The sequence below is a fragment of the Pauljensenia sp. 20925_1_27 genome (assembly GCF_041432835.1).
Classification (GTDB): Bacteria; Actinomycetota; Actinomycetes; order Actinomycetales; family Actinomycetaceae; genus Pauljensenia.
The window spans coordinates 1-99145 of the sequence record NZ_JAPWAH010000007.1 but is presented as its reverse complement, the minus strand read 5'-3'; the positions used below and the strand labels follow the sequence as shown (position 1 = coordinate 99145).

Annotated in this window: 81 protein-coding genes, 5 tRNA genes and 1 rRNA gene; 73 read left to right on the top strand and 14 right to left on the bottom strand. The window is 65.8% G+C overall.

The window, feature by feature from the left end:
- Positions 1–361 precede the first annotated feature (361 nt).
- Positions 362–2095 (top strand): alpha-glucosidase, encoded by a 1734-nt coding sequence (locus tag O3684_RS05880; RefSeq protein ID WP_500065603.1) that lies wholly within the window; start codon positions 362–364, stop codon positions 2093–2095.
- 50 nt (positions 2096–2145) lie between these two features.
- Here the strand turns inward: O3684_RS05880 and O3684_RS05875 are convergent, their stop codons facing one another.
- Entirely contained in the window at positions 2146–3159 is a 1014-nt protein-coding gene (locus O3684_RS05875) for a hypothetical protein (RefSeq protein WP_500065600.1), read from the bottom strand.
- A 232-nt stretch (positions 3160–3391) separates the two neighbouring features.
- On the opposite strand from O3684_RS05875, the gene O3684_RS05870 reads away from it, so the two are divergent.
- The gene (locus O3684_RS05870; protein WP_500065598.1) at positions 3392–4555 is read left to right on the top strand and encodes a hypothetical protein; all 1164 of its coding nucleotides are present in this window, start codon (positions 3392–3394) and stop codon (positions 4553–4555) included.
- 35 nt (positions 4556–4590) lie between these two features.
- Here the strand turns inward: O3684_RS05870 and O3684_RS05865 are convergent, their stop codons facing one another.
- Complete coding sequence (locus O3684_RS05865) at positions 4591–5571, bottom strand: 1,4-dihydroxy-2-naphthoyl-CoA synthase (RefSeq protein WP_500065596.1); 981 nt, start codon at positions 5569–5571, stop codon at positions 4591–4593.
- Between the two features lie 346 nt (positions 5572–5917).
- Between O3684_RS05865 and O3684_RS05860 the strand changes: the two genes are divergently transcribed.
- From O3684_RS05860 to O3684_RS05850, 3 genes are all read left to right on the top strand, one after another.
- Positions 5918–6976 carry an o-succinylbenzoate synthase gene (locus O3684_RS05860; protein ID WP_500065594.1) on the top strand — a complete coding sequence of 353 codons (1059 nt, stop codon included), beginning with the start codon at positions 5918–5920 and terminating at the stop codon, positions 6974–6976.
- Positions 6977–6985: 9 nt separating this feature from the next.
- Positions 6986–8644 (top strand): 2-succinyl-5-enolpyruvyl-6-hydroxy-3-cyclohexene-1-carboxylic-acid synthase, encoded by a 1659-nt coding sequence (gene menD / locus O3684_RS05855; RefSeq protein ID WP_500065592.1) that lies wholly within the window; start codon positions 6986–6988, stop codon positions 8642–8644.
- A 126-nt stretch (positions 8645–8770) separates the two neighbouring features.
- Complete coding sequence (locus O3684_RS05850) at positions 8771–10198, top strand: S1C family serine protease (protein ID WP_500065590.1); 1428 nt, start codon at positions 8771–8773, stop codon at positions 10196–10198.
- Between the two features lie 889 nt (positions 10199–11087).
- Here O3684_RS05850 and O3684_RS05845 read toward each other — a convergent pair.
- On the bottom strand, positions 11088–12428 hold the full coding sequence (locus O3684_RS05845; RefSeq protein ID WP_500065588.1) for an isochorismate synthase: 1341 nt from the start codon (positions 12426–12428) through the stop codon (positions 11088–11090).
- On the opposite strand from O3684_RS05845, the gene O3684_RS05840 reads away from it, so the two are divergent.
- Together O3684_RS05840 and O3684_RS05835 are read left to right on the top strand one after the other, a co-directional pair.
- Positions 12427–13134 carry a class I SAM-dependent methyltransferase gene (locus tag O3684_RS05840; protein ID WP_500065585.1) on the top strand — a complete coding sequence of 236 codons (708 nt, stop codon included), beginning with the start codon at positions 12427–12429 and terminating at the stop codon, positions 13132–13134. The genes O3684_RS05845 and O3684_RS05840 overlap by 2 nt on opposite strands.
- Before the next feature lie 147 nt (positions 13135–13281).
- Positions 13282–14472: a S8 family peptidase gene (locus O3684_RS05835; protein ID WP_500065583.1), complete on the top strand. Its 1191-nt coding sequence runs from the start codon at positions 13282–13284 to the stop codon at positions 14470–14472.
- Positions 14473–14628: 156 nt separating this feature from the next.
- Here the strand turns inward: O3684_RS05835 and O3684_RS05830 are convergent, their stop codons facing one another.
- Both O3684_RS05830 and O3684_RS05825 read right to left on the bottom strand, forming a co-directional pair.
- Positions 14629–16089, bottom strand: coding sequence for a DUF4832 domain-containing protein (locus O3684_RS05830; RefSeq protein WP_500065580.1), 1461 nt, complete (start codon positions 16087–16089; stop codon positions 14629–14631).
- A 363-nt stretch (positions 16090–16452) separates the two neighbouring features.
- Entirely contained in the window at positions 16453–17187 is a 735-nt protein-coding gene (locus tag O3684_RS05825; RefSeq protein ID WP_500065577.1) for a hypothetical protein, read from the bottom strand.
- A gap of 402 nt (positions 17188–17589) precedes the next feature.
- Here O3684_RS05825 and O3684_RS05820 point away from each other — a divergent pair, with 402 nt between their 5' ends.
- The 18 genes from O3684_RS05820 to htpX all read left to right on the top strand — a co-directional run bounded on the left by O3684_RS05820 (position 17590) and on the right by htpX (position 39355).
- Complete coding sequence (locus O3684_RS05820) at positions 17590–18858, top strand: geranylgeranyl reductase family protein (RefSeq protein ID WP_500065604.1); 1269 nt, start codon at positions 17590–17592, stop codon at positions 18856–18858.
- Between the two features lie 28 nt (positions 18859–18886).
- A complete protein-coding gene (ndhC, locus tag O3684_RS05815) occupies positions 18887–19246 on the top strand; it encodes an NADH-quinone oxidoreductase subunit A (RefSeq protein ID WP_016461018.1) in 360 nt (119 codons plus the stop codon).
- A 22-nt stretch (positions 19247–19268) separates the two neighbouring features.
- Positions 19269–19823, top strand: a complete 555-nt coding sequence (locus O3684_RS05810) for an NADH-quinone oxidoreductase subunit B (protein WP_500065576.1) — start codon at positions 19269–19271, stop codon at positions 19821–19823.
- Positions 19820–20557, top strand: coding sequence for an NADH-quinone oxidoreductase subunit C (locus O3684_RS05805; protein ID WP_500062798.1), 738 nt, complete (start codon positions 19820–19822; stop codon positions 20555–20557). Before O3684_RS05810 ends, O3684_RS05805 begins: the two co-directional genes overlap by 4 nt.
- The gene (locus tag O3684_RS05800; RefSeq protein ID WP_285099329.1) at positions 20557–21903 is read left to right on the top strand and encodes an NADH-quinone oxidoreductase subunit D; all 1347 of its coding nucleotides are present in this window, start codon (positions 20557–20559) and stop codon (positions 21901–21903) included. The genes O3684_RS05805 and O3684_RS05800 overlap by 1 nt, the downstream gene beginning before the upstream one ends.
- A complete protein-coding gene (gene nuoE, locus O3684_RS05795) occupies positions 21900–22610 on the top strand; it encodes an NADH-quinone oxidoreductase subunit NuoE (protein ID WP_500065573.1) in 711 nt (236 codons plus the stop codon). Before O3684_RS05800 ends, nuoE begins: the two co-directional genes overlap by 4 nt.
- Positions 22607–23911 carry an NADH-quinone oxidoreductase subunit NuoF gene (gene nuoF / locus O3684_RS05790; protein ID WP_500065571.1) on the top strand — a complete coding sequence of 435 codons (1305 nt, stop codon included), beginning with the start codon at positions 22607–22609 and terminating at the stop codon, positions 23909–23911. The genes nuoE and nuoF overlap by 4 nt, the downstream gene beginning before the upstream one ends.
- Entirely contained in the window at positions 23908–26469 is a 2562-nt protein-coding gene (locus O3684_RS05785) for an NADH-quinone oxidoreductase subunit G (RefSeq protein WP_500065569.1), read from the top strand. Before nuoF ends, O3684_RS05785 begins: the two co-directional genes overlap by 4 nt.
- Positions 26466–27794: an NADH-quinone oxidoreductase subunit NuoH gene (nuoH, locus tag O3684_RS05780; protein WP_500062794.1), complete on the top strand. Its 1329-nt coding sequence runs from the start codon at positions 26466–26468 to the stop codon at positions 27792–27794. Before O3684_RS05785 ends, nuoH begins: the two co-directional genes overlap by 4 nt.
- A complete protein-coding gene (nuoI, locus tag O3684_RS05775; RefSeq protein WP_016461588.1) occupies positions 27787–28437 on the top strand; it encodes an NADH-quinone oxidoreductase subunit NuoI in 651 nt (216 codons plus the stop codon). The genes nuoH and nuoI overlap by 8 nt, the downstream gene beginning before the upstream one ends.
- Positions 28437–29414 (top strand): NADH-quinone oxidoreductase subunit J, encoded by a 978-nt coding sequence (locus O3684_RS05770; protein WP_500065567.1) that lies wholly within the window; start codon positions 28437–28439, stop codon positions 29412–29414. Before nuoI ends, O3684_RS05770 begins: the two co-directional genes overlap by 1 nt.
- Positions 29411–29710, top strand: coding sequence for an NADH-quinone oxidoreductase subunit NuoK (gene nuoK, locus O3684_RS05765; protein ID WP_003792247.1), 300 nt, complete (start codon positions 29411–29413; stop codon positions 29708–29710). The genes O3684_RS05770 and nuoK overlap by 4 nt, the downstream gene beginning before the upstream one ends.
- Before the next feature lie 15 nt (positions 29711–29725).
- Entirely contained in the window at positions 29726–31702 is a 1977-nt protein-coding gene (gene nuoL / locus O3684_RS05760) for an NADH-quinone oxidoreductase subunit L (protein WP_500065565.1), read from the top strand.
- Positions 31703–31727: 25 nt separating this feature from the next.
- Positions 31728–33275, top strand: a complete 1548-nt coding sequence (locus tag O3684_RS05755; protein ID WP_500065563.1) for a complex I subunit 4 family protein — start codon at positions 31728–31730, stop codon at positions 33273–33275.
- An 11-nt stretch (positions 33276–33286) separates the two neighbouring features.
- A complete protein-coding gene (nuoN, locus tag O3684_RS05750) occupies positions 33287–34840 on the top strand; it encodes an NADH-quinone oxidoreductase subunit NuoN (RefSeq protein WP_500062805.1) in 1554 nt (517 codons plus the stop codon).
- Complete coding sequence (locus tag O3684_RS05745) at positions 34837–35850, top strand: polyprenyl synthetase family protein (RefSeq protein WP_500065561.1); 1014 nt, start codon at positions 34837–34839, stop codon at positions 35848–35850. The genes nuoN and O3684_RS05745 overlap by 4 nt, the downstream gene beginning before the upstream one ends.
- Before the next feature lie 935 nt (positions 35851–36785).
- Positions 36786–38297 (top strand): FAD-dependent oxidoreductase, encoded by a 1512-nt coding sequence (locus O3684_RS05740; protein ID WP_500065560.1) that lies wholly within the window; start codon positions 36786–36788, stop codon positions 38295–38297.
- A gap of 182 nt (positions 38298–38479) precedes the next feature.
- Positions 38480–39355: a zinc metalloprotease HtpX gene (htpX, locus tag O3684_RS05735; RefSeq protein WP_500065558.1), complete on the top strand. Its 876-nt coding sequence runs from the start codon at positions 38480–38482 to the stop codon at positions 39353–39355.
- A gap of 63 nt (positions 39356–39418) precedes the next feature.
- Here the strand turns inward: htpX and O3684_RS05730 are convergent, their stop codons facing one another.
- Positions 39419–39922 carry a YajQ family cyclic di-GMP-binding protein gene (locus O3684_RS05730; protein WP_003792254.1) on the bottom strand — a complete coding sequence of 168 codons (504 nt, stop codon included), beginning with the start codon at positions 39920–39922 and terminating at the stop codon, positions 39419–39421.
- Positions 39923–40020: 98 nt separating this feature from the next.
- Here O3684_RS05730 and O3684_RS05725 point away from each other — a divergent pair.
- From O3684_RS05725 to O3684_RS05705, 5 genes are all read left to right on the top strand, one after another.
- Positions 40021–40105: transfer RNA gene (locus O3684_RS05725), tRNA-Tyr, on the top strand.
- A gap of 91 nt (positions 40106–40196) precedes the next feature.
- Positions 40197–40269 (top strand) — tRNA-Thr (locus O3684_RS05720).
- A gap of 27 nt (positions 40270–40296) precedes the next feature.
- Positions 40297–40373: transfer RNA gene (locus tag O3684_RS05715), tRNA-Met, on the top strand.
- Positions 40374–40427: 54 nt separating this feature from the next.
- The gene (gene rpmG, locus O3684_RS05710; RefSeq protein WP_003792256.1) at positions 40428–40598 is read left to right on the top strand and encodes a 50S ribosomal protein L33; all 171 of its coding nucleotides are present in this window, start codon (positions 40428–40430) and stop codon (positions 40596–40598) included.
- 84 nt (positions 40599–40682) lie between these two features.
- Complete coding sequence (locus O3684_RS05705) at positions 40683–41699, top strand: sialidase family protein (protein ID WP_500065556.1); 1017 nt, start codon at positions 40683–40685, stop codon at positions 41697–41699.
- Between the two features lie 61 nt (positions 41700–41760).
- On the opposite strand, the gene O3684_RS05700 is transcribed toward O3684_RS05705, so the two are convergent.
- Positions 41761–42420, bottom strand: a complete 660-nt coding sequence (locus tag O3684_RS05700; RefSeq protein ID WP_500065554.1) for a FadR/GntR family transcriptional regulator — start codon at positions 42418–42420, stop codon at positions 41761–41763.
- A 172-nt stretch (positions 42421–42592) separates the two neighbouring features.
- Between O3684_RS05700 and O3684_RS05695 the strand changes: the two genes are divergently transcribed.
- The 10 genes from O3684_RS05695 to O3684_RS05650 all read left to right on the top strand — a co-directional run bounded on the left by O3684_RS05695 (position 42593) and on the right by O3684_RS05650 (position 54470).
- Positions 42593–44164 carry an ABC transporter substrate-binding protein gene (locus tag O3684_RS05695; protein ID WP_500062783.1) on the top strand — a complete coding sequence of 524 codons (1572 nt, stop codon included), beginning with the start codon at positions 42593–42595 and terminating at the stop codon, positions 44162–44164.
- Positions 44165–44281: 117 nt separating this feature from the next.
- Positions 44282–45235: an ABC transporter permease gene (locus O3684_RS05690; protein ID WP_500065552.1), complete on the top strand. Its 954-nt coding sequence runs from the start codon at positions 44282–44284 to the stop codon at positions 45233–45235.
- A gap of 3 nt (positions 45236–45238) precedes the next feature.
- On the top strand, positions 45239–47287 hold the full coding sequence (locus tag O3684_RS05685; RefSeq protein ID WP_500065550.1) for a dipeptide/oligopeptide/nickel ABC transporter permease/ATP-binding protein: 2049 nt from the start codon (positions 45239–45241) through the stop codon (positions 47285–47287).
- Positions 47284–48108: an ABC transporter ATP-binding protein gene (locus O3684_RS05680; RefSeq protein ID WP_500065548.1), complete on the top strand. Its 825-nt coding sequence runs from the start codon at positions 47284–47286 to the stop codon at positions 48106–48108. Before O3684_RS05685 ends, O3684_RS05680 begins: the two co-directional genes overlap by 4 nt.
- A gap of 2 nt (positions 48109–48110) precedes the next feature.
- Positions 48111–49028 (top strand): dihydrodipicolinate synthase family protein, encoded by a 918-nt coding sequence (locus tag O3684_RS05675; protein WP_500065547.1) that lies wholly within the window; start codon positions 48111–48113, stop codon positions 49026–49028.
- Between the two features lie 107 nt (positions 49029–49135).
- Positions 49136–50056, top strand: coding sequence for an ROK family protein (locus tag O3684_RS05670; RefSeq protein ID WP_500065545.1), 921 nt, complete (start codon positions 49136–49138; stop codon positions 50054–50056).
- 9 nt (positions 50057–50065) lie between these two features.
- Complete coding sequence (locus O3684_RS05665; protein WP_007587569.1) at positions 50066–50740, top strand: N-acetylmannosamine-6-phosphate 2-epimerase; 675 nt, start codon at positions 50066–50068, stop codon at positions 50738–50740.
- 92 nt (positions 50741–50832) lie between these two features.
- Positions 50833–52074, top strand: coding sequence for an MFS transporter (locus tag O3684_RS05660; protein WP_500065542.1), 1242 nt, complete (start codon positions 50833–50835; stop codon positions 52072–52074).
- A 119-nt stretch (positions 52075–52193) separates the two neighbouring features.
- Positions 52194–53183: an NADP-dependent oxidoreductase gene (locus tag O3684_RS05655; protein ID WP_500065541.1), complete on the top strand. Its 990-nt coding sequence runs from the start codon at positions 52194–52196 to the stop codon at positions 53181–53183.
- Positions 53184–53249: 66 nt separating this feature from the next.
- On the top strand, positions 53250–54470 hold the full coding sequence (locus O3684_RS05650) for a UDP-N-acetylmuramate dehydrogenase (protein ID WP_500065540.1): 1221 nt from the start codon (positions 53250–53252) through the stop codon (positions 54468–54470).
- 415 nt (positions 54471–54885) lie between these two features.
- On the opposite strand, the gene O3684_RS05645 is transcribed toward O3684_RS05650, so the two are convergent.
- From O3684_RS05645 to O3684_RS05625, 5 genes are all read right to left on the bottom strand, one after another.
- The gene (locus O3684_RS05645; RefSeq protein ID WP_500065539.1) at positions 54886–55281 is read right to left on the bottom strand and encodes a ribonuclease HepT family protein; all 396 of its coding nucleotides are present in this window, start codon (positions 55279–55281) and stop codon (positions 54886–54888) included.
- The gene (locus tag O3684_RS05640) at positions 55278–55748 is read right to left on the bottom strand and encodes a helix-turn-helix domain-containing protein (protein ID WP_500062774.1); all 471 of its coding nucleotides are present in this window, start codon (positions 55746–55748) and stop codon (positions 55278–55280) included. The genes O3684_RS05645 and O3684_RS05640 overlap by 4 nt, the downstream gene beginning before the upstream one ends.
- A gap of 818 nt (positions 55749–56566) precedes the next feature.
- Positions 56567–57649, bottom strand: coding sequence for an adenosine deaminase (locus O3684_RS05635; RefSeq protein ID WP_500065538.1), 1083 nt, complete (start codon positions 57647–57649; stop codon positions 56567–56569).
- Positions 57650–57652: 3 nt separating this feature from the next.
- Entirely contained in the window at positions 57653–58462 is an 810-nt protein-coding gene (locus O3684_RS05630) for an alpha/beta hydrolase (protein ID WP_500065537.1), read from the bottom strand.
- Positions 58462–59667, bottom strand: a complete 1206-nt coding sequence (locus tag O3684_RS05625) for a pyridoxal phosphate-dependent aminotransferase (protein ID WP_500065536.1) — start codon at positions 59665–59667, stop codon at positions 58462–58464. Before O3684_RS05625 ends, O3684_RS05630 begins: the two co-directional genes overlap by 1 nt.
- Before the next feature lie 181 nt (positions 59668–59848).
- On the opposite strand from O3684_RS05625, the gene O3684_RS05620 reads away from it, so the two are divergent.
- The 32 genes from O3684_RS05620 (at position 59849) to O3684_RS05465 (ending at position 95096) form a co-directional block, all read left to right on the top strand.
- Positions 59849–59921, top strand: a tRNA-Trp gene (locus O3684_RS05620).
- A 34-nt stretch (positions 59922–59955) separates the two neighbouring features.
- Positions 59956–60252: a preprotein translocase subunit SecE gene (secE, locus tag O3684_RS05615; protein WP_500062770.1), complete on the top strand. Its 297-nt coding sequence runs from the start codon at positions 59956–59958 to the stop codon at positions 60250–60252.
- A gap of 77 nt (positions 60253–60329) precedes the next feature.
- On the top strand, positions 60330–61112 hold the full coding sequence (gene nusG / locus O3684_RS05610; RefSeq protein WP_500062769.1) for a transcription termination/antitermination protein NusG: 783 nt from the start codon (positions 60330–60332) through the stop codon (positions 61110–61112).
- 159 nt (positions 61113–61271) lie between these two features.
- Positions 61272–61703 (top strand): 50S ribosomal protein L11, encoded by a 432-nt coding sequence (rplK, locus tag O3684_RS05605; RefSeq protein ID WP_500065535.1) that lies wholly within the window; start codon positions 61272–61274, stop codon positions 61701–61703.
- Between the two features lie 70 nt (positions 61704–61773).
- The gene (rplA, locus tag O3684_RS05600) at positions 61774–62481 is read left to right on the top strand and encodes a 50S ribosomal protein L1 (protein ID WP_016461559.1); all 708 of its coding nucleotides are present in this window, start codon (positions 61774–61776) and stop codon (positions 62479–62481) included.
- A 197-nt stretch (positions 62482–62678) separates the two neighbouring features.
- Complete coding sequence (locus O3684_RS05595; protein WP_500062767.1) at positions 62679–63278, top strand: MptD family putative ECF transporter S component; 600 nt, start codon at positions 62679–62681, stop codon at positions 63276–63278.
- The gene (locus O3684_RS05590; RefSeq protein WP_418912645.1) at positions 63271–64047 is read left to right on the top strand and encodes an energy-coupling factor transporter transmembrane component T family protein; all 777 of its coding nucleotides are present in this window, start codon (positions 63271–63273) and stop codon (positions 64045–64047) included. The genes O3684_RS05595 and O3684_RS05590 overlap by 8 nt, the downstream gene beginning before the upstream one ends.
- Positions 64044–65501: an ABC transporter ATP-binding protein gene (locus tag O3684_RS05585; RefSeq protein ID WP_500065534.1), complete on the top strand. Its 1458-nt coding sequence runs from the start codon at positions 64044–64046 to the stop codon at positions 65499–65501. The genes O3684_RS05590 and O3684_RS05585 overlap by 4 nt, the downstream gene beginning before the upstream one ends.
- Positions 65498–67318 carry an ABC transporter ATP-binding protein gene (locus O3684_RS05580; RefSeq protein WP_276741255.1) on the top strand — a complete coding sequence of 607 codons (1821 nt, stop codon included), beginning with the start codon at positions 65498–65500 and terminating at the stop codon, positions 67316–67318. Before O3684_RS05585 ends, O3684_RS05580 begins: the two co-directional genes overlap by 4 nt.
- Before the next feature lies 1 nt (position 67319).
- Complete coding sequence (locus O3684_RS05575; protein WP_500065533.1) at positions 67320–69083, top strand: ABC transporter ATP-binding protein; 1764 nt, start codon at positions 67320–67322, stop codon at positions 69081–69083.
- A 327-nt stretch (positions 69084–69410) separates the two neighbouring features.
- Positions 69411–69932 carry a 50S ribosomal protein L10 gene (gene rplJ / locus O3684_RS05570; protein ID WP_500062763.1) on the top strand — a complete coding sequence of 174 codons (522 nt, stop codon included), beginning with the start codon at positions 69411–69413 and terminating at the stop codon, positions 69930–69932.
- Between the two features lie 92 nt (positions 69933–70024).
- On the top strand, positions 70025–70405 hold the full coding sequence (gene rplL / locus O3684_RS05565; RefSeq protein ID WP_003792291.1) for a 50S ribosomal protein L7/L12: 381 nt from the start codon (positions 70025–70027) through the stop codon (positions 70403–70405).
- A 1435-nt stretch (positions 70406–71840) separates the two neighbouring features.
- Positions 71841–72095 carry a hypothetical protein gene (locus O3684_RS05560; protein WP_500065532.1) on the top strand — a complete coding sequence of 85 codons (255 nt, stop codon included), beginning with the start codon at positions 71841–71843 and terminating at the stop codon, positions 72093–72095.
- Between the two features lie 137 nt (positions 72096–72232).
- Positions 72233–73027 (top strand): MerR family transcriptional regulator, encoded by a 795-nt coding sequence (locus tag O3684_RS05555; protein ID WP_500062761.1) that lies wholly within the window; start codon positions 72233–72235, stop codon positions 73025–73027.
- 107 nt (positions 73028–73134) lie between these two features.
- Positions 73135–73206: transfer RNA gene (locus O3684_RS05550), tRNA-Asn, on the top strand.
- Positions 73207–73265: 59 nt separating this feature from the next.
- Entirely contained in the window at positions 73266–74447 is a 1182-nt protein-coding gene (locus tag O3684_RS05545) for a hypothetical protein (RefSeq protein ID WP_500065531.1), read from the top strand.
- Positions 74444–74800, top strand: coding sequence for an MGMT family protein (locus tag O3684_RS05540; RefSeq protein WP_500062759.1), 357 nt, complete (start codon positions 74444–74446; stop codon positions 74798–74800). The genes O3684_RS05545 and O3684_RS05540 overlap by 4 nt, the downstream gene beginning before the upstream one ends.
- 189 nt (positions 74801–74989) lie before the next feature.
- Entirely contained in the window at positions 74990–76507 is a 1518-nt protein-coding gene (locus tag O3684_RS05535) for a sugar ABC transporter ATP-binding protein (protein ID WP_500065530.1), read from the top strand.
- The gene (locus O3684_RS05530; RefSeq protein ID WP_500065529.1) at positions 76504–77517 is read left to right on the top strand and encodes an ABC transporter permease; all 1014 of its coding nucleotides are present in this window, start codon (positions 76504–76506) and stop codon (positions 77515–77517) included. Before O3684_RS05535 ends, O3684_RS05530 begins: the two co-directional genes overlap by 4 nt.
- Positions 77518–77610: 93 nt before the next feature.
- Positions 77611–78672: an ABC transporter substrate-binding protein gene (locus O3684_RS05525; RefSeq protein ID WP_500065528.1), complete on the top strand. Its 1062-nt coding sequence runs from the start codon at positions 77611–77613 to the stop codon at positions 78670–78672.
- A 189-nt stretch (positions 78673–78861) separates the two neighbouring features.
- On the top strand, positions 78862–80625 hold the full coding sequence (locus O3684_RS05520; protein ID WP_500065527.1) for an L-fucose isomerase: 1764 nt from the start codon (positions 78862–78864) through the stop codon (positions 80623–80625).
- A gap of 167 nt (positions 80626–80792) precedes the next feature.
- A complete protein-coding gene (locus O3684_RS05515) occupies positions 80793–82202 on the top strand; it encodes a rhamnulokinase (RefSeq protein ID WP_500065526.1) in 1410 nt (469 codons plus the stop codon).
- Positions 82177–83172: a LacI family DNA-binding transcriptional regulator gene (locus O3684_RS05510; RefSeq protein WP_500065525.1), complete on the top strand. Its 996-nt coding sequence runs from the start codon at positions 82177–82179 to the stop codon at positions 83170–83172. The genes O3684_RS05515 and O3684_RS05510 overlap by 26 nt, the downstream gene beginning before the upstream one ends.
- Positions 83173–83185: 13 nt before the next feature.
- The gene (locus O3684_RS05505; RefSeq protein WP_034467793.1) at positions 83186–83617 is read left to right on the top strand and encodes an RbsD/FucU family protein; all 432 of its coding nucleotides are present in this window, start codon (positions 83186–83188) and stop codon (positions 83615–83617) included.
- Positions 83618–83948: 331 nt separating this feature from the next.
- The gene (locus O3684_RS05500; protein ID WP_500062752.1) at positions 83949–84698 is read left to right on the top strand and encodes a DeoR/GlpR family DNA-binding transcription regulator; all 750 of its coding nucleotides are present in this window, start codon (positions 83949–83951) and stop codon (positions 84696–84698) included.
- Positions 84699–84708: 10 nt separating this feature from the next.
- Positions 84709–86052: a dihydrolipoamide acetyltransferase family protein gene (locus O3684_RS05495; protein ID WP_500065523.1), complete on the top strand. Its 1344-nt coding sequence runs from the start codon at positions 84709–84711 to the stop codon at positions 86050–86052.
- A gap of 16 nt (positions 86053–86068) precedes the next feature.
- The gene (lpdA, locus tag O3684_RS05490) at positions 86069–87436 is read left to right on the top strand and encodes a dihydrolipoyl dehydrogenase (protein WP_500062750.1); all 1368 of its coding nucleotides are present in this window, start codon (positions 86069–86071) and stop codon (positions 87434–87436) included.
- Between the two features lie 33 nt (positions 87437–87469).
- A complete protein-coding gene (locus O3684_RS05485) occupies positions 87470–89923 on the top strand; it encodes an alpha-ketoacid dehydrogenase subunit alpha/beta (RefSeq protein ID WP_500065522.1) in 2454 nt (817 codons plus the stop codon).
- A gap of 159 nt (positions 89924–90082) precedes the next feature.
- Positions 90083–91402, top strand: a complete 1320-nt coding sequence (locus O3684_RS05480) for a PHP domain-containing protein (protein WP_500065520.1) — start codon at positions 90083–90085, stop codon at positions 91400–91402.
- Positions 91403–91429: 27 nt separating this feature from the next.
- Complete coding sequence (locus tag O3684_RS05475) at positions 91430–92452, top strand: SDR family NAD(P)-dependent oxidoreductase (RefSeq protein WP_500065519.1); 1023 nt, start codon at positions 91430–91432, stop codon at positions 92450–92452.
- A 99-nt stretch (positions 92453–92551) separates the two neighbouring features.
- The gene (locus tag O3684_RS05470; RefSeq protein WP_500065518.1) at positions 92552–94153 is read left to right on the top strand and encodes an alcohol dehydrogenase catalytic domain-containing protein; all 1602 of its coding nucleotides are present in this window, start codon (positions 92552–92554) and stop codon (positions 94151–94153) included.
- A gap of 115 nt (positions 94154–94268) precedes the next feature.
- Positions 94269–95096, top strand: a complete 828-nt coding sequence (locus O3684_RS05465) for a hypothetical protein (protein ID WP_500065517.1) — start codon at positions 94269–94271, stop codon at positions 95094–95096.
- A 147-nt stretch (positions 95097–95243) separates the two neighbouring features.
- Here O3684_RS05465 and O3684_RS05460 read toward each other — a convergent pair whose 3' ends face one another.
- Complete coding sequence (locus O3684_RS05460; protein WP_500065516.1) at positions 95244–96713, bottom strand: alanine/glycine:cation symporter family protein; 1470 nt, start codon at positions 96711–96713, stop codon at positions 95244–95246.
- Positions 96714–97313: 600 nt separating this feature from the next.
- Between O3684_RS05460 and O3684_RS05455 the strand changes: the two genes are divergently transcribed.
- Positions 97314–98854, top strand: a 16S ribosomal RNA gene (locus O3684_RS05455).
- A 14-nt stretch (positions 98855–98868) separates the two neighbouring features.
- Here O3684_RS05455 and O3684_RS05450 read toward each other — a convergent pair.
- Positions 98869–99145, bottom strand: a 277-nt coding sequence (locus tag O3684_RS05450; protein ID WP_500065515.1) for a hypothetical protein, incomplete at its 5' end; no start/stop codon positions are given.

Genomic DNA, 99145 nt, shown 5'->3' with positions numbered 1-99145 from the left:
TGCGGGGAGAGTTTTGTACCGGTTGGGCCGGTTCGGCTACTCGTGATGAGTGTCTGTCTGCGTGTGCGCAGTGCTTGTGGTTACCTCTTATCAGGCTGGGAGAAATTTCGCATGCAATTCCCCTTAAGATATTTCAAGTTATGAAATCGAACCGTTGAAATTCTGCCACTTTCGTGCCGTCGTGTATGTGGGCTCTGCGGGAATTGCATGCGACTTTGGATGTCGGCTTCGTGCAGCAACCTGAGGGCCACTGCCCGCACCGCCCCGCCGCCTGCGTCGTGTCGAGCCGCGCCGGACGCGGTACTCTGCGCCTAATGGCAGTGGGGCGATGTCCCCGACCTCAACGTATGGCAGGTGCTCCATGTTCTTCTGTAACGATGCGCTACACCCCCACGGCAACGGCCTGGGGGCCGACGAGTGGTGGAAGGGCGCGGTCGTCTACCAGATCTACCCGCGCTCCTTCAAGGATTCCAACGGCGACGGCTTCGGGGACCTCGCGGGGATCCGCTCCAAGCTCGACTACCTGAAATCCCTGGGAGTGGACGTCCTGTGGCTCTCGCCGATCTACGCCTCCCCGCAGGCCGACAACGGCTACGACATCGCCGACTACTACGACATCGATCCCATGTTCGGGACGCTCGCGGACTTCGATGCCCTGCTGGAGGGCGTCCACGAGAGGGGCATGCGCCTCGTCATGGACCTGGTCGTCAACCACTCTTCCGACGAGAACCCGTGGTTCGTCGAGTCGCGTTCCTCCCGGGATAACCCGAAGCGCGACTGGTACATCTGGCGTGACCCTCGCCCCGGGTGCGTGGGAGGCGAGGCCGGGGCACAGCCCAACAACTGGGGGTCCTTCTTCTCCGGCTCGGCCTGGGCGTGGGACGAGGCCACGGGGCAGTACTACCTGCACCTGTTCCACAAGAAGCAGCCTGACTTGAACTGGGACAACCCCGACGTGCGTGCCGCCGTCTATCGCATGATGAACTGGTGGCTCGACCGCGGCGTTGACGGATTCCGCATGGATGTCATCAACCTGATCTCGAAGGATCCGAGCCTGCCCGACGGCGTCGTCTATCCGGGGCGCGCGTGGGGCGAGGGTTTCCCGTACTTTTCCGAAGGCCCTCACCTGCACGAATATCTCGCGCAGATGCGACGCGAGGTGTTCGACGGGCGCAGCGGCACTATGACGGTCGGTGAAACTCCCGGCGTGCGCCGCGATAACGTCCTGTTGTTCACGGATCCGGCCAGGCGTGAGCTCGACATGGTGTTCCAATTCGACCACGTCGACCTCGGCCTCGAGGCGGGGAAGTTCCACCCGCGCCCGCTGCGCCCCGGCGAGCTCGCGGACTGCCTAAGCGCCTGGCAGGAGGCCCAGGGCGAGGTCGGGTGGAACAGCCTCTACCTGGATAATCATGACCAGCCGCGCGCCGTCAGCCGTTTCGGCGACGAGAAGTATCGCTACGAGTCGGCGACCGCCTTGGCCACCGCCCTGCACATGCTGCGTGGCACCCCCTACGTGTACCAGGGCGAGGAGCTCGGCATGACCAACGGGGCGTTCCACGGCCTCGACGATTTCCGTGATGTTGAGGCGCTGCGCTACTACCACGAGGCCGTGGCGGCGGGGGAGAGCCCCGAGGCCGTCCTGGCAGGTATGCGCGCGACTGGACGCGACAACGCGCGCACGCCCGTCCAGTGGGACGCGAGCGAGCACGCCGGTTTCACGGAGGGGGACCCGTGGATTGGCGTCACCCCGAACTATCGGGAGATCAACGCCGCCTCCCAGGTCGGTGATCCCTCTTCCGTGTACGCCTACTATCGCGCGCTCGTGGACGTCCGCCACGGCCTGCCGGTGATCGCCTCCGGAAGGTTCGAGAGAATTGCGACCCCCTCGCCTGCGATCTTCGCCTATCGCCGCACCCTCGGCGAGGCCGTGGCAACGGTCCTCGTCAACCTCTCCTCGCAGCCCGCCTCCCTCGGTGACGCGGCACGTGAAATCAGCGGAGAGCTCCTCCTATCCAACCGCGACCTGCCCGAGACCGAGCGGGGAGTCCCTGCAGTCCTGGTGCCGTGGGAGGCGCGCGTTTACCTCGCGTGAGGGGCGCGTGGCCCCTGGGTGCTGGCGTATGTTCGTGTACACATCATGAATCATTTATCCAGAGCGCACTCCAGCGTCGGCGTCGCACCGTCGTAAGCGAAGTCGATGGTGCACTTAAACCGGGCGTTATTCGGTGTGTGCTTATCATCCGTGGGGGCTGTTTCGCCAGTCGATACAGCTAGGACAAAAGACGTTGTTCCTACGAGGTCGACGGAAAGATAATCTTGGGTAGGGTCGAACGGTGTAGTGCTCAATGCTAGGGCACCGCAGGCGTCTTCTCTGGAGGCATCGGGTGTTCCGGTGCGGCAAGATGACGCGAATGCTTCGCTTTGCACGCGAACCCATTCCTTGAGCGTATCGTTGGCTTCGATAGTGAAGGGGTTTATCGCGATGTTGGTGCGGATTTCTCCTGCGCCGTCGGTTAATGGGCGCTCGTATTTGATTGTCCAGTAGTCCGGGTTCTGGGGGACTGCTTCGATGCGGTAGCTGCCGGGAAATAGGTAGTACCAGCCTTGGGGGTTATCGATCGATACGTCGCCGACCCGCACGCTGCGAAGGTTGTCTAACTCCATGAGGGTGACTGTTGGTCCGAAGGATGGGGCGTCAATGTGCCACCAACCAAGCTTGCCATTGGCCTTGTCCTTCTGCGACAGCACGGTGACGGTCGTACCCAAGGCTTCTGTGCCGTCGTCGAAGGAAACACGCCCCTCGATGGCGTAGGAGTTGATATCGACTGGCTCGATGGATACCATGCTGGGTGCGTGCGCGTGCGCAGCGTCGGACAGGAATTCGATATGATTGCCATTCCTGCTGGTGTCCTGGAGGTAGGGCGAATACGACAGTGCCTCGTCGTACTTCCCGGATTCAATGAGTTCCATGTAGCGGCTCCACGCCTCGATCCGCGTCAGGTCTGGCACGCGCGTCGAGTGCCACCAGTATCCCCCTCCTGCGATGGCGGCCACGAGGCCCACGCACGAGGCCGTGGCGATCCAGCGCTTGCGCCGCGACGGGCGCGATGGCAACGCCGTCGACGAGGCAGTCGTTGCTGTCTCAATGCGTGACATGGAACCTCCCAGGGTGTGCAACATCGAACGATAGCAAGGGGTCACTCGGCGCTGCAAACACTTGAACATTCCGGGGCCTCAGTTGTCGGGAGAATCCTCCAAGTGCGGTGCGGTGGTTGGGGCAGGCGTCGTGCTCTTCCTGGGGTGGGTGCTCCGGCGTGCTACCGATAACGCTACGGTCCGATAATATGTGGAGCGGTCAGGTTTTTCGCTCCTACGTGAGAGAGGCGTCATGACGGCGAAGAAGCTTTATCACCGCCTGTACGCGCGTGTGGTGCGCGAGCGGCTGCGCTGGTCTGTCCAGCCTCCCGTGTTTTTCGCGCGCCGCCGCTACTGGTTGACGAGCGTGGTGGCCGTCGTGGTCCTCATCGGCGGCACCGTGTCTGTGCTCGCGTGGCACTCCCACGTGGAGCGCGTCAACCGGGAGAGGGATAACGAGGCGCTCGCCGGTGCCACCAGCGTGGTGTACGCCTACTGTGACGCTGTCTTGGGTGGGCGCATCGACGAAGCGGCTGCGATGGATGGCCTCGCAGATTCTACGGACCCCAATTGGATGCTGAGCGATGCGGGGGAGGACTTCAGGGTTGAGGCTCGCACTTTCTTTTCCTTGACGGTGTCCGAGGGGGAGATGTCCCCGGACAGGCTCACTGCGACCTTTGATGTCACGAGCACCCCTCGCGTCGGGATGGCAGCGCGTGAGGAGAGTATCGAGATGGTGGCGCGCCGAGACAGCGTCGACGCTCCCTGGATGATCGCCACCAGCCTCGCGCGTCGCGTGGTCGTCACATTCCCCGCCGGCACTTCCGCCGCGTTCTTCAATAATGACGCCATTGAAACGTTCGATCCGAGTGAAGGATGGCCCGAGGCGGTGCACACGGTCTCTCTGACGCTCTATCCGGGCCTCTATCAGATTGGTGCGCGCTCCTTCTCTATCGACATGAGTATCGTTGCGGTTCCAAAAAGCAGCCAGTTTCCCTATGACGAAGATTATGCGACTGTGGGGTCATTGGTCCGTGTGCCTTTCGTTCCCGTGAATGAGGATGTTTCTGTTTCTCCCTTCTCATCGGATAAAACGTTATTGGAACGAGAAACTGCTCTGGAGGTGGGGACCGTCATGATTTCTTGTATTAATGGCGAGATTCAGGATGCCAATCTGTGTCCAGACTTCACGAGGGGCGTCTACGACCCGGTGCCGCGCAATCGGATGAATTCAACGCGTGATGCCTTTAATATCGCGGTGACGCTCGATTCGCCCACCTCGTTCACAGTCACGTCGCTGGAAGCGCGCGATCCAGCAACTGGTAACACTCAGGATTACACGGGTACTGTCACTGTCACCTATGACGATAAGAGGCATCAGACGATTACCGCGATCACGCTCACTCCCCGCGAATAGGGGACGCATCTCGAGGCTGAGCGGCGGGTCAGGCCTCAGTAGTAGTAGGGGTAATCCTCCCAGCGGGGGGCGCGATGCTCGAGGAAGGCGTCGCGCCCCTCCTGTGCCTCGGCCGTCATGTACGCCATGCGCGTGGCCTCACCGGCGAAGACCTGCTGACCGGCCAGCCCGTCGTCCGCCAGGTTGAAGGCGAACTTGAGCATGCGGATGGCCTGCGGGGACTTCGTCGCGACGGTCGCAGCCCACTCCAGCGCGGTCTCTTCCAGCTGCGCGTGGGGGACGGCGCGGTTGATGACGCCCCAGCGCTCGGCGGTTTCGGCGTCGTAGCGCTGCGCGAGGAAGAAAATCTCGCGCGCCCGCTTGTCGCCCGCCTGGCGGGCCAGGAGCGCCGAGCCGTAACCCGCGTCGAAGGAGCCGACGTTCGCGTCCGTCTGCATGAAGGCCGCGTGTTCGATGGAGGCGACCGACAGGTCTGCGACCACGTTCAGCGAATGCCCGCCCCCGGCGGCCCAGCCGGGAACGGCCGCGATGACGACCTTCGGCATCGTGCGGATGAGGCGCTGAACCTCGAGGATGTGCAGGCGTCCGGCGCGCGCGGGGTCGATCTGCTCGCGGCGCTGGGCGGTGGCCGCCTCCGGGTCCGCGCCCTCGACCTCGTAGCGGTACCCGTCGCGGCCTCGGACCCTCTGGTCGCCGCCGGAGCAGAAGGAATAGCCGCCGTCGCGCGCCGACGGGCCGTTGCCCGTCAGGATCACGGCCGCGACCGAGGAGGTCTGGCGTGCGTGGTCGAGCGCGCGGTACAGCTCGTCGACCGTGCCGGGACGGAAGGCGTTGCGGATGTCGGGGCGGTCAAAGGCGATGCGCACGACCGGCATGTCGGTGCCTTCGGGACGGCCGTCCACCTCGGGGCCGCGCGAGATGCCCCGGTGGTAGGTGATGTCGGCGAAGTCGAAGCCCTCGACCTCGCGCCAGCGCGTCGGATCGAAGGTGTCGGAGACGAAGGGGAGTGCACTCATGCCTCGGATTCTAATCGACGAGGCGTGGGCGGGCTGCCGTGCGCGTGCGTGCGGGTGGGCGCTCGACGGGCCCTGCTGAAGGGGTAGCCAGGCCCTCCGAGGCGGTGGGCGTGTGCAACCTAACCAATCGGAACAAAGGATGCTCTCGTGTTCGCAGATGGTGAGATAACTAGTCACTGATGCGTGTGTCGTGACATACTCTTGTATTTGCCAGGCGTTCTGCTCTGTCAGGGAGTCTGTCACTTTGGGGCGCTTACTGCACAATCGCATACAAGTTTCAGCGTGATCGAGTTGTTGCGAAGCCAAGGTTGCGCGATAATATTACCGGTAAGTAAGGAGGCTCCTCATGAATGCAGCGCCGCAACCGACGCTCATGCGCATTCCGATGCGTACGCTGAGTCGCCAAGCGCGTTACGCCCTCGAAGGCGTCGACGACATATTGGTGTACAAGGTAGCGATGACGACGCGTTTCCGCGGGGTGACGCGCCGCGAGGGTCTCCTTCTGCACGGTCACGCCGGCTGGGGAGAGGCCGCGCCCTTCTGGAACTACGACGACGCTGAGTCGTCCCGTTGGCTGGCGGCCGCGCTCGAGTCTGCCCGCCGATTCCCGCCGGTGCCTCGGCGCAAGTTCGTGCCCGTCAACGTGACGATCCCCGTCATTTCCCCCGAAGAGGCCTACGAGCGAGTGAAGGCCTCGGGCGGATGCGCGACCGCGAAGATCAAGGTCGCAGAACCCGGCGTGAGCCTGAGTCGCGACTGCGCGCGCATCGCGGCCGTCGCCGATGCCCTGCGTGAGACGGTTGGTGGGCAGGCGATGATCCGCCTCGACGCCAACGGCGCGTGGGAGGTCGACGAGGCTCGCGCCGCGATCCCCGCGATGGCTGCCGCCGCGGGCGTGGTTCCCATCGAGTATGTGGAGCAGCCCTGCCTCACTGTCGATGAGCTGGCGCAGGTGCGCCGCTCGGTGGACGTTCCCATCGCCGCGGACGAGTCGATTCGCCGCGCGGAAGACCCGCTCGAGGTCGCCCGCAAGGAGGCGGCCGACGTGGTCATCATCAAGGTGGCCCCTCTCGGAGGCGTGCGCGCGGCCCTGCGCGTGGCGCGCAAGAGCGGGCTCGGGGTCGTCGTCTCCTCGGCCCTCGAGACCTCCGTCGGCCTGTCGGTCGGCGTCGCCGCGGCCGCCGCAGTGCCCGGCGTGCCCCGGGCGGCCGGCCTGGCCACGGCCTCGCTGCTGGTGGGGGATGTGACCGAGCCCCTGATTCCCGAGCGCGGACGCCTGCCCGTGGGGCGGCGCGAACCCGACCAGGAACTCATTGACCGCACTCCCGTCGATGGCGATCTCGTCTCCCGCTGGGGCATGCGCCTGGAGGGCATGGCTGAGCACCTGGGGGCAGGAGGCCGGTAGGCTGGGCCTATGCCTTCCGTCGACACCGCCAGCGCCATCCTCGCGTCCCTGGACGCCCTGGGCCTCACGCACGTCCTGTACTGCCCGGGATCGCGTAGCGCCCCCTTCGCCTACGCCCTCGAGGCCGGTGCTTTCGGCGGCGACGCGCGCGCCGTCCTGGATGAGCGCGGCGCCGGGTTCATGGCCGTCGGGCTGGCTCGCACCGGAGCCCTGCCCGCCATCGTCGTCACCTCGGGGACGGCCGTCGCCGAGCTCGCGCCCGCCGTTCTCGAGGCCTCCCACGCGCGCCTGCCGCTCCTCCTCCTGACGGCCGACCGCCCCGGCGAGCTGCGAGGCGTCGGCGCGTCCCAGGCGACCGACCAGTCTCGGCTCTTCGGCACCCACGTGCGCGCGCAGGTGGACCTGGAGCCCCAGGAGGCCTCGGCTACGCTCGTCGGACACCTGACGCGCTGCGTCGCCGCCGCGTGCGGCGCGCCCACGGGCACCCCCGGGCCCGTCCAGATCAACGTCGCCTTCCGCGACCCGCTCACGCCCGCGTCTGCTTCGGCTTCCGGGGACGAGGCCGGGGCTTCCTTCGTCCCGCGCCCGACCCGGGTGCTCGCCGCCTCCCCCGTGAGCGCGCGCTGGGAGGACGTGGTCGGTCCTGCCACCGCCGGGCTGATCGTCGCGGGTGAGGGGGCGTCGCCTCGCGCCCTCGAGTGGTCGCGTGCGTCGGGATTCCCGCTCCTCGCCGAACCGGCCTCGGGCGCGTGGGCTGGCGGGGGAGTGACCCCCTTCGAGCAGTCCCTCGTGTGCTCACCCCTCGGGCGCGAGGTTGACACCGTCGTCGTCACGGGCCGTCCGACGCTGTCTCGCCCCATCCACGCGCTCCTCGCGCGACCCGACGTGCGCGTCATCCTCGTCGACCCGCACGCCCCGTGGGTCGACGTCTCGGGCAACGCCTCGGTCGTGGTGGCCGACCTGGAGCCCGCGCGAGGGCCCGTCGACGCCCCGCAGGCCGAGTGGGCGTCGCGCGTGCGCGACGCCGCGCGTGACGCAGGTGAGCGCATCGAATCTCTGCTCGCCGCCGGTTCGGGCCGGACCATGCTTGACCTGGCGCGAGCCGTCGCCGCCTCCACGAGCGGGCCCCTCGTCCTCGGCGCCTCCAACCCCGTGCGCGCCTTCGACCTGGCCGTGCCAACGTTGGAGGGACGCGCCGTTCACTCCAACCGTGGACAGGCCGGCATCGACGGCACCATCGCGACCGCCGTCGGTATCGCCGTGGGCGCCGGGAGCGTCGGCGGGGCCACGGTCCCTGCGAGCGAGCGCGTCACCGCCGTCATGGGCGACCTGACGGCCTGCCACGACGCATCCTCCCTGGCCCTGGCAGCGGCCGCACGGGCACACCTCGACATCATCGTCGCCGACGACCGCGGCGGCGGAATCTTCGCCACCCTTGAACACGGGCGCGCCACCACCCCCGAGGCCTACGACCGGTGGTTCGGCGTCGCCCAGACGGTGGACTACGAGGCGCTCGCGGCCGCATACCGCCTGGCCTTCGCCCGCGTCGACAATCCCGCGCAGCTCGCCCGCGTGCTGGAGACCCCGCAGGCCGGCCCCCGCCTCGTCCATGTCCCCGTCGAGCGCGGTGCACACCTGTACGCGGCCATCCGGGACATCCTCAACTAAACGTCGTGGGAGCCTGTTCGCTGTGAGAGCAGCGGTTTTCAGGAAACTTACAGGACGCTTTCAGTGGGCCTTTGAGGAATCGACTCATACTGGTGGACAGATAACGAACTGACATCAGAGGAAACCATGAACGAGTCTCAGATTCCGGCCCCCGACGCCGACTCGTCGCGCGATGCGATCACGGCCTCGGCTCCCACCTATCCGCAGCGTGCGACGGCTCAGGACCCCTCGGCCACCCAGGAACTGCCGGCCACCCAGGAACTGCCGGCCGCGCAGGACGCCACGCGCGAGATGCCCACCCCCTCCGCCGAGGAAACCCGCGCGGGTGGCGGTACCTACTACGCTCCCACGGGCGAACCCTACGGCGGATACGCGGCCCCGGCCTCGCCCGAGGCGGTTCCCGCTCCCACGGCTGCTGCTCCCACCGTCGTCGTCACCAAGAAGGGGCCGGGCTGGGTCGCCCTCTTCTGCGCGATGCTCGTGACGATCGGCTTGACGCTCGGCGCCGTGTTCTACGCGCGCCCAGCCATGCTGCGCGCCTCCACGCCGACCAACCTGAATGGGGGAACGGTCGCGGCCGTACCCGCGTCGAACAGCTCTGGGACGGACTGGACGGACGTCGCCTCCGCCGTGTCGCCCGCCGTCGTCACGATCCAGACCCAGGGCGCATCGTCGGGTGGCACCGGTTCGGGCGTCATCTACGACGCGCAGGGAGACATCGTCACGAACTACCACGTCATCTCCTCTGTCCTGGGCGGCGGCCAGATCCAGGTGACCCTCGCGGACGGGCGCCTCTACTCCGCGTCGATCGTCGGCCACGATAAGACCACCGACCTGGCCGTCATCCGCCTAGAGAACCCGCCCACAGACCTGACTGTTGCGCGTTTCGCCAGCTCCGCGAACCTCGAGGTCGGCGCCCCCGTCATGGCGATCGGCGCGCCCCTGGGCCTGTCGAACACCGTGACGACCGGCATCGTCTCGGCCCTCAACCGTCCTGTCGAGGTCTCCGTGGACGAGGACAGCTCGTCGCAGAACAGCACCCAGGCGTCCTCGGACCTCGTCGTGACCAACGCGATCCAGATCGATGCGTCGATCAACCCCGGCAACTCGGGTGGCCCGCTCTTCGACGCGACCGGCGCGGTTATCGGCATTAACTCCTCGATCAAGTCGCTCGCCACGTCCTCCGACGGCCAAGCGGGTTCGATCGGCCTGGGCTTCGCGATCCCTTCCGACCTGGTCGTGTCTGTCGCTGACCAGCTGATCGCCACCGGTTCGGCGTCCCACGGCATGCTCGGCGTGACCGTCAAGGCCGCGACGACGACCGTCGGCTCCGACACCTACGTGGGTGCCGAGGTTCAGGACGTGTCCGCCGGTTCCGGCGCTTCCGCTGCGGGCATTCGCTCCGGCGACGTCATCGTCAAGGTCGAGGGCCAGGAAGTGACCAGCCCCAAGCAGCTCATCGGCTACGTGCGCCGCTACAAGGCCGGCGACACCGTCGCCATGACGATCGTGCGCGACGGCGCCACGCAGGACGTGTCCGTGCGGATTCAGTGAGGTGCGTGTCGCGTGCGTGCGTGCGCTGTGGGCGCTGTGCGTGCCCGGTATTGCGTGACCTGAGTGCCATGCACCGACGAGGCCCGCTGTCCCTGTGAAGGGGCGGCGGGCCTGTGCGTGGCGGGGTGCGTGGCGTGTTGGCTTCTGTGCGCGGTTGGTGGCACGTACACCGACCTCTTGTGTGCCGGATGCGTGCCGGGCGTGCGCGGTCGCACACGCGCAGTTTTCGGCCGCTGATGTGCCGCGCCTTGATGGGAGGCCCCCGCATCTGGGCTTGTGTCGAAGGGGATTCAACCTGATCGGGAAGATTCAACCCGTTCTGATCGGGTGGAATGTTCCCGATGGGGTGGAATGTTCCCGATGGGGTGGAGCGTTGGCGCAATCAAGCCGTTGAGGTGCCCGAAGTGGGTTTCGGCGTGCGTGGGGACGGGCTCTTGAAGGTCGGACACAGGGCGCGATGCAGGATGTGGATCGATAGCCTTCCTCGTGACCACGCTTTGGCTTGTTCCTAAGTGGTGTTACACCACTTAGCTGGGTATTACACCGGCTGGGAACTGGTGCAATGCTCCCTAACCGGTGCAATGCTCCCTAACCGGTGTAATGCTCGCTAACTGGTGCAATGCTCCGTCACGGGTGGCCTACGCGTGGTGGGCTTGCGAGGGCGTATATGTGCAGTTTTCGGCAGCTGAAGTGCTGCGCGTTGATGTGATGCCCCGCATCTGGACTTGTATCCAAGGGGATTCAACCTGATCGGGAAGATTCAACCCGTTCTGATCGGGTGGAATGTTCCCGATGAGGTGGAATGTTCCCGATGGGGTGGAATGCTGGCGCAATCAAGCCATTGAGGTACCCGAAGTGGGTACCGGCGTGCCGCAATACCCTGCGCGATTCAGACCCCGAGGGCGTCCAGGAGCGGGCGCATCTTCGCTTCGGTCTCGGCCAGCTCGGCGTCCGGGTCGGAATCCGGCATGATGCCAGCGCCCGCGAAGAGACGCAGGCGCGTGCCCGACGTGAGCCCGCAGCGCAGCGCGATCGCAAACTCGCCGTTCCCCGCCGTGTCCACCCAGCCCACGGGCCCCGAGTAGCGGCCGCGCTCGGTGTCCTCCAGCTCTTCGATGAGGCGCATCGCCGCGTCGCGCGGGGTGCCGCACACGGCCGCCGTCGGATGCAGCGCAGCCACCAGATCCAACAGGTGCGCCGACCCTAGGCGCGCGTGCACGTCCGTCGCCAGGTGGACGACGTTGGGCAGGGACAGGAGGAACGGACCCTGCGCGGTCACCGAGGTGCACAGCCGCGTCAGAACCGAGGACACGGACTTCGAGGCCAGGTCATGCTCGCGCAGGTCCTTCGCGCTCGACGCGAGCATCTCGCCCTCGCCGGGCTTGCACGTGCCCGCCAGGACGCGCGAGGTCGCCGTGCCGCCCGAGGCCGCGATCAGCATCTCCGGGGACGCGCCGAGGAGCGAATCCACGCAGAAACGCCACGTCGACGGATACAGGTCGCTCAGGCGCTCGAGCAGGAAACGCTCATCGAAGCCGTGGGTGCAGCGCACCGTCATATCGCGCGCCATGACGGCCTTGTCGGCGGCCCCCTCGCGCAGGCGCTGCGCCATCGCACGCACCGAGTCGCGCCACTGTCCGCGCGACATCGACCCGTGCCCAAACGTCAGGGACTCCGGCACGCGCGGGGTGGGCCTCGCCTCGGCAACGGCCGCGTCAACAGCCGCCAACGGATCCGGGGCGTCCCCAATGCCCGCCGTGATCGCCCAGCGGGCCCCAGCCTCGTCGATGAGAGTCAGCGCGGGCACAAACGCGACCGAACGGGCGGGGGAGCGGAACGCGAAGGACGCGAACAGGACGGGGGAGGGGGTGCCGCCGACGGGGGACGAGGCGGGGGCGCTCTCGCCGGGGCGTGCTGCGTCAGTGAACGGGTCAGTTGCCGAGGTCGGGGTCGCCTCCCACGCGCGGCGCACCTCGGCGATTGCATCGGGGGTCGCGGACTCGAGCGTGAGCGCCCGTCCCAGGCCGATCATCTGGCGGCGCTCACCCAGCCAGGCGGCGCCCCCAGAAGCGGGAAGCAGGGACGTTAGTGAGCAAGTAGACCCCGGGTGCTGCGGGGGTAGGGCAAGCGCTCGAAAGGCCAGGCGCGAGCATCCGAAGTCGTTGTGCATGGGTCCCATGGTAGGAGCAGGGGCGGCGGCGCGCTGGAAGACGTGCGAGTATTGACGCATGACTGAATCCCCGCGCGCGGACCTGAGCAAGGTTCCCGAAGAGATCGCCTCAATGTTTGACTCCGTCGCTTCTCGCTACGACGCGATGGATACGCTGATGACGGGCGGTTTGAACAACGTGTGGATGACCGCCCTGCGCAAGGCGGTCGCCCCGCACCCCGGCGAACGCATCCTCGACCTGGCCGCCGGAACCGGCACGTCGTCGGCCTCCCTGGCCAAGGGCGGCGCCGAAGTCGTCGCCTGCGACCTGTCCGAAGGCATGATCGAGGTGGGCCGTGAGCGCCACCCCGAGATCGAGTTCGTGCACGGCAACGCCATGGACCTGGACTTCGAGGACGGCACCTTTGACGCGGTCACCATCTCGTGGGGCCTGCGCAACATTCCGGATCCGCAGCTGGCGTTGCGCGAGATGGCGCGCGTCGTGCGCCCGCGCGGCCGCCTCGTGGTCCTGGAGTTTTCCACGCCGCCCTCGCGCATTTTCCGCGGCCTGTACAACGTCTACCAGTCGACCGTCATGCCGACGATCGCCCGCGTCGCCTCCACGAACGACGGCGCCTACGACTACCTGGTCGAGTCGATCCGCCAGTGGCCCGCCCAGGAGGAGATCGGCCGCATGATCGCCGCCAACGGCTGGAGCGAGGTCGAGTACCGCAACCTCACCGGCGGCATCGCCTGCCTGCACCGCGCGGTCAAGCCGCTGCCGTAATTTTTTCGATAGCGACGAGGCCGGGGCAATAAAGATGACAATCGAGAGTAGGGCAATGAGTAGGCTGCCGGAAGGCTACGTGAATCCCATGTCTCAGACCTACGGCTCGGACAAGGACCTGACCCCAGCGAAGCGTGAGGACGACGGATGGGATCGCCGCCAATGGTGACCACTAAGCACAAGGCCATGCGCATCTCGCTCGCTGTTTCCTCTGCGTCCGCTTTCGCCCTGGGAGTTGTCGCAGTTCCCATTGCTCCGGCACAGGCCGCGGATACCATCACCGCAGCCGATCAGCCTTACTTTGCGTACTATCACCTCGACCAGGCGAGGGCTAAAGGCTACACGGGTCAAGGTGTCACGATCGCGATGATTGATGGGCCGGTCGACACCTCGCGACCAGAGCTTGCAGGTGCGACAATCCTTGATAAAAGTCCATGTCAGATCAAACCTGATGATGATAGTCGGCGTCACGGTACTGAGGTTGCTTCGATTCTCGTTGCACGTGACTACGGGGTTGCTCCGAAAGCGACTCTGTACAGCTATCAGACTGTCAGTGGAAGCTCGGCACCAGACCCGTCGTGTCAGGATACAAGCGTTTACACGCATGCTTCATTGATCAATCACGCGATTAATGACGGTGCAGGCATCGTCAGCATTTCCATCTCGTCCCAAGACCGAGACGCATCTCTGAAATGGGCGCTAGCTCGTGCTGCCGCTTCGGGGACGATCATCGTTGCTGGTATCGGTAATACGGGTAGCGCAAATGATGCGGGAAGCCTGTCATTTTGGTCTGGAGTAGTTGGTGTTTCCGCGGTTGATGTCAATGGTGCGCGAGCAGACTACTCGTCGTGGGGGTCGTCCGTCACTACAGCAGCCGTTGGTGGCCCTATCAAGGCATATGACTACGGGACTGCGCAGATGACGCAGACTGTGGGAACATCCATTTCCACGCCCATCGTCGCAGGATTCCTCGCAATGGCTCGCCAGAAATGGCCCGACGCGACGTCGAACCAGCTGCTGCAACTACTGATACACACGACCGTCAACCCGGACGGCGGCTGGAATCAGTACACCGGCTACGGTGTTGCGAGCCCAGCGACGATGATGAGCACTGATCCCAGTCAGTACCCCGACGTCAACCCCCTCGCTGACAAGGGAGGCGGGTCCAGCCCGACCCCCGAGGAGATCGCGCAGTATGTCGACGGCGTCGTCCCACCGGCGGAGATTGTCTTCGACAACTCCTACACCTACCGCGGCCTGGACGAATCCGTTCTCGGAGCAACCACGAACCCGTACCCGACACACCTCGGCACGAGCCCGCGCTACCACGCGAAGTAGAAGAAACCTCGACAAACGCAGTGAGAGGCCGGGGCCCCTTGTGTGGGGTCCCGGCCTCTCGCGTTGGGCACGGATAGGCGCAGCCGCGCCCGTAGACGGGGCAGGGGCGGCGCGCACCCACGTGCGGGTGACGCGCGCCCCGCCCCGGCCTCGTTGTTAGTTCTTCGGCGCGCGGCCCGGGCTCAGGGTTGTCAGGCCGAGGTATCCGGGGAGCGGCTCGTTCATGGCCTCGTTCGCGAAGGCCACGGGCACGCCGTTCGGCAGCGGGTTGACGACGCGGATCGCGGCGGTCAGCTGCTGCGCGGAGTCGTTCGCCCGATACTGCGAGCGCAGCGTGAAACGCGCGGTGACCGTCCCGGTCTGGCCCGGCAGAACCGAGGGCAGGGTGGACTCGATGGTCTGGGTGGCCACGATCGCGCCCTTCGAATCGACGAGGACGACCTCGAGCGGCCACGTCGCGTAGAACGGGGCAGATCCCGTGTTCTTGATGTCGACGGCCACGGTGGCCTTCGCGCCGTGATACGTCGCCGACGTGCGGGTGGCCTGCAGCGTGTAGCCCATGGCCGCGCTGGCCTGCTGGGCGCGCGTCAGATCGTCGCCCGTGTAGCCGACCGTGAAAGCCTTCTGGTTGATCAGCCACGTGGCGTGCGCGCCCTGAATCGACTCGAGGGCCTTGTAGTCGCCTTCAGGGTCCATGTTCGGGCAGTTGATCGGCTGGGAGAAAATGCATGTCTGAATGGGCGGGTAGAGCTCGCCGCCGATCGGAGCGTGCTGCCAGGCGTCCGCTTCGCCCTGCTTCTTCAGCTTGGGAATGAAGTGCCAGCTGACTCCCTCGAGGGTCGCGTAGCCGAAGGAATCATCGTGGTAGCCCATGCCGTGCGCCTTCGTGGCCTCGGTGGGGTAGCGGTTCTGGATGAAGGTCTCATCGAAAGCGTCATCCCAGGCCTCGACCAGCTGGGCGCGGAACGCGTCGGAGGGCATCCAGTTGATGCCCTTCGGGTTTTGGGAGCTGATCGCTCCGTTGTAGGGGTAGGTGTGCTCCTCGCCCCAGAAGCCGTACAGGCCCGCGGTGATGTAGCCGATGCGCGGGTCCCCGTCGTACCTGTTGCCCAGGGCTGCGACGAAGTGCAGGAACATCTGCTGGACGTTCGGGTCGTCGTAGTTGGGGGAGAAAGACTTCTTCTCGTTGTCGTGGAAGTCGTACGTGCGGCTCGTGTCCGTGCCGCCGTCAATGAGGTACTGGGGCAGCGCTGAGGATTCGCCCGGGTTGTCGACGTAGAAGCGGATGACCGCCTGGTGTCCGCGCGCCGCGATGGAATCGAGCATGGCGTCGACGGCGGTGAAGTCGTAGGTGTCGGGGCCGGTGACGACATTCTTGAGGGGGAAGACCGCCCATTCGAGCGTGTAGGGCAGCGCGTCCTGTGCGAGCACGGGATTGCCGCCGGGGGCGGGCGCCCACGGCATGAAGCCCTTCATCGGGTTCGACACGGGGGCCGGCGCCGCCTCAAGGGTGGTCCATTGGGATGATGTGGCCGACGAGGCCGTGGCTGGCAGGGTGGCACCCGCCAGTCCTGCGGCCGCCGCGAGAGCGATGGCGATGCGAGCAAATTTCCTCATCGCGAGGTCCTTTCAGTCTGTACTGCGGCTGGGGACATTGAGCGGCGTGGGCGCGTCGCGTGGAAGTACGCGCAGGGCAATCGCATCCGCGTGCGATCCGAGGCTTCCACGGCTGACAAGTGAACCACTGTGTTGTCACTTCGCGCAAGATTGTGAAAAATTGTATCAGTAAGTGATTGTGTGACAAGCGTGTGTGGTGGGCCGCGCATTCGTCTGCCTGTGGGGAAGCCGCGCCGTTGCGACGTGCGGGCGGGGCTTCTGGTGCGTGTGGGGTGGGCGGTCGGCGCTCGTGTCCAACGAGAACGAGGCCGGGTCCCTCGGTGGGGTCCCGGCCTCGTCAATGGAGTGCGTGCGCTGGCTCGTTTAGTACGGTCCGCTGTCGACGACCGCCCACGTTCCATCGTCCTGCAGTCGCAGGAAGACGACCTCGCGCCCCTTCACGGGCTCCAACGAGTCGTCGGAGTAGTTACGCAGGTAGTAGACGTTTCCGTACCAGCGCGTCGGGTCAGTGTTCGGCTGCTGTCCGTGGTCGTTGCTGCCCGTGATGGTGACGGTCGTGTGGGCGCGGTTGGCCAGGAGCGGCAGGAATTCACCCTGACCGTGCTCCAGGTCGGGCGTCTTCGTGTGGCTGCTCGCTCGTTCCGGTACTTCGTACACGCTCGCGCGGATGAATGCATAGGCGTTGGATTTATCGCGTGATGCATCCCACGTATTACGCGTGATGGTGTAGGCGATGGCGACTTGCTCGGGATCGGTGCGGTCCACCTCGCGCGGGTCGGGGAGGAGGTCGGGGAGCCACTGGACCGATGCGGGATAGAGGCACGTACCGAGCGGCGTGGGGGAACCGTCCTCGCACGCAGGCGTGGTCGGTGTTGCTTCGGTCGGTGTCGGGGTGGCTGCGGAGGCTCCAGAATCTTGGGTGGGGGCCTGGTCCGAGGAGGATTGCGCGGGCGATTGTGCGGACTGTGCCTGGCTATCTGCGCTGGGCTGGCGTGACCCGCAGGCGGTACCCGTGATTGTGAGAGTAAGGACGGCTGCCGACGCAACGGCGATCAAGGTGCGTCGTTTGTGGGTATGAGTCTGTTCTTCTGAGCCCATGCATGCTCCCCTTCAATGGTCGTGTGCCGAGGTGTGTCGCGCGTGTCTTGCGCCGGATGAGTGGGTACTCGGCGTCAACGCAGGTCGTCTCGACGCGGGTCATCGTATCGAATTGTGTGAGGGTGTCGCGCGGGCTCGTCTTGGTGTGCGTGACGCCCAGCGCGACGAGGCCGGGGCCACCATTTACGACAGAGATCCCTTGCGCAAATGCAGCGTATGAGCGTGGCCTGCCCATGCCTCGTTCCTTGACATTCCGGGGAAAAGTGCGCTCGGTCGCCGAGGTGAGGGTGACCTAGCTAGGCTTTCTTGCGGAATGAAGTGATGTGCACGCTTCATCCACTTTGCACACTCGCGCGGACGCACCCGCGCACCACATGACGGAGGAATGCCGTGGCATCCACCATGCCTAGCGACATGAGCGCTGACGTTGTCGTCGTCGGCGCAGGCCCGGGCGGGTCCTCCACCGCCTACCACCTGGCCAGAGCCGGCCTCGACGTCATCCTCCTGGAGAAAAGCCCCTTCCCGCGCGACAAAATCTGCGGCGACGGGCTCACCCCGGCCGCCGTCCACGAACTCATCGCAATGGGCGTGGATACCACCGGCTGGATGCGAAACCGCGGCCTGACCGTCATCGGCGGCGGCCACACCGTCCACATGGACTGGCCCGACCAGAAGTCCCTGCCCGGCTACGGCATGACCCGAGCCCGCGTCGACCTCGACCACGCGCTCGCCCAGCGCGCCGTCGAAGCGGGCGCACGCCTCTACGAGGGCGTCACCGTCACGGGAGCCATCCAGGACGGCTCCGGACGCGTCGTCGGCGTGCAGGCCAAGAGCGGGCGCGGCAAAGACGCCACCACCACCACGGTGCGCGCCTCCATCACCGTCGACGCCGGGGGAGTGGCGGCCCGACTGGCCACCAGCCTCGGCCTCGAAAAGAAGATGAACCGCCCCATGGGCGTGGCCGCACGCGCCTACTTCCATAGCCCCCGCGGCAACGAGGAATGGATGGAATCCCACCTCGAACTGTGGAGCGGCACCCCGGGCGCCTCCGACCTGCTGCCCGGCTACGGCTGGATCTTCCCCATGGGCGACGGCATCGTCAACGTCGGCCTCGGCTCCGTCGCCTCGCGCGCCGGCGCCACCAACCTGCCCTACCGGGAGGTCTTCAAGACCTGGACCGCGAACCTGCCCGAGGAATGGGGCTTCACCCCCGACAAGCAGATCGGTGCGCTTCGCTCCGCCGCCCTGCCCATGAGCTTCAACCGCAAGCCGCACTACACCCAGGGCCTCGTCCTCGTCGGCGACGCCGGCGGCATGGTCTCCCCCTACAACGGCGAAGGTATCGCCCCCGCCATGAAGGCCGGACGCTACGCGGCCTCGTGCATCGCGCAGGCCCGCTCCCGCTCCCACCGCGCCGGCATCGACCGCGCCATGAGCGAATACCCCCACATGCTTCGCGACGAATACGGCGGCTACTACCAGCTGGGCCGCATCTTCGTCGCGCTCATCGAAAACCCGACGATCATGCGCACCTGCACGAACGTCGGACTGCCCATCCCGCGCCTCATGACACTCGTTCACAAACTCCTGTCGGACGGGTACGAGAGGACCGGGGGCGACTTCGACGACCAACTCATCACAATGCTGACCAAGGTGGTGCGCCCCGCATGACCACCACCACCGATAACCGGGAGGAACGATGACGAATCCCTACGTGCCGCTGCTCATCATGTCGGCAGCTGCCCTCGTACTAGCCTTCGGAGGCCTGGGCGCCTCTGCGATCCTGGGCCCCACCAAGAAGTCCACCACCAAGGCCGACAACTACGAGTGCGGTATCCAGCCGACCAGCGCTCACCTCACCGAGGGTCGATTCCCGGTGCGCTACTACCTGGTCGCCATGACGTTCATCATCTTCGACATCGAAGTTGTGTTCATGTACCCGTGGGCCGTCAGCTTCAACCAGCTGGGCCTGTTCGGACTGGTCGTCATGATGAGCTTCCTGGTCACCCTCTGCGTCCCCTACGCCTACGAATGGCGACGCGGCGGCCTGGATTACTGAGATATAAGTAAGGAACAGACAAGTGGGACTTGAAGAATCCTTGCCCGCGGGCATCGCGCTCACCAGCGTCGAAAAGGTCCTCGGGCTCGCACGCAAGTACAGCCAGTGGCCCGTCACCATGGGTCTGGCGTGCTGCGCCATCGAAATGATGGCCGCCGGTACCCCCCGTTTCGACATGGCGCGCTTCGGCCTCGAGGTCTTCCGCGCCTCGCCGCGTCACTCCGACATGATGATCGTGTCGGGCCGCGTGTCGCACAAGATGGCCCCCATCATCCGCCGCGTCTACGACTCGATGCCCGAACCCAAGTGGGTCATCTCCATGGGTGCGTGCGCGTCCTCCGGTGGCGTCTTCAACAACTACGCGATCGTCCAGGGCTGCGACCACATCGTCCCCGTCGACGTCTACCTGCCCGGATGCCCGCCCCGCCCCGAGGCGCTCATCCACGCGGTCCTCGTCCTGCGCGAGCAGATCGGCAAGGAACCCCTCGGCGCTCACCGCCGCGAGATCGCGCGTCGCGCCGAGCAGGCCGCCCTCGAGGCGACCCCCACCCACCAGATGAAGGGACTCCTCGCATGAGCGACCTTTCCACCCCCGAGGAAAACGCGCCCGCCGAGGTCGCCCCGGCCTCGTCCCAGCGCGGATTCGCCCTCCCCGAGCCCATCGCCCACCGCGAGGGCCTCTTCGGCGCGGGCACCGACTCCTCCACCTCCGGCTTCGCCGGCCTCGTGACCGATTCCTTCCTGCCCGGCGAGGCCTCCCGCCCCTACGGCGGCTGGTTCGACCAGGTCGTGGACGTCCTCGAAGAGCTCATCGCCGCCGACGGCCTGAAGGTTTCCGACGTCATCGAAAAGGTCACCATCGACCGCGGACAGCTCGGCATCTTCATCGCCCGCGAGCACATCGCGCGCGTCGCCAAGTACCTACGCGACGACGCCGACCTGCGCTTCGAGCTGTGCCTGGGGACCAACGGCGCGCACTACCCCCTCGATAAGGGCCGCGAGCTGCACGCCATCTACCCCCTGTACTCGATCACGTACAACCGCATGATCCGCCTCGAGGTCACGTGCCCCGACGAGGACCCCCGCATCCCCTCCATCGTCTCCGTCTACCCCGGAAACGACTGGCAGGAGCGCGAAACCTGGGACCTCATCGGCATTGTCTTCACCGGGCACCCCTCGCTGACGCGCACCGCGATGCCCGACGACTGGGTCGGACACCCCCAGCGCAAGGACTACCCGCTGGGCGGCATCCCCGTCGAGTTCAAGGGCGCCGTCAACGCTTCCGCCGACGTTCGTAGGAGTGTGAACTGATGACCACCGCTTTCCACGCGCCCGCCGGCGCGACCGACCTGCCCATCGAGGACATCCCCGAGGTCCTCACCCAGGGCGGCGACTGGGACGACGTCCTGCACGAGATCGAGGCCATCACCTCCGAGCGCATCGTCGTCAACCTCGGCCCGGTCCACCCCGCGACCCACGGCGTTCTGCGCCTCATCCTCGAGCTTGACGGCGAGAAGGTCCGCGAGACCCGCATCGACACCGGCTACCTGCACACCGGCATCGAGAAGAACATGGAGTACCGCACGTGGGCCCAGGGCGTCGCATACTGCACGCGCATGGACTACGTGGCTCCCTTCTTCCAGGAGGCCGCCTACTGCCTCGGCGTCGAGAAGCTCCTCGGCATCGAAGAGGACATCCCCGAGCGCGCGTCCCTCATCCGCATCCTCGTGATGGAGCTGTGCCGCATCGCCTCCCACCTGGTCGCCATCGGCTCGACCGGTAACGAGATGGGCGCCACCACGATCATGACGATCGGCTTCCGCGGCCGCGAGGAGATCCTGCGTATCTTCGAGCGCATCACCGGCCTGCGCATGAACCACGAGTACATCCGCCCCGGCGGCGTCGTGCAGGACATCGGCGAGGGCACCACGGACTACATCCGTGACCGCCTGCGTCGGTGCCGTAAGGACATCGGCGAACTCCAGGACATCCTCGTGGAGAACCCGATCTTCAAGAAGCGTCTGTGCGACGTGGCCGTCATGCCGCTGAGCGGCCTCATGGCCCTCGGCTCGACCGGCCCCGGCGTGCGCGCCGCCGGCCTGCCCCTGGACCTGCGCAAGAGCCAGCCCTACTGCGGCTACGAGAACTTCGAGTTCGATATTCCCACCCGCGACAAGTCCGACGTCTACAACCGCACGATGGTTCGCTTCGACGAGTGCTACGAGTCCATGCGCATCATCTGGCAGGTGCTCGACAAGCTGGACCAGTGCGAGGGCGCGCCCACCATGGTCGCCGACCCGGAGATCGCCTGGCCCGCTCGCCTGGCGGTCGCCACGGACGGCCAGGGCAACTCGGCCGAGCACGTCCGCGAGATCATGGGGGAGTCCATGGAGTCCCTCATCCACCACTTCAAGCTCGTCACGGAGGGCTTCCACGTGCCCGCCGGCCAGGTCTACCAGACCGTCGAGCACGCGAAGGGGATCCTGGGCGTTCACCTCGTCTCCGACGGTGGCACGCGTCCGTTCCGCGCGCACTTCCGCGACCCCTCCTTCGCCAACCTGCAAGCGCTGGCCATGATGACCGAAGGCGGCCAGCTGGCCGACGTGGTCGTCGCACTGGCCGCTATCGACCCCGTTCTCGGAGGCGTTGACCGATGAGCTACACACCCGACACCCTGGCACGCCTGCAGGCGGACGCCGCGCAGATCATCGCCCGCTACCCGGACGGTCACTCGCGTTCCGCGCTGCTGCCGATGCTGCACCTGATCCAGTCCGTTGACGGCTACGTCAGCCCGGACGGCATCGACTTCATCGCCGCCACGCTGGACCTGCCCCGCGCAGAGATCAGCGCGGTTGCGACCTTCTACACGCAGTACAAGCGCCACCCCACCGGCGACTACCTGGTGGGCGTGTGCACGAACGCGCTGTGCGCCGTCATGGGCGGCGACGAGATCTGGGAAAAGGTCTCCAAGAAGGTCGGCGTCGGCACCGATGAGACCAGCGAAGACGGAAAGATCACGCTCGAGCGCATTGAGTGCAACGCGGCGTGCGACTACGCGCCCGTCGTCATGGTCAACTGGGAATTCTTCGACAACCAGACCCCTTCCTCGGCGCTGGCGATGATCGATGACATCCAGGCCGGTCGCGATATTCACCCGACGCGCGGTCCCGTCGTGGCCCCCACGTTCAAGGAGAACGAGCGCGTCCTGGCCGGCTTCCTGGACGGCCACGAGGACGAGGGCCCCTCCGCGGGTCGCTCCACGCTGCTGGGCCGCGAGATCGCGGCGGCGAAGGGCTGGACCGAGCCGGTCGCCATGGAGGTCGCCGACGAGGCCACTGACACGAAGGGAGAAGAGGCGAAGTGAGCACCGCATACGTTGCGCCCGGACCGCTGACCCCGATCCTCACCAATGGGTGGGGAGAGGACCGTTCCTGGACGCTGGACTCCTACCGGGGCCGCGGCGGCTACCAGGGCCTCGAAAAGGCCCGGACCATGGAGCCCGCTGAGATCGTGCAGACCGTGAAGGATTCCGGCCTGCGAGGCCGTGGTGGCGCAGGCTTCCCGACCGGCCTCAAGTGGTCCTTCCTGCCCCCGGCCGACGGCGGCCCCCGCTACCTCGTGGTGAACGCAGACGAGTCCGAGCCGGGCACCTGCAAGGACATCCCGCTCATCATGGGCAACCCGCACGTCCTCATCGAAGGCATCGCGATTACGTCGCGCGCGATCGGCTGCGACCACGCGTTCGTCTACCTGCGTGGCGAGGTCACCCACGTGTACCGCCGCCTGCTGCAGGCCGTGCGCGAGGCGACCGAATCCGGCGTGCTCGGCGACCTGCGCATCACCGCCCACGCGGGCGCTGGCGCCTACATCTGCGGTGAGGAGACGGCCCTGCTGGACTCCCTCGAGGGTCGCCGAGGCCACCCGCGCCTCAAGCCCCCGTTCCCCGCTGTCGCCGGCCTGTACGCCCGTCCCACGGTCGTCAACAACGTGGAGACCATCTCTCAGGTGGCGGGCATCTTCCGCAACTCCCCCGAGTGGTTCGCGTCCATGGGCACCGAAAAGTCCAAGGGCCACGGCATCTTCTCGGTGTCCGGTCACGTGAACAACCCCGGCCAGTTCGAGGCCCCCTTCGGCATCACGATGCGTCAGCTCATCGAGATGGCGGGCGGCATCCGCGACGGTCACACGCTCAAGTTCTGGACCCCCGGCGGCTCCTCCACCCCGATCTTCACCGAAGACGAGCTGGACACGCCCCTCGACTACGAGTCCGTGGGCGCGGCCGGTTCGATGCTGGGTACGCGCGCCCTCCAGGTGTTCGACGAGACGGTTTCAGTCGTCCGCGTCATTACCCGCTGGTCCGAGTTCTACCAGCACGAGTCCTGCGGTAAGTGCACGCCCTGCCGCGAAGGCACCTACTGGATGAAGCAAATCATGCTGCGCCTCGAGCGAGGCGAGGGCCGCCCCGGCGACGTCGACCTGCTCGACGAGATCGCACACAACATTGCGGGCCGCAGCTTCTGCCCGCTGGGCGACGCCGCAGCAACCCCGATCATGTCGGGCATCAAGCGCTTCCGCGACGAGTTCGAGGCCGGGTTGACCACGCCCGCCCGCGAGCTTTTCCCCTACGAGGCGTCCGCTAACTACGCGCGAGGAGGTGGCCGATGAGCGACGCACCCAACATGATCGACGTCACCATCGACGACGTTCAGGTTTCTGTCCCCCAGGGCACGCTCGTGATCCGCGCGGCCGAGCAGGCCGGCATCCGGATCCCGCGTTTCTGTGACCACCCGCTGCTGGCTCCCGTGGCCGCATGCCGCCAGTGCCTCGTGGAGGTCGGCATGCCCGACCGCAACACGGGCGAGCTGCGCTTCATGCCCAAGCCCCAGCCCTCGTGTGCGCAGACCGTCACCCCGGGCATGGTCGTCAAGACCCAGCACACCTCCGAGGTGGTGGACCGCGCCCAGCGCGGCGTGATGGAGTTCCTGCTCATCAACCACCCGCTGGACTGCCCGGTCTGCGACAAGGGCGGCGAGTGCCCCCTGCAGAACCAGGCACTGACCGAGGGGCGCGGCAAGTCCCGCTTCACGGACGCCAAGCGCACCTTCAAGAAGCCTCTGCGCCTGACCTCGCAGATCCTGCTGGATCGCGAGCGTTGCATCCTGTGCCAGCGTTGCGTGCGCTTCGGCAAGGAGATTTCGGGCGACGTGTTCATGGACCTGCAGGGTCGAGGCGGCGGCACCGCCCCCACGGAGCACCACTACTTCATGGGCGAGCAGGTCGGCGGCTTCGATACGACCACGCTCGACTTCTTCGATCCCAAGGCCAAGGAGGCCTCGACCTCGTCCCTGTCGTCCCCGTTCGGCACGGACGCGATCGTCGGTTCGCTCAATGAGGGCGAGCTGTCCGTCGCCGAGCGCGACGTGTCGGGCCGCGCCTTCGCGTCCTACTTCTCGGGCAACATCATTCAGATCTGCCCCGTCGGTGCCCTGACCGCCGCGTCCTACCGCTTCCGCGCGCGTCCCTTTGACCTCGTGTCGACGGCCGCCGTGACTGAGCACGACGCGTCGGGCTCCGCGATCCGCCAGGACGTGCGCCGCGGCGAGGTCGTGCGTCGCATGAGCGGCAACGACCCCGAGGTCAACGAAGAGTGGATCACCGATAAGGACCGTTTCGCCTTCGAATGGGACAAGGTCGATCGCCTAACCTACCCGCTCGTGCGTGAGGATGGCAAGCTCGTTCCCACCTCCTGGTCCGACGCGCTGGACCGCGTCCGTGAGGGCCTGGAGCAGGCGGGTTCGTCCGTGGGTTTCCTGCCCGGCGGCCACCTCACCTTCGAGGACGCCTGGGCCTGGTCGAAGTTCGCGCGCACCGTCGTCGGCTCCGACTCGATCGACTTCCGTTCGCGTCGCGCCAGCGAGGAAGAGCGTTCGTTCCTGGCTTCCTACGTGGCGGGCTCCGGCCTCGATGTCACGTACTCCGATCTGGAGAGCGCGGGCCAGGTGCTGCTGGTCGGCCTCGAGCCCGAGGACGAGTGCGGCGCGATGTTCCTGCGCCTGCGCAAGGGAGTGCGTAAGTCGGGCCTGAAGGTCGCCACGGTCGCGCCCTTCACCTCCAACGGTTCGCGCAAGATGAACGCCCAGGTCCTGCACGCCGCCCCCGGCTCCGAGCCCGGCGTTCTCGACGCGATCGCCGCTGGCGGTGCCTACGCGGATCTCGCGCAGGCCCTCTCCGGTGGCATCGTCCTCGTGGGCGAGCGCGCCGCGCAGACCCCCGGCCTGCTCTCCGCCGTCGTCGCTCTGGCCGAGCGCACGGGCGCCCGCCTCGCGTGGGTCCCGCGTCGCGCCGGCGACCGCGCCGCCGTGGAGGCCGGACTCCTTCCGGGTCTGCTTCCCTTCGGCCGCGGTCTCGACGAGGCCGGGGCGCAGTCCCTCGGTTGGGGCGAGCTTCCCGAGCGCGGCCTCGACGCCGAGCAGATGATCGAGGCCGCCGCCTCCGGCGAGCTTGCGGCTCTCGTCGTCGGCGGTGTCGACGTGCGTGACTTCGACGAGCCGGCCGGCGTGCGCGAAGCACTCGACGAGGTTCCCTTCCTCGTGTCGCTCGAGGTTCGCGCCTCGGAGATCACCGAGCGCGCGGACGTCGTCCTGCCGGTGGCCCCCGCGGTCGAGAAGAACGGCACCTACATCAACTGGGAAGGCCGCCTGCGTCCCTTCGGCCAGGCCCGCTCGGCAACGTCCCTCACGGACCGCGACGTGCTCGTGCGCCTCACCGAGGAGTTCGACCTCGACCTGGGCATCACGGCCCTGGCCGACCTGTACGAGGAAGTCAACCCCCTCATGGAGTGGGATGGCGCCCCGCAGGCCTTCGCTCCGGTCTCGTCCGAGGCCCCCGTCGCCGCCGGCAAGGGCGAGGTCGTTCTGGCCTCCCACAAGCCGATGATCGACGCCGGTCGCCTCCAGGATGGCGCCCCGTGGCTGGCCGGTTCGGCCCGCCGCCCCGTCCTCCTGGCCTCGGCCGCCACGCTCGCCGCCGCGGGTATCGCCCCCGGAGCGGACGCGACGCTTGAGACCGAGCGCGGCACGATCACCCTCCCGGCCGCCATCGCGGACCTGCCCGACTCCGTCGCGTGGGTGCCCGAGTGCTCGACCGGCTCCGTTATTCACGAAAACCTCGGCGGTGCCGGCACCGTCGCGACCCTGCGCGCCACGCAGGAGGTGGCACGATGACACTCGCACCCTTCGCAGTCCCGGAATACACCGCCGCGGACTTTAGCCAGGAAACCTGGTGGCTCAGTCTCATCAAGGCCGTGTTCATCATCGTCTTCCTGATCGCCAACGTGCTCCTCGCCCTGTGGGTCGAGCGCCGAGGCCTGGGCCGCATGCAGACGCGTCCCGGCCCGAACGTCGCGGGCCCCCTCGGCCTGTTCCAGGCGTTCGCCGACGCGGGCAAGCTCCTCTTCAAGGAGGACATGTGGACCCGCCGGGCCGAGCGGTTCCTGTACTTCCTGGCCCCCGCCATCGCGGCTTTCGCGGCGTTCAGCGTCTACGCGGTCATCCCGATGGGCCCGAACGTGAAGATCGGCAACATCTCCACGCCGCTGCAGCTCGCCGACATGCCCGTCGCCTCCCTGTACATCCTGGCGATCGCCTCGCTGGGCCTGTACGGCATCGTCCTCGGTGGCTGGTCGACCCGCTCGACCCTGCCCCTGTACGGTGCCGTGCGTTCCTCCGCACAGGTCATCTCCTACGAACTGGCCATGGGCCTGTCCCTCGTGAGCGTGTTCCTCATGTCGGGCTCCATGTCCACCTCGCAGATCGTGGCCGCTCAGGGACAGTTCTGGTGGGCATTCACCCTGTTCCCCGCGTTCGTCATCTACTGCATCAGCGCCACCGGTGAAGTCAACCGTCTTCCCTTCGACCTCCCCGAGGCCGAGGGCGAGATCGTCGCCGGCCACATGACCGAGTACTCGTCGATGAAGTTCGGCTGGTACTACCTGTCCGAGTACGTCAACATGCTCAACGTCTCGGCCGTGGCCACCACGATGTTCTTCGGCGGCTGGCACGCCCCGTGGCCGCTGTCCCACGTCGAGTTCCTCAACTCCGGCTGGTGGGGCCTGCTGTGGTTCTTCCTGAAGATCTGGTTCTTCATGTTCCTGCTGATCTGGACGCGCGCCACGCTGCTGCGCTTCCGCTACGACCAGTTCATGAACCTCGGCTGGAAGCGCCTCATGCCCATCGCCCTTGGCTGGCTCGTGCTCGTCGCCCTCGTGCGCGGCATCACCCAGTTCGTGGCGCTGCCCAACCACATCCTCTTCGGAGGCGTGGGCGTCATCTTCGTGATCGCCCTGGGCATCATCTGGCTGACCGACAAGCCCGAGCCCGAGGAAATCCCCGCATCCGAGCGCGAATACACGGGCTTCGAGGACGGCTTCCCCGTCCCGCCGCTGCCCGGACAGACCCCCGTTGCCTCGCCGCGCGGCCTCGCCACCATTGAGGGCGAACTGGCCCCGGCCTCGGCAATCGACAGCCCGAAGGAGTCCACCGATGAGTGAGAAGACCACCGACGAGGAAATGCTCTTCGAGCATGACCCCAAGGGTGCGTTCGCCCAGTTCGTCGCGCCTATGGCCGGCTACGGAGTCACCATGGCTTCCTTCTTCCGGCCCACCGTCACCGAGCAGTACCCGCGCGAACCCGCGCGCGTCATGCCCCGCTTCCACGGACGCCACCAGCTCAACCGCTACGCCGACGGCCTGGAAAAGTGCGTCGGCTGTGAGCTGTGCGCCTGGGCGTGCCCCGCTGACGCGATCTTCGTCGAGGCCGCATCCAACACGCCCGAAGAGCAGTACTCGGCGGGTGAGCGCTACGGCCGCGTCTACCAGATCAACTACCTGCGCTGCATCTTCTGCGGCATGTGCATCGAGGCGTGCCCTACGCGCGCCCTGACGATGACGAACGACTTCGAAATCGCCAAGTACACCCGCGAGGACGACATCTACGAGAAGGAAGACCTCCTGGTCCCGCTCTCCGATGGCATGCTCGCAGCGCCCCACCCCATGGTCGAGGGTAAGAACGACATCGACTATTACCGCGGGGAAGTCACCGGCCCCACTGCCGCCCAGGTCGACTGGGTCGCGAGCCGCCGCCCCGACGACCCCTCCCTCAAGACGGTACGAGTCGCCGAGGAGGCACACTGATGAACCTGTCCAACGGTTGGCCCATGATGGGGTCAACGGGGGAGATCATCCTCTTCGCATGCACGGCCATCGTCATGGTCGCCTGCGCTCTGGGTGTCCTCTTCTTCAAGAAGGCCGCACACTCGGTCATCTGCATGGTCGGCGTCATGCTCGGCCTGGCCGTCCTGTACATCGCGAATAGCGCGCCCTTCCTGGGCGTCGCACAGATCGTCGTGTACACCGGCGCGATCATGATGCTCTTCCTCTTCGTCATCATGCTGATCGGCATCGGCACCTCCGACGACTACGCCCGCCAGAGCCGTGGCGCAATCGTCTCGGCCGTGCTCGGTGGCCTCGGACTGATCGTTATCGTTGCGACCGCGATCCTGAAGTCCGTTCCCACGCCGCACAAAGCCGACGAGGTTGACCCCTACTCCAACCAGCCGATCACCGACCTGGCGATCACGCTGTTCCAGGAGCACTGGCTGAGCATGGAGCTCGCTGGCGGCCTGCTGATCACGGCCGCCGTCGGCGCGATGCTGCTGACCCACTCGGATCGCCTGGCCCCCAAGGCCGATCAGTTCGAGACGGCGCGCAACAAGATGCGTGCGTTTGCCGAGAAGGGCTCTCGCATCGGCCAGCTGCCCGCGCCCGGTGTCTACGCCCAGTCGAATGCGGCCGATGTGCCCGCCATCTCGGGTGAGACCCTGAGTCCCCTCGAAGAGTCGGTGCCCCGCGTCCTGCGCGTGCGCGGCCTGACGCGCACGATCGGCGAGGTCGCCCCCGAGGTCTCCGAGCAGCTCGCGCTCGCTCGCACCGAGACGGGTACGACTGACGCGCTCGACGAGTCGCCCTACACCATCGGGCGCACGCCCGACGTCCCGCGCTCCGGCTCCTTCGGGATGCCCGGCGCCGCCGCGCCCACCGGTCTGGCCCAGCCTCGGGCCCGTAAGGCGCGCACCACCACCCCCATTGAGAAGAAGGAGGAGAGCAAGTGAGCCTCGCCTGGTACCTCATCCTTGCGGGTGTGCTGTTCGCCATCGGTGCGACCACGGTCCTCGTGCGCCGCAGCGCGGTCATCGCGCTCATGGGCGTCGAAATGATGCTCAACGCCGCGAACCTCGTCCTCGTGACGTTTGCGCGCATTAACTCCAACGTCGACGGCGAGATCATGGCGTTCTTCGTCATGGTCGTCGCGGCCGCCGAAGTCGTCGTCGGCCTGTCGATCATCGTGTCCATCTATCGTTCCCGCTCGACCACGAGCATGGACGATCTCAACCTGCTGAAGAACTGAGGGAGGACGTAACTCATGACCACCTTCATTTCCACACAGGCTACCGGCGTCCCCGATACGGTCGCCGCCACCGGAGTCGCCGCCTACGCGTGGCTGCTCATCCTCATTCCGCTGGCCAGCGCGGGCCTGCTCCTGGCGCTGGGCCGCGTCTCGGACAAGTGGGGCCACCTGCTGGCGACCCTCGCATCCTGGTCGACCTTCGCGGTCGGTGCGGCGATCGCCGCCCAGATGTGGAACGCTCCCGTGGGCGCGCGCCGCTTCGGCGAGACGCTGTTCACCTGGATCCCCGCCGGTGACTTCACCGTCGACTTCGGCCTCCTCGTGGACCCGCTGTCGATCACGTTCGTCATCCTGGTGACCTTCGTCGGCTCGCTCATCCACGTGTACGCGATCGCCTACATGGAGCACGACGAGGCTCGCCGCCGTTTCTTCGCCTACCTGAACTTCTTCATCGCGGCGATGCTGACCCTGGTCCTCGCGGACTCCTACGCCGGCCTGTTCGCCGGATGGGAAGGCGTGGGCCTGGCGTCCTACCTGCTGATCGGCTTCTGGAACCACGTCCCCGCCAACGCGGTGGCCGCCAAGAAGGCGTTCATCATGAACCGTGTCGGCGACATGGGCATGCTGATCGCCATGATGGCGATGGTCGCCTCGTTCCACTCGGTGTCCTTCTCCGTGGTCTCCTCCCAGGTTGCTTCCATCCCCGCGGCGTCCGCGACCGTCATTGGTATCTTCCTGCTGGTGGCCGCCTGCGGTAAGTCCGCGCAGTTCCCGCTGCAGGCGTGGCTGGGTGACGCTATGGCTGGTCCGACCCCCGTCTCCGCGCTCATTCACGCGGCAACGATGGTCACCGCCGGCGTCTACCTGATCATCCGTTCCGGCGACGTCTTCATGGCTGCCCCCATCGCGGCGACCGCCGTCGCCATCATCGGCGCGATCACGCTCCTCTTCGGTGCGATCGTCGGTTGCGCGAAGGACGACATGAAGAAGGTCCTCGCGGCCTCCACCATGAGCCAGATCGGCTACATGATGCTGGGCGCGGGCCTGGGCCCCATCGGCTGGGCGTTCGCGATCTTCCACCTCTTCACCCACGGCTTCTTCAAGGCCCTCATGTTCCTCGGTGCCGGTTCCGTCATGCACGGCATGGGCGATCAGGTGAACATGCGTCGCTTCGGCGCCCTGCGCGGCGCCATGAAGGTCACGTGGCTGACGTTCATGATGGGCTGGCTCGCCATCCTCGGCGTTCCGCCGTTCTCCGGCTACTGGTCGAAGGACAAGATCATCGAGGCCGCCTTCAGTGCCGACAGCTTCGGAGGCAACACCGCTCTGTGGGCCGGCTGGGTCTACGGCCCCGTCGCGCTGATCGGCGCGGGCATCACCGCGTTCTACATGTCTCGCCTCTTCTTCATGACGTTCCACGGCAAGGCCCGCTGGACCACCGAGGCCGAGGGCGCGCCCGTGCACCCGCACGAGTCCGGCCCGCTCATGACGATCCCCATGATCATCCTCGCGATAGGTGCGGTTGTCCTCGGCGGTGCCCTGTCCGTGGGTGACACCTTCACCAACTGGCTGGTCCCCTCGATCGGTCACGTCATGCACGGCGAGCCCGTCCTCAACGAGTACGTCATTCAGGGAGCCACCCTCGCCCTCGTCATCCTCGGCGCTGTTATCGCATGGATGAAGTACGGTCGCGACGAGGTTCCCACCTCCGTCCCCGCAGGCAACGCCCTGACCGAGGCCGCGCGCCGCGACCTCTACCAGGACGCCGTCAACGAGACCCTGTTCATGATGCCCGCCAAGGGCCTCGTCACCGTCGCGACCGTCGGCGATGCGAGCGCCATCGACGGTGCGCTGAATGGCCTCGGCGCCGGTTCGCAGCTGCTCGGACGCATCGTCGGCATCACCCAGAACGGCCTCGTGCGCACGTACGCCGCCTACATCCTGGGTGGCGTCATCCTCGCCCTGGCCATCGTCCTCGGATTCAGGCTGTAAGGGGTACACGACAATGGAAAGTGCAATGATTGCTGCTAACTTCCCGTGGCTGTCCGTCCTCGTGGCCGTTCCGGCTGCGGGCGCGGCCCTCCTCGGCTTCGTCCCGCCCCTGAGGCGCGCCGCCGGGCGCGTCATCGCCCTGGTGATCGCACTCGTCGAGCTCGCGCTCGGCGTGTACGTCGCCGCATCCGTGTTCGACTGGTCCGCCCCGGCCTCGTACCAGGTGTACGAGTCCCACCTGTGGATCCCCCAGATCGGCATCACCTGGTCGCTCGGCGTCACCTCGCTGGGCCTCGTGATGGTCCTGCTGGCGCTCGGTCTCGTCCCGCTCGTGCTCATCGCGGGCTGGAATGAGGACGAGGCTGCGGACCGCGGCGCCTACCCGGCGCTGGTCCTGGCCCTCGAGTCGTTCATGGTCGTCATCTTCGCGGCCTACGACCTGACGGTCTTCTACTTCGCCTTCGAGGCGATGCTCGTGCCGCTCTACCTCATGATCGGACGCTACGGCGTCGGTGACGAAGCGGCCCGCCACAAGGCCGCCATGAAGTTCCTGCTGTACTCGCTGTTCGGCGGACTGGTGATGCTCGGTGGCATCCTCTACCTGTGGGCAAAGGGTTCGCAGGTGACGCAGGACGTGTCGACGTTCTTCCGCATCGATACGCTCGCCCAGATCCTGCCGAGCGCCCCGCTCGTCATCCAGATGATCATCTTCGTGACCTTCATGGTTGCGTTCGCGATCAAGGCCCCCATGGTCCCGGTGCACACGTGGCTGCCCGACACGGCTGCCGTCGCCCGCCCGGGCACCTCGGTGCTGCTGGTCGGCGTCCTGGACAAGATCGGCACCTTCGGCATGATCACCCTGTGCCTGCAGCTCACGCCCGGCGCGGCCGTGTCCGCGAAGTGGGTCATGTGCATCCTCGCCGTCATCTCCATCCTGTGGGGTGGCCTTGCGGCGAACGGCCAGAACGACATCATGCGCCTCGTGTCCTACACTTCGGTGTCGCACTTCGGCTTCATGGTCCTGGGTATTTTCATCGGCTCGCAGATCGCACTCGTTGGCGCTATGTTCTACATGGTCGCTCACGGTGTGTCGATCGCCGCGATGTTCCTGCTGTCCGGCTGGCTGTCGCGCCGCGGTGGCACGCAGGACATGCGCGAGTACGTGGGCATGCAGCGCGTGACCCCGGTGCTCGCGGGCCTGTGGCTCCTGAGCGGCCTCGCGTCCATCGCGCTGCCCGGCCTGTCGGGCTTCGTCCCCGAGTACCTCGTGCTCATGGGCACCTGGTCGGTGAACAGCGCGCTGGCGCTCTTCGCAGTTCTCGGCGTCGTCATCGCCGCCATGTACGTGCTCATGCCCTACCAGCGCGTCTTCACCGGCGCCCCGGGCAAGGGCAAGGAGGACCTGGCGGACCTGGGGATGCGCGAGCGCGGCGTCATGGTGCCGCTCGTGGCCGCGATGCTGATCCTTGGTATTTGGTCGGCGCCCCTCGTGAGCGCCCTGACCCCGGTTGCTTCAGACCTCGACCTGGCCAACTCGCAGGTCGGCGCCGCCGTTGAAGGGAGCGCACAGTGAACGTTCTACCCATGGCTAACTTCCAGGCCCCCGAGGTTCCGTGGCTGAGCCTCGCGCCGATCCTCATCGTGCTGGGCGGCGCGGTCCTCAGCATCCTCGTCGAGGCCTTCGCCCCGGCCAAGGCCCGCCGCCCCATCGTGATTGGCCTGTCGATCCTGGCCACCGCCGGCGCCTGCGTCATGCTCGCGCTGCGCTGGGCTCCCGTCGTGGCCGCCCCGGCCTCGTTGGGGGAGTACATTGAGGACCCGCTGACGATCGGCGCCCAGTCGGTGCTCGGGATCATCGGCTTCCTCGCCGTCCTGGTGATGGCCGACCGCACGACCGTTGGTGACGGCGCGTTCGCCGGTCAGCCTTCGGATCGCCCGGACTCGGCTGCCGAGGAGCTGTCGGAGCGTAAGGGCTACCAGCGCTCCGAGATGTTCCCGCTGACTCTGTTCTCGCTGGGCGGCATGATGATCTTCCCTGCGGCGGATAACTTCGTGACGCTCTTCGTGGCCCTTGAGGTCATGTCGCTGCCCCTGTACATCATGGCCGCGACCGCGCGTCGCCGCCGTCAGCTGTCCTACGAGGCGGCCCTCAAGTACTTCGTGCTGGGTGCTTTCTCCTCGGGCTTCATGCTGATGGGCTCGGCGTTCCTCTTCGGCTTCTCCAACTCGCTGCGCATCTCGGCGCTGGGCCAGGCCATCTCGATGAACACGAACATGGACTGGATGGTCCTCGTCGGCGTGTTCTGCGTGATGGTCGGTCTGCTGTTCAAGGTGGGTGCCGCGCCCTTCCACGCGTGGACCCCCGACGTGTACACGGGTGCCCCGACCCCGGTGACGGGCTTCATGGCCGCCGCCGTGAAGATCGCTGCCTTCGCCGCGATGGCCCGCTTCTACCAGGCTGTCGCCGCCTACCTGCAGTGGGACTACCTGTACGTCTTCGCGGCCGTCGCGGTCCTGACGATTGTCGTCGGTACCTTCGCCGGCCTCGTGCAGGACGACGTCAAGCGCATGCTGGCGTACTCGTCGATCGCTCACGCGGGCTTCATCCTGATGGGTATCCTCGCGATCCAGAAGGGCGGCACGGGCCATGTGTTGTTCTACACGCTCGGCTACGGCCTGGCGACGGTTGGTGCCTTCGCGGTGGTCTCGCTCGTGCGCGGCCGTGACGCGGACGGCAACGTCCTGGGCGAGGCGACGAGCCTGCGCAAGTGGGCGGGTATCGGCCGCACGAACCCGTGGATTGCGGGTGCGATGCTGGTCTTCCTGCTCTCGTTCGCGGGCATCCCGCTGACCGGCGGTTTCGTTGGTAAGTTCGTGATTTTCTCCGACGCGATCAAGGGCGGCATCGGCTGGCTCGCGATCGTGGGCCTCGTGGCCTCGGCGATCACCGCGTTCTACTACTTCCGCCTCGTGCGCCTGATGTTCTTCACCGAACCCGGTGAGGACTCCGTCGTGGTCAAGTCGGAGGGCCTGTCCGCTCTGGCGATCATCGTGTGCGCGCTCGGAACGATCGCGCTGGGCGTCTTCCCCGGTCCCGTGTTGAGTCTGCTGGAAAAGATCGTCATACTGATCCCGTGAGTGCTCAAACACCCGATCTTCATGTTCCCGACCTCGAGTCCCGTATTACCCCGGGGCTCGAGGTCGTCGAGCGTCGTCTCCTCGACGCCGTGTCGTCCTCCCGTGATCTGACGGATGAGCTGACGCGCCACCTCGCGGTCGCGGGCGGCAAGCGGATGCGTCCGCTGCTGACCCTCGTGTGCGCGCAGCTGGGCGATCCCGAGCGCGCGTTGGACGACCAGGTCATCACCGCTGCTGCGGCCGTCGAGCTGACGCATCTGGCGTCCCTCTATCACGACGACGTCATGGACTCGGCTCCCACCCGTCGCGGCGTGCCCTCGGCGCAGCACCTGTGGGGGAACAACCGCGCGATCCTGGCGGGCGACATCCTGTTCGCCCGCGCGTCGCTGCTTGTGGCGTCGCTGGGTCCGGAGATGGTGGCTCACCACGCGCGCACCTTCGAGCGCCTGTGTGAGGGCCAGCTGAACGAGACTTTCGGTCCGGCGGACGGCGCGGATCGCGTCGATTTCTACATTCAGGTCCTGGCGGATAAGACGGGTTCGCTCGTGTCGACCGCCGCGTCCTTCGGCGCGCTGCTGTCGGGTGCCGGCCAGCTGGTGGCTGACGTTGTGAGCGACTTCGGTGAGAAGGTGGGTGTCGCCTTCCAGATCGCCGACGACGTGCTGGATCTGGCGTCCTCGGGCGAGCAGTCGGGTAAGACGCCCGGCACGGATCTGCGCGAGGGCGTGGACACGCTGCCCGTTCTCCTGCTGCGTCGCCGTGAGGCGGCCGGAACGATCGACGAGGCCGGCGCGCGCATCCTGCGCGAGCTGACGGGGGATCTGTCGTCGGATGAGGCCCTGGCGTCGGTGGTCGGGCAGCTGCGCGGTCACGACGTGCTCGAGGAGACGCGTCAGCTGGCGCGCACCTGGGCCGATGAGGCGGTCGCCGCGCTGGCACCGCTGCCCAAGGGCGAGGCGAAGACCGCGCTGGAGGCGTTCGCGAACCTGATGGTGGATCGCCTAGTCTGATAAACGTTCACGAGGCCGGGGTCGGCTGCGCACGAGAGCGCGACTGGCCCCGGCCTCGTCGCGCGCACCGGGCCCGGGCCTTATGCCGTGCGAGCGTCGCGAGCCGCCCGCTCGGCTCGTTGTCTCGAAGGCCGGTCAGGCCCTGCCGCCCCGGGGTCCAGCCAGCTGATTGGACTGCGCCGCCGGGCCCAGCCAAGCCTGTCGGGTACGTGGACGTCCTTTCGGGCAGGTCCGCATGTGAGCTTGTGACGGGGGTCGTGCACCCGATCCGTAGGCATTGCACCCCTTCTGTTCGGGTGCAGCGCCACGTAACGGGTGCAGCGCCACGTAACGGGTGCAATGCCCCTTAGCGGGTGTGTCAAGTCCCGGGTTTTGTGGAGGCTTGTTGAGGCCGCTTCCTTTCGTGTTGTTGTGTGTTGATTTTCTGCTTGTTGTGGTGTGATGCCGCCCAGGGAGAGGGGGCGGCGGGTGTTGTACCAGTGGACCCAGGCGGCGGTTTCGCGTTCGCATGTTTCTCGACCTGTCCCGGTCTTGGCCGGATCTTGTAGGGGCCTCGTCATGGTTCCTCAACAATGTTGCATGCAATTTCCCTGTCAACCTTTTATGTTTTGAAATAGTGTCGTTGCAATTCCAACGTTTCTGGGTGGTGAGAAAAGTTCGGTCAGTCGAATTGCATGCGACTTTTGGGAAGGCGGCGCAGAGGTCGCCTCTGAACCGAACATGCTGAGGCCTCGTACGTGGGGGAGGCACCCCGGCCTGATACGTGGGGGAGCCGCCCCGGCCTCGTACGTGGGGGAGAGGCCCCGGCCTCGTCGTATGTGCGACGTGCCTTGAGGTGTGTGAGGGGTCTCAGCTAAGGTTGCCCTTGGCATCGGGGCGCTAGACTGAGACCCCAGGTGCGCGCACTCGCGCGCGGTCATAGAAGGAGAATTCGGTTGGCACCGCTCAACGTCGCCGTTATTGGCGCTGGTCCCGCTGGTATTTACGCGTCGGACATCCTGTCCAAGTCGGGGCTCGAGGTGAATATCGACCTGTTTGAGCGTCTTCCCGCGCCTTACGGTCTCGTGCGTTACGGCGTCGCGCCGGATCACCCGCGTATCAAGCAGATCATCGTTGCGCTGTACAAGATCCTCCAGCGTGGCGACATTCGTCTGCTCGGCAACGTCGAGGTGGGCCGCGACGTGACTATCGACGACCTGCGCGACCACTACGACGCGATCATCATCGCGACGGGCGCGGACCGCGATCACCCGCTGGACATCCCGGGCGTGGACCTGCCCGAGTCCTACGGTGCCGCCGACTTCGTGTCCTGGTACGACGGCAACCCGGATTACCCGCGCACGTGGCCGTTGAAGGCCCGCGAGGTCGCGGTCCTGGGCGTCGGCAACGTGGCCCTGGACGTCTCCCGCGTGCTGGCGAAGCACGCGGAGGACATGCTCAAGACCGAGGTGCCGGCCAACGTGGCCGAGGCCCTGGCTGAGAACCCGATCACCGACGTGCACGTGTTCGGCCGCCGCGGCCCCGCGCAGGTGAAGTTCACCCCGCTGGAGCTGCGCGAACTGGGCAAGGTGCCCGACGTTGACGTCATCGTCTCGGAAGAGGACTTCGACTTCGACGAGGGCTCGGAGGAGGCGCTGCGCGCGTCGAACCAGCAGCGTCAGGTCGTCAAGACCCTGACGAGCTACGCGATGGCGGATCCGGAGGAGCACACGGCCTCGCGTCGCATCCACATTCACCTGTTCCAGGCCCCGGTCGAGATCGTCGCTGACGAGAGCGGCCACGTGAAGGCCCTGCGCACCGAGCGCACGGCGCTCAACGGCGACGGAAGCGTGTCGGGTACGGGCGTCATCACGACGTGGCCCGTGCAGGCGGTGTACCGCGCGGTGGGTTACTACTCCTCGCCGATCCCGGGTCTGCCTTTCGACAAGCGTGCCGGCGTCGTGCCGAACGTGGAGGGGCGCGTCATTGAGGGCGAGACCACGAAGGATGAGTCCGCCCCCGTCATCCCGGGCGTGTACGCGACCGGTTGGATTAAGCGCGGCCCCGTCGGCCTCATCGGTTCGACGAAGTCGGACGCCCAGCAGACGATCTCCCACCTCGTGGAAGACGCTGGCGCGGGCCGCCTGCACGCGAAGACCTCCGAGGTGGGCCACGAGGCCATGGTGGCGCTCCTGGAGTCCCGTGGCGTCGAGTTCACGACCTGGGAGGGCTGGGAGCTCCTGGATGCGTACGAGCAGGCTCTGGGCGAGGCGTACGGCGAGCTTCCGGGTGGCCGTGGCACGCGCGAGCGCGTCAAGGTCGTCTCCCGTCGCACCATGACGGATATTTCGCGCGGCGCGCAGGTGGACCCCAAGACGGTGGACCACATCGGCGAGATGGGCGAGATGTGCGTGCCCACCGCCCCCGAGCGCTTCGACGACTACACGGGTCCGGGGCGGCGCAACTGACGCGTCCCTGACGTGAACGAGGCCGTGGCTGGGTTTCCCGGTCGCGGCCTCGTCGCATGGGGGAGCGGGGCTGTGGCGAGCCGCGTTGTGTTTGGTGCCTGCTGACCGTCGGGGGTTGTTTCTCAACGGGGATTCGGCTGGTTCCCAGGTGCTTCTCAGGTAACCCCCATAGGATCGCGCGTATGGTGCATCGCAACTATCACAACGGTCTGAAGACGACCCTCCTGCTGGGGAGTATGTGGGCTTTGCTGCTTGCCATCGGCGCGCTCATCGCGTCGGGTACGGGCCGGATTGTCTGGATTTTTGTGTTTGCGGCCATTGGGCTCGTTCAGACCGCGTACTCGTATTGGAACTCCGCCACGACCGCGCTGCGGTCGATGGGTGCGTATCAGGTGAGCGAGTCGGAGCAGCCTGAGCTCTATGCGATTGTCCGGGAGTTGGCGGCGCGTGCCCAGCAGCCGATGCCGACGATCTGGGTGGCGCCCACGTTGACGCCGAACGCGTTTGCGACGGGCCGTAATCCGAACAATGCAGCCGTGTGCTGCACGGAGGGCATCCTGGCGATCCTGAATGAGCGTGAGCTGCGCGGGGTGCTCGGGCATGAGCTCATGCACGTGTATAACCGCGACATTCTGACGACGTCTGTCGCGGCGGCCATGGGTGGTGTGATTACGACGGTCGCGCAGGCGCTGCTGTTCTTTGGTGGCGGGAATCGTCGAGAGAGCGGGGGAGTGGGGATTATCGGTCTTCTCGCGATGAGTCTGCTGGCCCCGATTGCGTCGATGCTGATCCAGTTGTCGCTGTCGCGCACGCGCGAGTTCGATGCTGACGAGGATGGCGCGATGCTGACGCAGGATCCGCTGGCGCTGGCCTCGGCGTTGCGCAAGCTGGAGATGGCGACGGATCGGCGCCCGATGGAGGATACTCCCAGGACGCGTAACGTTGCGGCGATGATGATCGCGAATCCGTTCCGTGGGGAGTCTCTCATGCGCGTGTTGTCCACGCACCCGCCGATGGACGAGCGCATCGCGCGCCTGGAGAAGATCGCGGGCTACTAGGGCATACAGATGGGGGTGGGCGGCCGGTTTCGACCGGTCGCCCACCCTCTGTTATCTCAGCGATCAGCGGTAGTTCACGAACTGGAGCGCGACGTCCAGCTCCTCGCCCTTGGGGCCCTTCAGCAGGGCGATGACGGCCTGCAGGTCGTCGCGGGACTTTGAGGAAACGCGAAGTTCATCACCCTGGATCTGGGCTTTGACGCCCTTGGGGCCCTCCTCGCGGATGAGCTTGGAGATCTTCTTCGCGGTGTCCTGCGGGATGCCCTCCTTCAGGGGGCAGGCGAGCTTGAAGAGCTTGCCCGAGGCCTTGGGCTCGCGGTCCTTGTAGTCCAGAACCTTCAGGGACAGGCCGCGGCGGATCAGCTTGGACTGTAGGACGTCGAGGATTGCCATGACGCGGGACGCGGAGTTCGCTTCCATCGCGATCGTGTCGCCGCTGAGTGTGATGGCGGCGTCCACGCCGCGGAAGTCGTAGCGGTTGGCGATCTCCTTGGCGGTCTGGTTGACGGCGTTGTCGACCTCCTGGCGGTCGAGCTTGGAGACAACGTCGAAGGAGGAGTCTGCCATGGGTGCACCTTTCGTTGGAATTCCGCCAATCCTCGTTCCGATTGGCGCTCGGAGCTATTTTAATGCTATTCTTTCACGGCACCGCGAGAGCGGCGCACGGCAGGTTACCAAAGCGGCCAAATGGATCTGACTGTAAATCAGACGCTTCGTGCTTCGGGGGTTCGAATCCCTCACCTGCCACCACTCGCTGGTTCCAGTGAGTAACGCCTGTGATGTCATTCTCAGGCTCCGGGATTGCTTCGGCGCTCGGAGATGCGATAGGCTTTCCGGCGTTGCCCCGATAGCTCAGTAGGCAGAGCGTCTCCATGGTAAGGAGAAGGTCAAGGGTTCGATTCCCTTTCGGGGCTCCGGTTGCGGAGTTATCCGCTACCGGCGGCGGGGTAGCTCAGCTGGTCAGAGCGCACGACTCATAATCGTGAGGTCGCGGGTTCGAGCCCCGCCCCCGCTACCAACTCTTTCATCCGACAGGTCGCACGAGCGACGAAACTAAGCGAGGGAAACAACCGTGGCAAGCAAGTCCCAGGACGTTCGCCCCAAGATCACTCTGGCCTGCTCGGAGTGCAAGGAGCGCAACTACATCACCAAGAAGAACCGTCGTAACACGCCGGATCGTCTCGAGCTGGCAAAGTACTGCCCGCGCTGCCACAAGTCGACGGCGCACCGCGAGACCCGCTGACGGCTTCCGTCTCAGAGCCCCGAGGAACCTGGTTCCCCGGGGTTCTTTGTATGTGCGCTGGAACACATATGTTATCCTGGGCGCATGGTTGAAACTCCGGCTCCGCGCTGCATCGTCGCCCCGAAGGGCGCGGGCGAGGCGCGCATCCCCGGCCTCGTGACGCTCGCGGACGAGCGCACGGTTTTGTTTTTCGACGAGCGTCCCGCCCCGGCCTCGGGCACGGGATCTGACTTCAACGGGCTGACGATGGCCTCGGATCTGCCGAATCCGAACCGCATCCTGTGGACGGAGCATGAGGGGGCGGGACGATGGAGTAGGCCGCGCCCGCTTCCGGCCGGCGGTCCGCCGGTCTCTTCGGATGCGTGTGTCGGCGTGGACGGTGACGGGCTCATGCATCTGGCATTCGCGTCGACGGATGGGCGCGTGGGCTACATGGATTCGCGCGCGGACGGTGAGCGCCTGCGCGCCTGGTGGGCGTGGGGGAGTGGCCCCGAGGACCTGTCCTATGTGGACATGACGGATGAGCTCTACGCGCTCACGGGGGCTGATGCGTTGTTTGCGACCTCGGGCGGTACCGTGGCGGTGGATGGAGCGGTCGCGCTGCCCTACGTCGTGCGCATCGGGGACGAGACGCACGTGCGCGTCGTGTACGCGCGCGGAGGGCGGCTGGTCGGCGCGGCGCAACCTCTCGTCGGCGACGGGGGAGTGCTCCTCGACGAGACGACGCTCGGCGTATGGGACGGCCGCCTCGTCGCGAACTGCCGCATCCAGGGTTTTGAAGGCAGGGGCTCAGGTGCCCGCTTCCTCGCGTGGGGCGATGGGCGCACCTGGGAGGGCGCGTGCCTCTGGGAGCTGGATGATCCCGGCTGCAACGCGCGCATGATCGGGGATCTGTTCGTGCACCCCGGGCGGCGCGACGCGCGCGCGGGTGGCGAAATCCTGCGCCTGGCCCCGCCGTGGGAGGGTGAAGTGCGCGCCGAGGCGGTTTCCTCCTTGGGAGATGGCACCTTCGGATACAGCGACGTGGCCGTCGTCGGGGACGAGGCCGTGGTGGTCTTCGAGCGCGACCGAGGCCTCTGGGAGGCTGCGGTCAGCCTCTGAACGGATACAGAAAACCTCGGTGCGCGTGCCCCCACAACGCTCCGAGGTTTTTCTGTGCGCTCTAGCGACCTTCGATGATCGACAGGAGCGGGGCGTAGTGGGCCTCGACGGCGGCGGTGTACGCCACCAGGTCGCCGGCTTCGCACGCCCGCAGGATGGCCGCGTGGGCCTCGGCGGTGGCTTCCATCTCCTGGCGCGACGCTGCGGCCAGCGAAGGGGTGACGCTCTGGTGGACCAGCCACATGGCGGCCACCAGCTGGTGCATGAGTTCGTTCTCGACGTAGGCGAGGAGGCCGGAGTGGAAGGCGATGTCCTGCTCCAGGTAGGTCGAACCCGTGTGCGCGTATTCGGTCATCGCCTCGACGAGCTCCCACAGGTGCGGGTTCGTCGTGCCCTTCATGGCCCGGGTGAGCGGGACCGCGATCCCGAGGTCGAGTGCCCGTCGCGTGTCGATGATCGCATGCAGGGACTGTGCACCGTTGATCTCATCCAGTGCGGCCCGCAGGACGAGGGTCTCGACGAGCGGTTGCATCGACATCTCGCCGACGTAGGAGCCGGAACCCTGGCGAACCGTCACGATATCCAGTGCCTGGAGGCGACGGAGTGCTTCTCGCACGGACGACCGTGAAACGCCGAGGTCGGCGCACAGTGTTGATTCGGTGGGGAGGCGGTCACCAGGATGTAATCCATGTCGCAAAATATAGGACTTGATCGCATCCATCGTTACCGAGGATCTTGAGTCAATCGGTGCTGATACGCATCGGTTCTGATCGGTTGTTGATGGCGATTGGGGTGATATCGCTTGCACTAATTTGTCTGACAACATAGAATCAGTATAGCGAGCGGAACAAAAGAACCGCACGTCCCAATTCTCGAAGATGAGGAGCGAGAACATGCGAATGCGCAAACACTTCGCGACCGGCGCTGCACTGACCGCAGCTGCCGCCATGATCCTGACCGCGTGCGGCGGCGGATCCTCCACCACCACCTCGACCGACGGCGGCTCCAAGGGCTCCGACGGGCCGAAGGGCACGATCACCGCCGGCGTCGCCTACGAGACCACCGACTACGGTCCGATCACCACCTCGGCGCTCGGCATGGGTGCAAACTGGCAGGTCCTCGAAGGCCTGTACCGTTTCAACATGGCCGACTACTCCGTCAGCCCCGCACTGGCCGCCGGTGACCCGGAGAAGATCTCCGACACCGAATACGAGGTCAAGCTGCGCGACGGCGCGAAGTTCTCCGACGGCACCCCCGTGACCGCCGCCGACTTCGTGGCCTCCTACGAGCGCGCCACCTCCGAAAAGTCGATCTACCGTCAGTTCTTTACCTTCGTCGACTCCGTCGAAGCTAAGGACGACAACACCATCACGATCAAGCTGAAGCACCCCTTCTCCAACCTGAAGGAGCGCTTCGTCAACGTCCGCGTTGTCCCCGCCTCGATGGACGAAGACTCGCTCAAGGCCAAGCCGATCGGCACCGGCCCCTACAAGTACGAGAACATCACGGCGACTGAGATCACCGCTGTTCCCAACGAGAACTACACCGGTAACGAGCCCGCGAAGGTCGCCACCCTCAAGTGGCAGTCCCTCAAGGATGACTCCGCCCGTCTCGCCGCCGCCATCGGTGGCACTATCGACGTCATGGAAGCCGTTCCCGCCTCCGCGCAGGACCAGCTCAAGGGCGCCGGCTGGAACATCGAGTCCAAGCCCGGCTACGGCAACCCCTTCCTGATGTTCAACACCCAGAAGGCTCCCTTCGACAAGCCCGAGGTTCGCCGCGCGATCCTCAAGGCCATCGACAAGCAGAAGCTGATCAACTCCTCGCTCGAAGGCCAGGCCGTTGAGGCGACCTCCTTCCTGCCCGAGGCGAACCCCGCCTACAAGAAGCCCTCGACCGACCTGTCCTACGACAAGGATGCCGCCTCCAAGCTCCTGAGCGACGCTGGCGTCTCTGGCCTCGAGGTCAACCTGGTGACGACGGATCACCCGTGGGTCCTCTCCCTGGTTCCCCAGATCAAGTCCGATCTGGAGGCCCTGGGCCTGAAGGTCAACCACACGCAGATGGCGTCGTCTGACCTCTACGCCAACGTCACCGACGTTGACAACCCCACCTACGACATCGTCCTGGCCCCCGGCGACCCCTCGGTCTTCGGCACCGACCCCGGCATCATCATCTCCTGGTGGAACGGCGACAACGTCTGGACCAAGAAGCGTGACGGCTGGCAGACCTCGGACCCCGAGTCCTTCAACAAGCTGCAGTCCATCATGGACGAGGCCGTTCAGCTCGACGGTGACGCCGCTAAGGCCAAGTGGGGCGAGGCTCAGGATCTGCTCGCTGAGAAGACCGTGATCTTCCCGCTCGTGTTCCGCAACATGATCACTGGCTCCAACCCCGCCAAGGTGGAAGGATTCCAGGCGATCTCCTCCACCGGCCTGCAGCTGCTCGGTGTGAGCGCTAAGTAAGTCCCCTCGGGACATCACAGAAAGGAGGGGTGGGACGCCCGCCCTGAGGCAGACGCCACAGTCGGGCGCCACCCCTCCCTTTCTATTGCCAAAATCCGTTGAAATGGAGGTCTAGAAGTGAATAACCTTCTGCGACTCATCGGACGACGTTTGGTGGCACTGCCGATCATGGTGGTCGGCGTATCCTTCCTCGTCTTCTTCATCATGTCGCTGTCTCCGATCGACCCGGCCTACTCGGCTCTGGGCGAGACCGCGACCCCCGAAGCTCTCGAAGAGTACCGTGTGCAGCACGGCCTCAACGACCCCTTCTTCGTTCAGTACGGTCACTACCTGTGGAACATGCTCCACGGTGACCTTGGTACCTATGGCGTTGGAACGTCCAACCACGTGACCGATCTGGTCGCTCAGGCTCTCCCGATCACCCTGCAGCTCACCTTCCTCGGCCTGTTCTTCGCCGTCATCATCTCCTTCCCGCTCGGCGTTCTCGCCGCCCTCTACCGCGACCGTTGGCCCGACCAGGTCATCCGCGTGTTCTCGGTGGTCGGCATCGGCACCCCGTCCTTCTGGCTGGCAGCGCTGCTAGTCCTGGGATTTGTCCAGAAGCTCCCGGTCTCGGGTCCGCTGCCCGCATTCAGCGAAGACCCGAGCGGTTGGTTCCTGCGGATGCTCCTTCCGGCTATCGCTCTGGCGGTTCCCGTGATCGGTCAGATGACCCGAGTCGTGCGTACCTCGATGGTTGAGGAACTGGACCGCGACTACGTCCGCACCGCTGTGGGTGCCGGTATCCCCAAGCGCATCGTCGTGGCCCGCAACGTGCTGCGTAACGCGCTCATCACGCCCGTCACCGTCCTCGGCCTGCGCATCGGCTACCTGATGGGTGGCGCGGTCGTCATCGAAATTATCTTCTCCATCGATGGAATGGGTAAGGCGGTCCTGCTCAAGGGCATCCAGGAGAACTGGGTGACCCTGGTGCAGGGTGGCGCGCTCGTCGTCGCGATCGCGTTCATTGTCGTCAACATCATCGTTGACATGCTCTACCTGCTCATCAATCCGCGTATTAGGTCGGTGTGAGGCATGAATCAGAAAGAAAAGCTCGACAAGGTCACCGCGAAGGGCGCGCGTTTCTCGCGCATCGGTGCGATGTCCACCGGATCGAAGATCGCAATGGGCATCCTTGCCCTCATTGTCCTCGCCTCGGTCCTGTCGCCCTTCATTTCTCCCTACGGTCCCGATCAGATCTTCGACAAGTGGAGCGCCCCGTCCGGCGAGCACCTGTTCGGAACTGATCACGTCGGCCGCGACATTCTCGCTCGCGTCCTGTACGGAGGCCGTTTCTCCCTGTTGATCGGCCTGTGCTCGACCCTGATTGCGCTCTTCTTCGGTGCGATCATCGGTTCGATTGCAGCCGTCGTGCGCAAGTCCTTCTCCGAAGCGATCATGCGCGTCATGGACATCGTGATGGCGGTCCCCGGTATCGCCATGGCAGCCGTCTCCGTCCTGGTCTTCGGTCGTACGCTGTCCAAGTCCGGTAACACCTTCGGCCTGGTCCTCGTGATCATCTGCTCGATCGCCTTCGTGTACATCCCGCAGCTGTCGCGTATCGTTCGCGCGAACGTCATGGCCGCCTACGGTGAAGACTACGTCCGCGCGGTGATCGTCTCCGGTGCCCGCGCTCCCTGGATCCTCACCAAGCACGTCATGCGTAACACGGCCGCCCCGGTCCTCGTGTTCGCGACCGTCCTCGTCGCCGACGCGATCATCCTCGAGGCCTCCCTGACCTTCATCGGTTCGGGCCTCCAGGCGACCACCGTGGCCACGTGGGGCAACGTCCTGTCCGAGGCCTCGTCGAACCTGTCGGTCCTCCTGGGCAAGTGGTGGACCGCGTTCTTCCCCGGCCTGTTCATCATGATCACGGTCCTGTGCCTCAACATTTTGTCTGAGGGCATCACCGACGCCATGGTGGCTGCACCCGCGTCGGCGGCTGTCGCCCAGGTCGATAAGGACTCCGACCGTGAGGCCGACAAGCTCCTGCTTGACCCGCGCCGCGCCTACGCCGAGCAGGCCGCATCCCTGCAGGCCCGCCTCGACGACCTCGAGACCGTCGAAGAACAGCGCTTCGATCGCTTCGAAGCCGACTTCGAGAAGACTCCGCTGCTTGAGGTCAAGGACCTGTGCATCAAGTTTGATCGTCACGGCGACGTCAACGTCGTCGACCACGTGTCCTTCAAGGTCCGCCCCGGCGAGACCATGGGCCTCGTGGGCGAGTCCGGCTGCGGTAAGTCGATCACGGCCCTGACCATCATGGGCCTCATCGACCCCAAGGCCGAGATCACGGGCGAGATCCTCTACGAGGGTGAGAACCTGCTGTCCAAGTCCGCCGAGGAGCGTCGCGCGCTGCTCGGTCACGAGATGGCCATGATCTACCAGGACGCCCTGTCGTCCCTGAACCCCGCCATGCTGATCAAGGCTCAGATGAAGCAGCTGACCAGCCGCGGCGGAAAGCGCAGCGCCGAGGAACTCCTCGAGCTCGTGGGCCTGGATCCCAAGCGCACCCTCGAGTCCTACCCGCACGAGCTCTCGGGCGGCCAGCGCCAGCGCGTTCTCATCGCCATGGCCCTGACCCGCGACCCGAAGCTGATCATCGCGGACGAGCCGACCACCGCCCTGGACGTCACCGTCCAGAAGCAGGTCATCTCCCTGCTCAACGAGCTGCGCGAGAAGCTCGGATTCGCCATGATCTTCGTGTCCCACGACCTGGCGCTCGTCGCCGAGGTGGCACACCACATCACCGTCATGTACGCCGGCCAGGTCATCGAGCAGGCCCCCACCAAGGAACTGCTCACCCACCCGACCCACGAGTACACGCGCGGCCTGCTGGGTGCCGTCCTCTCGATCGAGTCCGGCTCCGGCCGACTCCACCAGGTCCCCGGCACCGTGCCCTCGCCTCGCGACTTCCCGAAGGGCGATCGTTTCGCCCCCCGGTCCTCGCACCCCGATTACGGACTGGACATCCGCCCGGTCCTCACCGAGGTCGGTCCCGAGCACGTGTACGCGGCTCTCCCGCCCCGCGACGAGGCCAATGCCTCCGCGCAGGAAACGAACGGTCAGGAGGAAACGCGATGAGCGACAACACCCCGATCATCGAACTGAAGGACGTCGAGGTGACCTTCACCTCGCGTACCGGCTCCCTGTTCAAGCCCAATAAGGTCCACGCGGTGCGTGGCGTCAACATGCGCATTGAGCGCGGACAGACGCTCGGCATCGTCGGCGAGTCCGGCTGTGGCAAGTCTACGACCGCGAACGTCATGTGCGGTCTGCAGATGCCGTCGAAGGGCAAGGTGTTCTTTGGTGGCAAGGAGGTCACGAAGCGCAGCGCCGCCGCCCGCCGGGAAATCGGACGCGTCGTCTCCGTGGTCTTCCAGGACCCCGCGACGGCCCTGAACCCCCGCATGCACGTCGCCGATCAGCTCGCTGACCCGCTGCGCGTGCACCACATTGGGGACGAGGCCTCGCGAGCCAAGCGCGTGCGCGAACTGATCTCGCTCGTCGGCCTGCCGTCGAGCGCCCTCGACGCGCTCCCCGGACAGCTCTCGGGCGGCCAACGCCAGCGTGTGGCCATCGCCCGCGCCCTGTCCATCGGCCCCGACGCGATCATCGCCGACGAGCCCACCTCCGCGCTCGACGTGTCGGTGCGCGCCCAGATCCTGAACCTGCTCACGGACCTCAAGAGGGACCTGGGCCTGGCGATGGTCTTCATCTCGCACGACATCCAGACCGTGCGATACGTCTCTGACCGGATCGCCGTCATGAACGGCGGCAAGGTCGTCGAAGAAGGGCCAGCCGCGCAGCTGCTCGCCGACCCGAAGGACCCCTACACCCGCAAGCTCCTGGGCGCCGCGCCCTCGCTCCTGCACCCCAACCTTGACCTCGAAGGAGAGTACTAATTATGTCTTCGAAGATCCGTGGCGTTGTCCCGCCCCTGGCTATCCCGCTCAAGGACGGCGAGCTCGACGTCCCCTCGCTCGAGCGTCACATCAACCGCCTGATCGAGGCCGGCCTCGACGGCCTGTTCGTGTCCGGCTCCACCGGTGAGGTCGCCTTCTCGACCGCCGAGCGCCGCGCCCAGATCCAGCGCGAGGCCGTGCGCATCGTCGACGGCCGCATCCCGCTCCTGGTCGGCGTCATCGACACCGAGACCGAGCGCGTCATCGAGAACATCAAGGCCGTGGAAGAGATCGGCGGCGCCACCGGCGTCGTCGCGACCGCCCCGTTCTACGCCCTGGGCGGCGAGACCGAGGTCGAGCGTCACTTCCGCCTCCTCAAGGAGAACACCAGCCTGGAGCTGTGGGCCTACGACATCCCCGTGTGCGTGCACACGAAGCTCTCGCCCGACCTGCTCATGCGCTTGGGCCGCGACGGCGTCATCGATGGCGTCAAGGACTCCTCCGGCGACGACGTCGCGTTCCGCTGGCTGTGCCGCGCCAACGAGGCAGCCGGCCACCCGCTCCAGCTCCTCACCGGCCACGAGGTCGTCGTCGACGGCGCCTACATGTCCGGGGCGGACGGCAGTGTGCCCGGCCTGGCCAACGTGGACCCCGAGGGCTACGTGCGCCAGTGGCAGGCCTACGAGAGGCGCGACTGGGAGGCCGTGCGCACCGAGCAGGACCGCCTCGCGGACCTCATGCGCATCGTCCAGGTGAAGGGCGTGCAGGGCTTCGGAGCGGGCGTCGGCGCCTTCAAGGCCGCCCTGCACCTGCTCGGCGTCTTCGACTCGCCGGAGATGCCGCGCCCGGTTGCCGCCCTCGAGGGTGACAACGTCGAGCACGTCGCCTCCGTGCTGCGCGCGGTCGACCTGCTCTCCTGATACGTCGACGAGGCCGGGGCACTTCCGTTCCGCATATTGCGCGCCTTCGGGCGCGCGCCCCGGCCTCGTCGATTTTCTTGTACCCCTGACTTTTCGTAAGGATCCTCATGACTACGCTCCTTGCCCTCGACATCGGTGGCACCAAGGTCGGGTGGGGCATCATCGAGGCCGGTGACAGCTACGAGGTCACTGAGCGCGGATCGATCCCCACCGACGCGATGCGCGGCGGAGCGGACGTGGCGGCTCGCATCTGCGACCTTGCCTCGTCCCTGGTCGCCTCTCACCCGCAGGTGAGCGGTGTCGCGGTTGCCAGCGCTGGCGTCGTCGACCCGTCGACCGGCGATATCGTCTCCGCCACGGGCACCATGCCCGGTTGGGGAGGCACTCACCTCGGCGCCCTGCTTCAGGAAGCGACCGGCCTGAAGGTGCGCGTCCTGAACGACGTGCACGCGCACGGCCTGGGTGAGGCCACGCTCGGTGCCGGCCAGCCCTACCGCTGCGTCCTGTCGATCGCCGTCGGCACCGGCATCGGCGGCGCCCTCGTCGAAGACCGCCAGGTCTCCTTCGGGTCGCGCGGCATCGCCGGACACGTCGGACACATCCACCACCACTTCGCCCCCGACATGACGTGCTCGTGCGGCCGCAAGGGCCACATCGAGTCCTTCTGCTCCGGTTCGGGCATCACGGCCTGGTACGACTCGCTGCGCGGCGAGTCCGACCCCGAGGTGGACGGCGGGCGCGCCCTGCAAGAGCTCGCCGAATCCGGCAACGCCCTCGCGGCCGCCTGCTTCTCCCGCTCCGCGTTTGCGCTCGGCGAGGCCACGGCCTCGTTGGTCAACTGTGTAGACCCGGCCGTCGTTATCCTCTCCGGGTCGATGACCCGCTCCGGGGACATCTGGTGGGACGCCCTGCGCGAAGGCTTCGCGGCCTCCGCGATGACGCCCGTCGCCGCCACCCCCATCCTCGTTGGTTCCCTGGGCGGCGACGCGCCGCTGCTTGGAGCCGTTTCCTTCTTCCTGCACTCATAGGAGTTCACCATGCACCCGCTCATTGCAAACCTGAAGGGCAAGCTCATCGTCTCCGTCCAGGCGTACCCGGGCGAGCCCATGCGCCACCCCGAGACGATGGCGCAGATCGCTCGCGCCGCCGAGATCGGCGGTGCCGCGGCGATTCGCTGCCAGGGCCTGTCCGACATTTCCGCGATCAAGGGCCGCGTCGACGTGCCCGTCATCGGCCTGTGGAAGGAAGGCCACGAGGGCGTCTACATTACGCCCTCGCTGCGCCACGCCCGCGCCTGCGTCATGGCCGGCTCCGACATCGTTGCCCTGGACGCGACGGGTCGCCCGCGCCTGGACGGCCTGAGCTTTGCGGAGACCGTTGCGGCCCTGCGCGAGGACGGCACCCTCGTCATGGCCGACTGCGGCTCCTTCGAGGACGCCCAGCGCGCCGTCGATGCCGGCGTGGACATCGTCTCCACGACCCTCGCGGGCTACACCGGCGACCGCGTCAAGACCGACGGACCCGACCTGGAGCTGCTGCGCGAGGTCGTCGCCGCGTTCCCTGACGTCCCTGTGATCTGCGAGGGCCGCGTTCACACGCCCGAGCAGGCCGCAGCCGCCATTGAGGCCGGTGCGTTCGCCGTCATCGTCGGCACCGCGATCACGCACCCCACGTCGATCACGACGTGGTTCAAGGCTGCCGTGGAGGGCTGATCCTGTCGCTGTTGTGACAGTGCGCGGGCGGGTGACCAACACCCGCCCGCGCACTGCGTTTTTCTGGCGTGAATACGCGTATATTACCGAGCATGTCTGTCCCATCTTCGCGTGCACGCGCTGCCCTCCGCGCCACCGGCGTCGTCTACGTCTGCCTCGGTTTCGGCACCTCCGCGTGGCTCTCGCGTCTGCCCGACGTGCGCGACGACCTCGGGCTGACCCCGGCAATGATCGGCACGATGCTGCTCATCGCCTCCCTCGGCTCTCTGCTGACGCTGCCGACCTCTGGCCCGATCGTCACCAAGATCGGCGCGCGGGCCTCGGGCCGCATCGGCGTGGCTGTCTGGGCTCTGGGCATCGTCTGCGCGGGGATGGGCGCACTCAACGTCTCGATCCCGCTGGCCACTCTTGGCCTCGTGCTGATCGCGGCTGGCAACGGCCTGTGGGGTGCGACTATGAACATCGAGGCCGGCCTCGTCCAGGCGGCCGTGCGTCGCACCGTCGTGCCCGTCATCCAGGCGATGTACGCGGTCGGTATGTTGGGTGGCGCGCTCCTCGGAGCCCTCGCCGCCCAGTTGGGCCTGCCCCTCGGCGCCCACCTTTTCGGACTGGCGGCCCTCGAGCTTCTCGCCTGCGGGACCGCCGTCGGTTTTTACCTGACGAAGGAGGAGGTCGCGGCCCTCGCACCCGCGCAGGATAAGGGTGAGGGGAAGGATGCCTCGCAGCGCAAGGCGAAGGGCCTCACCCGGGTTGCCTGGCGCGAGAAACAGACCGTCCTCATCGCCCTCATGGTCATGAGCGCCGGCCTCATGGAGGGCGCGGCCAACGACTGGCTCAACCTGTCCATGGTGGATGGCTACGGCTACTCGACCGCGGCGGCCTCGGCGGCCTTCGCGTTCTTCCTGCTCATGATGACGATCGTGCGCTTCGCGTCCCCGCGTCTCGAGGCTCGCCTGGGATCGCCGAAGCTGCTGCGCATCACCTTTACCGGCGCGGTCGTCGGCCTGCTGCTCGTGGCCTTTGCGCCGCACCACCTGTTCGCGGTCGCGGGCATCGCCCTGTGGGGCATCGGGTCGGCCCTCGGCTTCCCCCTGGGCATCTCGGCGCTGTCTGTCGACCCCGTGATGACGCCCGCGCGCGTCTCCGTGCTCTCGACCGTCAACTACGGTGCGGCCCTCATCGGCCCGCCGCTCCTCGGCCTCATCGCCGACCACATCGGCTACCACCGAGCGCTGGCCTTCGTGGCTCTGCCGGTCCTCCTCGCGATCGTCCTCGCCGGGCAGGTGCCCGACCGCCGCGGGACGAAGCACACGGACCTCGCCTTCGGCGACTAGAAGGCGGCTTCTCGGGCTTGTCCTTGAGCCTTCCGTCCGCGACAGCGCAGGCGTATCCTGGTGTACGAGCACGCTTGTGACGTGGCGCTCTGTTTCGCTGCGATGGAAGAAGGGGAATCATGGCGCGAATCATCGGCTACCGTCGTTTTGGAGGCGTCGAGGTCCTCGAGGAAGGCTCGGTGTCACTCCCCGCGCCCGGAGAGGGACAGGTGCTCGTCACCGTGCGGGCCGCCGGCATCAACCCCGTTGACTACAAGCTCTTCGGTGGATTGACGAGGCCCCTCGAGATCCTCCGCACCATCGTTCACCCCGGCCGTTGGTTCGCCCGCGGGGCGGACCGGCCGCTACGGGGCGTGGGACAGGATTTTGCGGGCGTCGTGGCAGCCGTGGGCCCGGGCGTGACCAACGTGGCGGTGGGCGACGAGGTCATCGGCCTCCTGCGCGCCGCCCCCTGGCAGGTGCGCGAATATGGTTCGCTCGCGACCCAACTCGTTATTTCCGCCGACAACGTCGTGTCCAAGCCCGCCTCCATGAGCTTCGACATCGCCGGAGGGCTGGGCGTGGCCGCGCAGACCGCGATGGGCGCCATGCGCAGCGTGAAGGCCGAGGCGGGTGACGTCATCGTGGTCGCCGCGGCCGCCGGAGGAGTGGGAGGCCTCGTCACGCAGCTGGCCGTCGCCCGCGGCGCGACCGTCATCGGTATCGCCGGTCCCTCGAATGCTGACTACCTGCGTTCCCTCGGCGCGATTCCCGTCTCCTACGGCGAGGGCCTCGAGCAACGCATCAAGGACGCGGTGCCCTCACCCGTCACTGCCTTCATCGACTGCTTCGGCGGCTACGCGTCACTCGCCCACAGCCTCGGCGTTCCGGGTGAGCGCGTGGGAACGCTCGTCCCGACGCCCGCAATCGCCCTGCGTCGCGCGCGCTTCACTGGCGGGCGCGACGGGAAGATCGCCGACATCGCAACGGTCGCGGGCCTCATTGACCGTGGCACGGTGAGCCTGACCATCGCGGACACCTACCCCTTCGAGCTGGAGCAGGTGCGCGCCGCCTACAGCGAGCTGATGAGCGGCCACGTGCGCGGCAAGATCGTCATCACGATGGACTGAACCCGTCGCTGCCTCTGGTGACCGCGCGGCGCCCGGGTGGGGAGGCCCCGGCCTCGTCGTCCGTGCGTGCCCATCTCTGAGCGCGCTGTCCCGCTGTCCCTGCCATGGCCTCGTCGTCCGAGGGCACTCTGGTGCCCCTTAGCTCAGGTCCGCGCCGGGGTTAGGCCGAACGCGCGGCGTGCGACTAGGCTTAGGGGCATGACGACCCTTGCTGATCTGACGACCCTGCGCGTGGGCGGGCCCATTGCTGAGCACGTGCGCGTTTCTACGACTGGCGCCCTCGTGGATGCCGTCGCCGCGGCCGATGCTGCTGGCGGCCCGCTCCTCGTCGTGGGCGGAGGGTCGAACCTGCTGGCCTCCGACGCGCCCTTCGAGGGCACGGTCGTCGACGTGCAGCCCTTCGGTGAGGTCGCCGCCATCATCCACGAGGACCCCGCCGGATCTGTCGTCGCGCGCGTCGGCGCGGGTACGGTCTGGGACGAGTTCGTCTCCTGGACGCTGGCAGAGGGCCTGTCCGGCGTCGAGTCGCTCTCCGGCATCCCCGGCACCGTCGGCGCCTCCCCGGTGCAGAACGTGGGCGCCTACGGCCACGAGGTCTCCGAGACCATCGAGAGCGTCGAGGCCTACGATCGCCTGACGGGCATCGTTGTGCGCCTGCTGCCCTCCGACCTCGGTTTCGCCTACCGCTCCTCGGCGATCAAGCGCAGCGTCGGCGAGCCCGGCCTGAACGACCGCCCGTGGGGGCCGACTGGCCGCTGGGTGGTCCTGTCCGTGGACTTCCGCCTCGAGCGCTCGGCCCTCAGCGCCCCCGTCATGTACGCCGAGCTGGCGCGACGCCTCGGAGTCGAGGCCGGGTCGCGCGCTGATGCCTCCCTGGTCCGCTCCACCGTCCTGGATCTGCGCAGCGGCAAGGGCATGGTCCTGGACGCGGAGGACCACGACACGTGGAGTGCCGGTTCCTTCTTCACGAACCCGATCCTGCCCGAGGACGTGGCAGCCACCCTGCCCGAGGGCGCGCCTCGCTTCAAGGCGGGGGAGGGCCTCGTCAAGACGAGCGCCGCCTGGCTCATCGATCACGCGGGCTGTGGCAAGGGCTTCCACCTGCCCGAGGCCGGGGATCCGCCGCGCGCGTCCCTGTCCACCAAGCACGTGCTGGCCCTGACGAACCGCGGCGGCGCGACGAGCGCCGACATCGAGGCCCTGGCCCGCGCCGTGCGCGAGCATGTCTTTGAGGCCTTCGGCGTGACCCTGGTCCCCGAGCCGGTCACGGTTGGTATCACCTGGTAGCGGGTCACCCGGTAGGTGTTGCATCCCCCGGTAGCGTTTGCGTCACCTGGTCGTTGTGGCATCAATCGTCGTTGGTATCTTTCCGGTGATCCCATAGAGGTGCGTCCCTAAATTTCGCATGCAATTCCCCGGTGGGTGTCCGGGGACACCCCCTGAAAACCGCGGAATATCAACGTTCTGGTTTCAAAGTTTGAAGGAGGTGCGGGGGAATTGCCTGCGAGATTGTGGGAGAACTGTGCTGATCCTGCGCTCGCGGATAGTTCGCGGATGTGCGGGGAGGGGCGTCGTCAATGAAGTAAGCCTGCGTTCGCGGATCTGTTACGCGGATAGGTTGTCACGATGCGGATAGGTTATCCGCATCCGGATAGGTTAATAACCTATCCACATCTTCATAACCTATCCGCGTGCTCATAACCTATCCGCGTGAGGCTGCGGCGCGCAGGCGCTCGATCATGTCGGGCACGTTGCGGGTGACGGCCGTCCACAGGAGCTGGTCGTCCATGCTCTGGTACCCCGAGTGTGCCGCGATGTTGCGGGTCGTGCGCAGGGCGCGCTTCTCAGGCGAGGTCAGGGTATCCATGTAGGGTGCGTACTCTTCGCGTTCCAGGAACGCGGCCAGCCGGATGATCACCATGCAAGCCGAGTCGTACTCCGGGCAGTCGGCGCTAAAGGCCTCAACGGGGACAGCGGCAACTCGCTTGACACGATGGGCGATGACGTCGAGTTCGCGCAGGAAGTTCTCAGCGTCGAAACTGGGCGCGTGTCTGCGCGCCACTCGCGGTCGAGGGGTGAAGGAAGCGGACTCGCTCATAGCGCCACGGCCTCGTCAACGGCAGTTCGCAGTGCCTCGGGTACGTGAGTGTCCGCGTGAACCTCCGTCGGGAAGCCGGTGAGCTCGCTCGCGAACGATGCGATGTCCGCTAACTCGAACAGCGATAGCTCGCGGGTGGGCGTGCCGATCAGGTCAATGTCTGACTCGAATCCGTCCGTTCCCCGGGCAACCGAGCCGAAGACGCGGAGGGAACCGAGGCCTCGTTCCTGGGCGTAGCTGCTGATGGAAGGCGCATAGCGGGCGAGCGGCACGGAGGGGCGGTAGTCGGCGACGCGGAGGATGCGTTCGAGCAGCTCGGCGGAGACTGCGCGCTTGCCGGACTCGATCTGCGCGAGGGTCGACTGGCTCATCCCGGTCATCCCCGCCAGCTCGGCCTGTGTGAGGGATGCGTCCTGACGTGCAGCGCGCACGAGGGACGGCGCATCGTCACGACGAAACCGGCTCATGCCTCCATGATAGTGCACGCGTGCACTATTGGTGAAGTGGTCGTCGGTAGGTACGAGGCCGGGGCCTGCAGTCGTCCCGAGGTGGCCGACTCGGGCGGTTGGATGGGAAAGAAATTACCGGACTGAGAGAGGGCTCCCCACATTTCGCATGCAATTCCCCGGAGCGTGTTCTGTAGCACCCCTCGAAAACAGCGGAATATCAACGTTCTGGTTTCAATGTTTGAAAGAGGTGTGGGGAAATTGCATGCGAGATTGCGGGGGCGTGGAATCTTGGGAGTGTTGAGGAGAAGCTTGCCTGCGCTCGCGGATCTGTTACGCGGATAGGTTGTCACGATCCGGATAGGTTATGCGCATCCGGATAGGTTAATAACCTATCCGGATCTTCGTAACCTATCCGCGTGTTCATAGCCTATCCGGATGCGAACCGTCGGTCGCCGAGGTGGTCTGCGATTTGGGCATCGCTGTGGCTGTGGGCCACGGGGACCGGGTAACGGCTGTGTTTGCATTCTCCCATAAATCCCGTCGATACCGTCGATACCGCAGGTGCCGCTGAGACCTCCCCAAATTTCGCATGCAATTCCCCGCAGGGTGTCCTGGAACGTGACCTGAAAACCGCGGAATATCAACGTTCTGGTTTCAATGTTTGAAAGAAGCGTGGGGGAATTGCATGCGAGATTGTGGGGGAAGTGGGCGCACCCCACACAAGTACGACTCACTACACCGTGGGTGTCGCAGTGCTACGCCGCGTGCACCCCGCGACAGTGCTACGCCGCGTGCACCCCGCGACAGTGCTACGCCGCGTGCACCCCGCGACAGTCCTACGCCACGGGCTCGGCCGCCAGCCACGCGTCGATATCGGCCTTCCAGGCCGCCTTGCGCGAGGGCGAGGCCAGCGACGCGTCGATAGAGGAGCGCGCCAGGTCGGCCAGGGCCTCATCGGACAGGCCAAACACGTCGCGCGCAACCTCGTACTGGGCGACGAGGCGCGAGCGGAACAGCAGCGGGTCATCGGCAGCCAGCGCAACGGTAGCCCCGGCAGACAACAGAATCGGCAGTGGCACCTGCGAAAAGTCCGTGTACACCCCCAGGTGCACGTTCGACGTCGGGCACACCTCCAGGGCGATGCCCGCGTCCACGACGGCATTCAGCAGATCCGGGTCCTCACTCGTGCGCACCCCGTGCCCGAGGCGGGCGGGCGCCAAAGTGGACACAACCTCGCGCACGGAGGACGGGCCCAGGAGCTCGCCGCCGTGCGGAACACCCACGAGCCCCGCGCGGCGCGCGATGCGGAACGCCGGAGCAAAAGAAGCCGTCGAACCCACGCGCTCGTCGTTCGACAGGCCAAAACCCACGACATCGCCGGGACCATCCCCAGCAAACGATGCGGCGAGGCGCGCGAGCGTGCGCGCGTCCAGAGGGTGCTTCATGCGCGACGCTGCGACGATCACGCCGATGTCGACGCCGGTATCGCGCGAGGCCGCTCGGGCCTCGTCGATGATGATTTCCAGGGCCGGGGTGATGCCGCCAACGTAGGGTGCGTAGGACGTGGGGTCGGCCTGGATCTCCATGCGCACCGACCCCTCGGCGGCGTCGTCTTCGGCGGCCTCGCGGATCAGGCGGCGCATCGCGGCCTCGGAGCGCACGAGGTGACGCGCGGAATCGTAGGCGCGCTGGAAACGGAACCACCCGCGCCCGTCGGCCGGCATGGAGGCCGCGTCGATGTGCAGCAGGTGTGGGGGCAGGCGCACGCCCTGCGTGCGCGCCATCTCGACCATGGTCGTGGGCCGCATCGCGCCCGTGAAGTGCAGGTGCAGGTGGGCCTTGGGCAGGGTCGTGAGGTCACGCCTGCCCGGAGGGGTGGGGCGCGGGGCGGTGAGGTTCGGCACCGCGGGCGTGGCCACGGCTCAGTGCTCCCCGAGCCAGATGATGATGTCGCGGATCAGGCCGGGGCCCTCGGGCTCGTTGAGGAGCTCGTGGTAGGCGCCATCAATGATGCGCAGGTGGATGTCGGCGTCCGGGTGCGCCGCGCGTGCCCCGCGCACGAGCTCGCGCGAGCCGCGCAGGTCCGCCATCAGGTCGTGCGACCCGTGCATGACCAGGATCGGCGAGGCCAGGCGGCCGGCGCGCGCGATGACCTCGTCGCCCTGGATGATCATGGTGGCACCCGTGAGGATCGGCACGCCGCCCTTGTAGGTGAGCGGATCCGCATCGAAGGCGCGCTGGACCTGCGGGTCGCGCGACAGGGGAGAGACCTCCATGTCGGACGCGCCCTTCGCCACGACGAGGCCGGGGCGCAGCCGCGCGATCGGCAGAAGCCTGCGCGCCTGAGAGGGGGAGACGTGGGGGAGGGGACGCAGGGCGGGCGCGGACAGAACGGTACCGCGCAGCCGCGTCGGGTCGAGGATCGTGGAGGCGGCCGCGATGATGCCGCCCATGGAGTGTCCGAACAGGAACAGCTCCGGCGTGCGCGCGTGGGCGAGGGCCGCCCGGCGTGCGTCGCCGAAGTCGCGGATCAGCGCACCCACGTCCACGCGGGCGCGGGGACCGTCGGAGGTCCCGTGGCCCGCGTGGTCGTAGTAGGCGACGTCGTAGCCGGCGCGGGTGAGCGCGGAGCGCAGGTGGGCGTAGCGCCCGCAGTGTTCCGCGTACCCGTGGGCGAGGAGGACCGTCCCGAAGGGGGCCTCCTGCGCTGTCCGTTCGAACGAGACGTGCATCAGGCGAAGAGCTCCTGCACGCGGGTGATGCCCTCGACGAGGTCGTCGTCGGACAGGGCGTAGGAGAAGCGCAGGAAGCCGGAGGGGCCGAAGGCCTCGCCCGGAACCGCCGCGACCTCGACCTCGTCGAGGATCAGGTCGGCGAGCTCGCCCGACGTGTTGGCCACGCGGCCGCGGATCTCGCGTCCGAGCAGGCGCTCGACGGAGGGGTAGACGTAGAACGCGCCCTTGGGGGTGGGAACGTCGAAGCCGTCGATCTGGCGTAGCATGTCAACGATCGTGCGGCGGCGACGGTCGAAGGCGACGCGCATCTCGTTCACGGCGTCCAGGGAGCCGGACACGGCGGCGCGCGCGGCCTCCTGCGCGATGTTGTTGACGTTGGAGGTCAGGTGCGACTGGAAGGACAGGGCGGCCTTGATGACGTCGGAGGGGCCGATCATCCAGCCGACTCGCCAGCCGGTCATCGCGTAGGTCTTGGCGACGCCGTTGAGGATGACGGCCTGGTTCGCCAGTTCGGGCACCAGCTTGACGATGTGCGCGGTCTGCGCGTCCTCGTACAGCAGGTGCTCGTAGATCTCATCCGAGATGACCCAGATGCCGTGCTCGAGGGCCCACTGGCCGATCGCGGTCAGCTCCTCGGGCGTGTAGACGCTGCCCGTCGGGTTGGACGGCGAGCACATGAGGAGGACCTTCGTGCGGGGGGTGCGCGCGGCCTCGAGCTGCTCGACGGTCACCTTGTAGTCCTGGTCGGCACCCGCGAACACCTCGACGGGGGTCGCGCCGGCGAGCTTGACGACCTCGGGGTACGTGGTCCAGTAGGGGGTCGGCAGGATGGCCTCGTCGCCGGGGCCCAGCAGCGCGGCGAAGGCCTGGAAGACTGCCTGCTTGCCGCCGTTGGTGACGACGATGTCGGCGGGGGAGACCTCGTAGCCGGAGTCGCGCAGCGTCTTGGCGGCGATGGCCTCGCGCAGCGCCGGGAGGCCGGCGGCGGGCGTGTAGCGGTGCATCGCGGGGTTGCGGGCGGCCTTGACGGCGGCCTCGACAATGTAGTCGGGCGTGGCGAAATCGGGTTCGCCGGCACCGAAGCCGATCACCGGGCGGCCGGCGGCCTTGAGGGCCTTGGCCTTCGCATCCACGGCCAGGGTCGCGGACGGGGTGATGGCGTTGAAACGATCAGAGACACGGGTGCGAGGAGTATTGGTCACCCCTCCATGGTCCCACGTCGCGCGCGCGTGTGGCGGGGAGCGCACGCAATGCGCGCGTGGGCTACCTCTCATTTACGAGGTCGGGGCTGGTATTTCGGGGCGCGCGACCTCTGGCTGTGGTTCTCGGGTGGACAAAGCGCCGCATGATCCACTAATGTTCGTCAGGCAGGTTTTCCTGCGTAGGGCAGTGGCGCAATTGGTAGCGCACCGGTCTCCAAAACCGGCGGTTGTGGGTTCGAGTCCCGCCTGCCCTGCGGATTAGGCTGATCATTTCGTAGGAGGATTCCCATGGCCGATCGTGTTGCCTCGGACGCTGAATCCTCGCGCCGAGATCGCACTAAGAGCGCTGCCACCCGCAAGCGTGGTGACGCCGACAAGGAACAGAACAAGCGTCCCGGTTTCTTCGGCGGCATCTGGCTGTTCTTCAAGCAGGTCATCGATGAAATGAAGAAGGTGACCTATCCGACGGGATCCGAAACCTGGACATACTTCGTCGTCGTCGTTGTGTTTGTCGCCGCAATCATGCTTTTCGCTGGCCTACTCGACTTCGGATTCGGTAAGCTAAGTGCATTGATCTTCGGCTGAGACCGACGAACCCGCCCGCAGGATACTGCAGGCGGGTTTCTTCTACGGTCCGGCCCCATTTGCAGGAGGGAAACGTCGTGAGCGACGAAAACTACACCGAGGAACAGGCCTTCGAGGAGCACCAGGAAGAGGTCCAGCAGGAGAGTGCCGAGGCGCTGGCCGACGGAGCCGCCCAGGAAGTCGTCGATGAGGTGACCGAGGAGGTCGCCGAGAAGGAGACCGAATCGGACGACGAGGCCCCTGCCTCGGCCGAAGAGGAAGCAATCGCCAAGCTGCGCCGCAAGCTCTACATGTCTCCCGGCGACTGGTACGTCATCCACACCTACTCTGGCCACGAGCGCAAGGTGAAGGCGAACCTCGAGCAGCGCATCACCACGCAGAACATGGAAGACTACATCTTCGCCGTCGAGGTCCCGGACGAGTACGTCATGGAGTACCGCGGCACCACGAAGAAGCGCGTGCGTCACGTGCGCATCCCCGGCTACGCGATCGTCTGCATGGACTTCAACGAGGCCTCGTACCGTGTCGTCAAGGAGACCCCCGCCGTCACCGGCTTCGTGGGCGACCAGCACAACCCGGTCCCGCTCTCGATTGATGAGGTCGTCATGCTCCTGACGCCCAACGTCCTCGAGGAGGCCGCCGAGGCCGCCAAGGATCAGCCCGCACCCGTCCAGGTCGTCCAGACCCAGTTCGAGGTCGGCGAGATCGTCACCGTCACCGACGGACCTTTCGAGACCATGTCGGCCACGATCTCCGAGATCATGCCCGAGACCCAGAAGCTCAAGGTCCTCGTCACCATCTTCGAGCGCGAGACGCCGCTCGAGCTCGGCTTCGACCAGGTGGAGAAGCTCGAGCAGTGACATCACGCACCCGGACTTGGGATCAAGCCCGGAATCGCGTTATGATTCACTTTTGTGTGCGTAGGGCGCACTATGCCCGCTGAAACCCAGTGAGCAGTGCCCGACGCTCCGCCTGACCGGCACCCGTCGGTCAGAACTTCAGAAGAAAGACCCGCATTCATGGCACCGAAGAAGAAGGTCACCGGCCTGATCAAGCTTCAGATCGCAGCCGGCGCCGCAACCCCCGCACCGCCCGTCGGCCCCGCACTGGGCCAGCACGGCGTGAACATCGTCGAGTTCACCAAGGCTTACAACGCGGCCACCGAGTCGCAGCGTGGAAACATCATCCCCGTTGAGATCACCGTCTACGAGGATCGTTCCTTCACGTTCGTCCTCAAGACGCCGCCCGCCGCTGAGCTCATCAAGAAGGCTGCTGGCATCCAGAAGGGTTCCGGCACCCCCAACACCGTCAAGGTTGGTTCGATCACGATGGATCAGGCTCGCGAAATCGGCCAGTCCAAGATGGCTGACCTCAACGCCAACGATGTCGAGGCTGCGGCCAAGATCATCGCCGGCACCGCCCGCTCCATGGGCATCACCGTCGAGGGCTGACCTCAACCAACCCCCCCCGTGGTAGGGCAGGCGCTGCCCGACACCCACGACTGCAAGGAGAAGAAGCAGAATGACCAAGCGCTCCAAGAGCTACCGCGCAGCGGCCGAGAAGGTCCACGCGGACGTGCTGTACACCCCCTTCGAGGCCATGAAGCTGGCCAAGGAGACCACCGTCACCAAGTTCGATTCGACCGTTGAGGTCGTCTTCCGACTCGGTGTCGATCCCCGTCAGGCGGACCAGATGGTCCGTGGCACCGTTTCCCTGCCGCACGGCACCGGCAAGACCGCCCGGGTCTTGGTCTTCGCCGTTGGTCCGCGCGCTCAGGAAGCGATTGACGCAGGTGCCGACGAGGTCGGCGGCGACGAGCTCATCGAGAAGGTTGCCAAGGGCTACACCGACTTCGATGTTGCCGTTGCTACCCCCGACCTGATGGGCAAGGTTGGCCGCCTCGGCCGTGTCCTCGGCCCCCGTGGCCTCATGCCGAACCCCAAGACGGGCACCGTGACCATGGATGTCGCGAAGGCTGTCAAGGAGATCAAGGGTGGTCGTATCGAGTTCCGTGTCGACAAGCACGGCAACCTGGCGTTCATCGTCGGCAAGGCGTCTTTCACCGCCGAGCAGCTGACCGAGAACTACGCGACCGTCCTGGACGAGGTTCTGCGTCTCAAGCCGACCTCCGCGAAGGGCCGTTACCTGATCAAGGGTGCCGTCGCCACGACGATGGGCCCCGGCATCCCGCTGGATGTCACCAAGGTCAAGGACCTGCTGGAGAAGTGAGCGTAGCTCGCTGACGAAGCAATCCGGGGCCCCGCGCAGCACTGCTGCGCGGGGACCCGCTTTTTGTCTCAAGGCCTGCCGTCGCTCGTCTGGGTAGCATGTGAGCTCTGTTAGGGACGTAGGTCACATGCTATTGATGGAGAGTAGGGTACCCTTAATTCGCTTGTATAAACCTATGTTTGTGAAGGGTCGCGAAAATGTCTCAGGTTGCGGGTTCGGGTGTCACGAAGGCGCGCTCGGCCGTCACGATTGGTGCTTTCACCGCCGTCTACTTTGTCCTCATGTGGTGCTCGGCGATGCTCGGCTTCTTCGGGCCGGCGTTCATGTTCGTCGGCGGGATTGTTGGCCTCCTCCTGAACGGGCCGGTCATCATGCTCATGCTGGTGCGTTCGCGCATGTTTGGGACGATGACGATCATGGCGGGCATCGTCGCCTTCTTCATGGTCGTGACAGGGCATGCGTGGGTGACCGTACCGGTCGCCCTCATTCTCGGTTTCCTGGCTGACCTTATCGCCCACAGTGGCGGCTATCTTAGTGCCCCTCGAAACATTGCAGCATACATGCTGTTTTCCCTGTGGGGGATTGGCCCGCTTGCTCCGATTTTCTTTGCTCCCGACTCCTACTACGCGGATGTCGCGTCCCAGATGGGCCAGGACTACGCGGATGGTATGCGTGCCCTCTTTAGCCCCGCGGTCATCAGCGTGTGGGTGGTTGTTACGATGATCGTCGCGTGCCTCGGCGGGCTTATTGGTCGTTTCTTGCTGCGCAAGCACTTCGCGAAGGCTGGCGTTGCCTGAGATCTCGCTCGCCGAGGACGCCCCAGGCCAGTTAGTGAGCAGGCTGGATCCGCGCACCAAGCTTCTTGCCCTCCTCGTCCTCAACGCGTTTGTCATGCGCGCGAGCCCCACGTCCACGCTGCTGGCGGTGCAGCTGCTCGCGGTGCTTGCCCTCCTGTGGGAGGTGGGTGGCGCCACCGCGGCGCGCACCGGGCTTGGGTGCCTCGTCTGCGACGCGTTTAGCCTCGGCTCGCCCCTCCTCGTCGCGTGGCTCGAGGGCATGGGGGCGCCGCGTAGCGTGGTCCTCGTGATCGGCACGTGCGCCGCGATCGCATTCTGGTTCGCGCGATTCTTCGCGGGCTTTGGCCTCGCCCTCTACGTGTACCGCACGACGCGGATCGGCCAGATGAAGGCAGCCCTGCGTGCGATTCACCTGCCGCGTGTGTTCGTCGATGCCCTCGTTGTCGCGTTCCGCGTCCTCCCGACGGTTGGAGCGGAGGCGGTCGCCATTCGCGAGGCGCTGGAAATGCGCGGCGTCGACCTCGGGATTCGTGGTGTTCTGCGCCACCCCCTCGTGATAGCCGAGCGCTTCCTCGTCCCCCTGCTGTCCTCCATCGCGCGCGTAGCCGACGACCTGGCGGCCTCGAGCGTCATTCGAGGCCTGGGTGGCCCCACGCTCCCCACCTCGCTGACGCGGCTGCGGGCCAGCGCCTGGGACGTGGTGGCCCTCGTGTGCGTCGCCGGCGTAGCCGCCATTGAGTTCAGCGCTTACCTCGGAGTACTCCCATGATTGACGTGGAATCCCTGTCGTTCTCCTACGTCAGTGAGCTGACGAGTGATCGCGTCGACGCGCTCTCCGGGGTTGACCTGTCCGCCCGGCCTGGCACCCTCACGCTCGTGTGCGGCTCCTCCGGCTGCGGAAAGTCGACGCTCATGCGGGCGCTCACCGGCCTCGTCCCCCAGATGACGCCGGGTGAGCTCGAAGGCGCGGTGCGGATCGACGGGCGCGACCTCGCCGAGGTTCCCCTGACCGAGGTCGGCCACCTGTGCTCGTCGGTCTTCCAGAACCCGCGCACCCAATTCTTCTGCGACACCGTCGCCGAGGAGCTGGCCTTCTGCGGGGAAAACTACGGCCGCGACCGCGAGACCCTCGTCGAGAGCAGCGCACGCGCCGCGACGCTCATGGGGATCTCGCACCTGATGAACCGCAAGCTCTCGACCCTGTCGGGCGGGCAGCTCCAAAAGGTGGCTCTCGCCTGCGCGCTTGCCTCCGGGGCGCCGGTCCTCCTCGCCGACGAGCCGACGTCGAACCTGGACCCCGACGCCATCGCCGACGTGCGACGCGCCCTCGCAGTCCTCAAAGAACAGGGGATGACGATCGTCGTCGTCGAGCACCGCCTCCACTTCCTGCGGGCGCTCGCCGACCAGGTTCTCCTCATGGAAGGTGGAACGGTCACGCGTCGCTGGGGCGGCGAGGAATTCTACTCGATGGGCGATGAGGAACGCAGGTCGCTCGGTCTGCGGACCCTCGTGGACCCTGGTCCGCCCGAGGCCTGGGTGACCTCCCGGGAGAGCGATGCGCACGCCGCGCTGACCACGAATGTGCGCCTGTCCTGCCGGGACCTGAGCTTCTCCTACGGGAGCACTCCCGTGTTCGAGGGGTTTGACGCGGATTTTCCGGCAGGGCAGATCACCTGCATCGCTGGAGAGAACGGCGTTGGAAAAACGACCCTCGTGCGTGTGCTATGCGGTCTGGCTGCTCCCAGTTCCGGGACGATCACCCTGGACGGACAGACGACGAGTCGACGGCAGCGACGGGCCGCGTGCGCGCTCGTCATGCAGGACACCGGACGCCAGCTGTTCTCTGACACGCTCGAGGGCGAGCTGACAATCGGCGCGTCGGATGCCAGCGGCGAGGCCGGGGAGAAGCTCCTGGCCGACTTCGACCTCGCTCACCTGGGGGACCGACATCCCCTCAGCCTGTCGGGAGGACAGAAGCAACGCCTCGTCATCGCAGCTGCGCGAGCCACTGGGCGCCGCGTCGTCATCCTCGACGAACCCACGTCGGGCGTCGATGCCCGGCACCTCGACTCAATTACCGCAACCCTGCGCCGCATTGCGAACGAAGGAGCGGCCGTCATCGTCGTCACCCATGACGGCGAGTTCGCCTCGGCCTGCGCGGACCGACTCATCACACTCACGCCGACGGGCACCCAGCGCGCCCGCGAAGGAGAACCCCAATGACCGACACCGACGAGCGCGAGGCCGCCACTGCCTCGTCCCCGAATGCCCCACTCACTGACGACAAGCACAGCGACGACCCGCGCGCGGCTCACCTGGCGGGCCAACGCGCCTTCAAAGAACTGACCGCCCCCATCCGCGGGTCCATGATGGTCGCCCGAGTGCTCGGGTTCCTCTACGGTGCGCTTGCGGTCGCCCCCTACGTCGTCCTCGTCCAGCTAGGCGAGGTGCTTCTTGCCGCAGCGCGCTCGGGGGTCTCACCTGACCGCGCCGAGGTGATGACTCTCCTCATGTGGCTGACCGGCGCGTTCGGCCTCCGATACGGTATCTACTTCGTCGCGCTGGCCGTCACCCACTTCGCGGACGTGCGTTTCGGGCACATCGTGCGTTCCCGCATGGTCAGTGTCCTCGCCGCCGCGCCCCTCGCTTGGTTTACCTCCACGAACTCGGGGGCCGTGCGCAAGGCCATCCAGGACGACACGCACGACGTACACACGGTCATCGCGCACGCGCCCGTTGAATCCGCGGCCGCAATCAGCGCGCCAGTCTCCCTGCTCATCTACGCCTTCGTCGTCGACTGGCGGCTCGGGCTCCTCTCGATCGCGACGCTGCCCCTCTATGGACTCCTCAATGCGTGGATGATGCGAGGCATGGGGGAGAAAACCGCGCAGATGGACCGACACCTCTCGCGCGTCTCGTCGACGATGGTCGAATTCGTGTCCGGCATCAGCGTCGTCAAGGCATTCGGAACCGTCGGGCGCTCACACGAGCGATTCACCCGGGCTGCCGAGGACTTCTCGCGCTTCTACGTCGACTGGTGCGGCCCGCTGCTGAAAGGCTCCGCGCTCGGGCAGGCAACCGTGTCTCCCTCCCTGATCCTGCTCGTCTCGACGGCGGGAGGGTCCGCGCTCGCGGCCTCGGGCATCGTGAGCCCGGTCCAGGTCATCACCTGCGCTCTCATTGCCCTCGTCATCCCGGCGGCCATTGAGGTGCTAGGCACGACGACGTGGGCCTACCAGATCGCCGGGGCCGCCGCGCTGCGCATCGTGGACCTACTCTCGGTCGCCCCGTTGCCCGCCGAGGGGAGTTCAGTGCCGAAGGGCGCTGACATCGAGATTGATGGTGTTTCCTTCTCCTACGGGTCAACTCTCGCGCTGGACGACGTGAGCCTGACGATCCCCGAGGGATCGGTGACCGCCCTCGTGGGTTCCTCCGGCTCGGGAAAATCGACGCTTGCGACGCTGGTCGCGCGCTTCGCCGACCCGGACCGGGGGGCTGTCCGCATCGGTGGGGTCGATGCGCGTGACATCGCTGCGGACGTCCTCTACCGGCACGTCTCCTTCGTCCTCCAGGACCCGCAGCTCCTCGACATCTCCGTGCGTGACAACATCGCGCTCGGAGTCCCGGACGCCAGCGACGAAGCAGTGTGGGCTGCCGCTGGGGCCGCTCGCATCGACGACTACCTGCGTTCCCTACCCCGAGGCCTCGACAGCGTCATCGGGGAAGATGCTCACCCCTCGGGTGGTCAGGCGCAACGCATCGCAATCGCTCGAGCCCTCCTCGTCGATGCGCCCATCCTCGTCCTCGACGAGGCCACCGCCTTCACCGACCCGGAAGCCGAAGCCGATATTCAGGCGGCGCTTACCCGCCTCGTCCAGGGAAAGACGGTCCTGGTCATCGCGCACCGCGCCGCCTCGATCGCGGGTGTCGACCAGATCGCCATCCTCGACGCTGGTCGTCTCATCGCGCTGGGCACGCCCGACCAGCTCGCCGATCATCCCTATATGCGTCGCATGAGCGCACCCGCGAAAGGACACTGACATGCTCGACCTCATCCCCCGGCTGCGCGAACCCCTCTCCGAGCAGGGACGAGCCGACTTCGTTCAAGCAACCGTGCTGTCCTGTGTCGTCGGAGCGGTACGCGGCGTCTCCTTGGTCGCCTTCATCCCGGCTGCGATTGCCCTGACCTCGGGCGCGCCCGCGTGGGGTATGAGCCTGGGATCGTGGCTCGTTGTGCTCGCTCTGTGCGCCCTTACCTCCTTTGTCGTCGAGTACCTGCTCGCCATGCGCTCCTATTCGGTGGCCTTCGACTTCCTGTCGAACATGCACCGTGCGATCGGCGACAAGGTGGCGTCCCTGCCGCTCGGGTCGTTCCGCGCGGACACGGCTGGAAAGACGTCGCGCCTCGTCTCGCGCGAGCTCATGGTTCTGGGCGAGATCTTCGCGCACATGTATTCGCCCCTCATCGCCGCTATCGTCACCTCGGCGACGATGCTCGTTGGTATTGCCGCCTTTTCGCCGGTTCTCGGGGTCGTGTGCCTGGTCGCAATTCCGATCGTCGGTGGGGGAGTGTGGGTGGCGCGCCGATGCCTGCAGTCGGGGGCCGCCCTGAAGGAGCCTCCCGCCCGCGAGCTGTCGCACCGCATCGTCGAATACGCGACCAAGCAGGGGGCGCTGCGCGCGTGTGGGCGCTCCGCCTCCTACGAGCCCCTCCAGCGGGCCGAAGACGCCTACGGGGTGGCCGCGCGTCGCTCACTCATGAGGGAGACGGTTGGCCAGATCGTCAACGGCATGGCCGCCCAGCTCGTCGTCGTGACGCTCATCTGCGCGATGGGGTGGCTCGCGGTCGCCGGTAGCGTCAGCCCCGTGGAGGCCATCGTCTCCATTGGCCTGCTCCTGCGCTTCACGCAGATCCTTGTCGACATCGGGACGCTCACCTCCGCGTTCGAAACCCGGCGCCCGGTCCTCGACCTGAGCCACGAGATCCTCTCCGCCCCCGAACTGCCCGCCCCCAAGGGCGTGCGACGCGCGGACGAGGCCCCGGCCTCGTCGGGCTCGTCGGTTTCCCTCGAGGAGGTGTCCTTCTCCTACGAGGCCGACCACCCCGTCCTGCAAGGCGTGTCCTTCCGCGTCGAACCGGAGACGATGACCGCGATCGTCGGCCCCTCGGGCTGTGGTAAGACCACCATCGCACGCCTCATCGCGCGCTTCTACGACGTGGACGCGGGACGTGTACTCGTCGGTGGTGGGGACGTTCGGGACTGGGATACTGCCGACCTCATGGCGCAGCTTTCCCTCGTCTTCCAGGACGTTTACCTCTTCGACGACACCCTCGAGGCTAACGTGCGCGTCGGAAACCCAGACGCGACCCGGGCTGACATTGAGGAAGCAGCCCGCCTGAGCGGAGTCGACGAGATCGTCGAACGCCTGCCGCTCGGCTGGGACACCCCCGTCGGGGAAGGAGGCCGCGCATTGTCCGGAGGGGAACGCCAGCGCGTCTCCATCGCCCGCGCGCTCCTGAAAGCCGCGCCCATCGTCCTCTTCGACGAGGCCACGAGCGCTCTCGACCCCGAGAACGAATCACGCATCACCGACGCCATGGCCGCCCTGCGACGCGACGCGACACTCATCGTTATCGCCCACAAGCTCGACACGATCACGGCCGCCGACCAGATCGTCGTCCTCGACGAGACCGGCCGCATCGCCCAGACCGGCACGCACACAGAGCTCTACTCTCAGGCGGACGGCCAGTACCGGGCATTCTGGGACGCGCGCTCGCGGGCATCGGGGTGGAGTCTCGTCTGACCGGGGGCGGGGCCTGCCTCGCGCATCTGCCCAGCGGCGGAGTGTGCGCGCGGCCGGCCCCGGCCTCGTGCACCCGATGGCGTGCTCAGCGGCTGTTTGCCTGCGTGACCGGCCCCAGCCTCGTCTGTGAAACGCGCCGCCATGCTTGCGTGCGCCTGCCCGCCCTGTTAAGCTGATCCGTGCCGAAGACCGTTGGTGTCCACGCTAGTGGAGGAAAATCCAACGCAGGTGAGTGAGCAGCCTTGTGCTGCAATCGAGCGTACGCCCGACACGATCCTGCGTGTCGGGTTTTTTCTTACCTGCGGTCACGTATCTGGAAGGAGGACCATGGCGAAGTCCGACAAGGTGGCAGCAGTTGCCGAGCTCGTGGAGCGCTTCCGCGCAGCCGACGCTGTCCTGCTGACCGAGTACCGCGGCCTGACCGTCGGCCAGCTCAAGCAGCTGCGTCGCGGCCTGGGCGAGAACGCGACCTACGCCGTGGCAAAGAACACGCTTGCGCGCCTGGCGGCCAAGGAGGTCGGTCTCGACTTCCTGGCTGAGGACCTGAAGGGCCCCACCGCCATCGCATTCGTCTCCGGCGAGCCCGTCGAGGCCGCCAAGACCCTGCGTGATTTTGCTAAGGACAACCCCGCCCTCGTGCTGAAGTCCGGCGCGATGGACGGTGCTCAGCTGAGCGCCGAGGGTGTCAAGAAGCTTGCCGATCTCGAGTCCCGCGAGGTCCTGCTGGCCAAGGCCGCAGGCGTCCTCAAGGCCAAGATTGGTCAGGCGGCGTTCGCATTCAACGCTCTGCCCGTCAAGGCAGTGCGCACCATCGATGCTCTGCGCGAAAAGCAGAGCGAGGCGGCCTGACGAGACAGGCCATGTTCCACGCCGCCACCGTGGCTGCGTGAAACAAACCAACAATCTGCACTCGTGCAGGCCAATTAGGAAGGATGCCACTCATGGCTAAGCTCTCCAATGACGAGCTCATCGCAGCTTTCAAGGAAATGACCCTCATCGAGCTCTCCGACTTCGTGAAGCTCTTCGAGGAGACCTTCGACGTTGAGGCCGCTGCCCCCGCAGCCGTCGCCGTTGCCGCCCCGGCCGCCGACGCCCCCGCCGCCGAAGAGAAGGACGAGTTCGAGGTCGTCCTCGAGTCCGCCGGTGACAAGAAGATCGCCGTCGTCAAGGTCGTCAAGAACCTGGCCGGCCTGGGCCTCAAGGAAGCCAAGGACCTGGTTGACTCCGCGCCCTCCACCATCTTCCCCGCCGCGAAGAAGGAAGACGCCGAGAAGGCCAAGGCTGAGATCGAAGAGGCCGGCGGCAAGGTCACCCTTAAGTGACTTTCCCCGTCTGAATCGTTCAGACTCTTCCACCCGACTGGGTGGGCGAAACCCTGTCCCGCATCTGCGGGGCGGGGTTTCCGCATGTCTGGGAGCGGTGGGTTGCTGTGTGGCGCCACGGGTGTTCCGGGCGCCGTCGGGCCCGGCCGCCCGCGAGGCTAGGCGACCTCACTTCGTTCGGCACCGCGCCTCGAAGCCCGCCCTTGCCCTCCGGACCCTCCGGCGCCCTCCACACCAGTGACGCGTGGCGTGCTGTGTGTTGCCAGGCGCGTCGGTGCGACTCAGGCCAGGCCCTGCCGCCGCCCACGGGCACCGCAGCCAGGCCCCCTGGACCCTCCGGCGCCCTCCACACCAGTGGGGCCTTGTCACTGTGAATAGCCCAGCCAGGCCCTGCCGCCGCCCACAGGCGCCGCAGCCAGGCCCATTGGAGTCGCAGCTAAGCCACACCCCAACCCCAGAAGCCTCACATCCAGCCCTCGCAGCGCTCATCGCTGAGTCCACACCCAATTTCGCACGTAATTCCCCCACGACTCTTTCAAACTTTGAATACCGATCGTTGGAATTGCAACGTTTGTGGATGGTCTCGAAAAGTGACCGTGGGAAATTATGTGCGACTTATGTTTCGCTCGGGTCCTGCCACCGCCTATGGGCACCGCAGCTCGACTTCTCCGGACCCTCCGGCGGCCTCCACACCAGTGACGCGTGGCGTGCTGTGTGTTGCCAGGCGCGTCGGTGCGACTCAGGCCAGGCCCTGCCGCCGCCCACGGGCACCGCAGCTTGGTCGACGTGGCTATTGTGGGTCTAGCACTTTCGCATGCAATTCCCCTGTGACTATTTCAGAATTTGAATTGGCATCGTTGGAATTGCAACGTTTCTGGGCTTTGTTGAAAGTTCACGCAATCGAATTGCATGCGGAATTTCCGGTATGTGTCTCCGTCGTCACTCGGGAGGTAGCGCAGCCCCGTGCAACGGCTTCCTCGCATGCTGTGCATGCGGATAGGTTGTTGCTATCTGGATAGGTTATGAGCATCCGGATAGCCTATTAACCTATCCGCATCGTCGTAACCTATCCGCATCGTCGTAACCTATCCGGATCGTCAGCGACCATGTCAGTGTCACCCCGTGCCCCACAGGAGAGGTGAGGCTTTGGCATGTTATTCGGTGTTGGCGGGGTGGGCCCGCGATGGCCGGTACAAAATTCTCCCTGCTCGGCTTCTGTACTCTGCGAGCGGTACATAATTCTCCCTGCTGATGCATTTTGGGCAAAAACAGCCGTTTTTTCGCGAGCTGGGAGAGTTTTGTACCGCCAAGTGTGTGTGACGCTGGTTGTTGGGAGAGTTTTGTACCGGGGCGGGCGTTTAGTGATGCCGTTGGTTTCACAGTTATGACGTCCCTGTGCTCTGGGCGCGAAAAAGTTCGCCATGTGCGATCTGACGTGAACGCAAACGCGAAAAAGTTCGCCCAGCGAGGGAAAAATGGCCTAAAAATCGCGGTTCATGGCACGCTGGGCGAGTTTCTTCGCGAAAACGCCGCTGGCGTGCCTATGCTGGGCGAACTTTGTCGCGCAAGGGGCCGGATGTGCTTCGTGCTGGGCGAACTTTGCCGCGCAAGGGGCCAGATGCGCCTCGTGCTGGGCGAGTGTCGTCGCACCCAGGGCACCGGGGTGTTCTTCTGGGTGACCGGGCGTTGAGGTGTTTTCAAGCTGACTGTTACGCTGGCGTTTTCTTCCATGTGGCCGCGACGCGGACACGCCCTCCCGCGTGACCACGACATGGAAACTCTCTTCCGCTTGACCATGACGCGGCGTCAGGGGTCAGAATCGATGTCATGAGCAACGACACCATCCTCTACACGGTCGGGGAGGTCGCTGAGCGATTCTCGCTGACGGTGCGAACGCTGCGCCACTGGGAGGCGCAGGGCCTCCTTGCACCCACCGCGCGGAGCTGGTCGAACTACCGGCTCTATTCGCGCGAGGACTGCGTGCGTGTCCAGCGGATTGTCATCTACCGGGCGACGGGGATGAAGCTGATGGACATCAAGGCTCTCCTCGACTGTGGAGACTCTGAGATCGAACACCTCAAGAGGCAACGAGAGAGCCTTCTTGCTCATCGCCGCGAGACGGACGCAATGATAGACGCACTAGACATACTGTTGGAGGATGCAATGAATGACAACGAGCTCACCGTGGAAGAGGTCGGGAAGATCCTGGGAGACGCCGACTTTGCAGCGCACCAGAGCGAGGCCGAAGACCGTTATGGTGACACTGACGACTGGCGTGAATCACGAGAGCGCACCGCTTCGTGGCAAACCGCCGACTGGCGTGACAACGCCGAGCGATTCCACGACATCGAAAGCAGGATGATCGATGCGATCCGCGACGGCGTAGCTCCGGATAGCAAGGAAGCGGAAAGCCTCGTCGAGGAGCACAGAGAAGCCCTCAGTGAGTTCTTTCCGGTTACACCTGCCAAGCACTACATCATGTCTCGCGGGTACATCCATGACGAGCGATTCCGGGCTCACTACGACTCGCAGTATGTTGGCTTCGCGCAGTGGCTTGCCGATGCGATTGAGGCGGCTGCGAGGCATCGGGGAATTAACCTCGAGAATCCGACGTGGGGGTGAGCGCACCCGACCCCGAACTTGATGTCAGTGACGCGCAGCATAGCCTTTGAGGCCGCTCTGGCTTGCCAGTTTCGAATAGTCTCTGCTACCATCTTCTCTTGTCGCAATCCTGCGTAGCTCAACGGCAGAGCATCCGACTGTTAATCGGACGGTTACTGGTTCGAATCCAGTCGCAGGAGCAGATGCCCCGAGTTCTCATGAACTCGGGGCTTTTTGTTGATCGGGGAGGAGTGGATAGATGCAGGCTATCGCTGATCACGCCTACCACATTCTGATCATCGTGTTCGTTGCGACGACGATCGTCGAGGTGATCGTCAAGGCCGTGAATAAGCCGCGCAAGAAGAAGTGCGGGCCGGTTGCCCCCAGAGAGAGCGCGGCCGAGCGTGAGAAGCGCATGCGAGAGCGCTATGCGGCTTTTGGGGATCGTTGGCGGGAGTGGCTGGATCGGCCCCGGGAGAGTGGCGACGCTGGCCGTCTCGTGACGGCTGCGAGCATCTGGGGAAGCCCCGAATCGGGGGCGTCTTTCCCTCGGCGTTTTCACGACAGTCAGCTGGGAAAGGTCATGCTCGATAAGCGCAGCTACCTGGCGATGCTGGACGCGCCCGCCGATGCGCTTCAGCCGAGGCGCGAGCTTGCCCCGGCCTCGTGGGCGACGATGCGTCTCGACGTGTGGGCGCTGCACTCTAAGGCTGCGAAGAAGCCTCGTCTCATGCGCGTGTGGATCAGTAGGGATCGTGCGCTCGTGGAGCTGCATCGCACGCGCGTCGTGAAGGTTGATGAGATCCTCCCCAGCGAGATCGTTGGGTTCGTCCGAGGCTTCACGCGCCTCGGCCCGCGCACGGGCAAAGTGGACGGCCTGCGCTGGCTGCCCGCCGAGGCGATGGAGCTGGGGGAGAGGCCCCTGTGGAACACGTTCCGCGTCCTGCGCGGAATCTCTGGCGTCGCGCCCGAGGGATCGCCCGTCGCCGATGCGTTGCGTGCGGGGGACTATCATGCGTTTGCCTTCGTGGTTTGCCGCGCTGAGAACATGTGGAGAGCGCCCTACGCGCATCTACGCATCCTGGATTGTGCTGGCGTCACGTACCAGGTGGGCGACGCGTTCGTCCGGGAGTCCTCCGACGCGCGGTGGGCTCCTTCCGCAGCTGAGGGTGCGGCCTTGCCGCAGGCGGGTGATACGGAGGATGTACAGGCTCCTCGACGAGGCCGTGGCCGCCCGGGCGAGCAGGGTGCCCTGAGGAGGGGAGGCGGCGTGGTGGCCGAGCCGGGTGCGGCCACCGGTGGCGATGGGAGGATTGTGAACCCGATGTCATCAGGGCTGCTCGGAGATGAACCTGGGCCTATGGCGGATACGGACCTCGCCGTGGTGCCGATCGACCCTCGCGAGGTGCTCTGGGCGGTCGAGAGGATGATCGAGCTGTGAGGGAGGAGCTCGTTGAAGCTGTCCTGAGGGTCGTGGAGGAAATCCCGGTGGGGCGTGCGGCGACGTACGGCATGATTGCGCGGGCGGTCGGTACCGGTCCGCGCGTTGTGGGGCGGATCATGCATGACTGGGGTGGTGGGGTCCCGTGGTGGCGTGTCGTGAACGTTCACGGAACTTTTCCAACAACTGTACGAGGTGAGGGAATTTCTGAGTGGGAGAAAGAGGGGATGCCTCACGATCCAGAGCGAGGAAAATTGCATCTTGACAAGTGCGTTGTTGAGCAGGCCTGGCTTGACGCTGTCGCACGAACGGTCATTGAAAATCTGCAGAATTCTGCGGAATTGTCAGGCTAAAGCCCGACGGTCCTTGATTACGATTTGGTTACGCGTCTTTCGATTTCGGTCGCGTAGACCCCTGTGATGCTCTACTCTAAAGAAGACGCCGAAGAGGGCGATTCTCCGGAGCGGTGACCGTTAGCGTTAACGAAGCCGGGGAAGAAAACTCCAGAAACAGAGAAGTTACTGGTACCCAAGGGGTGAGAAGTGACGAACTTACTAGAGCTAAAGGGGATCTCAAAGACGTTCCCCGGCGTGAAGGCGCTGTCCGACGTGGACCTCGACCTTCGACCCGGTGAAGTCTTGGGTCTCTGCGGTGAGAACGGAGCGGGCAAGTCCACGCTCATGAAGGTGCTCACCGGTATTCACAAGTCCGACCCGGGCGGCGAGATCTGGCTGCAGGGAGAGAAGGTCGACATTCAGTCGCCGGAGCACGCACGTGACCTCGGCCTGTCGATCATCCACCAGGAACTCAACATTGTTCCTGACCTGACCGTCGCCCAGAACCTGTACATCGGTCGACCCGGTACGTCCAAGTTTGGCTACGTCGACGACCGCAAGATGGTTCGTGATGCGCGCGAGCTCTTCGAGCGCCTCAACATGAACATCGATCCCACCGCCTACTGCCGCGACCTGCCGGTTGCGCGCCTGCAGATGGTGGAAATCGCACGCGCGCTGTCCTTTGATTCGAAGATCCTGGTCATGGACGAGCCCACGGCTCCTCTGACGACCACCGAGACCGAATCCCTGTTCGAGCTCGTGCGCGACTTCGTGTGCCCGACGACCGGCCTGATCTTCATCACGCACCGCATGCCCGAGCTCACCGAGCTCACCGACCGCATCTCGGTCCTGCGCGATGGCAAGTACATCGGCACGGTGGACACGGCCACGACGCCTATGAGCGAGGTCGTCAAGATGATGGTTGGCCGCGAGGTCCCCGCCGACGCGCGCCCCACGACCAAGCCGCTCTCCGACGAGGCCGTCCTGCGCGTCGAGCACCTCTCGACCGTCAAGGTCGTCCACGACGTCTCCTTCGAGGTCAAGAAGGGCGAAATCTTCGGCTTCGCGGGCCTGGTCGGCGCCGGCCGCACCGAGGTCGCCCGTGCGCTGTTCGGCGCTGACCCCCACACCGAGGGCGACATCTACGTCCACGGTAAGAAGGTCTCGATCAAGGGCGCGACGGACGCGGTCAAGAACGGCATCGGCTACCTGTCCGAGGACCGCAAGCAGTACGGCCTGCTCCTCGACAAGGACCTGTCCTTCAACACGGGCATGGCCGCCATGGACCACTTCACGAATGCGTCGGTCGTTGCTACCAAGAAGCTGCGTGCGGTTGCTCAGGACTACGTGAAGAAGCTGCGCACGCGTACCCCCAGCGTCGACGTCGAGGTTCGCAGCCTCTCCGGCGGCAACCAGCAGAAGGTCGTCGTGGCCAAGTGGCTAGAGCGCGACACCGACATCCTGATCTTCGACGAGCCGACCCGCGGCATCGACGTGGGCGCGAAGGACGAGATCTACACGCTGCTCGAGGAGCTGGCGAAGCAGGGCAAGGCGATCATCGTGATCTCCTCGGAGCTGCCCGAGGTCCTGCGTCTGGCGAACCGTATCGCCGTCATGGCCCACGGCCGAATCATTGGCACCCTCGACAATGAGGAAGCCACCCAAGAAAACATTATGGAACTGGCCACCGTCGGCCAGGAAGAAGCGAACGGAGTACACGCGTGAGCACCGCCGTCGTCGATAACAAGGGCCTGGAGACGCCGTCGTCTTTCAAGACCTTCATGAAGAACAACATGCAGCTGCTGCTCGTGACGCTGGCGCTGCTGGTCGTTCTGGCATTCTTTAGCTTTGCAGTGCCCAACTTTGCGTTCGTGAATCGTGAGGTCTACCTGGGCATCGTCCTTCAGTCGGCCTACACGGGCGTCATGGCGCTCGGCGCAACATTCGTGATTGCCACGTCGGGCATCGACCTCTCCGTCGGTACGGGCCTGAGCCTCGTGGCCGTTATGGCCGGTGTCTTCCTCGCGGGCGACAAGATGAACCTGCCGCTCGGCCTCGGCCTCGTTCTGACGCTGCTCGTCGGTATGGCGATCGGCCTGGTCAACGGCCTCAACGTGTCGATCCTGGGCCTGCCGCCCTTCATCGCAACGCTCGCGATGATGATGGTCGCCCGAGGCCTGGCGCTGATCATCTCCGACAAGGCCTCGATCTCCATCGCCAACCCCGGCTACAAGTACATTGCCTCCGGCATGCCCATCCCTTACGTTGCCAACGCTGTCATCATCTTCGTGGTCCTCACGGTCGTGGCGACCTTCCTCATGAACAAGACGCTGCTGGGCCGCTACGCGCTGGCGATCGGCTCCAACGAAGAAGCGACGCGCCTGTCCGGCGTCAACGTCCGCCTGTGGAAGATCATCATCTACGTGGTCGCAGGTGCGTTCATGGCTATCGGTGCCATCCTGTACTCGGCTCGTAACGGCCTTGTCCAGCCCGCTGAGGGTGTGGGCATGGAGCTCAACGTCATCGCCGCAGCCGTCATCGGCGGTACCTCCCTGTCGGGTGGCCGCGCCTCGATCCCCGGCGCTCTGGTCGGCGCGATCCTCATGGAGACCCTCAAGAAGGGCCTGACGATGATGGGTATCGCCGCCGAATGGCAGTTCGTCGTCACCGGTATCGTCCTGCTCCTCGCGGTCGTTATCGACAACCTGCGTCGCATCCGCGAAAACGCAGCCTGATTTTTACCCATTCAATTCACCCATCGTGGACCGACGTCGGTTCACACACACCAAGGGCGGGAATGACCCCGCCACCCCACGAAAGGAAAACCAATGCGCCCCATCGGACGTATCTTCGCCGCCGCCGCCGTCGGCTCCATGGCCCTGGGCCTGGCTGCCTGCACGACCTCAACGGACTCCTCCTCGTCCTCCTCCGACGCCAAGCCCAGCGCGTCCTCCGGCTCCGCCAAGGTTGACACCTCCGGCAACGCCCAGGATTGGGAGAAGGCCGCGGTCAAGGGTGACGGCACCAAGACCATCTACCTGGTCTCCAAGGGCTTCCAGCACCGCTTCTGGCAGGCCGTGAAGGAAGGTGCCGAGCAGGCCGGCGAGGAGCTGGGCTACAAGGTGAACTTCGTTGGCCCGCAGGACGAGACCAAGGTGACCGAGCAGACCGACCAGCTGAAGTCCGCTCTGGACTCCGGCCCGGCCGCCATCGGCTTTGCCGCTCTCGACTCCAAGGCTGCCGCCGACCTCCTGAACGAGATCAATAGCAAGGGCATCCCGGTTGTCGCCTTCGACTCCGGTGTTGAGTCCGACATCCCCGTCACCACCGTCCAGACGGACAACAAGGCCGCCGCTGCCGAGGCCGCCAAGCACATGATCGAGCTGCTCAAGGACAAGAAGGGCTCGGTCGGCATGGTCTGCCACGACTCGACCTCCACCACGGGCAAGCAGCGCTGCGAGGGCTTCAAGGAGTACTTCAAGGCCAATGCTCCCGCCGACCTGAAGCTCCTCGACGAGCAGATCGCCGGTGAGGTCACCAAGGCCGCCGACACCTCCCTGTCCATCATCCAGGCCAACTCCGACATCGTCGGCATGTACGGCTCCAACGAGGCCGCTGCCTCCGGCATCGTCCAGGGTGTTGCTGAGTCCGGTAAGGACGTCACCGTTGTCGGCTTCGACTCGGGCAAGACCCAGATCGACGCGATCAAGGGTGGCACCGAGGCTGGCGCCGTGACCCAGTCGCCCGTCAAGATCGGCTACTACACGGTGAAGGCCGCTGTCGCAGCGCTCAACGGCGCTGAGCTGCCCAAGGTTATCGACTCGGGCTTCGCCTGGTACGACAAGACCAACATCGACAGCCCGGAGATCAAGGCGAACCTCTACGAGTGAGCCGATAGCTCCATCGGGCACGAGGCCGGGGCCGGGGACGTAACACACTGAACCGGTGGCCCGCCGCGGGTCCCGCTCCACGACGCTGGGGTGGGACCCGCGGACCCGGCACCTTTTTATTCATAGGATCCGAGGGGGCGAGCGCCCCCGCGCTCCGACATCGACGTCATCATGAGGGATGAAGGAATAATGACAAACCACCCCCGCATCGGAATCCGCCCCACTATTGACGGTCGCCGTAAGGGCGTTCGTGAGTCGCTCGAAGAGCAGACCATGAACATGGCGAAGTCCGTCGCCGAGCTTTTTTCTTCCAACCTGCGTTACCCGGACGGTGCCCCCGTCGAGGTCGTCATCGCTGACACCACGATCGGCCGCGTCCACGAGGCCCAGGCCTGCGCCGCCAAGTTCCGCGAGAACAACGTCGGCCTGACCGTGACGGTCACCCCCTGCTGGTGCTACGGCACGGAGACCACCGACATGGACCCCGCGATGCCGCACGCCATCTGGGGCTTCAATGGCACTGAGCGCCCCGGCGCCGTGTACCTTGCCGCCGCCCTGGCAGGCCACGCTCAGATCGGTATCCCCGCCTTCGGTATCTACGGCGAGCACGTGCAGGACGCTGACGACACCTCCATCCCCGAGGACGTGCGCACCCGCCTCCTCGACTACGCGACCGCCGGCCTGGCCGTTGCGCAGATGAAGGGCGAGGCCTACCTGTCCATGGGCTCCGTCTCCATGGGTATTGCCGGCTCTGTTGTCAACCCCGACTTCTTCGGCTCCTACCTCGGCATGCGCAACGAGTACATCGACATGTCCGAGTTCACCCGCCGCATCGATGAGGGCATCTACGATCCCGAGGAGTACGAGAAGGCGTACCAGTGGATCCGCGAGAACTTCAAGCAGGGCAAGGACTGGAACCCGCCGGAGTGGCAGTACCCCGAGAAGCACGAGGACTGGTGGAAGTTCGTCACCAAGATGACGCTCATCGCCCGCGACCTCATGCACGGCAACCCGCGCCTGGCCGAGCTGGGCTTTGAGGAAGAGGCCGGCGGCCACGGCGCCATCGCGGCAGGCTTCCAGGGTCAGCGCCAGTGGACGGACCACTTCCCCAACGGCGACGTTCTGGAGACCATCCTCAACACGAACTTCGACTGGACCGGCATCCGCCAGCCTTCCGTCGTGGCCACCGAGAACGACTCGCTCAACGGTGCCTCGATGCTGTTCGGTTACCTGCTGACCAACACGCCGCAGATCTTCTCCGACGTGCGCACCTACTGGAGCCCCGAGTCCATCGAGAAGGCCACCGGTTGGAAGCCCGAGGGTCGCGCCGCCGCCGGCCTGCTCGACCTGCGTAACTCCGGCTCGACCACGCTGGACGGCGCGGGCAAGGCCGTGCGCGACGGCAAGAACGTCATCAAGCCCTGGTACGAGCTGACCGAGGAGGATCGCGACGCCACGCTCGAGGCCACGACCTTCCACCCGGCCTCGACCGGCTACTTCCGCGGCGGCGGCTTCTCGACCCACTTCCGTACCTCCGGCGAGATGCCCGTGACGATGTGCCGCATCAACCTGGTGCGCGGCCTCGGACCGGTCCTGCAGATCGCCGAGGGCTACACGGTCGAGCTGCCCGACGAGGTCGCCTTCACCATCGAAGAGCGCACCAACATCGAGTGGCCCACCACCTGGTTCGTCCCGAACCTGACGGGTGAGGGCGCGTTTAAGAGCGTCTACGACGTGATGAACAACTGGGGCGCTAACCACGGCGCGATCTCCTACGGCCACATCGGCGGTCAGCTCATCACGCTGGCCTCGATGCTGCGCATCCCGGTCAACATGCACAACGTCCCCGAGGAGCGGATCTTCCGTCCCAAGGCGTGGTCGCTGTTCGGCACCGAGTCCCTCGAGGCGGCGGACTTCCGCGCCTGCGACACCTTCGGTCCGATGTACCGCTGATGCAACTCCCGGTCGGGCTCGGGTGTCCTCTCTCCCCGGGCCCGACCGGGCCACCCTCTCGGGGCTCTTTTCCCGGGACGCAGCCCCGGCCTCGCCGATGAGGAAAGCTGCACGAGAACCCAACGACGGGACACGCCGAGCCAGGGCGTATCTGGAGGAGACCTTCAATGACCACCGTACTTGCTGTTGACCTTGGATCCGCGTCCGGACGAGTCCTCGCCGGAACGCTACGCGATGGCCGCCTGGATGTCACGGACATCCACCGTTTTAAGCACGAGGCGCGCCGCCGGGAAGATGGCACCCTCACGTGGGACGTGGCCACGATGGAGGCCGAGACGATCACCGGCTTGAAGAAGGCCCTCGAACGCTTCCCCGACGCCCGCGCCGTCTCGATTGATACGTGGGGCGTGGACTGGGCTCCCCTCGACGGCAATGGCGAGCTTGTCGGCGATGTTGTCGCCTACCGCGACGAGCGCACTGCCCGTACCCTTGATGCTTTCCGCGAGCGCATTGGCGACCGCGAGTTTTTTGACCTGACCGGTAACCAGCCGGCGACGATCAACACGGCGAATCAGCTGTTCGCCTATCTGCAGGAAAACCCAGCTGACGCCCGGCGCGTCGCGGTGGCCCTCTTCCTGCCCGACTACTTTGCGTACCGCCTCACCGGCGTCGTCGGTTGGTCGCGCACGATCGCCTCGACCTCCGGCCTGCTCACCCCGGGCGGCGGCGACTTTAACGACGAGATCTTCTCGCGCCTCGGCATCCCGCGCGGCTGGTTCGGTGACCTGTCCGCCGACCGGACCGTCGTCGGCCCCTGCACGGTTCCCGGCCTCGAAACCCTGACCGTCGTGCGCGGTGGTGCCCACGACTCCGCGTGCGCGGTCCACGGCCTGCCCATCGAGGAGGGCAAGCGCGCCTACTTCCTGTCCTGCGGCTCCTGGTCGGTCCTGGGTGCCATCGAGGACAAGCCCCTCATGAGCGACGCCGCCTTCGACCTCGGCATTACGAACGAAGGCCGCACCGACGGGGGAGTGCGTCCCCTCTTCAACATCACCGGCATGTGGATCCTTCAGGAAATCCAGCGCCAGTGGGAGCGCGAGGGCACGCCCACCGACACCGACGAGCTGGTCGCCCAGGCCCGCGAGCTGCCCGCCGCCTCGGGCACCTTCGACCCCGACGAGGAGGCCTTCGCCACCCCCGGCGACATGCAGCGCAAGATCGACGAGGCCCTGGACGCCCAGGGTGCGGCCCGCCCCGACTCCATGGCCGGGTACGTGCGCGTCATCATCGAGTCTTTCGCCCGCCGCTACGCGCGCGCGATCGGTGAGCTCACCGAGGCCACGGGGAAGGCCCCCGACCAGCTCAACCTCGTGGGCGGCGGCGCGCGTAACCGCCTGCTGTGCGACCTGACCGCCCAGATCTCGGGTGTCACCGTCGTGCGTGGCCCCATCGAGGCCTCGACCTTTGGTTCTCTCCTGGCGCAGCTCGAAACCATCGGTGCTCTCGCCGAAGAAGATCGCGCCTCCGTCATCGCAGCCAGCGCAGCGACCCATGTCCACGTCCCGACCCGCGGCTAAGAAAGTCTCCCTGGCCGACATCGCGCGGCGCGCGGGTGTCTCAACGAACACGGTCTCGCGCGTCGTGCGCGGGGATCCCGAGGTCTCCGAAAAGACGCGGGCGAGGATCTCCAAGCTGGTTGAGGAGCTGGGCTACGTTCCCAACTACGCGGCGCGCGCGCTCGCGGCCAAGCGCACGAACGTCCTGCAGGTCGTGCTGGCCGCCCCCATGTTCCACGGACACGGGCGCGTGCTGCTGTCGATCCTCAACGCCTCGTCGCAGGCCGGCTACCACGTGTCCCTGTCCTACGCGTACGGGCCGGATGGGCAGTTGCGCAATGACTTTGCTCCCTTCGATGTCGACGGCGTCATTATCCTGGGGGGCCAGGACCCGACGATCGACGTCGCGATCGAGGCGGGCAAGCGCTTCCCGACAGTCCTCGTTCTGACGAGCGAAAAGGGGCTCGATGGCATCTCGACGGTCGCCGTCGACAATGTGCGCGGGGCGCGCTTGGCCACTGAGCACTTGCTCGCCCAGGGGCTCACCGACGTCGTTCATATCTGTGGGCCCGCCGGCTGGTCGGACGCGCAGATGCGCAGGCTCGGCTACGAGCAGGCATGCCAGGCGTACGGCATCGAACCCGTCGTGCTTCAGCCCGACTCGTGGGACTCGCGCGACGGTTACGACGTGATGCGCGCGGCCGGGCGACTGCCCGAGGGCGTGCAGACCGCCAACGATCAGCTGGCCCTCGGCGCGATGCGCTACATCTACGAGCGCGGGGGAGTGGTCCCGCGCGACGTGCGGGTCGTCGGCTTCGACGACATCGACGGCGCGGACTCCTACGCACCCCCGCTCACGACGATCCACCAGCCCTTCGATCGCCTCGGGCGCACCGCCGTGCGCCTCGTGCGTTCGCTCATGGGCGGGGGACCCTCCCAGGACATTGTTCTCGACCCCGAGCTGGTCATCCGGGCCAGTTCACACCTGTAAGAAAGGCACGTTCATGCTCTATGGTCCGATGACTCACCCGCAGTTCCTGCGCGCGCTCGCGGCCGCCGGTCACGGTTCGAAGATCCTGCTGGCTGACGCGAACTACCCGCACACGACGGGTGTGAACCCGCGCTGCGAACTCATCTCCCTCAACCTGGCTCCGGGGCTCCTGGACGTCAGCCAGGTCCTCGACGTCCTCAAGCGCACGATTCCGATCGAGCGTGCCGAGATCATGACCCCCGCACCCGACGCTGATCCGGTGGAGATCCCGATCCACGACGAGTTCCGTGCGGCTCTGCCCGGCGTCGAGTTCGGTGAAATTTCCCGCTGGGACTTCTACGATGCTGCGCGCGACGAGAACGTGGGCATTATCGTTGCGACGGGCGAGCAGCGCCTGTACGGCAATCTGCTGCTCACGGTGGGCGTTCGTCAGCCCGGCGAGTAAAACTCATTTGCCGCGCCAGCGCGGGGCTTGTCGCGTGAGTGACGAGTGCTTTCGTTTCATTTTCGTTTCGAATGGATGATGGCGCTGGCGAGGGGTGAGAGTTTCATATCTGGTGGGTGGTCCGCGCGGGCCGCCCACCAGAGTATTTATCCCTGCAATATCCGTCAAATGTGCCGAATGAATGACGGTGTTCTGAACGTTTGTGCGTCCCGCCTGCACGGGTGTATGAACAGCTTGCGTGATGTTGCATACTTTCGTTTTAGTGACTATTCTTGTCGTAACGAAAGGTAAAGCGACAAGGAATGCCGCTGATTCCACGAAGAGGTGCCCCATGGGACGTGCAGAAGAACGCACGAACTACATCCTGGATCGCCTCGCCCGGGAGGGTGAGGTGAGCGTCGCGCAGCTTGCCTCCGATCTGGGCGTATCGCCCGTGACGGTGCGCGCCTCGCTGAAGGCCCTCGACGAGCAGGGCTACCTCGTGCGCACCCACGGCGGTGCGCGCCCCACCACCTTCCGTAACATTCACCTGCGCCAGAACGATCGTGTCGAGGTCAAGGAACGCATTGCTCGCGCCGCTGCCGACATGATCCACGACGACGATCGCGTCATGATCGAGGCCGGTACCACCTGCGCCCTCATCGTCAAGTACCTGACCGGCAAGCGCGGAGTGCAGGTCCTGACCAACTCCGTGCTTGTCTTCGCTAACGCCCGCTCCAACCCGAGCCTCAATATCACGCTGACGGGTGGGCACTTCCGCGCCGAGTCCGAGTCCCTCGTGGGACCGGTTGCAGAGCGCGCTATCAATGACTTCAACGCACGCGTCGCGTTCCTCGGGACCGACGGGTTCAGCGTTGATCGCGGCCTGACCACCCAACTCGTGGAGGGTGGACAGGTCGGTTCCATTATGCGCACCCGCGCACAAGAGACGTGGCTGCTCGCCGACTCCTCCAAGTATGGGGAAGCCGGCTTCGTCAGCTTCATGGGGATCGACGAGGTCACCGGAATCATCACCGACGATGAGATCCCCGAAGAATCCATCAAGGAATTGGCCGAGCGCACGAAGCTGCGCATCGTCTAGGAGGAATTACATGGCCACCATCGTGGTGATGCCCCAGCTGGGCAACTCTGTTGAGTCATGCATCATCGTCGAGTGGATGATCGCGGAAGGCGACACCGTCGCCGTCGACCAGACGCTCGCGTCCATCGAGACCGACAAGTCGACCATGGAGGTGCCCTCGACCGCTGAGGGTACCGTCCTGAAGCTCCTGTGGGAGGAAGGCGACGAGGTCCCCGTCAAGGATCCGCTCATCATCGTCGGTGAGCCCGGGGAGGACATCTCCGGCCTCGTTCCGGGTGGCGACGGCGCCCCCGCCGAAGCCGATGCTCCCGCCGAGCAGGCTGCCGCCCCCGAGCAGGCCGCTGCCCCCGCGTTCGCGACCGAGCGCGCTACCGGCGCCGTCTCTCCGCGCGCCCGCGCCCTCGCCGCCTCCAACGGCGTCGACGCCTCGTCCATCTCCGAGGGCTCGGGTCCCCACGGCCGCGTCATCGAGCGTGATGTTGCCGCCGCCATCGCCGCCGGCCCCGTCCTGACCTCCGCCGCGCGCGCCGCCGGCGTGAGCGCCACCGAAGGCACCGGCATCGGCGGACGCGTGTCCGTCGCCGACGCGGGCCGCGCGCCCGAGGCCGCCCCCGCCGCCGCTGTCGCAGCCCCCGCCGCCGCGGCCGACTTCCCCGGTGCCTCGACCTCCGCCCCGCTCAAGGGCGTGCGCAAGGTCGTCGCCAAGCGCATGATGGAGTCCCTGACCTCCACCGCGCAGCTGACCCTCAACACGACGGCCAACGCCGCCGGCATCCTCGCGATGCGCAAGAAGGTCAAGAACGCCGACGAGTCCCTGGGCCTGAACAAGATCACGCTCAACGACCTGGTCTGCTTCGCCGTGTCGCGCACCCTGCTCAAGTACCCCGTGTTCAACGCTCACCTCGAGGACGGCGTCCTCACCCAGTTCGAGCAGGTCCACCTCGGCTTCGCGTGCGACACCCCGCGCGGCCTCCTCGTCCCCGTTATCCGCTCGGCGCAGTCCCTGGGCCTCAAGGCCTTCTCCGACGAGGCCAAGCGCCTCGCCGGCGGCGCGATCGACGGCTCCCTGTCGCCCGATTTCCTGAGCGGCGGCACCTTCACGGTCTCCAACATCGGCTCCTTCGGCATCGAGACCTTCACCCCCGTCATCAACCTGCCTCAGACGGCGATCCTGGGCGTCGGCGCGATCACCCCGCGCCCGACCGTGGCCGCCGACGGCACGATCGGCGTGGAGCAGCGCATCAACCTCTCGCTGACGATCGACCACCAGGTCATCGACGGCGCGGACGGCGCCCGCTTCCTGCGCGACCTGGTCGCAGCCATCGAAAACATTGACGTGACGGTCCTGGCCTGAGGAAAGAGGAAAACTCATGAGTGATACGCATTTTGACGTCATCGTCCTCGGTGCGGGCCCCGGCGGCTACCTGGCTGCCGAGCGCCTCGGACACGCGGGCAAGAAGGTCGCCCTCGTCGAGGAGCAGTACCTGGGCGGCACCTGCCTGAACGTGGGATGCATCCCCACCAAGACCCTGCTCAACGGCGCGAAGAACTACCTGCACGCCAAGGAAGCCAGCCAGTTTGGCGTGGACGCCAGCGGCGTGGCCGTCAACTGGACGCAGATGCAGGCCTGGAAGGATCAGGTCGTCAAGGGTCTGGTCGCTGGCGTCGCCGCCACCGAGCGCAAGGCGGGCGTGACCGTCATCAACGGACGAGGCCACCTCGACGCCCCCGGTCGCGTGACCGTTGAGGGGACGACCTACACCTCGGACCACGTCATCATCGCCACGGGTTCCGTGCCGGCCATGCCCCCGCTGCCCGGCACCCAGGACAACCCGGCGCTGGTGGACTCCACGGGCATCCTCTCGCTGCCCGAGGTCCCCTCCCGCCTCGCGATCATCGGCGGCGGCGTCATCGGCGTCGAATTCGCCTCCCTGTACTCCACCCTCGGCTCCCAGGTGACCGTCATCGAGATGGCCCCCGAGATCCTGCCCTTCATGGACGACGACCTGGCCGCCAAGGCCCGCGCCGCCATGAAGGACGTGACCTTCGAGCTGGGCTGCCGCGTCGAGTCCCTCGACGGAGGCACTGTCCACTACTCCAAGGGCGAGGAGAAGCTGAGCGTCGAGGCCGACGTGGTCCTCATGGCCGTTGGCCGCCGTCCCGCGACGGTGGGCTGGGGTGCCGAAGAGGCCGGCCTCGAGATCAACCGCGGCGTCGTCGTCGACGACACGATGCGCACCAACCTGCCTAACGTGTGGGCCATCGGCGACGTCACCGGACGTTCCCTCCTGGCGCACGCTGCCTACCGCATGGCGGAGATCGCCTCGGCGAACATCCTCGATCCCACCGCGAAGAAGCGCGGCGAGGTCATGCGCTGGCACACCGTCCCGTGGGCCGTCTTCTCGATCCCCGAGGCCGCCGGCGTCGGTCTGACCGAGTCCGCCGCTAAGCGCGAGGGCCGCGAGGTCCTCGTCGCCAAGGTCCCCGCCCTCATGTCCGGCCGCTTCATCGCGGAGAACGGCTTCAAGGCCCCCGGCGAGGCGAAGATCCTCGTTGACCCCAAGACCCACCAGGTGCTGGGCATCCACGTGCTGGGCGCGTACGCCGCGGAGATGATCTGGGGCGCGCAGGCCGTCCTCGAGATGGAACTCACCGTCGAGGACCTGCGTCAGGTCGTCTTCCCGCACCCCACGGTCTCCGAGGTCATCCGCGAAGCTGCGTGGGCCGTCAAGCTCTAACGAACATCCCCTACGTCAAGGAAGAGTAGAAAAATGACTCAGTCTCTCATCATCGACCCCAACGAGGTACGTCGCCCCGGTTACGTGAAGTTCCCCGAGGTGCCCGTCAACCAGTACACCTTCGACCGTGACACCGAGATCGCCCGCTACGGCGAAAAGGGCATGGTCCAGATGCTCCACGACATGATCGTCGTGCGCACCTTCGAGTCGATGCTCGACTCCATCAAGAAGACCGGCGCCTGGCAGGGCGTTGAATACAACCACCGCGGCCCCGCCCACCTGGGCATCGGCCAGGAGAGCGCCTACGTCGGCCAGAGCTTCGTGCTGAAGCCCGAGGACTTCATCTTCGGTTCCCACCGCTCCCACGGCGAGATCCTCGCCAAGTGCTACTCGGCCATGCACCAGATGGACGACGCGCAGCTCGAGTCCATCATGAAGGGCTTCCTCGGCGGCGAGACCCTGTCCTACGCCGAGAAGATCGACTACAAGGACACGAAGGACCTCACTGAGAACTTCATCCTCTTCGGTGCTCTCGCCGAGATCTTCGCCCGCAAGTCCGGCTTCAACCGTGGCCTGGGCGGCTCGATGCACACCTTCTTCCTGCCGTTTGGCTCCTACCCGAACAACGCGATCGTCGGCGGATCCGCGCCGATCGCGAACGGCGCGGCCCTCTTCAAGCGCATCAACCGCAAGCCCGGCATCGTCGTCTCCAACGTTGGTGACGCCGCCCTGGCCTGTGGCCCCGTGTGGGAGGCCATGAACTTCGCGTCGATGGATCAGTTCCGCTCCCTGTGGCGCGAGGAGGACGGTGGCAACCCGCCGATCCTGTTCAACTTCTTCAACAACTTCTACGGCATGGGCGGCCAGACCTTCGGCGAGACCATGGGATATGAGATCCTCGCCCGCGTGGGCGCGGCCCTCAACCCCGAGGCCATGCACGCCGAGCGCGTCGACGGCCTCAACCCGCTGGCCGTCGCGGATGCGACCACCCGCAAGAAGAAGATCCTCGAGGAGGGCCGCGGCCCCGTCCTCATGGACACCATCACCTACCGCTTCTCCGGCCACTCGCCGTCGGACGCCTCCTCGTACCGCACGAAGGAAGAGGTCGAGCTGTGGGAGCAGGTCGACTGCATCAAGGAGTACTCGAACCTGCTCATCTCCAACGGCCTGACCACGCAGGACGAGATCGATGGCTACGCCGCCTCCCTGACCGACAAGCTCGTGCACGTCCTCAAGCTGGCGATCGACGACGAGGCCACGCCGCGCGTTGCCGACGGCTACATCGATTCCGTCATGTTCTCCAACGAGAAGGTTGAGGCGTTCGACGACGCCACCCCCGAGATCGACCTCGAGGACAACCCGCGCATCAAGGCTCTGGCGAAGAAGGTGCGCAGCTCCGTCGACGAAAACGGCAAGCCCGTCTCCAAGATGCGCATGTACCAGTTCCGTGACGGCCTGTTCGAGGCGATGCTGCACCGCTTCAAGACCGATCCGACGATGGCCGCATGGGGCGAGGAAAACCGCGACTGGGGCGGTGCCTTCGCCGTCTACCGTGGCCTGACTGAGGCCCTGCCCTACCGTCGCCTGTTCAACTCGCCCATCGCCGAGGCCTCGATCGTGGGCGCCGGCGTCGGCTACGCGATGGCCGGTGGCCGCGCGGTCGTCGAGCTCATGTACTGCGACTTCCTGGGCCGCGCCGGTGACGAGGTCTTCAACCAGATGGCTAAGTGGCAGTCGATGAGCGCGGGCCTGCTCAAGATGCCCCTCGTCCTGCGTGTGTCAGTGGGTTCGAAGTACGGCGCCCAGCACTCCCAGGACTGGAGCGCGCTCGTCGCTCACATCCCGGGCCTGAAGGTCTACTTCCCGACGACCCCGACCGATGCGAAGGGCATGCTCAACCTGGCACTGTCCGGCACCGACCCGGTCGTGTTCCTCGAGAGCCAGAAGCTCTACGACAAGGGCGAGGACTTCGAGCCCGGCGGCGTGCCCGAGGGCTACTACGAGACCGAAGAGGGCGAGCCGGCGATCCGCCGCGAGGGCAGCGACATCACGATTGCCGCCTACGGCGCGACCGTGTACAAGGCCCTCGAGGCCGCCGACGTCCTGGCTGAGAAGTACGGCCTGAGCGCCGAGGTCATCGACCTGCGCTTCGTCGCCCCGCTGAACTACGACAAGCTCGTCGCATCCGTGAAGAAGACCGGTCGCCTCGTCCTGACCTCGGACGCGGTCGAGCGCGGTTCCTTCCTCAACACGGTTGCCGCGAACGTGCAGACCCTGGCCTTCGACGCGCTCGACGCGCCGATCGCCGTCGTCGGCTCGCGCAACGGCATCACGCCCGGCCCCGAGATGGAGTCGTACTTCTTCCCGCAGGTCTCCTGGATCCTCGACGCGATTCACGAGCGCATCCTCCCGCTGCCCGGCCACGTGCCCACCACGAAGCACGCGACCGAGGCCGAGATCGCTCGCCTGAACCGCGAGGGCCTCTGAGGCGTTGGGGGCGGGTCGTTCCCCTTTCCGGCCCGCCCCCGTCCCTGGCTCGCATTCCCTGACGCGAGCTAGCGAGGCCGGGGCCACACTCCTCCTCACCGAGCCCCGGCCTCGCCCACATTCTTGATTCATCACCGTTTTTCTCCACCCAACGAAGAGATGGCAGAACCCATGGACATCACCAACGATCCGGCCGCCACCCCGGTCCAGCGCATCGAGGCGCTGCGCGCGGTGGTCGCCGACGAGCACTTCCCCAGCTGGGTGCCCGAGTCGAACAACCACATCCACACGTGCTTCTCGTTCAGCCCCTACACGCCCACCCACGCGGCGCTGCTGGCGCGGCGTAACGGCCTGCGCGTTGTCGGCTCGGTCGATCACGATTCGATCGGCGCGGCAGCCGAGATGAGTGAGGCCACCCGCATTCTGGGCATGGGTTCCGTCACCGGCTTTGAGATTCGCGCCCGCTTCGGCGAGGGAACGCCGCTCGCGCAGCGTAAGCTCAACAACCCTGACTCCGTGGGCGTGGCCTACATGACGGTGCAGGGCGTGCCTGCGCCGGCCCGCGAGAAGGTCGCCGAGTGGCTCGCCCCCAAGCGCGCCGCCCGCCTTGAGCGCACCCTCGCCATGGCCGAGAGCGCGGGCAAGATCCTCACCGACCTGGGCCTGGAGCCCTTCGATCCCCAGGCGGACATGGTCGGCATCTCCCAGTACGCCAATGGCGGCGGCATCACCGAGCGTCACCTGCTGGCTGCCATGGCCTCGGCCCTGATCCGCGGTTTTGGCCGCGGCCCCGCCCTGGTTCAGGGCCTGGATTCGATGGGCGTTGAGGTTCCCGCCTCCCTCGCGCGCGTCCTGTCCGACGAGGACAACCCGCACCTCATGTACGACCTGCTGGGCGTCCTGAAGGCCAACTACCTGGATCGCATCTACATCCAGCCCACCGACGAGCTGCCGAGCGCGGCCGAGGTCGTCGAGTTCGCCGACTCGGTCGGCGCGATCGCCACCTACGCCTACCTGGGCGACGTATCCGCCTCGCCGACGGGCGACAAGAAGGCTGAGAAGTTCGAGGACGCGTTCCTCGACGAGCTCTTCGAGTACATGGAGTCCATCGGCCTGCGCGCCGTGACCTACATGCCCCCGCGCAACACCCCCGAGCAGCTCGAGCGCATCCACGCGCTCGCGGCCGCCCACGGCATGCTCGAGATCTCGGGCGTGGATATCAACCAGCCCCGCCAGCGTTTCACCTGCGAGGAGCTGCGTCGCCCCGAGTTCGCGGACCTCAACGAGGCCACGTGGGCCCTCGTCGCGCACGAGGCCCTGTCTTCCGTGGATCCGTCCCTGCACCTGCTGGGCCGCACGGGTCGCCTGACCCCTGAGGCTCTCGCCGAGCGCATCACCGAGTACGCGCCCCTGGGCCGTGCGATTGCCGACGGTGAGGATGCCGCCGACGTCGCCGCCCGAGCCACTTCGATTAACTGACGAGCATCGTCAAGAAAGAGAGACATCATGAGTAACGCTCCCGAGGTACGTGGGCTTTTCCTCAAGGCCCTCGGCCGCCCGGTCATCGTGGCCCCCAGCTCGGACGTGCCGACCGTCACCTTCGACGGTCCGCTCACCGAGGTGTGCTCCTGCTCCCTGAAGGAGACGGAGCTTCCCGTCGTCGTGCGCGCAGGCGAGGAGACTTTCGAGGTCCGCGCCACCACTACCGGCGAGCGCACCATCAACGGCCGCGTCGCCCTCGTGACGGGTGGCGCCCAGGGGTTTGGCGCGGAGATCGCGCGCGGCCTGGTCGACGCCGGATGCTTCGTGTTCATCGCCGACCTGAACGGTGAGGGTGCCGTCGCGAAGGCGGCCGAGCTCGGCGGCGAAGGCGTCGCACACCCGATCACGGTCAACGTCGCAGACGAGGAGTCTGTCGCGGCGATGGCCTCCGAGATCGAGCGCGTGACCGGTGGCCTCGACCTGGTCGTCTCCAACGCGGGCATCGTGCGCGCGGGCTCCGTCCTCGAGCAGGACGCCTCCGCGTTCCGCCTGTCCACGGACATCAACTACGTGGCGTTCTTCCTCGTCACCAAGCACCTGGGTCAGCTCCTGGCCCGCCAGCACTCCACCGCGCCCGAGTGGCTGACCGACATCATTCAGATCAACTCCAAGTCCGGCCTCGTCGGCTCGAACAAGAACGCCGCCTACGCGGGTTCCAAGTTCGGCGGCATCGGCCTGGTGCAGTCCTTTGCCCTCGAGATGGTTGCTCACGGCGTGAAGGTCAACGCGATCTGCCCCGGCAACTTCTACGACGGCCCGCTCTGGTCCGACCCGGACCGCGGCCTCTTCGTCCAGTACCTGAACTCCGGCAAGGTCCCCGGCGCCAAGACAGTCGCCGACGTTAAGGAGTTCTACGAGGCGAAGGTTCCCATGCGCCGCGGCGCCCAGGGCATCGACGTTCTGCGCGCGATCTTCTACATCGTCGAGCAGGAATACGAGACTGGCCAGGCCGTGCCCGTCACGGGCGGCCAGGTGATGCTCTCCTGACTTCTCACGAGGCCGGGGACACATGCGGGTTTCTCGCCAGCTCCCCGGCCTCGTCTTTTCTTCCCACGTTCAGTAGTTTTTCCAGTGAAAGAGTCAGTCATGACCCAGATTCCCTCCACCCAGTACGCGATTCAGATCGTCGGCAAGGAAGAGTTCGTCGTTAACCCGGCGAAGCCCGTTGACCCCGTTGGCCCGACGCAGATCATGCTCGAGGTCGAAGCCTGCGGCATTTGCTTCTCTGATACGAAGCTGCTCCACCAGTTCGATGGCCACCCGCGCAAGTCGGACGTGGTGGCGGGTATCGACCTGGACGCCCTCAAGGACATTCCGTCCTACCACCCGAACCAGGAGGCCGTGACGCCCGGCCACGAGCCCGTCGTCCGCGTCGTGAAGGTCGGCGAGTCCGTCACGCACTTCAAGGTCGGCGACCGTCTGCTGGTCCAGGCCGACTGGAAGCATCTGCGTACCGCGAAGTCGAACGGCGCGTTCGGCTATAACTTCGACGGCGCCCTCGAGGAGTTCGTCGTCGTCGACGAGCGCTGCGTCGTGTCCCCGGACGGGGAAGAGTTCCTCATCCACGTGTCGGAGGGCCCGTCGGCCGCGGCCGTCGGCCTCATCGAGCCTTGGGCGACCGTTGAGGGTTCCTACGCGTGGGCTGAGCGTGACCACGTCGCCGACGGTGGCCGCCTGCTGGTCGTCGGTGAGGGCGACATCGACGCTCTGACCGCCGAGCACAAGCCCGCCGAGGTCGTGCGCGTTGGCGCTGATGCCATCGAGGGCGTGGAGGGCGAATTCGACGACGTCGTGTTCTTTGGCTCGGACGCCGACGCGATCGAGAAGGCTGCGCTCCTGATCGGCACCCGCGGCACCATGTGTGTCGTCTTGGGCGGCGAGAAGATTTCGCGCAAGGTGTCCCTGGATATCGGCCGCGTTCACTACGACTTCATCCGCTTCTGCGGTACGACCGGCTCGGATCCGCGCGAAGGCTACGCCTGGATCCCCGCCAACGGCGATCTGCGCGAGAACGATAAGTGCGTGTTCGTCGGCGCTGCCGGCCCGATGGGCGTCATGCACACGATGCGCGCCGTCACCTCCGGTGTTCCCGGCATCAGCGTCGTGGGCACCGACCTGTCGGACGAGCGACTGGCCAACTTGACGAAGGTCGTGGGCCCGACCGCCGAAAAGAACGGCGTTCCGCTGGATATCATCAACACCGCCTCGACGCCCCTGGAGTACGGCTACACCTACGCGACGTGCCTCGTGCCCGTCCCGGCGCTGGTCTCCCAGGCCGTCGACCTGCTGGCCGAGGGTGGCATCCTGAACGCGTTTGCCGGTATCCCGGCCGGCACGTTCGGCGACTTCGACCTGCAGGGCATCATCGAGCGTCAGATCTTCATGCTGGGCACCTCCGGCTCGGATGTCTCCGACATGCGCACGGTGCTGCGCAAGATCGAAGCCGGCATCATCGACACCACGATCTCCCTGTGGGCGATCACCGGCATGGCGGGCTTCGGCGACGCCATCAACGCGGTGATGAACCGTACCTCGGGCGGCAAGATCATGGTCTTCCCGATGATGCACGACCTGGGCCTGACCCCCGTGTCTGAGCTCGCCGAGAAGCTGCCGACGGTTGCCGCGAAGCTTGACGCCGCCGGCCTGTGGACCAAGGAGGCCGAGGAGGCGCTGCTCGCCACCCGCTGAGCGCTCCGCCTCGTCCTTCGCCCCGGCCTCGTCTGTCACTCAGACGAGGCCGGGGCTTTCGTGTTTCTGCGATAATGAGGGGGCAAGCGTTGTGGGTTGGAACGAGGAGGTTCCCATGACGGTCAACGATCACGCCTCGCAGGAGCGCTACGTGGCGCTGTACGCCTGGCTGTGCGGGCAGATGTCCCCGCGCACGCCGCACGCGGCGGACCTCTTTGCGCAGGACAGCGAGTGCCTCTACGATGCCTTCCTCTCCGTGCTTGTCGGCACGAGGCTGGGGTTCGCGGACTACGACGATAATCAAGCCCATCACGGGCTCTACGTCTTCGACTTTTTCGTCGGTGACATCGAGGCGCCGCCGCTCGGCAGGGGCGTTGATGGGCAGAGAGTGCCCGGCATGGCGGGGGACCCTGCCGCGGACGGCGCCGCCCGAGCGATGTGCCACGCGATCGTCGACACGTGGCTCGGGGACACGAGCGCACACATCCCGTTCGTGGCATCTGTGATTGCCTCCGTGGCCACCCTCGAGCTCGTCGCCGATGTGCGCGTCGACGAGTGTGTCTTTGAGTGTGAGCTGCCGCGGGAGTATGCGCGCTTCACCGCGAACAAGCCGTGGGAGGACGGGAGCCTGCTAATCGGCGCGCTCGATTCATCTCTGCTGGTCCCCGGTCCACTCATCTACGTGGAGGCGGGTGTGCGATATGGGAGACAGGTTCTGTCCTGCTCGGGCTTCGACGAGGCCGTGGCCTCGTGTGTGCAGATGGGGCTTTCTGTGGAGTCCTCCATGGCCTCCGGCACCGGAGCGACTGCCGTTCTGCGTGCCCCGCACGACCGGCCTGAGATGCTCGGGTGGGCCGCCGATGCAGTGGCTCGAGCCCTGTCCGCGTGCGGGCACGTCGGCGGAGTGCAGATTCGAGTGCGCTTCGCGCAAACGTCGGTGTAGCGCGCAGACGCGGGCCGAGAACCCACGTGCGGCTGGGGCACGCCCCCTGGCCGAACGCGATGACCGCGCCGATGCGCATAGCGAAGCCCCGGCCTCGTCCCCACGTGGAGGAACGAGGCCGGGGCAGTTTGCTCGGGGAGAGGACCCTTACGCGTTGGTCTTCTCGGAGGCGACGGGAGCGTCGTCCTTCCAGAAGTCCAGCTCGTCGGGGTTCAGGCCGATCGAGGAGGCCTTGAAGTGCGGCTCGAGGCCGGCCTTGCGCTGGGCGACGTAGTCGTTCGCGCAGCGGATGGCCTGGTTGCCCAAAATGACGATGACGGGCAGGTTGATGAGCGCCATGAGGCCCATCAGGATGTCGCCCAGGTTCCACGCGACCTCGAACTTGAGGAGGGCGCCCGCGAAGACGAGCAGCGCGGCGACGGCGCGGAAGATCGAGAGCATCCAGTGCTTCATGTGCACGTTGCGCAGCAGGAAGCGGAAGTTGACCTCGGCGTAGTAGAAGTTACCGACCAGTGTCGTGAACGCGAAGAGGAACAGGGCGACCGAGATGAAAACCTGCGCAGGACCCTGGCCGAGGATCGTGGCCATGGCGTCCTTCACGAGGGGAGCGCCCGTCACACCGTTATCCGAACCGACTCCCGAGGAGAGCACCACGAAAGCGGTGAGCGTGCAGATCACCATCGTGTCGATGAAGACGGACAGCATCTGGACGAGGCCCTGCTTGGCGGGGTGCGACACGGAAGCGGAGGCGGCGGCGTTCGGAGCCGAACCGACGCCAGCCTCGTTCGAGTAGAGGCCACGCTTAATGCCGAGCATCATGGCCGAGCCGGTGAAACCGCCGAAGATAGCCGGGAAGTCGAAAGCGCTGCGGAAGATAGCTGCGAACATCGCGGGAATGTTCTGGTAGTTGAGCACGATGACGACGAAGCCGACACCCAGGTAGATGATCGCCATGACCGGGACGAGAAGGCCCGTGACGTCGGTGAGGCGACGCGTGCCGCCGAAGATCGAGCCGGCCATGAGCACCGCGAGCACGGCGCCGACGATCCACGGCGTCCACGCGTTCGCCCAGCTGTACCCGGTGAACGCGTCAGCGACGTTGAAGGAGGCGAGCAGGTTGAAGCCGCCCATGTAGGTCAGGATGAGGACCGAGGCGAAGAGCGTGGCCAACCAGTTCTGCTTGAGCGCCATCTGAATGTAGTAGGCGGGGCCACCGTAGGAGTGGTGGGGTCCCTGCTTCTTGTAGATCTGCGCGAGCGTCGACTCGATAAACGCAGAGGCGCCGCCAAGCGTCGCGATGACCCACATCCAGAAGACAGCGCCCGAGCCGCCCAGTGTCACGGCGGTCGCAACACCGGCGATGTTGCCGACGCCCACGCGCGAGGCCGTGGACACCATCAGGGCACGGAACGAAGAGACCTCGCCTTCCTCTTGCGGCGGCTCGGTGACGACGCGGATCGCTTCCTTAAAGAGGCGCAGCGGCAGGGCGCGCGTGCGAATGAAGAAGTACAGGCCGACGCCGATCAGGAGCGCGACGAGCACGTACGTATACATGAAGCCCGAGATCGTATCCAGGGTGCCGGCGAGGTCGAAAGCCGGACGCAGGGTTCCATTCATCGTTTTTCCTAGCGTTGATGGATGTTCGTTGACGCGGCGAGGCCGCGGTGTGAGCACGAGTATAGCGCCAGGGTCAACAAAAGGTAAAGAGTTTACTAAAAAATGTGATGGTGGCGGCCATCTGTGCAGGCTGGGCCCCTGATGGACCGCCGTTGGAGGCAGGTTACTGTGGAATGTTGAGAGTGCTGGCGCACATTTCGGCCAAATCTTTGTGGTCTGGCGCATGAAATTGGGTGATTTTGGGGCAAAGTGAGCCAGTCTGAAGGCTGTAATCGTTGAAATGCTGGGGAAACGTATTGAGAAGCGAGGTAATTGCGCTTGACTTGACGGTGTTGGAAGAAGTGCGTATTGTTTTCCTTGTTGCGCCGAACGGCAGCGAACGAAGCGAGAAGCTCGGGTCGCGGAAACATGGCGCAGACCGCCTTTCGAAAACATGCGAGAGATTCGTGTGCGCTTGATCGTGCAGGTGTTGTTTGTGAACTCGATAGTGTGTTTGTTTGTTTTTTATGCCTGTTTTTTGTTTTTGAGTGTTTTTGGTTGGGATTGCTGGCTGGCCTTGTTTGGTTGGTTGGTTTTTCTGGGCTTTAACGTTTTTGTTTTTGTTCGGAGAGTTTGATCCTGGCTCAGGACGAACGCTGGCGGCGTGCTTAACACATGCAAGTCGAACGCTGAAGCCTAGCTTGCTGGGTGGATGAGTGGCGAACGGGTGAGTAACACGTGAGTAACCTGCCCTCTTCTTTGGGATAACGCCCGGAAACGGGTGCTAATACTGGATATTCACTGGCTTTCGCATGGGGGTTGGTGGAAAGGTTTTTTCTGGTGGGGGATGGGCTCGCGGCCTATCAGCTTGTTGGTGGGGTGATGGCCTACCAAGGCTTTGACGGGTAGCCGGCCTGAGAGGGTGACCGGTCACATTGGGACTGAGATACGGCCCAGACTCCTACGGGAGGCAGCAGTGGGGAATATTGCACAATGGGCGAAAGCCTGATGCAGCGACGCCGCGTGAGGGATGGAGGCCTTCGGGTTGTAAACCTCTTTCGCTCATGGTCAAGCCGCAACGCTTGGTTGTGGTGAGGGTAGTGGGTAAAGAAGCGCCGGCTAACTACGTGCCAGCAGCCGCGGTAATACGTAGGGCGCGAGCGTTGTCCGGAATTATTGGGCGTAAAGGGCTTGTAGGCGGTTGGTCGCGTCTGCCGTGAAATCCTCTGGCTTAACTGGGGGCGTGCGGTGGGTACGGGCTGACTTGAGTGCGGTAGGGGAGACTGGAACTCCTGGTGTAGCGGTGGAATGCGCAGATATCAGGAAGAACACCGGTGGCGAAGGCGGGTCTCTGGGCCGTTACTGACGCTGAGGAGCGAAAGCGTGGGGAGCGAACAGGATTAGATACCCTGGTAGTCCACGCTGTAAACGTTGGGCACTAGGTGTGGGGGCCACCCGTGGTTTCTGCGCCGTAGCTAACGCTTTAAGTGCCCCGCCTGGGGAGTACGGCCGCAAGGCTAAAACTCAAAGGAATTGACGGGGGCCCGCACAAGCGGCGGAGCATGCGGATTAATTCGATGCAACGCGAAGAACCTTACCAAGGCTTGACATGCACGGCGGCACTGCAGAGATGTGGTGGCATTTAGTTGGTCGTGTGCAGGTGGTGCATGGTTGTCGTCAGCTCGTGTCGTGAGATGTTGGGTTAAGTCCCGCAACGAGCGCAACCCTTGCCCTATGTTGCCAGCACGTGATGGTGGGGACTCGTGGGGGACTGCCGGGGTTAACTCGGAGGAAGGTGGGGATGACGTCAAATCATCATGCCCCTTATGTCTTGGGCTTCACGCATGCTACAATGGTTGGTACAGAGGGTTGCGATATCGTGAGGTGGAGCGAATCCCTTAAAGCCAGTCTCAGTTCGGATTGGGGTCTGCAACTCGACCCCATGAAGGTGGAGTCGCTAGTAATCGCAGATCAGCAACGCTGCGGTGAATACGTTCTCGGGCCTTGTACACACCGCCCGTCACGTCACGAAAGTTGGTAACACCCGAAGCCCATGGCCTAACCGGCTTGCCCGGGGGGAGTGGTCGAAGGTGGGATTGGCGATTGGGACGAAGTCGTAACAAGGTAGCCGTACCGGAAGGTGCGGCTGGATCACCTCCTTTCTAGGGAGCCCATTTTATTGGGGAGCAATCATGGTGTCCGTCCTGTGGGTGGGGGCCTGGTTTGTTTTCTTGTGCTCGCATTTGTTTACTGCCCAAGAGTGGGTGGTGGGTGTGGGTGCGTTTTTTGGGTTGGGCATAAAAAGGTTTATGCGAACGAGCACACTGTCGGGTTCACGTTCAACACCGTGTGAGCGTCCACCGGTAACGGTGGTTGCCTGCATGCCTGCCAGCGGCGTTGTGTTGTTGGTGTGGGTGTGTGTGGTGGGTTGTTTGTGATTTGTATAGTGGTTG

Bases quoted from the DNA above. Each gene is read 5' to 3' on its own strand.
- O3684_RS05580 (WP_276741255.1), top strand. From the start codon at position 65,498: ATGACCGACACCGACGAGCGCGAGGCCGCCACTGCCTCGTCCCCGAAT.
- O3684_RS05655 (WP_500065541.1), top strand. From the start codon at position 52,194: ATGGCGCGAATCATCGGCTACCGTCGTTTTGGAGGCGTCGAGGTCCTC.
- O3684_RS05705 (WP_500065556.1), top strand. From the start codon at position 40,683: ATGGTTGAAACTCCGGCTCCGCGCTGCATCGTCGCCCCGAAGGGCGCG.
- O3684_RS05515 (WP_500065526.1), top strand. From the start codon at position 80,793: ATGACCACCGTACTTGCTGTTGACCTTGGATCCGCGTCCGGACGAGTC.
- O3684_RS05645 (WP_500065539.1), bottom strand. From the start codon at position 55,281: ATGAGCGAGTCCGCTTCCTTCACCCCTCGACCGCGAGTGGCGCGCAGA.
- O3684_RS05805 (WP_500062798.1), top strand. From the start codon at position 19,820: ATGAGCGACCTTTCCACCCCCGAGGAAAACGCGCCCGCCGAGGTCGCC.
- O3684_RS05685 (WP_500065550.1), top strand. From the start codon at position 45,239: ATGAATCAGAAAGAAAAGCTCGACAAGGTCACCGCGAAGGGCGCGCGT.
- O3684_RS05495 (WP_500065523.1), top strand. From the start codon at position 84,709: ATGGCCACCATCGTGGTGATGCCCCAGCTGGGCAACTCTGTTGAGTCA.
- O3684_RS05695 (WP_500062783.1), top strand. From the start codon at position 42,593: ATGCGAATGCGCAAACACTTCGCGACCGGCGCTGCACTGACCGCAGCT.
- O3684_RS05555 (WP_500062761.1), top strand. From the start codon at position 72,233: ATGAGCAACGACACCATCCTCTACACGGTCGGGGAGGTCGCTGAGCGA.
- O3684_RS05840 (WP_500065585.1), top strand. From the start codon at position 12,427: ATGACTGAATCCCCGCGCGCGGACCTGAGCAAGGTTCCCGAAGAGATC.
- O3684_RS05525 (WP_500065528.1), top strand. From the start codon at position 77,611: ATGCGCCCCATCGGACGTATCTTCGCCGCCGCCGCCGTCGGCTCCATG.
- O3684_RS05755 (WP_500065563.1), top strand. From the start codon at position 31,728: ATGATTGCTGCTAACTTCCCGTGGCTGTCCGTCCTCGTGGCCGTTCCG.
- O3684_RS05465 (WP_500065517.1), top strand. From the start codon at position 94,269: ATGACGGTCAACGATCACGCCTCGCAGGAGCGCTACGTGGCGCTGTAC.
- O3684_RS05785 (WP_500065569.1), top strand. From the start codon at position 23,908: ATGAGCGACGCACCCAACATGATCGACGTCACCATCGACGACGTTCAG.
- O3684_RS05670 (WP_500065545.1), top strand. From the start codon at position 49,136: ATGACTACGCTCCTTGCCCTCGACATCGGTGGCACCAAGGTCGGGTGG.
- O3684_RS05730 (WP_003792254.1), bottom strand. From the start codon at position 39,922: ATGGCAGACTCCTCCTTCGACGTTGTCTCCAAGCTCGACCGCCAGGAG.
- menD (WP_500065592.1), top strand. From the start codon at position 6,986: ATGCCTTCCGTCGACACCGCCAGCGCCATCCTCGCGTCCCTGGACGCC.
- O3684_RS05520 (WP_500065527.1), top strand. From the start codon at position 78,862: ATGACAAACCACCCCCGCATCGGAATCCGCCCCACTATTGACGGTCGC.
- nuoE (WP_500065573.1), top strand. From the start codon at position 21,900: ATGAGCTACACACCCGACACCCTGGCACGCCTGCAGGCGGACGCCGCG.
- O3684_RS05660 (WP_500065542.1), top strand. From the start codon at position 50,833: ATGTCTGTCCCATCTTCGCGTGCACGCGCTGCCCTCCGCGCCACCGGC.
- O3684_RS05680 (WP_500065548.1), top strand. From the start codon at position 47,284: ATGAGCGACAACACCCCGATCATCGAACTGAAGGACGTCGAGGTGACC.
- O3684_RS05585 (WP_500065534.1), top strand. From the start codon at position 64,044: ATGATTGACGTGGAATCCCTGTCGTTCTCCTACGTCAGTGAGCTGACG.
- nuoN (WP_500062805.1), top strand. From the start codon at position 33,287: ATGGCTAACTTCCAGGCCCCCGAGGTTCCGTGGCTGAGCCTCGCGCCG.
- O3684_RS05845 (WP_500065588.1), bottom strand. From the start codon at position 12,428: ATGCGTCAATACTCGCACGTCTTCCAGCGCGCCGCCGCCCCTGCTCCT.
- O3684_RS05870 (WP_500065598.1), top strand. From the start codon at position 3,392: ATGACGGCGAAGAAGCTTTATCACCGCCTGTACGCGCGTGTGGTGCGC.
- nuoI (WP_016461588.1), top strand. From the start codon at position 27,787: ATGAGTGAGAAGACCACCGACGAGGAAATGCTCTTCGAGCATGACCCC.
- O3684_RS05485 (WP_500065522.1), top strand. From the start codon at position 87,470: ATGACTCAGTCTCTCATCATCGACCCCAACGAGGTACGTCGCCCCGGT.
- O3684_RS05835 (WP_500065583.1), top strand. From the start codon at position 13,282: ATGGGATCGCCGCCAATGGTGACCACTAAGCACAAGGCCATGCGCATC.
- O3684_RS05880 (WP_500065603.1), top strand. From the start codon at position 362: ATGTTCTTCTGTAACGATGCGCTACACCCCCACGGCAACGGCCTGGGG.
- O3684_RS05830 (WP_500065580.1), bottom strand. From the start codon at position 16,089: ATGAGGAAATTTGCTCGCATCGCCATCGCTCTCGCGGCGGCCGCAGGA.
- O3684_RS05640 (WP_500062774.1), bottom strand. From the start codon at position 55,748: ATGAGCCGGTTTCGTCGTGACGATGCGCCGTCCCTCGTGCGCGCTGCA.
- O3684_RS05630 (WP_500065537.1), bottom strand. From the start codon at position 58,462: ATGCACGTCTCGTTCGAACGGACAGCGCAGGAGGCCCCCTTCGGGACG.
- rplA (WP_016461559.1), top strand. From the start codon at position 61,774: ATGACCAAGCGCTCCAAGAGCTACCGCGCAGCGGCCGAGAAGGTCCAC.
- O3684_RS05575 (WP_500065533.1), top strand. From the start codon at position 67,320: ATGCTCGACCTCATCCCCCGGCTGCGCGAACCCCTCTCCGAGCAGGGA.
- ndhC (WP_016461018.1), top strand. From the start codon at position 18,887: ATGACGAATCCCTACGTGCCGCTGCTCATCATGTCGGCAGCTGCCCTC.
- O3684_RS05850 (WP_500065590.1), top strand. From the start codon at position 8,771: ATGAACGAGTCTCAGATTCCGGCCCCCGACGCCGACTCGTCGCGCGAT.
- rplK (WP_500065535.1), top strand. From the start codon at position 61,272: ATGGCACCGAAGAAGAAGGTCACCGGCCTGATCAAGCTTCAGATCGCA.
- O3684_RS05875 (WP_500065600.1), bottom strand. From the start codon at position 3,159: ATGTCACGCATTGAGACAGCAACGACTGCCTCGTCGACGGCGTTGCCA.
- O3684_RS05665 (WP_007587569.1), top strand. From the start codon at position 50,066: ATGCACCCGCTCATTGCAAACCTGAAGGGCAAGCTCATCGTCTCCGTC.
- O3684_RS05475 (WP_500065519.1), top strand. From the start codon at position 91,430: ATGAGTAACGCTCCCGAGGTACGTGGGCTTTTCCTCAAGGCCCTCGGC.
- rplJ (WP_500062763.1), top strand. From the start codon at position 69,411: ATGGCGAAGTCCGACAAGGTGGCAGCAGTTGCCGAGCTCGTGGAGCGC.
- nuoH (WP_500062794.1), top strand. From the start codon at position 26,466: ATGACACTCGCACCCTTCGCAGTCCCGGAATACACCGCCGCGGACTTT.
- O3684_RS05860 (WP_500065594.1), top strand. From the start codon at position 5,918: ATGAATGCAGCGCCGCAACCGACGCTCATGCGCATTCCGATGCGTACG.
- O3684_RS05865 (WP_500065596.1), bottom strand. From the start codon at position 5,571: ATGAGTGCACTCCCCTTCGTCTCCGACACCTTCGATCCGACGCGCTGG.
- O3684_RS05500 (WP_500062752.1), top strand. From the start codon at position 83,949: ATGGGACGTGCAGAAGAACGCACGAACTACATCCTGGATCGCCTCGCC.
- rplL (WP_003792291.1), top strand. From the start codon at position 70,025: ATGGCTAAGCTCTCCAATGACGAGCTCATCGCAGCTTTCAAGGAAATG.
- O3684_RS05505 (WP_034467793.1), top strand. From the start codon at position 83,186: ATGCTCTATGGTCCGATGACTCACCCGCAGTTCCTGCGCGCGCTCGCG.
- secE (WP_500062770.1), top strand. From the start codon at position 59,956: ATGGCCGATCGTGTTGCCTCGGACGCTGAATCCTCGCGCCGAGATCGC.
- lpdA (WP_500062750.1), top strand. From the start codon at position 86,069: ATGAGTGATACGCATTTTGACGTCATCGTCCTCGGTGCGGGCCCCGGC.
- O3684_RS05480 (WP_500065520.1), top strand. From the start codon at position 90,083: ATGGCAGAACCCATGGACATCACCAACGATCCGGCCGCCACCCCGGTC.
- O3684_RS05595 (WP_500062767.1), top strand. From the start codon at position 62,679: ATGTCTCAGGTTGCGGGTTCGGGTGTCACGAAGGCGCGCTCGGCCGTC.
- O3684_RS05460 (WP_500065516.1), bottom strand. From the start codon at position 96,713: ATGAATGGAACCCTGCGTCCGGCTTTCGACCTCGCCGGCACCCTGGAT.
- O3684_RS05770 (WP_500065567.1), top strand. From the start codon at position 28,437: ATGAACCTGTCCAACGGTTGGCCCATGATGGGGTCAACGGGGGAGATC.
- O3684_RS05675 (WP_500065547.1), top strand. From the start codon at position 48,111: ATGTCTTCGAAGATCCGTGGCGTTGTCCCGCCCCTGGCTATCCCGCTC.
- O3684_RS05470 (WP_500065518.1), top strand. From the start codon at position 92,552: ATGACCCAGATTCCCTCCACCCAGTACGCGATTCAGATCGTCGGCAAG.
- O3684_RS05825 (WP_500065577.1), bottom strand. From the start codon at position 17,187: ATGGGCTCAGAAGAACAGACTCATACCCACAAACGACGCACCTTGATC.
- O3684_RS05800 (WP_285099329.1), top strand. From the start codon at position 20,557: ATGACCACCGCTTTCCACGCGCCCGCCGGCGCGACCGACCTGCCCATC.
- O3684_RS05820 (WP_500065604.1), top strand. From the start codon at position 17,590: ATGCCTAGCGACATGAGCGCTGACGTTGTCGTCGTCGGCGCAGGCCCG.
- O3684_RS05510 (WP_500065525.1), top strand. From the start codon at position 82,177: ATGTCCACGTCCCGACCCGCGGCTAAGAAAGTCTCCCTGGCCGACATC.
- O3684_RS05700 (WP_500065554.1), bottom strand. From the start codon at position 42,420: ATGGATGCGATCAAGTCCTATATTTTGCGACATGGATTACATCCTGGT.
- htpX (WP_500065558.1), top strand. From the start codon at position 38,480: ATGGTGCATCGCAACTATCACAACGGTCTGAAGACGACCCTCCTGCTG.
- nuoL (WP_500065565.1), top strand. From the start codon at position 29,726: ATGACCACCTTCATTTCCACACAGGCTACCGGCGTCCCCGATACGGTC.
- O3684_RS05545 (WP_500065531.1), top strand. From the start codon at position 73,266: ATGCAGGCTATCGCTGATCACGCCTACCACATTCTGATCATCGTGTTC.